General features: G+C 70.8%; 117 protein-coding genes (1 of these 117 only partly in view). 69 read left to right on the plus strand and 48 right to left on the minus strand.

Annotated elements, in window-relative coordinates:
• The 6 genes from ACZ7CF_RS18880 to ACZ7CF_RS18905 all read right to left on the minus strand — a co-directional run.
• Positions 1-3075, minus strand: a 3075-nt coding sequence (locus tag ACZ7CF_RS18880) for an NACHT and WD40 repeat domain-containing protein (protein WP_470370127.1), incomplete at its 3' end; no start/stop codon positions are given.
• Positions 3072-3563 (minus strand): toll/interleukin-1 receptor domain-containing protein, encoded by a 492-nt coding sequence (locus ACZ7CF_RS18885; protein WP_470370128.1) that lies wholly within the window; start codon positions 3561-3563, stop codon positions 3072-3074. The genes ACZ7CF_RS18880 and ACZ7CF_RS18885, both read right to left, overlap by 4 nt.
• 112 nt (positions 3564-3675) lie before the next feature.
• Positions 3676-4029: a hypothetical protein gene (locus tag ACZ7CF_RS18890; protein WP_470370129.1), complete on the minus strand. Its 354-nt coding sequence runs from the start codon at positions 4027-4029 to the stop codon at positions 3676-3678.
• 69 nt (positions 4030-4098) lie between these two features.
• Positions 4099-4401 (minus strand): hypothetical protein, encoded by a 303-nt coding sequence (locus ACZ7CF_RS18895; RefSeq protein ID WP_470370130.1) that lies wholly within the window; start codon positions 4399-4401, stop codon positions 4099-4101.
• A 234-nt stretch (positions 4402-4635) separates the two neighbouring features.
• Positions 4636-5112 carry an SRPBCC family protein gene (locus tag ACZ7CF_RS18900; protein WP_470370131.1) on the minus strand — a complete coding sequence of 159 codons (477 nt, stop codon included), beginning with the start codon at positions 5110-5112 and terminating at the stop codon, positions 4636-4638.
• The gene (locus tag ACZ7CF_RS18905) at positions 5109-5435 is read right to left on the minus strand and encodes an ArsR/SmtB family transcription factor (protein WP_360394942.1); all 327 of its coding nucleotides are present in this window, start codon (positions 5433-5435) and stop codon (positions 5109-5111) included. Before ACZ7CF_RS18905 ends, ACZ7CF_RS18900 begins: the two co-directional genes overlap by 4 nt.
• Before the next feature lie 104 nt (positions 5436-5539).
• Between ACZ7CF_RS18905 and ACZ7CF_RS18910 the strand changes: the two genes are divergently transcribed.
• Complete coding sequence (locus ACZ7CF_RS18910) at positions 5540-6277, plus strand: META domain-containing protein (protein WP_470370132.1); 738 nt, start codon at positions 5540-5542, stop codon at positions 6275-6277.
• Positions 6278-6374: 97 nt separating this feature from the next.
• Entirely contained in the window at positions 6375-6791 is a 417-nt protein-coding gene (locus ACZ7CF_RS18915) for a DoxX family protein (RefSeq protein WP_470370133.1), read from the plus strand.
• On the opposite strand, the gene ACZ7CF_RS18920 is transcribed toward ACZ7CF_RS18915, so the two are convergent.
• From ACZ7CF_RS18920 to ACZ7CF_RS18930, 3 genes are all read right to left on the minus strand, one after another.
• The gene (locus ACZ7CF_RS18920; protein WP_470370134.1) at positions 6772-7467 is read right to left on the minus strand and encodes a TIGR03089 family protein; all 696 of its coding nucleotides are present in this window, start codon (positions 7465-7467) and stop codon (positions 6772-6774) included. The genes ACZ7CF_RS18915 and ACZ7CF_RS18920 overlap by 20 nt on opposite strands.
• Before the next feature lie 10 nt (positions 7468-7477).
• On the minus strand, positions 7478-8695 hold the full coding sequence (locus ACZ7CF_RS18925; protein WP_470370135.1) for an LCP family protein: 1218 nt from the start codon (positions 8693-8695) through the stop codon (positions 7478-7480).
• A 70-nt stretch (positions 8696-8765) separates the two neighbouring features.
• Positions 8766-10313 carry an LCP family protein gene (locus ACZ7CF_RS18930; protein WP_470370136.1) on the minus strand — a complete coding sequence of 516 codons (1548 nt, stop codon included), beginning with the start codon at positions 10311-10313 and terminating at the stop codon, positions 8766-8768.
• Between the two features lie 128 nt (positions 10314-10441).
• Here ACZ7CF_RS18930 and rfbB point away from each other — a divergent pair, with 128 nt between their 5' ends.
• Together rfbB and rfbD are read left to right on the plus strand one after the other, a co-directional pair.
• Positions 10442-11428 (plus strand): dTDP-glucose 4,6-dehydratase, encoded by a 987-nt coding sequence (rfbB, locus tag ACZ7CF_RS18935; RefSeq protein WP_360394958.1) that lies wholly within the window; start codon positions 10442-10444, stop codon positions 11426-11428.
• Positions 11429-11434: 6 nt separating this feature from the next.
• Positions 11435-12265 (plus strand): dTDP-4-dehydrorhamnose reductase, encoded by an 831-nt coding sequence (rfbD, locus tag ACZ7CF_RS18940; protein ID WP_458430309.1) that lies wholly within the window; start codon positions 11435-11437, stop codon positions 12263-12265.
• Positions 12266-12535: 270 nt separating this feature from the next.
• Here the strand turns inward: rfbD and ACZ7CF_RS18945 are convergent, their stop codons facing one another.
• Genes ACZ7CF_RS18945 through ACZ7CF_RS18965 form a run of 5 tightly spaced genes read right to left on the minus strand, consistent with a single transcriptional unit; the run spans position 12536 to position 18193 of the window.
• Positions 12536-13621: a glycosyltransferase family 4 protein gene (locus tag ACZ7CF_RS18945; protein ID WP_470370137.1), complete on the minus strand. Its 1086-nt coding sequence runs from the start codon at positions 13619-13621 to the stop codon at positions 12536-12538.
• Positions 13621-16107 carry a glycosyltransferase gene (locus ACZ7CF_RS18950; protein WP_470370138.1) on the minus strand — a complete coding sequence of 829 codons (2487 nt, stop codon included), beginning with the start codon at positions 16105-16107 and terminating at the stop codon, positions 13621-13623. Before ACZ7CF_RS18950 ends, ACZ7CF_RS18945 begins: the two co-directional genes overlap by 1 nt.
• A gap of 3 nt (positions 16108-16110) precedes the next feature.
• A complete protein-coding gene (locus tag ACZ7CF_RS18955; RefSeq protein ID WP_470370139.1) occupies positions 16111-16662 on the minus strand; it encodes a hypothetical protein in 552 nt (183 codons plus the stop codon).
• Entirely contained in the window at positions 16659-17291 is a 633-nt protein-coding gene (locus ACZ7CF_RS18960) for a hypothetical protein (protein WP_470370140.1), read from the minus strand. The genes ACZ7CF_RS18955 and ACZ7CF_RS18960 overlap by 4 nt, the downstream gene beginning before the upstream one ends.
• A complete protein-coding gene (locus ACZ7CF_RS18965) occupies positions 17291-18193 on the minus strand; it encodes a glycosyltransferase family 2 protein (protein ID WP_470370141.1) in 903 nt (300 codons plus the stop codon). Before ACZ7CF_RS18965 ends, ACZ7CF_RS18960 begins: the two co-directional genes overlap by 1 nt.
• A 20-nt stretch (positions 18194-18213) precedes the next feature.
• Between ACZ7CF_RS18965 and ACZ7CF_RS18970 the strand changes: the two genes are divergently transcribed.
• From ACZ7CF_RS18970 to ACZ7CF_RS18980, 3 genes are all read left to right on the plus strand, one after another.
• Positions 18214-19188, plus strand: a complete 975-nt coding sequence (locus tag ACZ7CF_RS18970; RefSeq protein WP_470370142.1) for a glycosyltransferase family 4 protein — start codon at positions 18214-18216, stop codon at positions 19186-19188.
• Positions 19189-19267: 79 nt separating this feature from the next.
• Positions 19268-20395: a glycosyltransferase family 4 protein gene (locus ACZ7CF_RS18975; RefSeq protein WP_360395659.1), complete on the plus strand. Its 1128-nt coding sequence runs from the start codon at positions 19268-19270 to the stop codon at positions 20393-20395.
• A 46-nt stretch (positions 20396-20441) separates the two neighbouring features.
• Positions 20442-21287 (plus strand): glycosyltransferase family 2 protein, encoded by an 846-nt coding sequence (locus ACZ7CF_RS18980; RefSeq protein ID WP_360394981.1) that lies wholly within the window; start codon positions 20442-20444, stop codon positions 21285-21287.
• Positions 21288-21352: 65 nt separating this feature from the next.
• Here the strand turns inward: ACZ7CF_RS18980 and ACZ7CF_RS18985 are convergent, their stop codons facing one another.
• A complete protein-coding gene (locus ACZ7CF_RS18985) occupies positions 21353-21763 on the minus strand; it encodes a hypothetical protein (protein ID WP_360394983.1) in 411 nt (136 codons plus the stop codon).
• A gap of 118 nt (positions 21764-21881) precedes the next feature.
• Here ACZ7CF_RS18985 and manB point away from each other — a divergent pair, with 118 nt between their 5' ends.
• Positions 21882-22949: a mannose-1-phosphate guanylyltransferase gene (manB, locus tag ACZ7CF_RS18990; protein WP_470370143.1), complete on the plus strand. Its 1068-nt coding sequence runs from the start codon at positions 21882-21884 to the stop codon at positions 22947-22949.
• Positions 22942-23823, plus strand: a complete 882-nt coding sequence (locus tag ACZ7CF_RS18995) for a DNA-3-methyladenine glycosylase family protein (protein WP_470370144.1) — start codon at positions 22942-22944, stop codon at positions 23821-23823. Before manB ends, ACZ7CF_RS18995 begins: the two co-directional genes overlap by 8 nt.
• Here the strand turns inward: ACZ7CF_RS18995 and ACZ7CF_RS19000 are convergent.
• From ACZ7CF_RS19000 to ACZ7CF_RS19015, 4 genes are read right to left on the minus strand one after another with little or no spacing between them, the layout of a single operon-like run.
• A complete protein-coding gene (locus tag ACZ7CF_RS19000) occupies positions 23820-24347 on the minus strand; it encodes an NUDIX hydrolase (protein ID WP_470370145.1) in 528 nt (175 codons plus the stop codon). The genes ACZ7CF_RS18995 and ACZ7CF_RS19000 overlap by 4 nt on opposite strands.
• Positions 24344-25666: a coenzyme F420-0:L-glutamate ligase gene (locus ACZ7CF_RS19005; protein ID WP_470370146.1), complete on the minus strand. Its 1323-nt coding sequence runs from the start codon at positions 25664-25666 to the stop codon at positions 24344-24346. The genes ACZ7CF_RS19000 and ACZ7CF_RS19005 overlap by 4 nt, the downstream gene beginning before the upstream one ends.
• On the minus strand, positions 25659-26612 hold the full coding sequence (gene cofD / locus ACZ7CF_RS19010; RefSeq protein ID WP_470370147.1) for a 2-phospho-L-lactate transferase: 954 nt from the start codon (positions 26610-26612) through the stop codon (positions 25659-25661). Before cofD ends, ACZ7CF_RS19005 begins: the two co-directional genes overlap by 8 nt.
• Before the next feature lie 39 nt (positions 26613-26651).
• Entirely contained in the window at positions 26652-27386 is a 735-nt protein-coding gene (locus tag ACZ7CF_RS19015; protein ID WP_360395661.1) for a site-2 protease family protein, read from the minus strand.
• Between the two features lie 260 nt (positions 27387-27646).
• On the opposite strand from ACZ7CF_RS19015, the gene ACZ7CF_RS19020 reads away from it, so the two are divergent.
• Entirely contained in the window at positions 27647-27943 is a 297-nt protein-coding gene (locus tag ACZ7CF_RS19020; RefSeq protein WP_045315329.1) for a WhiB family transcriptional regulator, read from the plus strand.
• A 40-nt stretch (positions 27944-27983) separates the two neighbouring features.
• Positions 27984-31136 (plus strand): glycosyltransferase, encoded by a 3153-nt coding sequence (locus tag ACZ7CF_RS19025; protein ID WP_470370148.1) that lies wholly within the window; start codon positions 27984-27986, stop codon positions 31134-31136.
• Between the two features lie 312 nt (positions 31137-31448).
• On the opposite strand, the gene ACZ7CF_RS19030 is transcribed toward ACZ7CF_RS19025, so the two are convergent.
• Positions 31449-31892, minus strand: coding sequence for a metallopeptidase family protein (locus ACZ7CF_RS19030; protein WP_470370149.1), 444 nt, complete (start codon positions 31890-31892; stop codon positions 31449-31451).
• 93 nt (positions 31893-31985) lie between these two features.
• Between ACZ7CF_RS19030 and ACZ7CF_RS19035 the strand changes: the two genes are divergently transcribed.
• The 8 genes from ACZ7CF_RS19035 to ACZ7CF_RS19070 all read left to right on the plus strand — a co-directional run bounded on the left by ACZ7CF_RS19035 (position 31986) and on the right by ACZ7CF_RS19070 (position 39969).
• Entirely contained in the window at positions 31986-32345 is a 360-nt protein-coding gene (locus ACZ7CF_RS19035) for a DUF3499 domain-containing protein (protein ID WP_197288925.1), read from the plus strand.
• Positions 32346-32439: 94 nt separating this feature from the next.
• The gene (locus tag ACZ7CF_RS19040; RefSeq protein ID WP_360395007.1) at positions 32440-33792 is read left to right on the plus strand and encodes a phosphomannomutase/phosphoglucomutase; all 1353 of its coding nucleotides are present in this window, start codon (positions 32440-32442) and stop codon (positions 33790-33792) included.
• A gap of 13 nt (positions 33793-33805) precedes the next feature.
• Positions 33806-34006: a Trm112 family protein gene (locus ACZ7CF_RS19045; RefSeq protein ID WP_360395010.1), complete on the plus strand. Its 201-nt coding sequence runs from the start codon at positions 33806-33808 to the stop codon at positions 34004-34006.
• A 5-nt stretch (positions 34007-34011) separates the two neighbouring features.
• Entirely contained in the window at positions 34012-35076 is a 1065-nt protein-coding gene (locus ACZ7CF_RS19050; RefSeq protein WP_458430321.1) for a hypothetical protein, read from the plus strand.
• Between the two features lie 21 nt (positions 35077-35097).
• Positions 35098-36312: a mannose-6-phosphate isomerase, class I gene (manA, locus tag ACZ7CF_RS19055; RefSeq protein ID WP_470370150.1), complete on the plus strand. Its 1215-nt coding sequence runs from the start codon at positions 35098-35100 to the stop codon at positions 36310-36312.
• 58 nt (positions 36313-36370) lie between these two features.
• Positions 36371-37294 (plus strand): cation diffusion facilitator family transporter, encoded by a 924-nt coding sequence (locus ACZ7CF_RS19060; RefSeq protein ID WP_360395017.1) that lies wholly within the window; start codon positions 36371-36373, stop codon positions 37292-37294.
• Positions 37295-38003: 709 nt separating this feature from the next.
• Positions 38004-39503, plus strand: coding sequence for an amino acid permease (locus tag ACZ7CF_RS19065; RefSeq protein WP_360395020.1), 1500 nt, complete (start codon positions 38004-38006; stop codon positions 39501-39503).
• Between the two features lie 10 nt (positions 39504-39513).
• Positions 39514-39969, plus strand: coding sequence for a MarR family winged helix-turn-helix transcriptional regulator (locus ACZ7CF_RS19070; protein WP_458430323.1), 456 nt, complete (start codon positions 39514-39516; stop codon positions 39967-39969).
• A 90-nt stretch (positions 39970-40059) separates the two neighbouring features.
• Here the strand turns inward: ACZ7CF_RS19070 and ACZ7CF_RS19075 are convergent, their stop codons facing one another.
• Positions 40060-40185: a hypothetical protein gene (locus ACZ7CF_RS19075; protein WP_360395025.1), complete on the minus strand. Its 126-nt coding sequence runs from the start codon at positions 40183-40185 to the stop codon at positions 40060-40062.
• Positions 40186-40203: 18 nt separating this feature from the next.
• Here ACZ7CF_RS19075 and ACZ7CF_RS19080 point away from each other — a divergent pair, with 18 nt between their 5' ends.
• Positions 40204-41439, plus strand: a complete 1236-nt coding sequence (locus tag ACZ7CF_RS19080) for a glutamate mutase L (protein ID WP_470370151.1) — start codon at positions 40204-40206, stop codon at positions 41437-41439.
• On the opposite strand, the gene ACZ7CF_RS19085 is transcribed toward ACZ7CF_RS19080, so the two are convergent.
• Both ACZ7CF_RS19085 and ACZ7CF_RS19090 read right to left on the minus strand, forming a co-directional pair.
• Positions 41432-41659, minus strand: coding sequence for a helix-turn-helix domain-containing protein (locus ACZ7CF_RS19085; protein WP_065916239.1), 228 nt, complete (start codon positions 41657-41659; stop codon positions 41432-41434). The two genes, ACZ7CF_RS19080 and ACZ7CF_RS19085, sit on opposite strands and share 8 nt — an antisense overlap.
• Entirely contained in the window at positions 41659-42138 is a 480-nt protein-coding gene (locus ACZ7CF_RS19090; protein WP_360395030.1) for a DUF2975 domain-containing protein, read from the minus strand. The genes ACZ7CF_RS19085 and ACZ7CF_RS19090 overlap by 1 nt, the downstream gene beginning before the upstream one ends.
• Before the next feature lie 98 nt (positions 42139-42236).
• On the opposite strand from ACZ7CF_RS19090, the gene ACZ7CF_RS19095 reads away from it, so the two are divergent.
• The gene (locus ACZ7CF_RS19095) at positions 42237-42815 is read left to right on the plus strand and encodes a TetR/AcrR family transcriptional regulator (protein WP_470370152.1); all 579 of its coding nucleotides are present in this window, start codon (positions 42237-42239) and stop codon (positions 42813-42815) included.
• On the opposite strand, the gene ACZ7CF_RS19100 is transcribed toward ACZ7CF_RS19095, so the two are convergent.
• A complete protein-coding gene (locus ACZ7CF_RS19100) occupies positions 42808-43332 on the minus strand; it encodes a GNAT family N-acetyltransferase (RefSeq protein ID WP_470370153.1) in 525 nt (174 codons plus the stop codon). The genes ACZ7CF_RS19095 and ACZ7CF_RS19100 overlap by 8 nt on opposite strands.
• A 10-nt stretch (positions 43333-43342) precedes the next feature.
• Positions 43343-45748, minus strand: coding sequence for a hypothetical protein (locus ACZ7CF_RS19105; RefSeq protein WP_470370154.1), 2406 nt, complete (start codon positions 45746-45748; stop codon positions 43343-43345).
• A gap of 98 nt (positions 45749-45846) precedes the next feature.
• Here ACZ7CF_RS19105 and ahcY point away from each other — a divergent pair, with 98 nt between their 5' ends.
• From ahcY to ACZ7CF_RS19125, 4 genes are read left to right on the plus strand one after another with little or no spacing between them, the layout of a single operon-like run.
• A complete protein-coding gene (gene ahcY, locus ACZ7CF_RS19110) occupies positions 45847-47310 on the plus strand; it encodes an adenosylhomocysteinase (RefSeq protein WP_470370155.1) in 1464 nt (487 codons plus the stop codon).
• A gap of 51 nt (positions 47311-47361) precedes the next feature.
• The gene (locus ACZ7CF_RS19115) at positions 47362-47808 is read left to right on the plus strand and encodes a hypothetical protein (RefSeq protein ID WP_470370156.1); all 447 of its coding nucleotides are present in this window, start codon (positions 47362-47364) and stop codon (positions 47806-47808) included.
• Between the two features lie 9 nt (positions 47809-47817).
• Complete coding sequence (locus tag ACZ7CF_RS19120; RefSeq protein ID WP_360395043.1) at positions 47818-48504, plus strand: DddA-like double-stranded DNA deaminase toxin; 687 nt, start codon at positions 47818-47820, stop codon at positions 48502-48504.
• On the plus strand, positions 48501-48920 hold the full coding sequence (locus tag ACZ7CF_RS19125) for an Imm1 family immunity protein (RefSeq protein ID WP_470370157.1): 420 nt from the start codon (positions 48501-48503) through the stop codon (positions 48918-48920). Before ACZ7CF_RS19120 ends, ACZ7CF_RS19125 begins: the two co-directional genes overlap by 4 nt.
• A 38-nt stretch (positions 48921-48958) precedes the next feature.
• Here the strand turns inward: ACZ7CF_RS19125 and ACZ7CF_RS19130 are convergent, their stop codons facing one another.
• Genes ACZ7CF_RS19130 through ACZ7CF_RS19140 form a run of 3 tightly spaced genes read right to left on the minus strand, consistent with a single transcriptional unit; the run spans position 48959 to position 50550 of the window.
• Positions 48959-49402, minus strand: coding sequence for an Imm1 family immunity protein (locus ACZ7CF_RS19130; protein WP_470370158.1), 444 nt, complete (start codon positions 49400-49402; stop codon positions 48959-48961).
• Between the two features lie 40 nt (positions 49403-49442).
• On the minus strand, positions 49443-49616 hold the full coding sequence (locus ACZ7CF_RS19135) for a DUF397 domain-containing protein (protein ID WP_470370159.1): 174 nt from the start codon (positions 49614-49616) through the stop codon (positions 49443-49445).
• Positions 49591-50550, minus strand: coding sequence for a helix-turn-helix domain-containing protein (locus ACZ7CF_RS19140; RefSeq protein WP_470370160.1), 960 nt, complete (start codon positions 50548-50550; stop codon positions 49591-49593). Before ACZ7CF_RS19140 ends, ACZ7CF_RS19135 begins: the two co-directional genes overlap by 26 nt.
• Here ACZ7CF_RS19140 and ACZ7CF_RS19145 point away from each other — a divergent pair.
• Positions 50522-52609, plus strand: coding sequence for a TerD family protein (locus ACZ7CF_RS19145; protein WP_470370161.1), 2088 nt, complete (start codon positions 50522-50524; stop codon positions 52607-52609). The genes ACZ7CF_RS19140 and ACZ7CF_RS19145 overlap by 29 nt on opposite strands.
• A 60-nt stretch (positions 52610-52669) precedes the next feature.
• Here the strand turns inward: ACZ7CF_RS19145 and ACZ7CF_RS19150 are convergent, their stop codons facing one another.
• Positions 52670-53638, minus strand: coding sequence for a helix-turn-helix domain-containing protein (locus tag ACZ7CF_RS19150; RefSeq protein ID WP_360395055.1), 969 nt, complete (start codon positions 53636-53638; stop codon positions 52670-52672).
• Between the two features lie 143 nt (positions 53639-53781).
• Here ACZ7CF_RS19150 and ACZ7CF_RS19155 point away from each other — a divergent pair, with 143 nt between their 5' ends.
• The 8 genes from ACZ7CF_RS19155 to secA all read left to right on the plus strand — a co-directional run bounded on the left by ACZ7CF_RS19155 (position 53782) and on the right by secA (position 65363).
• Positions 53782-54426 (plus strand): dTMP kinase, encoded by a 645-nt coding sequence (locus tag ACZ7CF_RS19155; protein WP_458430335.1) that lies wholly within the window; start codon positions 53782-53784, stop codon positions 54424-54426.
• Between the two features lie 75 nt (positions 54427-54501).
• A complete protein-coding gene (locus ACZ7CF_RS19160; protein ID WP_458430336.1) occupies positions 54502-55332 on the plus strand; it encodes an SAM-dependent methyltransferase in 831 nt (276 codons plus the stop codon).
• 185 nt (positions 55333-55517) lie between these two features.
• Positions 55518-56195: an MtrAB system response regulator MtrA gene (mtrA, locus tag ACZ7CF_RS19165; RefSeq protein ID WP_030471262.1), complete on the plus strand. Its 678-nt coding sequence runs from the start codon at positions 55518-55520 to the stop codon at positions 56193-56195.
• Between the two features lie 10 nt (positions 56196-56205).
• Positions 56206-57948: an MtrAB system histidine kinase MtrB gene (gene mtrB / locus ACZ7CF_RS19170; protein ID WP_470370162.1), complete on the plus strand. Its 1743-nt coding sequence runs from the start codon at positions 56206-56208 to the stop codon at positions 57946-57948.
• Positions 57945-59684, plus strand: a complete 1740-nt coding sequence (locus ACZ7CF_RS19175) for an LpqB family beta-propeller domain-containing protein (protein ID WP_360395067.1) — start codon at positions 57945-57947, stop codon at positions 59682-59684. Before mtrB ends, ACZ7CF_RS19175 begins: the two co-directional genes overlap by 4 nt.
• 158 nt (positions 59685-59842) lie before the next feature.
• Positions 59843-60448 (plus strand): ComF family protein, encoded by a 606-nt coding sequence (locus ACZ7CF_RS19180; protein ID WP_470370163.1) that lies wholly within the window; start codon positions 59843-59845, stop codon positions 60446-60448.
• A gap of 975 nt (positions 60449-61423) precedes the next feature.
• Positions 61424-62104 (plus strand): ribosome hibernation-promoting factor, HPF/YfiA family, encoded by a 681-nt coding sequence (gene hpf / locus ACZ7CF_RS19185; protein ID WP_360395073.1) that lies wholly within the window; start codon positions 61424-61426, stop codon positions 62102-62104.
• 391 nt (positions 62105-62495) lie between these two features.
• On the plus strand, positions 62496-65363 hold the full coding sequence (gene secA, locus ACZ7CF_RS19190; protein ID WP_470370164.1) for a preprotein translocase subunit SecA: 2868 nt from the start codon (positions 62496-62498) through the stop codon (positions 65361-65363).
• A gap of 220 nt (positions 65364-65583) precedes the next feature.
• Here the strand turns inward: secA and ACZ7CF_RS19195 are convergent, their stop codons facing one another.
• On the minus strand, positions 65584-65988 hold the full coding sequence (locus ACZ7CF_RS19195; protein WP_470370165.1) for an Rv3235 family protein: 405 nt from the start codon (positions 65986-65988) through the stop codon (positions 65584-65586).
• 72 nt (positions 65989-66060) lie between these two features.
• Between ACZ7CF_RS19195 and ACZ7CF_RS19200 the strand changes: the two genes are divergently transcribed.
• Together ACZ7CF_RS19200 and ACZ7CF_RS19205 are read left to right on the plus strand one after the other, a co-directional pair.
• A complete protein-coding gene (locus ACZ7CF_RS19200; protein WP_360395081.1) occupies positions 66061-66471 on the plus strand; it encodes an HAD-IA family hydrolase in 411 nt (136 codons plus the stop codon).
• An 87-nt stretch (positions 66472-66558) separates the two neighbouring features.
• Entirely contained in the window at positions 66559-66861 is a 303-nt protein-coding gene (locus ACZ7CF_RS19205; RefSeq protein WP_360395084.1) for a hypothetical protein, read from the plus strand.
• 4 nt (positions 66862-66865) lie between these two features.
• On the opposite strand, the gene ACZ7CF_RS19210 is transcribed toward ACZ7CF_RS19205, so the two are convergent.
• Positions 66866-67615 (minus strand): TrmH family RNA methyltransferase, encoded by a 750-nt coding sequence (locus ACZ7CF_RS19210; protein WP_360395087.1) that lies wholly within the window; start codon positions 67613-67615, stop codon positions 66866-66868.
• Positions 67616-67733: 118 nt separating this feature from the next.
• On the opposite strand from ACZ7CF_RS19210, the gene ACZ7CF_RS19215 reads away from it, so the two are divergent.
• The 4 genes from ACZ7CF_RS19215 (at position 67734) to ACZ7CF_RS19230 (ending at position 70869) form a co-directional block, all read left to right on the plus strand.
• A complete protein-coding gene (locus ACZ7CF_RS19215) occupies positions 67734-68399 on the plus strand; it encodes a phosphotransferase (protein ID WP_360395089.1) in 666 nt (221 codons plus the stop codon).
• A gap of 10 nt (positions 68400-68409) precedes the next feature.
• Entirely contained in the window at positions 68410-69801 is a 1392-nt protein-coding gene (locus ACZ7CF_RS19220) for a WS/DGAT/MGAT family O-acyltransferase (protein ID WP_360395091.1), read from the plus strand.
• Positions 69801-70292 carry a DUF6912 family protein gene (locus ACZ7CF_RS19225; protein WP_360395094.1) on the plus strand — a complete coding sequence of 164 codons (492 nt, stop codon included), beginning with the start codon at positions 69801-69803 and terminating at the stop codon, positions 70290-70292. Before ACZ7CF_RS19220 ends, ACZ7CF_RS19225 begins: the two co-directional genes overlap by 1 nt.
• Before the next feature lie 82 nt (positions 70293-70374).
• Positions 70375-70869, plus strand: a complete 495-nt coding sequence (locus tag ACZ7CF_RS19230) for a pyridoxamine 5'-phosphate oxidase family protein (RefSeq protein WP_458430340.1) — start codon at positions 70375-70377, stop codon at positions 70867-70869.
• Between the two features lie 19 nt (positions 70870-70888).
• Here ACZ7CF_RS19230 and ACZ7CF_RS19235 read toward each other — a convergent pair whose 3' ends face one another.
• The gene (locus ACZ7CF_RS19235) at positions 70889-71275 is read right to left on the minus strand and encodes a VOC family protein (RefSeq protein ID WP_360395099.1); all 387 of its coding nucleotides are present in this window, start codon (positions 71273-71275) and stop codon (positions 70889-70891) included.
• A 36-nt stretch (positions 71276-71311) separates the two neighbouring features.
• On the opposite strand from ACZ7CF_RS19235, the gene pruA reads away from it, so the two are divergent.
• Positions 71312-72940 carry an L-glutamate gamma-semialdehyde dehydrogenase gene (pruA, locus tag ACZ7CF_RS19240; RefSeq protein WP_470370166.1) on the plus strand — a complete coding sequence of 543 codons (1629 nt, stop codon included), beginning with the start codon at positions 71312-71314 and terminating at the stop codon, positions 72938-72940.
• Here the strand turns inward: pruA and ACZ7CF_RS19245 are convergent.
• The 4 genes from ACZ7CF_RS19245 to aroA form a co-directional block, all read right to left on the minus strand.
• The gene (locus ACZ7CF_RS19245; protein WP_470370167.1) at positions 72937-73668 is read right to left on the minus strand and encodes an NAD-dependent epimerase/dehydratase family protein; all 732 of its coding nucleotides are present in this window, start codon (positions 73666-73668) and stop codon (positions 72937-72939) included. The two genes, pruA and ACZ7CF_RS19245, sit on opposite strands and share 4 nt — an antisense overlap.
• 67 nt (positions 73669-73735) lie before the next feature.
• Positions 73736-74170 (minus strand): hypothetical protein, encoded by a 435-nt coding sequence (locus ACZ7CF_RS19250; protein WP_470370168.1) that lies wholly within the window; start codon positions 74168-74170, stop codon positions 73736-73738.
• 35 nt (positions 74171-74205) lie between these two features.
• Positions 74206-75204 carry a ribosome small subunit-dependent GTPase A gene (gene rsgA, locus ACZ7CF_RS19255; protein WP_360395111.1) on the minus strand — a complete coding sequence of 333 codons (999 nt, stop codon included), beginning with the start codon at positions 75202-75204 and terminating at the stop codon, positions 74206-74208.
• Between the two features lie 2 nt (positions 75205-75206).
• Positions 75207-76475 (minus strand): 3-phosphoshikimate 1-carboxyvinyltransferase, encoded by a 1269-nt coding sequence (gene aroA / locus ACZ7CF_RS19260; protein ID WP_470370169.1) that lies wholly within the window; start codon positions 76473-76475, stop codon positions 75207-75209.
• A gap of 86 nt (positions 76476-76561) precedes the next feature.
• On the opposite strand from aroA, the gene ACZ7CF_RS19265 reads away from it, so the two are divergent.
• The 4 genes from ACZ7CF_RS19265 (at position 76562) to ACZ7CF_RS19280 (ending at position 79035) form a co-directional block, all read left to right on the plus strand.
• The gene (locus tag ACZ7CF_RS19265) at positions 76562-77290 is read left to right on the plus strand and encodes an SOS response-associated peptidase (RefSeq protein WP_360395117.1); all 729 of its coding nucleotides are present in this window, start codon (positions 76562-76564) and stop codon (positions 77288-77290) included.
• On the plus strand, positions 77287-77898 hold the full coding sequence (locus tag ACZ7CF_RS19270; protein ID WP_360395120.1) for an alpha/beta hydrolase family protein: 612 nt from the start codon (positions 77287-77289) through the stop codon (positions 77896-77898). The genes ACZ7CF_RS19265 and ACZ7CF_RS19270 overlap by 4 nt, the downstream gene beginning before the upstream one ends.
• Before the next feature lie 42 nt (positions 77899-77940).
• On the plus strand, positions 77941-78486 hold the full coding sequence (locus tag ACZ7CF_RS19275; RefSeq protein WP_470370170.1) for a DinB family protein: 546 nt from the start codon (positions 77941-77943) through the stop codon (positions 78484-78486).
• Between the two features lie 66 nt (positions 78487-78552).
• Positions 78553-79035 (plus strand): hypothetical protein, encoded by a 483-nt coding sequence (locus ACZ7CF_RS19280; protein WP_470370171.1) that lies wholly within the window; start codon positions 78553-78555, stop codon positions 79033-79035.
• Positions 79036-79057: 22 nt separating this feature from the next.
• Here the strand turns inward: ACZ7CF_RS19280 and ybaK are convergent, their stop codons facing one another.
• The gene (gene ybaK, locus ACZ7CF_RS19285) at positions 79058-79534 is read right to left on the minus strand and encodes a Cys-tRNA(Pro) deacylase (protein WP_470370172.1); all 477 of its coding nucleotides are present in this window, start codon (positions 79532-79534) and stop codon (positions 79058-79060) included.
• Between the two features lie 109 nt (positions 79535-79643).
• Between ybaK and ACZ7CF_RS19290 the strand changes: the two genes are divergently transcribed.
• Positions 79644-80258, plus strand: coding sequence for a sigma-70 family RNA polymerase sigma factor (locus ACZ7CF_RS19290; RefSeq protein WP_458430349.1), 615 nt, complete (start codon positions 79644-79646; stop codon positions 80256-80258).
• Entirely contained in the window at positions 80255-80515 is a 261-nt protein-coding gene (gene rsrA / locus ACZ7CF_RS19295; protein ID WP_360395132.1) for a mycothiol system anti-sigma-R factor, read from the plus strand. The genes ACZ7CF_RS19290 and rsrA overlap by 4 nt, the downstream gene beginning before the upstream one ends.
• Positions 80516-80588: 73 nt before the next feature.
• On the opposite strand, the gene ACZ7CF_RS19300 is transcribed toward rsrA, so the two are convergent.
• Positions 80589-80663 carry a 50S ribosomal protein bL37 gene (locus ACZ7CF_RS19300; protein WP_369809028.1) on the minus strand — a complete coding sequence of 25 codons (75 nt, stop codon included), beginning with the start codon at positions 80661-80663 and terminating at the stop codon, positions 80589-80591.
• Between the two features lie 54 nt (positions 80664-80717).
• Between ACZ7CF_RS19300 and ACZ7CF_RS19305 the strand changes: the two genes are divergently transcribed.
• Positions 80718-82196: a sensor histidine kinase gene (locus tag ACZ7CF_RS19305; protein ID WP_360395662.1), complete on the plus strand. Its 1479-nt coding sequence runs from the start codon at positions 80718-80720 to the stop codon at positions 82194-82196.
• A gap of 141 nt (positions 82197-82337) precedes the next feature.
• On the opposite strand, the gene ACZ7CF_RS19310 is transcribed toward ACZ7CF_RS19305, so the two are convergent.
• Complete coding sequence (locus ACZ7CF_RS19310; RefSeq protein WP_015104912.1) at positions 82338-82592, minus strand: WhiB family transcriptional regulator; 255 nt, start codon at positions 82590-82592, stop codon at positions 82338-82340.
• 252 nt (positions 82593-82844) lie between these two features.
• On the minus strand, positions 82845-83783 hold the full coding sequence (locus tag ACZ7CF_RS19315) for a diacylglycerol/lipid kinase family protein (RefSeq protein ID WP_360395135.1): 939 nt from the start codon (positions 83781-83783) through the stop codon (positions 82845-82847).
• A 251-nt stretch (positions 83784-84034) separates the two neighbouring features.
• Here ACZ7CF_RS19315 and ACZ7CF_RS19320 point away from each other — a divergent pair, with 251 nt between their 5' ends.
• The 3 genes from ACZ7CF_RS19320 (at position 84035) to ACZ7CF_RS19330 (ending at position 86237) form a co-directional block, all read left to right on the plus strand.
• Positions 84035-84451, plus strand: a complete 417-nt coding sequence (locus ACZ7CF_RS19320) for a hypothetical protein (RefSeq protein WP_360395138.1) — start codon at positions 84035-84037, stop codon at positions 84449-84451.
• 82 nt (positions 84452-84533) lie between these two features.
• Positions 84534-85250, plus strand: a complete 717-nt coding sequence (locus tag ACZ7CF_RS19325) for a S1 family peptidase (protein ID WP_360395140.1) — start codon at positions 84534-84536, stop codon at positions 85248-85250.
• A gap of 168 nt (positions 85251-85418) precedes the next feature.
• On the plus strand, positions 85419-86237 hold the full coding sequence (locus ACZ7CF_RS19330) for an SAM-dependent methyltransferase (protein ID WP_458430351.1): 819 nt from the start codon (positions 85419-85421) through the stop codon (positions 86235-86237).
• A gap of 114 nt (positions 86238-86351) precedes the next feature.
• Here ACZ7CF_RS19330 and ACZ7CF_RS19335 read toward each other — a convergent pair whose 3' ends face one another.
• The 3 genes from ACZ7CF_RS19335 to ACZ7CF_RS19345 form a co-directional block, all read right to left on the minus strand.
• Complete coding sequence (locus tag ACZ7CF_RS19335; protein ID WP_360395144.1) at positions 86352-86732, minus strand: DUF5684 domain-containing protein; 381 nt, start codon at positions 86730-86732, stop codon at positions 86352-86354.
• Positions 86733-86847: 115 nt separating this feature from the next.
• Positions 86848-87321: a GNAT family N-acetyltransferase gene (locus ACZ7CF_RS19340; RefSeq protein WP_360395147.1), complete on the minus strand. Its 474-nt coding sequence runs from the start codon at positions 87319-87321 to the stop codon at positions 86848-86850.
• Positions 87321-87917 carry a histidine phosphatase family protein gene (locus tag ACZ7CF_RS19345; RefSeq protein ID WP_360395150.1) on the minus strand — a complete coding sequence of 199 codons (597 nt, stop codon included), beginning with the start codon at positions 87915-87917 and terminating at the stop codon, positions 87321-87323. Before ACZ7CF_RS19345 ends, ACZ7CF_RS19340 begins: the two co-directional genes overlap by 1 nt.
• A 68-nt stretch (positions 87918-87985) precedes the next feature.
• On the opposite strand from ACZ7CF_RS19345, the gene ACZ7CF_RS19350 reads away from it, so the two are divergent.
• Positions 87986-88147, plus strand: coding sequence for a hypothetical protein (locus tag ACZ7CF_RS19350; RefSeq protein ID WP_360395152.1), 162 nt, complete (start codon positions 87986-87988; stop codon positions 88145-88147).
• 112 nt (positions 88148-88259) lie between these two features.
• On the opposite strand, the gene sodN is transcribed toward ACZ7CF_RS19350, so the two are convergent.
• The gene (gene sodN / locus ACZ7CF_RS19355; RefSeq protein ID WP_065916284.1) at positions 88260-88667 is read right to left on the minus strand and encodes a superoxide dismutase, Ni; all 408 of its coding nucleotides are present in this window, start codon (positions 88665-88667) and stop codon (positions 88260-88262) included.
• Positions 88668-88761: 94 nt separating this feature from the next.
• Here sodN and ACZ7CF_RS19360 point away from each other — a divergent pair, with 94 nt between their 5' ends.
• A complete protein-coding gene (locus ACZ7CF_RS19360) occupies positions 88762-89043 on the plus strand; it encodes a S24 family peptidase (protein ID WP_360395664.1) in 282 nt (93 codons plus the stop codon).
• On the opposite strand, the gene ACZ7CF_RS19365 is transcribed toward ACZ7CF_RS19360, so the two are convergent.
• Complete coding sequence (locus ACZ7CF_RS19365) at positions 89033-89632, minus strand: dTDP-4-dehydrorhamnose 3,5-epimerase family protein (protein ID WP_360395155.1); 600 nt, start codon at positions 89630-89632, stop codon at positions 89033-89035. The genes ACZ7CF_RS19360 and ACZ7CF_RS19365 overlap by 11 nt on opposite strands.
• A 386-nt stretch (positions 89633-90018) precedes the next feature.
• Between ACZ7CF_RS19365 and ACZ7CF_RS19370 the strand changes: the two genes are divergently transcribed.
• From ACZ7CF_RS19370 to ACZ7CF_RS19385, 4 genes are all read left to right on the plus strand, one after another.
• Positions 90019-91167 (plus strand): NAD(P)-dependent malic enzyme, encoded by a 1149-nt coding sequence (locus ACZ7CF_RS19370; protein ID WP_360395666.1) that lies wholly within the window; start codon positions 90019-90021, stop codon positions 91165-91167.
• A 246-nt stretch (positions 91168-91413) separates the two neighbouring features.
• Positions 91414-94590, plus strand: coding sequence for a bifunctional diguanylate cyclase/phosphodiesterase (locus ACZ7CF_RS19375; RefSeq protein WP_360395158.1), 3177 nt, complete (start codon positions 91414-91416; stop codon positions 94588-94590).
• Between the two features lie 73 nt (positions 94591-94663).
• Positions 94664-95365 carry a helix-turn-helix domain-containing protein gene (locus ACZ7CF_RS19380; protein WP_470370173.1) on the plus strand — a complete coding sequence of 234 codons (702 nt, stop codon included), beginning with the start codon at positions 94664-94666 and terminating at the stop codon, positions 95363-95365.
• 9 nt (positions 95366-95374) lie between these two features.
• Positions 95375-96154 (plus strand): hypothetical protein, encoded by a 780-nt coding sequence (locus ACZ7CF_RS19385; protein WP_470370174.1) that lies wholly within the window; start codon positions 95375-95377, stop codon positions 96152-96154.
• On the opposite strand, the gene ACZ7CF_RS19390 is transcribed toward ACZ7CF_RS19385, so the two are convergent.
• A complete protein-coding gene (locus ACZ7CF_RS19390; protein WP_470370175.1) occupies positions 96151-97701 on the minus strand; it encodes a bis-aminopropyl spermidine synthase family protein in 1551 nt (516 codons plus the stop codon). The genes ACZ7CF_RS19385 and ACZ7CF_RS19390 overlap by 4 nt on opposite strands.
• Before the next feature lie 133 nt (positions 97702-97834).
• Between ACZ7CF_RS19390 and ACZ7CF_RS19395 the strand changes: the two genes are divergently transcribed.
• Genes ACZ7CF_RS19395 through ACZ7CF_RS19410 form a run of 4 tightly spaced genes read left to right on the plus strand, consistent with a single transcriptional unit; the run spans position 97835 to position 101119 of the window.
• Positions 97835-98917, plus strand: coding sequence for an ABC transporter ATP-binding protein (locus tag ACZ7CF_RS19395; RefSeq protein WP_360395169.1), 1083 nt, complete (start codon positions 97835-97837; stop codon positions 98915-98917).
• Complete coding sequence (locus ACZ7CF_RS19400) at positions 98914-99552, plus strand: ABC transporter permease (protein ID WP_360395171.1); 639 nt, start codon at positions 98914-98916, stop codon at positions 99550-99552. Before ACZ7CF_RS19395 ends, ACZ7CF_RS19400 begins: the two co-directional genes overlap by 4 nt.
• An 8-nt stretch (positions 99553-99560) precedes the next feature.
• Positions 99561-100223, plus strand: a complete 663-nt coding sequence (locus ACZ7CF_RS19405; protein ID WP_360395174.1) for an ABC transporter permease — start codon at positions 99561-99563, stop codon at positions 100221-100223.
• Positions 100220-101119 carry an ABC transporter substrate-binding protein gene (locus tag ACZ7CF_RS19410; RefSeq protein ID WP_360395177.1) on the plus strand — a complete coding sequence of 300 codons (900 nt, stop codon included), beginning with the start codon at positions 100220-100222 and terminating at the stop codon, positions 101117-101119. Before ACZ7CF_RS19405 ends, ACZ7CF_RS19410 begins: the two co-directional genes overlap by 4 nt.
• Before the next feature lie 67 nt (positions 101120-101186).
• On the opposite strand, the gene ACZ7CF_RS19415 is transcribed toward ACZ7CF_RS19410, so the two are convergent.
• Positions 101187-101972 carry an IclR family transcriptional regulator gene (locus ACZ7CF_RS19415; protein WP_360395180.1) on the minus strand — a complete coding sequence of 262 codons (786 nt, stop codon included), beginning with the start codon at positions 101970-101972 and terminating at the stop codon, positions 101187-101189.
• 113 nt (positions 101973-102085) lie between these two features.
• Here ACZ7CF_RS19415 and ACZ7CF_RS19420 point away from each other — a divergent pair, with 113 nt between their 5' ends.
• The 8 genes from ACZ7CF_RS19420 to ACZ7CF_RS19455 all read left to right on the plus strand — a co-directional run bounded on the left by ACZ7CF_RS19420 (position 102086) and on the right by ACZ7CF_RS19455 (position 111284).
• Positions 102086-102613 carry a SigE family RNA polymerase sigma factor gene (locus tag ACZ7CF_RS19420; protein WP_360395183.1) on the plus strand — a complete coding sequence of 176 codons (528 nt, stop codon included), beginning with the start codon at positions 102086-102088 and terminating at the stop codon, positions 102611-102613.
• The gene (locus ACZ7CF_RS19425; RefSeq protein WP_470370176.1) at positions 102610-103518 is read left to right on the plus strand and encodes a hypothetical protein; all 909 of its coding nucleotides are present in this window, start codon (positions 102610-102612) and stop codon (positions 103516-103518) included. The genes ACZ7CF_RS19420 and ACZ7CF_RS19425 overlap by 4 nt, the downstream gene beginning before the upstream one ends.
• 72 nt (positions 103519-103590) lie before the next feature.
• Positions 103591-105096, plus strand: a complete 1506-nt coding sequence (gene hutH, locus ACZ7CF_RS19430; protein ID WP_470370177.1) for a histidine ammonia-lyase — start codon at positions 103591-103593, stop codon at positions 105094-105096.
• Positions 105093-106754 carry a urocanate hydratase gene (gene hutU / locus ACZ7CF_RS19435; protein WP_360395191.1) on the plus strand — a complete coding sequence of 554 codons (1662 nt, stop codon included), beginning with the start codon at positions 105093-105095 and terminating at the stop codon, positions 106752-106754. The genes hutH and hutU overlap by 4 nt, the downstream gene beginning before the upstream one ends.
• On the plus strand, positions 106754-107923 hold the full coding sequence (locus ACZ7CF_RS19440; protein WP_470370178.1) for an allantoate amidohydrolase: 1170 nt from the start codon (positions 106754-106756) through the stop codon (positions 107921-107923). The genes hutU and ACZ7CF_RS19440 overlap by 1 nt, the downstream gene beginning before the upstream one ends.
• Positions 107920-109194 (plus strand): formimidoylglutamate deiminase, encoded by a 1275-nt coding sequence (locus ACZ7CF_RS19445; RefSeq protein ID WP_470370179.1) that lies wholly within the window; start codon positions 107920-107922, stop codon positions 109192-109194. Before ACZ7CF_RS19440 ends, ACZ7CF_RS19445 begins: the two co-directional genes overlap by 4 nt.
• Positions 109191-110339: an imidazolonepropionase gene (hutI, locus tag ACZ7CF_RS19450; protein ID WP_470370180.1), complete on the plus strand. Its 1149-nt coding sequence runs from the start codon at positions 109191-109193 to the stop codon at positions 110337-110339. The genes ACZ7CF_RS19445 and hutI overlap by 4 nt, the downstream gene beginning before the upstream one ends.
• A 63-nt stretch (positions 110340-110402) precedes the next feature.
• A complete protein-coding gene (locus ACZ7CF_RS19455; protein WP_470370181.1) occupies positions 110403-111284 on the plus strand; it encodes a hypothetical protein in 882 nt (293 codons plus the stop codon).
• 123 nt (positions 111285-111407) lie between these two features.
• Here ACZ7CF_RS19455 and ACZ7CF_RS19460 read toward each other — a convergent pair whose 3' ends face one another.
• Positions 111408-111796, minus strand: the 3' portion of a protein-coding gene (locus ACZ7CF_RS19460) for a S8 family peptidase (RefSeq protein ID WP_360395206.1). It continues 787 nt past the right edge of the window; only the last 389 of its 1176 coding nucleotides appear in the window; its start codon lies beyond the right edge, outside the window; it ends in the stop codon at positions 111408-111410.

Genomic DNA, 111796 nt, shown 5'->3' on the forward strand with positions numbered 1-111796 from the left:
GGTGGCGTTCCAGGTGCGTGCGGTCTTGTCGCTGCTGCCGGTGAGAATGTGGGTGCCGTCGGGTGACCAGGCCACGGAGTTGATCAAGCCGGTGTGTCCGGTGAGTGTGTGGAGTGGTTGTCCGGTGGTGGCGTTCCAGGTGCGTGCGGTGTTGTCGTCGCTGCCGGTGAGGATGTGGGTGCCGTCGGGAGACCACGCCACGGATCGGACCCAGTCGGTGTGTCCGGTGAGTATGTCGAGTATTTCTCCGGTGGCGGCGTTCCAAGTGCGTGCGGTGCCGTCGTAGTTGCCGGTGAGGATGTGGGTGCCGTCGGGGGACCATGCCGCTGCAAGGACCAGACCCATGTAATGAGCGAAACGCCGCAGGTTTCGCCGTTCAGAGCCGTCGGCAACAGGTGCGGTAAGAAGACCGGGTGCTGGCTGGGCCGGCGGAGTGCAGAGCAGCAGTTGTGTTCGGTAGACCTTTGTATCGCTGAGATCGACATCGTGGATGGTGCAGCGGCGAAGCACCGTGCCCACCGCGTTGGTGCCGCTCCACGACGACCCGGTGAGCACCGACTCGTGAAACTCGGCAAGGCTGACGTCGGCTTCGACGAAGTCAGCTCCGGCGAGGTTCACGTTGTGGAACCTGGAACCGCGCAGGTTTGCCCCGGTGAAGGTCGCGCCGTTCATGGCGAGCAGACCTGCCTGGTCCTTCTGCCCGAAAGTCCACTCCGCCAGCGCTGCTCCAGCGAGATCGACTCCGACCAGCGACTGCGAGGGGTAGGCGTGCTGCTGAGCGTGGAGCGCATACGCCAGCGCGAGTTCTGATGCCTGCGGCTGATAGCGGCGTCCAATCGCGTGCAGAGCAGCGACCGCATCGTCCGGCTCAGCGGCGATCGACTGACCGAGGAAGTCCAGCGTCTCCGGGCTCGGCACCGGCATCGCGACCGCGTCGGCGCCGCGACCGCCGTGGATCTCGCCCAGGGTGCGGAACAGGTACCGCGCCAGGAAGTACTCGAAGAGCGACCGGTGGGCGAACCGGAAGGCGTCCTCCTCGCGCTTGAGGAAGGTCGCCGTCCGGAAGTCCGCGGTCCAGAGGTCGGGGAGATACTCGCGGTAGTGGTGCAACAGGGTCGGTCGCTGGTTGAGCGCCCCCAAGAGCCAGTCGTCGACCTCGGCGGGGGTCCACTCGTTCTTGCCCGAACGCCACAGGCCGGCCGCGATCTCCTCCATCAGCAGGCGTTTGTGGTCGGGCCGAAGGGTGTGCTTGCCCTCGTCGCGTGCGATCCAGCGGTCCACGACCTCGGAGTAGATGTCGACGGACCGCAGCGTCCGGCCTTCCAGCTTGGCCTTCTCGATGAACTCGACCTGGTCGGCGATCAGTCGCAGGGTGATGGGCCGCTGGGAAAGTTCGGTCAGGTTGTGGACGGCGCCGATGGTTTCCAGGAACCGGTCCACCCACTCGTCGTCCCGGCCGAGGTTCCCTTTCAGGTACTCCCGCACCTGCTCCTCGCGGAACGGGAGCATCAGCAGCGCCAGGTAGTCGCTGCCGCGCAGGCCTTTCCGGGTCTCGCCGGTGAAGAAGTTGACCTCGTCGCGGATCGTGCGGAAGTACTGTGTGCGGCACGTCAGCATCATCTTGGCCGAAGAGTCGGCTGGCAGCGCCCGCCACAACTGGCGGGTGAACAACTGCCGGTCGTGCGGGCTCAGGTGCACGAGGACTTCGTCCAAGCCGTCGAACACGATCACCGCGTTGCCCTGGTCGAGCTGGTGTCGCACCACGGACGCGTTGAGCCGCTCGGGGGCCACGTCGGGGCGTCGGGTCGCGTCGAGCATGTTGTCCAGGATGCGGTCCAGCGTCAGTGCATCGCTGAGTCCGGTGATGCGCACGTCGCGCAGGTCGAACAGGATCGGCATCGGTGAGGACGGGTTCTTCTGGTGCAGGTCGAGCAGTTCCCGGGTGAACAGCTTCGCGGTCGTGGTCTTGCCCATGCCGACATCGCCCAGCAGCGCACACAGCCTCGGCGAACCTTCGCTGTCGTCCATGGCCCACTGGATCAGCCGGTTGACTGCCCGCAGCGGGGTGCCGCCGTCATGCTGGTTGCGGTCTCCGAGCGACGAGTCCTGGAGTGAGGTCTCTTTCAGGTCCGCGTGCACCAGGTAGACGCTCTCCCCACGCGACTGCTTCTTGACGTGATCGACGAGCGCGGACACGTCCGGCTCCGAGCGTCGCTTGTCGGCGAACGCCGTCTGCTGGACGAGGCGCGTCAGTTCGTTGATGAAGTCGGTGCGTTGGGAGGAGGTCTTGAGCTGGTCCCAGGGCTTGCCCAGCGAAGAGATCTCGTGGTGCTTCAACGGTTCCAGCTTGACCGGGCTGCTGAGCGGCAGAGCGCTCAGGGTGGTCGCCACCAGCTTGTGCCGCAGGCCGAACACCCGCTGGCGTTCCGGGGAGTCGTTCAGGTAGTTCGGACTGATCAGGACAACGCAGACGTCCGCCTCGGTGCAGAGCCGTTCGTGGGCTTCGGCGACGTTCTCGCCCACGCCGACCGAACGGGAGTGCTTGACCTCCCACCCCGGCCCCTCAAGCGTGCGCAGCGCCGCGTCCAGCTTCTCGATCAGTGAGCCCGCGCTGCGGGCCGTGCCGCCGGTCGTCGGGTAGAAGCTGACGTACAGCCGCAGCCGCCGCGACTTCCCGAGTTCGGTGACCTCGGGTGCCACCGGGCTGACGATGCCGATGTCGTCCGCCGCGTCCTTGGAGAACGCGACAAGCCCCTTGTCGATCGGGTTGCCCGCGAACCACCCGTGCCGGTGGTCGGGCGAGGTCTTGTGCGAGTCGAGCTCCAGCACCAGGTCCACGCCGGCCTCGGCGGCCAGCTTGTTGACCTTGTTGCGGAAGTCGCGGAACGCGTCCTGCGCCTGGGTGTCGGTGCCGGTGAAGCCGCCCTCGTCGAGGGCGGCGCGGAACGGGAACCGGTTGTCCTCGCCCACCAGGTCGCGGATCGTCGTCAGGCGTGCCGTCTGCATCGTCGTGAGCGACGGCTTGAGAGCGTTGATCCGGTCGGTGATCTCGGCGGGCTGCAGGGGAGTCGTCACGCTGCGGTGTATCCGTTCTGGCCGAGGGCGCGCCGGCGGATCTCGGTGGCGAGGGTGACGGCGAACTCCGCGCGCCGCGGACCGGTGACAGCGCTGTAGCTCTTGCCGTCGCGCGAGAAGATGTTCAGCTTGTCCAGGCCGCAGAAGTCGGCCCCGTCATCGAACGGCGGCAGGACGCCGAGCATCACCGGCAGCGCGCCCTTGTCGGCCTCCGGGCCCGCGAACCTCGGCAGCTCGTGCTCCAGGATGTATGGACTGACCAGGTAGTGCGTGGACATCAGGAGCAGCCCGAAGTCGCACTCGTCGATCCGGTCGACGATCGCGGGCGTGAACTCCTCGCCGACCATCAGCCGGTCGTCGCCCCACCACTCGACGTCGAGGTCGGTGAAGAGTCGCAGCGCAGGGCGGAGATCGTGCAGCAGGTTCTCCTTGGCTGCTTTGTCACGCCGACACCAGCTCAGGAAGATCCGAACCGTTTGGGGCTTCATGACACAACGATAGCCCCGGATCACTCCGGATCAAACTCCGGATCGATCCGAGGTATCGCTAAGGTAGATAAAGCCTGTTCAGTAGACCCTTTGTCATTCCAGGCCGGGTGGCTCAGCCCGCCACGCACGTCCCCAGCGCGTCACCGATCGCCGCCTTCGCCCCCACCACGCACTCCGCGTCCGCCGTCACCGACTTGTCCGACTCCTGCTGCGCGAGCGCGATGACGATGTTCATCAACCGCACCGCGTCGTTGCTCCCCGCCGCCTCCTGCACCGCCGCGTTGCGGGCGTCCTCCGTTGTGCAGCTGAGGTCAGTGCCGATCGTGTCCACGCGCGGCAGCCAGAGCGCCTTCTGGCCGGCGGGGCACGGCTCGACCTGCCAGCGACCTGCCGGCTCGGCGTCGGCGTGGGGAGTCAACAGTGCGGTGCTCGCCGAGAGGGCGAGCGCTACGAGGAAACGGCCCATGCGGCGAACGTAACGCGCCTGACCTGCCACGACAGGGGGAATCGAGGTCACGGTCGGGTGCCGCGGAAGCTACCCAGCGACATCAACGGCGACCGGGGTGAGGGTGCCGGGGCGGTACAGCGAGCCGCGTACGCCGGCGATCGGATGGTGGCGGACGCGCACGGCCACGACGCCCTTGCGCAGTGACGGGCACAGGCGGTCTCGTCCCGGTCGGCGGGGTTGCCGCACACCTGGCACAGCAGCCGTTCCATCGCCCGCCGTTGCCGTTGCGGGCGGAATCGGGGTCATCTCGCTCGCCTCGACCGGCCGGTTGCCCGAGGTGAAGGCCGCGCGGACGATCAGGAACACCGGAGTGCCTTGGGTGAGTTCCAAGGCGTCCCGTTCGGGTTCCCGTGCTCACCCTCGGCCAGGCGAAGGGCTTCGGCGATCAGCGCGGGTGGTGATGCCTCGATGTCGACCGTGACGTTCTCGGTCCGCTGCCGGGTGCCGACATCGGCCTTCTAGATGGACAGGCCGGAGCTGAAGCCGATCAGGCGACACGCGCCTGATCGGCCTGAACTCGCGCACGAAAGTTCCGGCGCCGCGACGATCGGACCTTCGGTGGCCTCAGAACGTCGGCAGCAGCTCGGACAGGCGCTCGTAGCTGCGCCCGGCCCCGTCCGCCATCCCCGTCGCCAGCACCGCGTCCCGCGCCTCCTGCGACCCCAGCTCCATCGTCGACACCATCGTCGTCCGCCCGTCCTCCTCGGTGAACGTCGTGGTCACGGTCGCCGGCGGGTTGTCCTCGAACTGCTCGGTGTGCACGATCCGGGTGTGCGGCTCCAGCTCCACGTACGAGCCGTGGATCTCGAACGCCTCGGAGCCGTCGGGCTGGGCCCAGCCGTAGCGCCACCTGCCGCCGACGGCCAGGTCGATCTCGCAGATCGGCATCTCCCAGCCGTCGGGGCCGAGGAGCCACCGGCGGACCAGCGCGGGGGTGGTGAACGCCTTCCACACCAGCGCGGCCGGCGCGTCGAACGAGCGGGTCATGGTGATGGTGCTGGCGGTCGGGGTGGTGACGGCGGTGCCGTAGGTGGTGGTCATTCCTCGTTCTCCTTCATCTCGGTCAACAGCGCGTCCAGGCGGGCGTAGCTCGCGTCCCAGAAGCGGCGGTAGTTCTCGGCCCACACGGCGACCTCCTGCAACGGTGTCGCGTCGAGCTGGCAGGGGCGCCACTGGGCCTCCCTGCCGCGGGTGATCAGGCCTGCCTTCTCCAGCACGCGCAGGTGCTTGGAGATCGCCGGGCCGCTGATGTCGAACGGCTCGGAGAGCTCCTTCACCGTCGCGGGGCCCTCGGTGAGCCGCGCGAGGATCGCGCGGCGCGTCGGGTCCGCCAGTGCGGCGAAGGTGGCGCTCAGCTGGTCCATCTCGTACCTAACCGATTGGTTATCTAACCTCTGGGTTAAGTACGCCAGATCGTCGGCGAGATGTCAAGGGCAACCGCGCCTGCACTCCGTTCCGTCCTGGGGGCATGAGACTTGTGCCGGTTGTCGTCGTCCTGCTCGCGGTCGCCGGGTGCGGTGGGGTGGCGGGGAGTGCGGACTCGTTGCGCGGCAAGGTGTTCGTGTCGACGTCGGTCAGCGACCGGCAGCTCGTCGAGGGCACGTCGGTGGAGCTGCGGTTCACCGACGACGGGCGGTTGGTCGCGCGGGCGGGGTGCAACATGATGCAGGGCCCGGTGGACCTCGGCGGGGGTGAGATGGAGGTCGCCGACCTCTCCAGCACGGCGATGGGGTGCCCGAAGCCCGAGCTGCACGAGCAGGACGAGTGGTTGTCGAAGCTGCTCAGCGCCACGCCGGACTGGCGGCTCCAGGACGCGAACCTGGTGGTCACCGGTGCGGGCGGCGAGATCGTGCTCGCACCGGAGGCGCCGGCCCGGCTCGAAGGCGGGGAGTGGCGGGTCGACACGCTCGTCTCCGCCGACGCCGCCTCGTCGGTGCCGGGGGCGGTGCCGGCCACGCTCAAGTTCGAGAACGGCCGGGTCGAGGTGTTCACCGGCTGCAACTCAGGTTCGGCGTCCTACCGGGTGGACGGGAGGGCCATCACGTTCGAGGGGCTCGTGCACACCGACAAGGTGTGCGGCCCGGACGAGGCGCTGGTCGAGAAGGCTGTGGTGGGGGCGTTGCAGGGGGAGGTCAACTACGAGGTCGAGCGCAGCTCGCTCTCCCTGACGAACACGCAGGGTGACGGCATCCAACTTAAGAAGTAGCTGTTGGAATCCTGTCGAAATCGTGAGGTTGTTCAAACCTGCACTAGTTTTGGTTCGAAGTTGAACAGCTGAACGACAGGATCGGGGAGCACCAACCATGGTCAAGGACGTCACCGCGCTGATCGGCCGGATCGGCATCGGCACCGTCTTCATCGCGCACGGCTGGCAGAAGTTCGCCCAGTACGGGCTGGACGGCACCGCCGCGAGCTTCGAGAAGATGGGGGTGCCGGCGCCCACCCTGTCGGCGTGGTTCGCCGCGATCGTCGAGCTCGTCGGTGGCGTCGCGCTCATCGCCGGTGTCGCGCTGCCAGTTGTCGGGGTTCTGCTCGCGCTCAACATGCTCGGCGCGTGGCTGATCGTCCACCTGCCCAACGGCCTCATCGGCGAGGGCGGTGCCGAGCTCGTGGTCGCCCTGGGTGCGGCGGCGCTCGCGCTCGGCTTCAACGGCGGCGCCTACGCGCTGGACCGCGTGCTGTTCAAGAACAACAGGGTGCTCAACCCAGCGGCAGCGTGACGCTGACCCTCTCGACGTCCCGGCGCGCGGCCAACTGGCCCGCGTCGGGGTTCGTCACCTGCACCAGCGAGCCACTGGCCGCGAGCACGGCGAGAAACCCTTCCAGCACATCGGAAGGCGAGTTCCACTCCAGAGTGGACAGCACGCGCGGCTGGTCGCCCAGCGCCTCGCCGAGCTCGCGCGCCCGCGCCACCAGCTCGTCCACAGTGGACTCATCGAGCGCCGGGGCGGAGCCTGCGACCGCGTCCCACGGCGTGAAGTCGTCGCCGTGCACGCGCACGTCGTCGTTGTAGTCGACCGGCGCGCCCGAGCCCAGGCCCATGGGGTGCAACGAGGCCACGGCCACCACGTCGGCCTCGGCGGAACCACCCGGCGGCACCACGGCCACTTTCACGTCCGCGGCGTCCGCGCTCATCACCACGTGCGCCCCGCACCACCAAGCGCCCAGCAGCACGCCCGTGGTCTGCCAGTGCGCGGGCAGCAGCACCGCCACCCGGTCGCCCGGCTCGACGTCGTGCTCGTCGCGCAGCCAGTTCGCCGTCTTCGCCGCCCAGTTCGCCACCGTCGCGCGGGACAGCTCGACCCTGGTGCCCGCCGCGTCGTCGTAGTGCGTGATCAGCGGGCGGCCGGAGTCGGCCTTCAGCAGCGGCGTGAAGAGGATCTCGGTCACGCTCACGGGCGAACTCCTAGTCGACGCAGGGCACAGACGGTTGCTGCGCTGCCACGGCACGGGCGCCGTCCAGCGACAGCAGCCTCTCACCGCCGAACCGCGACGGCGTGCTCGGGGTGGTGGACCCGGTGGGGGCGGCGGAGGTCGTCGACGGCACCGGCGCCGTCGTCTCACCGATCAGCTGGCGCACCCACGCCTTCACGGCCTCGCGGTCCACCGTCACGACGCTCTGGCCGCGTTCGTTGCGGAAGTCGATGTTCGTGACCGGGATCGTGGCGAACTCCACGTTGCCCGTCGCGAGACCCTGCGCCTGCGTCGCCAGCGTCGCGATGTCGAGCTTCTGGTCCACGACCACGGACTTCGACACGGCGTCGAGCAGGCCGTTCAGCTTGGCCGGGTCGGTGAACGTGCCCGCGGACAGCAGCTGCTTCATCGCCTGCGACATGAACACCTGCTGGCGCGCGATGCGGCCCAGGTCACCGCCGGGCATGTTCCGCTGCCGCACGAACGACAGCGCGTCACCGCCGGAGACCGTCTGCTCGCCCGCGCGGAAGTTCGCACCGGAGTTGGGGTCCGACGTGCCGGCCTTCAGGCACACCCGGACGCCGCCGATGACCTCGGTCAGCAGGTAGAAGCCGTAGAGGTTGATCTCGGCGTAGTGGTCGACGCGCATGCCGGTCAGCTCCTGCACGGCCTGCACCAGCGCCTTGCGCCCCGCCTCGTCCGACCGGCGCTCGCGCTCGGCCTGGTCGCTCACGCCCTCGGCCTGCAACCGTTCCGCCGTCAGGTACTTCACCGCGCCGTACGCCGAGTTGATCTTGTCCTCGCGGTAGCCGGCGATCGGCACGTACGTGTCGCGGGGAATCGAGATCGCGCTCGCCTTGCCGCCGTTGCGCGGCACCCGCAGCACGATGACGGTGTCGGTGTTCACGCCGTCGGTGCTCTCGGTGCGCAGCTTGCGCAGCACGTCCGCGGGCAACGGCCGGCCCTGCGCGTCCGTGCGGCTGTCGCTGCCCACGAGCAGGATGTCGACGGCGCCGTCCTCGACCGGCGGCGAGTTCGGGACGTCCTCCAGCACCTCGAGGATCTGCGTGGTGTTGGTGTTCTGCTTGACCAGCCGCAGTGCCGTCCAGAAGTACCCGGAGAACACCAGTGTTGCCACCGCGACCAACGCGACCACCGTGCGTCCGGTGACCAGGAACGCCTTCCTGGCGCGCGATGCAGCGCTCAACACGGGTTCCTTCCAGTACGGGTTTCGAATGCACAGCGTAACCGCCGAGAACCGGTACCGCAGGGATTTCCGGTCAGTTGACGCAGACGAGACCACCCGCGGTGATCGGTGGTGTGCTGCTCGTCGCGGTCGACGGGGTGCCGGGCGCGTTCTGCGCCTCGACGTCCTCGCCGTCACCCTCGTCACCGTTCGAAGTCGTGTAGTCGGTGCCGACGTGCACCTGCACCTGTCCTGTTCGGACCGACTTCTCCTCGGCGACGGTCACGTTCGGCCCGAGCTCGGCGGCGACCTTGCGCGCCGCCCCCTCCTCGCCGGCCGCGTAGAACACGACGGTGGCGTCGCTGATCGGCGCCGTGAACGCCTGCCCGCGGGTGAAGCCCTTGGCGACCAACGTGTTCAGCACCTCGCCCGCGAGACCCTGCCGGTTGGCCGCGTTGTAGACCTGCACGGTGATCGCGGAGTTCGGCGGCGCGGGCAGCGTGGTCGTGGGCGTCGGCGGGGTGCTCGACGGCTTGTCGCCGGCCAGGCCGGTGATGAACTTCTTCACCTGGGCCGGGTTCACCGGCAGCACGTTGCCGTCACCGTAGGTGTCCATCGGGTCGCCGACCGGGATCGTGCGGAACTCGATGTTGCCGCCCACCAGGCCCTGCATCTGCTCGGCGAACGTGGTGATGTCCCAGCCGTCGCTGAGGATCACGGACTTCTGGATGGCGGCGATGAGCGCGGAGAGCTTGCCCGAGTCGGTCAGCGTGCCAGTCGAGAGGACCTTCTTCGCGAGCGCCCCGATGAACACCTGCTGGCGCACGATCCGGTCCAGGTCCCCGCCGGGCAGGTTCTGGCGCTGCCGCACGAACGACAGCGCCGAGCGGCCCTCGATGAGCTGCGGGCCCGCCGCGAAGTCGGCGCCGGAGTCGCGGTCGCTGGTCGGTTCCCTCAGGCACACCTCGACGCCGCCGATGGCCTTCGTGACCTCGTAGAAGCTCGCGAGGTTGACCTCGGCGTACCGGTCGATGCGCACCGAGCCGCCGGTCATGCCCTCGATGGTCTTGATCAACGTCTTGCGGCCGGCGGCCATCGACTCGTCGCGGATCAGCTTCTCGTCGGTGACGCCCTTGTTGCGCAGCTCCTGGTCGACGGTGTTGCGCTGGCGCGCGAACGCCGAGTTGAGCTTGTGCTTGCCGAACCCGTCGGCCATCTCCACGTAGGCGTCGCGCGGGAACGAGATCGCCACCGCACGCGTGCCGTCCACCGGGATGTGCACGAGGATCATGGTGTCGGTGTTCTGCTCGCCGTCCGGGATGCCGCCGTTGAGCAGGGCGAGCGCCTCCTGGGACAGCGGGTTGCCCTGCGCGTCCGTGCGGCTGTCCATGCCGACCAGCAGGATGTCGACGGCGCCGTCGAGCGGCTTGCGCCCGGCGTCCTTCGCGATCTCCTGGTCGATCACGTCCGTCTTGGTGATGCCGTCGTTGGCGCTCTTGTACTGCGCCCAGCCCACCGACGTGACGAGCAGCACACCCGCTGAGACGAGTGCGACGAAGATGCGCCCCGTGACCAGGAACGCGCGGAAAGCGGGCGACGGGCGGGTGACCGTGACCCGTACCGGCAGACCTCTGCCTTCCACTGCTGGTTCCTCCCCCACCACACGGAGTTTAGTCGTTTATAAGACAAACGACGTGACATTGCTGTGGGTTGCACCGATGGACCCCATGACAGACTGCAAGTGGTGGAACACCACGAGAGGAAATGAGCATGCGCGTACTGGTGACAGGTGGGGCCGGGTTCATCGGCTCGCACTACGTGCGGGAGTTGGTGAGCGGCTCGTACCCGGCCTTCGCGGGTGCCGACGTGGTGGTGCTCGACAAGCTCACCTACGCGGGCAGTGAGACCAACCTGGCCCCGGTCGCCGGCCGGTTCGAGTTCGTGCGCGGCGACATCTGCGACCCCGTCGTGGTCGCCGAGCAGATGCGCGGCGTCGACGTGGTCGTCCACTTCGCCGCTGAATCGCACGTGGACCGCTCCATCACCGGTTCGGCGGACTTCGTGCTGACGAACGTCCTCGGCACGCAGACCCTGTTGCAGGCCGCGCTCAACGCGGGCGTGGGCCGGTTCGTGCACGTGTCGACCGACGAGGTCTACGGCTCGATCGAATCGGGTTCGTGGGACGAGGCGCACGCGCTGGAGCCGAACTCGCCGTACTCGGCCTCGAAGGCCTCCTCCGACCTGCTCGCGCGGGCGTTCCACCGCACCCACGGGCTGCCGGTCAGCATCACCCGGTGTTCGAACAACTACGGCCCGTACCAGTTCCCGGAGAAGGTGATCCCGCTCTTCGTCACCAACCTCATCGACGGCAAGAAGGTGCCGCTGTACGGCGACGGCCTCAACGTGCGCGACTGGCTGCACGTCGACGACCACTGCCGCGGCATCCAGCTCGTCGCCGAGGGCGGCCGGCCGGGCGAGGTCTACAACATCGGCGGCGGCACCGAGCTCACCAACCGCGAGCTCACCGAGCGCCTGCTCGCCGCCACGGGCCGTGACTGGTCGTCCGTCGAGCCGGTGGAGGACCGCAAGGGGCACGACCGGCGCTACTCGGTCGACATCTCGAAGATCGCCGCGGAGCTGGGGTACAAGCCGCAGGTCGACTTCACGACCGGTCTCGCGGAGACCGTCGAGTGGTACCGCGCGCACCGCGAGTGGTGGGAGCCGCTCAAGGAGCGCGCGGCGCTGGCGAAGGGCTGAGCCGGCGTGATCCTCGTTCCCGGAGGCCGTGGTCAGCTCGGCCACGACCTCGCCGCGCTCTCCGCCGACGTCCACGCGGCGTCGTCGGCGGAGCTCGACGTGACCGCGGTGACCGCCGACGACGTCCGCGGGTACTCGGCGGTGATCAACTGCGCCGCCTACACCGCGGTCGACGCGGCCGAGACCGACGAGGACCGTGCGTTCGCGGTGAACGCCGTCGGTCCCGGTCTGCTGGCGCGCGCGTGCGCCACGGCCGGCATCCCGTTGATCCACGTGTCGACGGACTACGTCTTCCCCGGCGACGGCACGCGCCCGTACGAGCCCACGGACGACGTCGGCCCGAAGAGCGCCTACGGCCGCACGAAGCTCGAAGGCGAACGCCGGGTGCTCGAAGAGGGCGGCTGGGTCGTGCGCACCTCGTGGGTGTACGGCGCGAACGGCTCCAACTTCGTGAAGACCATGGCGGCACTGGAGTCTTCGCGCCCGTCGGTGTCCGTTGTGGACGATCAACGCGGTGCGCCGACGTGGTCGCACGACCTCGCCGCCGGTCTCCTCGAACTGGCGGCCGTGCTGCCGTCCACGCGCTTGCTGCACGCGGCCGGCGGCGGCGAGACGACGTGGTTCGGCCTCGCCCAGGCCGTTTTCGAGGAACTGGGCGCCGACCCCGCGCGCGTCACGCCGTGCACCACCGCGGACTTCCCGCGGCCGGCGCCCAGGCCCGCCTACTCGGTGCTGTCGGGTGCGGCGTGGGCAGCAGCGGGACTGCGCCCGTTGCCGCACTGGCGCAGCGCCCTAACGGCTGCATTCCGGGCGGGTGTGGTCGCTCCGCGTGCCTGAGCTGGTCCATTGGGGTGACCGGTCTGGTCTGGCCGTGGGCGATGCGGGAGCCTGTTCGGCATGGTCGATTCCGGGCGCAAACCCCAGCGTCCCGCGACAACGGATTCCGACAGGCAGCGCTTCCTGCGCTGCGTTGCCGTGGTGACGGGCTCCCGACAGGCGTCGCAGAGCCAGCTCGACAGGTACGCACCGGGGCCGCATTCCCGGTGACGTGGACGACGTGGTGGGGCGTCAGGACTTCCTGACGCCCTCACGCAACAGCACAGGACGTCAGGCCTTGCTGCGCCGGTACGCGCCCAGCGTCAGCTCCGCGCACCGCCGCCACGTGAACCCCGCCGCGTGCGCCCGCCGTTCCGCCTGGGCCGCCGGGGTCGCCGGTGCCGCAACGGCTTGCGCCAGCCCGGCCGCCAGCGCCTCGACGTCACCGACCGGCACGTGCAACGCGTGTCCGCCGGCCACCTCGCGCAGCGCCGGCACGTCCGAGCACACCACGGGGACGTTGCACGCCAGCGCTTCCAGCACCGGCAGCCCGAAGCCCTCGTCGCGCGACGGCAGCACCAGCGCGGTCGCGCCCGCCACCACCGAACGCAGGTGCACGTCCGACAGGTACCCGGTCCGCAGCACCCGTCCGTCCACACCGGACCGGCCGGGGCCGACGATCACCAGCGGCGGCAGCGACGGGTCGGACGCGTGCGCCTTCGCCAGGTGGTCGAGGCCCTTGCGCGGGCCGTCGGCGCCGACGAACAGCAGGTACTCCGACGGCAGCCCCAGCCGGCCGCGCAGCGTCGTGGTCGGGGGGCGGGAGGCGAACCACGCCGGGTCGACGCCCAGCGGGGTCACGACGACCTTGTCCAGCGGCACCGAGAACCGGTCGGCGACGACGTCGGCGACGGCAGCGGTCGGCGTGCAGATCACGTCCGCGCGCTGGGCCGAGAGCCGCACGAGCTCCGGCAGCCGGGCGTCGGAGGCCGGCAGGTCACCGGGGCTGTCCAGGAACGCGAGGTCGTGGATCGTGACGACCCCGCGGGCCCTGATCGTGGGCGGCAGCACGAAGTTCGTGGCGTGCATGACGTCGGAGAACCCGGCCAGCAGCTCCACCGGCGGGAACGGCGCGCGCAGCCACAGCTGCCGCAGCGCCCGTGCCGCGACGGGCAGGCCGCGGGCCGTGACGTCGTGCGGCAGCACCGTCCGCAACGCGCGCCAGCCGCGCAGGGTGAACGCCACCGCACGGACGTCGGCCTCGTCCGGCATCGACGCCAGCTCCTCGGCCAGCGCCGCCGTGTAGCGGCCGATGCCGGTCCGGTGTCCGAGCAGGGGAGTGCCGTCGAGCAGCACCGAAAGGGGTTTGCGAGCCATCAGCCACCGCCACGCGCGATCTTGCGCAGACGCCCCGTCGCCCGCTTGGCCAACTCCGTCGGGCCACCCGCGTCCAGGTACTCGCGCACCAGCCGCAGGTCCCGCTTCACCTTGTCCGCCTTGCTCAGCTCCGGCGTGCGCACCAGCGGCGCCGAGCCGGGCAGGCGGTCCGCGGCGGGCCTGGGGTTGCGGCAGAACTCGGCCAGCGGCGCGAGTGCCGTCTCCCAGGTGTACCGCTCGCGGACGACGGCGATGCGTTCACGGCACCCGGCCGCGAACTCCTCGTCGTAGAGCACCGTCTCCAACGCGTCGGCCAGCGCCTCCGGGTTCTCCGGCGGCACCACGACGCCCAGTCCCTCCCGCGCCACCAGGTCCGCGAACGAGTCGCCGGACGTGGTGACGATCGGCAGCCCCGACCACAGGTAGTCGAGCACCCGCGTGCGGAACGCGAACGTGGTCTCCACGTGCTCGTAGTGCGTGGTGACGCCGCAGTCCGCGTCCAGCAGCCAGTTCTGCCGCTCGGTGTAGGGCACCCACCCGTCGTTGAAGAACACGTGCTCGCCGGTCAGCCCCAGCGACGCGGCCAGGCCGCGCGTCTGTCCGGCGATGTCCATGTCCGGCACCTCGGGGTTCGGGTGCTTCATGCCGAGGAAGTACAGCTTGGCGTTCGACCGCCGCTTGCGCAGGTGGTCCATGGCCTCGACGAGCGTCAGCGGGTCGAACCAGCTGTAGACGCCGCCCGCCCAGATCACGACCTTGTCCGCGTCGGTCACGCCCGGCACGACGCCCTTGATCGCCGGTGCGGTGCGCTGCGGCGGCTTGCCCGACAGTCCGAACGGGACGATGCCGAGCAGCGACTGGGTCGTGGGGTCGTTGTCGTACAACGTGGGCGTGAGCCGGCCCAGCGACGCCAGGTGACCCAGCCAGAAGTGCCGCTGGCGTTCCGACGCGCACAGGAAGAAGTCGCCGCGTTCGAGCTGGGTGTTCAGCACGCGCGTGACCGTCTTCAGGTCCAGCGCGCGCTTCTCGTCCGTGTCGTCCTTGCCCTGTTCCAGCAGTTCCAGGTGCATCGGGTCGTACATGTCGCAGACCACGATCTTGGTCGACGACTTGCGCTTGAGCTCCTGCACCATCTCCAGCGCGTGGCCCTGCAACACGACCACGTCCGCCCACGCCACGTGCGGCGGCAGCTCCTTCGGCCGTGCCCGCTCGACGGCGAACGGCGCGTCCGGCGGTGCGCACAGCGGGTTCGTGGTGACCAGCCGCACCTGGTGCTCGCCGGACAACACGTCCGCCATGTGCCACGCGCGGATCGCCGGGCCCGCCATCCGGTCCGAGATCGCGTCACCGGTGATCACCAGGACCTTGCGCGGCTTGCCGAACACGTCGTCCAGGCCCAGTACCTCGACGAGCACGTCGTGTGCCGCCAGGTAGCGCGGCAACGGGTACGCGGGCTCCAGCGCCTTGCGCATCAACGGCACCAGGTCGGTGTCGGAGAGCCGGCGCTTGGCCTGCTCCACCTTCCGCGACTCGGCCAGCGACGGCATCAGCTCGACGAACTGGTCGATCGCGAGGAACCCGGCGAGCGCCTGCCGCGACACCCCGACCGGTTCGCGGTCGAGCGCCGGGTCCGCCGGCCTGCGGGTGATCTCCAGCTGGGTGGGGTCGATCTCGCCGCGCGCGGTCGCCCTGCGCACGCACAGCGCGAGCGCCGCGGGCAGCACCTTCGCGAGCGTCTCGTCGGAGAAGTTCTTGTAGAGCGCCGCCAGGGCGTTGCGCTCCAGCAGGTACAGCTCGCGGCTGTGGTCGATCGAGCTCATCGACGCGTGGTGGCGGTGGAACGTGAGCGACGCGGGCTCGTAGCGCACCCGCCAGCCGCGCAAGTTCATCCGCCAGCCGAGGTCGACGTCCTCGTAGAACATGAAGAACCGCTCGTCGAACCCGCCGAGCTCGCGGTAGACCTCGGCCCGCACGAACAGCGCGGACCCGGTGCCGAACAGCACGTCCCGCGGGCCGTCGTGGCTGCCGTCGTCGGGCTGGCCCGCGTGCCGCTTGTAGCCCATGCCGAACCAGGTCAGCCCGCCGTCGACGAAGTCGATGTTCGCGCCGTCCCAGTCGAGCACCTTGCTCGCGACCGCGCCGACCGCCGGTTCGGAGTGGAAGACCCTGATCGCGGCCTTCACCCAGTTCCTGTCGGCACGCGCGTCGTTGTTCAGGAACGCCAGCACGCTGCCCGTGGCGTGCTCGACGCCGAGGTTGCACCCGCCGGCGAACCCGAGGTTCTGCTGCGAGGTGACGATCCGCGCGCCCGGCAGCTCCCGCGTGAGCCGCTCGGTGTCGTGCGCCTCGTTGTCGACGACGACCACCTGCAGCAACTCGGCCGGGTAGTCGAGCTCGGCGAGACCGCGGACGCAGGTGATGGTGTCGTCCGCGCCCTGGTAGTTGACGACGACCACCGAGACGACGGGCAGAGAGGCTCGATCCACGCGCTAAGCCTGCCTCATCACTCTGCGCGCCCGCAGGCTGGTCGCACAGATCAGCAGGAGCAGGACCGCGACCGGCACGCCGGCCACCCAGCCCACCGACCAGTCGTTGCGGTCGGCGAGCAGCGGCCGCATCCACTCGTGCCGCAGCACGGTCGCCGGTCCCGGCGGCAGCCGCTTGTCGGCGTCGCCCTGCACGACGATCGTGAGCCGAGCACCGTCCGGGCACAGGACGCGGTGCGCGTGGACGGGGTTGTCCTGGCCGGCGACCTCGTCGACCCGTTCGACGACGCACGTGTCGCGGTGCGCGAACACGTCCATCAACGCGCGGTGACCGTCACCGGCCAGCACCGCCGTGCCCGGCACCAGCACCATCAACGCGGGCAGCACCAGCCACGGGTCGCTCAGCTCGCCGATCCCCCACGCGAACGCGCACGCGAGCAGGCAGCCGGGGACCATCACCGCGAGCCGGTGTTCGTCGGGCACGACGGCACCCAGGACGGCGGCCGCGGCGATGCCGAGCACGCCGGCCACGATCAGCGGGACGGGCCGGCTCATGGCCGTTTCCTGAGGGCCCTGGCCAGTGGCACTAGTGCGATCATCACCAGGGGGACGCCCGTGACCACCCAGAGGTTCCACCCGCCCGGCTCCGCGAACACCGGCCGCGCCGGCGGACCGATCCTGACCTGGGCCTCGTGCCCGCGGAGGCGGTCGGGCCAGTCGCGGCTCAGCTCGACCTCGCCGCTGGGACAGGTCAGCACGTAGTCGACCGACGGGTACTTGGTCCGTGGGTGCTCGACGGCCTCGGTGACCGCGCATTGCTCCGTGTGGCCGATCTCGTCCATCACCACGCTGTGCCCGCCGAACGTGAGGACGAACGGCGCCGCGAGCCCGACGGCGAACGCGGGCAGCGCGACGGCCTTGCGCTCGCCCAGGGCGCTGACGCCGAGCGCGAAGGCGAGCCCGCCGAGCAGGCCGACGAGCAGGAAGCCGACGTCGACGGTGATGCCGAGAGCGGACCCGGCCAGGACGGCCGCGCCGCCACCCGCGACCAGCCACCGGGCGAGGCGCTGCTGCACCGCGTCGAGCGCGCGCCGGTGCGCCGGTTCCTCGGGGTCGTGGACGGCGCGTGGCTCGCGGCTCGGGCCGTTCCTCGTGCGGACCGGTCTGCGCTTGCGCCGGGACATCACCGGCCGGCCCATTCCCGCCAGACGCGCCGGCGGCCGGCCGTCGTCGTGATCCGCGCCCGCTGCCACAGCGACGCCGGCAGCCGCACCACCACCTCCGCGAGCACCCGGACGCGCAACCCGACCCGGAAGTTGGCCGCGTCCGGCACGTTCTCCCGCAACGGCAGCAGCGCCGTGATCGCGGCGAACCGCCCGAGCTGGGAGAGCGCGACCGGCATGGGTGCGCAGCGCAGCAGCATCAGCAGGCGGTTGCGCTCGTTCCAGCGGTGGAACAGCACCGAGCCTGGCCTGGTCGACGCGCCGTGCCGGTGCCGCACCCGCGCCGGCCCGACCGAGATCACCCGGTGCCCGGCCAGCCGCAGCCGCCAGGCCGTGTCGGTGTCCTCGTAGTAGCAGAAGAAGCTCGCCGGCACCCCGCCCACGGCCCGCAGCACGCCGGTCCGCAACAGCGCCGCCCCGCCGCAGAACCCGAACACCTCGCGCCCGGCCAGCACCACGTCCCGGCCGTACCCGTCGGCGGTCAGCGCGACGCCCACCGACTGCGTCGAGCCGTCGGTCAGCTGGATCGACGAGGTGGCCGCGGCCGCGCCGGGGTCACCCTCCAGCGCCCGCTCCAGCTCGGCCAGCCACGACGGGTCGGGCACGGCGTCGTCGTTCAACCAGGCGACGTACGGCGTCTCGACCATGGCCAGCACCGCGGCGAGGCCACCGGCGTAGCCGCGGTTCGACGACAGGCGCACGACCTCGTGCCCGCTGATCAGCGCTGCCGTGCCGTCGTCGGAGGCGTTGTCGACGACGATCGTCCTGTGTGGACTCTTCTGGGCGGAGAGGGCGTCCAGGCAGGCCGTGACGTGGTCACGGCCGCGCCACGTCACGACCACCACGGTGCTGAGCGGCGACACGGCGTGAGACGGTACGCGACGTGCCCGAGCTGGTAGTGCTGACCGAGCAACTCAACGCGCCCGTCCCCGGCGGGACCGGCCGGTACACCGCGGAGCTGCTCCGCGCCCTCCGCGCGACCGCGCCCGGCGGGTGGGGCGTGAGCACCGCCGCCACGGCCGGCGCCGACCGGAACCTGCGGGTGCCGCGGCGGGTGCTGGTGGCGCTGTGGGAGCGCGGTCTTCCGCCACACCTCGGGCCGCACGTGCACGCGCCGACACCGCTCGCACCGCGCGCGGGGGCCGTCGTGACGGTGCACGACGTCGTGCCGTGGACGCACCCCGAGACGCTCACGCCGCGCGGGGTCGCCTGGCACCGCAAGGTGATCACGCGCGCGGCCAGGGAGGCCAAGGCGCTGGTCGTGCCGACGAGGGCGGTCGCCGACCAGCTCGCCGAGCACGTCCCGGTCGAGGTCCCGGTCCACGTCGTCCCGAACGGCGTCACGAACCTCCAGGCGACCGGCAGGCCGGCGGACCTCCCCGACACCTACGTGCTCGCGATCGGCACGATCGAGCCGCGCAAGGGGTTCGACCTCCTCGTGCGGGCCACCGAACGGCTGCGCGTGCCGCTCGTGGTCGTCGGGCCGCAGGGCTGGGGCGGTGTCGACCTGCGCGCGCCGCACGTCCGGCTGCTCGGCGGCGTCAGCGACGAACGGCTGGCATCGGTGCTGGCCGGGGCCACCGCGCTGGCCGCGCCGAGCCTCGCGGAGGGGTTCGGGCTGCCGGTGCTGGAGGCCATGGCGGCGGGCGTGCCGGTGGTCCACTCCGACGACCCGGCGCTCGTGGAGGTGGCGGGCGGAGCGGGCACCGCGGTGCGGCGCGGCGACCTCGCGTCGCTGACGGAGGGGCTGCGGGCGGTGCTGGCCGACCCGGACCACACCAAAGAGGCCGGGATCACTCGCGCGAGTGAGTTCACCTGGGAAAAGACTGCGCGCGGTGTCTGGGCAACCCACATGTAACCACGTAGTTGATGCATTCGGTGTAAGTGGGTTTCGCGATGACCGTACGCTGCTGACCGTGCCGATCGTCGAACCCAGCGTGCTGATCGACGCCACCGCCGTGCCCGCGGACCGAGGTGGCGTCGGGCGTTACGTGGATTCGCTCGTCGCGGCGCTCGACGCGGACGGCGCCAAGCTCTCCGTCGTCTGCCAGCCGCGTGACGAGGACCTCTTCACCAAGATCGCCCCGAACGCCCGCGTGCTCCGCGCCGCCGACGCCGTCGCGACCAGGACAGCACGCCTGACCTGGGAACAGACGACGCTGCCGCGGCTGGTGCGCACACTGGGCGTCGACGTGCTGCACTCGCCGCACTACACGCTGCCGATCGCGAGCAAGGCCGCGTCGGTCGTGACGCTGCACGACGCGACGTTCTTCACCGACCCCGTGCTGCACTCGTCGGTCAAAGCGCGCTTCTTCCGCGCGTGGACCCGTGCGTCGCTCAAGCGCGCCGACCTGTGCGTGGTGCCGTCGCAGGCCACCGCGGACGAGCTGGTGCGCGTGGCCGGCGCCGACCGCAGGGCGTTGCACATCGCCCAGCACGGCGTCGACACCGAGCGCTTCCACCCGCCGTCGCCCGACGAGGTCCTGAACGTGCGGACCGCGCTGTCGCTGGGGGAGACGCCCTACGTGGCGTTCCTCGGCGCACTCGAACCCCGCAAGAACGTGCCGGCGCTCATCCGCGGCTTCGCCCAGGCCGTCGCCGGCCGCCCGAACCCGCCCGCGCTGGTGCTCGCCGGCCAGCCCGGCTGGGACAGCCAGGTCGAACGCGCGCTCGACTCGGTCCCGCACCGCATCCGCGTGATCCGCGCCGGCTACCTGCCGTTCGAACAGCTCGCCGGCTTCCTCGGCGGCGCGCAGCTCGTCGCCTACCCGTCGCTCGGCGAGGGCTTCGGCCTGCCGGTGCTCGAAGCGATGGCGTGCGGCGCCTGCGTGCTCACCACCCGAAGACTGTCGCTCCCGGAGGTGGGTGGCGAGGCGGTCGCGTACTGCGGTGTCGGAGCGGGTGACATCGCGGCGGCGATCGCCGAGTTGTTGGACGACCCGGCCCGCCGATCGTCGCTGGCCACGTCCGGTCAGCAGCGCGCGAAGGACTTCTCGTGGGCCGTCAGCGCCGAACGCCACCGGCTCGCCTACGAGCGCGCATCGCTCATCCGCCACCGCCGCTGACGGTGCACGCGTTTTCGCGCAACACCGAACCACTATCGTGTCGCGCGTGAACTACGGCGACGGACTAGGTGTCGTGACGGTCACGTACTCGCCGGGCGAGACGCTGGCACCGTTCGTGGACACCCTCGCGAAGGCGACAACGCGCGACATCAGGGTGATCCTCGCCGACAACGGCTCCACCGACGGCGTGCCCCAGCAGGTGGCCGCCGAACGCGAGCACGTCACCTTCGTGCCCACCGGGGGCAACCTCGGCTACGGCGGCGGAGCGAACCGCGGCGTCGCGGCACTGCCCGCCGACGTCGGCTGGATCCTGATCTCCAACCCCGACATCGAGTTCTCCCCCGGCAGCGTCGACACGCTGATCGACGCGGCGGCCCGCTGGCCCCGCGGCGGCATGTTCGGCCCCCTGATCCGCGAACCCAGCGGTGAGGTCTACCCGTCCGCGCGGCTCCTGCCGTCCGTCGGGCGGGGCATCGGCCACGCCCTGTTCGCGGTGGTGTGGCCGGGCAACCCGTGGACGCGCGCCTACCGGCAGGAGCAGGAACCCGTCGAACGCGTCGCCGAATGGCTGTCCGGGTCGTGCTTCCTGATGCGCAGGGAGGCGTTCGACGCGGTCGGCGGGTTCGACGAGAGGTACTTCATGTACTTCGAGGACGTCGACCTCGGTGACCGGGTGGCGCGGGCCGGGTGGGTCAACGTGTACGTGCCCGACGCGGAGGTCGTGCACATCGGCGGCCACTCGACGGCGCGGGCGTCGGACCGGATGCTGGCCGAGCACCACCGGTCTGCCTACCGGTACCTGGCGGACCGGCACCGCGGGGTGCTGTGGGCGCCGTTCCGGTGGGCGGTGCGAGCGGGGCTGGGGGTGCGGGTCCGGATGCTCACCCGGTGACGTTCGCGGACTGACCGCGGGTGATCCCGCTCACCCAGGAACCGGGCGCACGCGCGGGCCGCAGGTCACATGTCGCCGCTCAACCGCTGCGAGAGCGAGGAGCGGGTCGTCTGGTGGTGGGAGACGGTCGGGATCATGCCCGGTTGCACGACCTGCGTGATCTCCGCGTCGTCGGCCGCGGCGGCGGGGGACGGCAGCGGCTGGGCCGGCACCGGGTGCTGCTGCGGGCGGTGCTGCTGCGGGCGGTGGGCCTGACCGGGGCGGGGCACGGCCGCCTGGCCCGCTGCCTGGGCGGCCGAGAGGACCATCGTCGAGTCCGGGTCGAGGCGCGGGTCCACCGCGTTGACCAGGCTGCGCGGGATCTGCAGGGTGGCCGAGGAGTCCATGGGGGACGTCATGTTGTCCGGCGTCACGATGTTCCGCCCACGTGCGCGGGCGCGGGCGAGCAAGGCGTCGGCCCGGTCGCGGGGGTCCATGTCGGATTCAGCTCCTTGCCGGGACCAGATCCCTGGCGGGACCAGACTCCATCTGACGATCTGCTTCGTGTCAGAGTATTCCGTCGAACGGCTTGCTGTAACGCGGAGGAGGAAAAAGGTGCACGGCGTTGAAGCTGTGGTGCTGGTCGGGGGTAAAGGCACCCGTCTTCGCCCGCTTACCCTGTCCGCTCCCAAGCCCATGCTCCCGACTGCGGGGGTGCCGTTCCTGACGCACCTGCTGTCGCGGATCAAGGAGGTCGGGATCACCCACGTGGTGCTCGGCACCTCCTACAAGGCCGAGGTCTTCGAGGAGTACTTCGGGGACGGGTCGAGGCTCGGGCTGGAACTGGAGTACGTGGTCGAGGAGGTGCCGCTGGACACGGCGGGCGCCATCAGGAACGTGGCCGACAAGCTGCGCGAGCCCGACGTGATGGTCTTCAACGGCGACATCCTGTCCGGCGTCGACCTGGCCGGGATCGTGGACACGCACCGGCAGCACGCGGCGGACGTCACGCTGCACCTGGTGAAGGTGGCTGACCCGCGGGCGTTCGGGTGCGTGCCCACCGACGAGGAGGGGCGCGTCCAGGCGTTCCTGGAGAAGACCGAGAACCCGCCGACCGACCAGATCAACGCGGGTTGCTACGTGTTCAAGCGCGAGGTCATCGACGCGATCCCGGCGGGCCGGCCGGTGTCGGTGGAGCGAGAGACGTTCCCGGGGCTGCTGGAGGCCGGCCGGCGGCTGCAGGGGCACGTGGACGCCACCTACTGGCTGGACCTGGGCAAGCCGGAGGCGTTCGTGCAGGGGTCAGCCGACCTCGTGCGCGGTGTCGCGCCGTCGGCCGCGGTCGCCCAGGCCGGTGACTTCCTCGTGCTCGACGGGGCGAACGTGCACGGGGGTGCGACGGTCCGCGGCGGCAGCACGGTCGGTGCGAACTGCACGGTGGCCGAGGGCGCGGTGCTCGACGGCGCGATCCTGTTCGACGGGGCCGTGGTCGGCGAGGGCGCGGTGGTCGAGCGGTCGATCGTCGGCGCCGGTGCGCTGGTGCAGGCCGGTGCGGTGCTGCGGGACGCGGTCGTGGGCGACTCGGCGGTGATCGGGGCGCGGTGCGAGCTGATCGGTGGGGCGCGCGTGTGGCCCGGCGTGGTGTTGCCGGAGGCCGGTGTGCGCTTTTCGACGGATGCCTGAGAGGAACTGGACACCACCGTTCCCACTGGACCTGGGAGCGGTGCTCGGGCCGTTGCGCCGCGGGCCGGGTGACCCGTCCTTCAGCACGGAGGGCGGCATCTGGTTCGCGGCGAACACCCCGTGCGGGCCCGGCACCCTGCACGTCACCAGGGTCGGCGACGAGGTGCGCGCGCGGGCGTGGGGTGACGGCGGGCTGTGGCTGCTCGACGGCCTGCCCGCCCTGCTCGGCGCGGACGACCCGGTGGACGAGTTCGTCGCGCACCACGACGTCGTCGCCGAGGCGCGCCGGCGGCGGCCGGGACTGCGGCTGGGCAGCACGGGCCGGGTGTGGGACCTGCTGTTCGCCTCGATCCTGGAGCAGAAGGTCACGGGCACGGAGGCGTTCCGGACTTGGCGCGAGCTCGGCCGCCGGTTCGGCGAACCCGCGCCGGGACCGTTGCCGCTCAAGGTCCCGCCGACGCCGCAGCGGTTGCTGGGCCTGCGGGACTGGGAGTGGCACCAGTGCGGCCTCGACGGCGCGCGGCGGCGCACGCTGGTCAACGCCGCCCAGGTCGCGCACCAGCTGGAGAAGGCGGCGGAGATGCGCAGCCGTGAGCTGCTGGAGAAGGTGCCCGGCATCGGCGTGTGGACCTCCGCCGAGGTGGCGCAGCGGTCCTGGGGCGACCCGGACGCCGTGAGCGTCGGCGACTTCCACGTCGCCAAGAACGTCACGTGGGCGTTGACCGGCACGCCGGGCGACGACGACGGAATGATGGAACTCCTCGCGCCCTACACGCCACAACGGCACCGCGCGGTCTGCTACCTCCAGGCCGCGGGCCTGCACCGCCCACGGCGAGCCCCGCGGTTCTCACCCCGCGACTACCGCAAGTTCTAGCGCAGGCGGGCCAGCGCCGACTCGATCAACGGGTGCAGGTCGTCCACGTCGGCCGGCAGCGAGTCCAGCGGCCACCACTGCAGGTCCACCGACTCGGCCGAGCGCACCGGTTGCGCACCGACCGGGGCGCGCACCAGGAACCGCACGTCGAAGTGCCGGGTCGGCACGCCCAGCGAGCACGTGATCGGGTGCACGTCGAGGTGGATCGGGGTCGGTTCGATCCGCAGCCCGCGCATGCCGGACTCCTCGGTGGCCTCGCGCAACGCGGCCGCGGTCAGGGAGACGTCCTCCGGCTCGCAGTGACCGCCGAGCTGCAGCCACCGGCCGACGCGCGGGTGCAGCGTCAGCAGCACGTGCTCGGCCGTCGCGTCCAGCACCAGTGCCGAGGCCGTGAGGTGCCCCGGCTCGCACGACCGCTGACAGGCGTCCTCGCGTGCGGCCAGGAAGCCCAGGTAGGCCTCCTTCAACGCGTCCTGCCCCGAGAACGCCCGCAGGGTCGCGACGGCGTCGGCGTGCAGTGTCACAGCTCGATCAGTCCTTCCAGCGGTGCGCGGGGGACCAGCGGCTCCAGCGGGTGGCCCACGGCCACCGCGCCCAGCGGCTCCCAGTCCCGCGGCACGTCCAGCACGGAACGCACGACGTCCGCGCAGAAGATCGTCGACGACACCCAGCACGAACCGAGGCCCTCGGCGGCCAGCGCCACCAGCAGCCCCTGCACGGCGGCGCCGCCGGCGATCGTGAACATCGTCTTCTCGGCGTCGGCCCGCCGCGCGTCGGGGTAGGTGTGCGCGCCTTCGCGGACGAGGAACGGCACCACCACCTCCGGCGCCTCCACCAGCAGGTCGCCCCGGCGCACCCGGCGCGCGACCTGCTCGTCGGTGAACCCGTCGCCGCGCAGGTCGCGTTCCCACTGCTCGCGCATCGCCGCCAGCAGCGCGGCCCGCTTCTCCCGCACCAGCACGAACCGCACCGGCCCCGTGTGGTGCGGAGCGGGTGCGGTCAGCGCCGCCCCGACCGCGCGCCGCAGCACCGCGAGGTCCACCGGCTCGTCCGAGTAGAACCGCACGGACCTGCGCAGCAGCACGGCCTCCGCGCGGCCCTGGGCCAGCGCCTCCTCCGTGCCGAGGCGGAACAGGTCGAACTCGGTCGGCCGGGTCAGCTCCCGCGCGCTCGACCCGTCGTCGACCACCTCGTACCCGCGCAGCACCGCCACCGGCACCGCGCCGAGCTTGCCCTTGACCAGGTCGGCCGCCGCCGCGATCTCGTCGGCCACCGCGACCTGAGTGACGAACAGCTCGTTGCCGTGCCGGTCGACCGAGCCCGCGTAGTCGTGCAGCACGCGCAGACCGGACGCACCGATCGCGGCATCGGTCTGACCGACTCGCCACGCACGGCCCATCGTGTCGGTGACGACCACGGCCACGTCCACGCCGAGCAGGGACTTCACCGAGGCGCGCAACGCCGCCGCCGACCCGTCCGGGTCCAGCGGCAGCAGCGCGATCTCGTCACCGGCGACGTTCGAGGCGTCGACACCGGACGCGGCCTGCACGATGCCCAGCCGGTTCTCGGTGATCAGCGTCCTGCCCTTGCGGGCCAGCACCCGCACCGACTCCGCGGTCACGTGCTCGCGGCGGACGCGGTCGCGCTCCTCGGGGTCGGCGGGCACGGTGACCAGCCTGCCCTCCACTTTGGACAGCACCTTGGAGGTCACGACGAGCACGTCGCCGTCGCGCAGCCAGGGCGCGGCGGTCGTGATCGCACGGGCCAGGTCGTCGCCAGGCCGGAACTCCGGCAGACCGGGCACCGGCAGCAGCTCCAGCGCGGCCGCGGCGTGGTCAGCCAACGTCGACCCCGGCGAGGTCGAGCGCGGCGCGCGCCATCTGCGCCGTCGCGTCCACATCGGACATCAGCAGCGGCACCGCGCGCACCGCGACCCCCGGCACGTCGGCGCGGTCACCGGTGTTGACCAGCCACGCGTCCAGGATGCCGTCCTCAGAGCACTTGCGGGAACCGTAGAGTCGCCCGACCCCCTCGGCGGAGGTCTCGACACCGATCGCGTCCAAACAAGCGTCCGCCATGCCGCGCAACGGTTTGCCGCCGATGATCGGCGACAGGCCGACGACACCGGCGTCCGTCTTGCGCAGCGCGTCCCGCACACCCGGCACGTTCAGGATCGTGCCGATGCTCACGACGGGGTTCGACGGGGCCAGCACCACGGCGTCGGCCTCGGCGATCGCGTCGAGCACCCCGGGACCGGCGGTGGCGGTCTCGGCACCGACGAACGCGAACGACTTCGCGGGCACGGCCGCGCGGTGCTTGACCCACCACTCCTGGAAGTGGATGGCCTTCGTCTCGCCGTCGAGCTCGACGACGACGTGCGTCTCCACCCGGTCGTCCGACATCGGCAGCAGCTTCACGCCCGGCTGCCAGCGGGTGCACAGCGCCTCGGTGACCGCGGACAGCGGGTAGCCGGCGCGCTGCATCCGGGTGCGGACGAGGTGCGTGGCGATGTCCCGGTCGCCGAGCCCGAACCAGTTGGGCTCGGCGCCGTAGGCCATCAGCTCTTCCTTGACGGTCCACGACTCGTCCGCACGGCCCCAGCCGCGCTCGGAGTCGATGCCGCCGCCCAGCGTGTACATGCAGGTGTCGAGGTCGGGGCAGATGCGCAGTCCGTGCATCCACACGTCATCGCCGGTGTTGACCACCGCGGTGACGTCGGCTCCCAGGTGCTTGAGCCCTTGCAGGAACCTCGCGCCGCCGACCCCGCCGACCAGTGCTACGACCTTCACGCCGGGCCATGCTTCCACAGCGCCCCGAGGCGCCCGGAGTCAGCGCCAGAACATGAAGTTGGCGTAGCCGTAGAACGCGCCGACGGAGTTGCCGCCGATGAGCTCGAACACCCACGTCGAGACCTGGAACAGCAGCCGGCTGACCTCGGAGAAGGTGAACAGGACGGCGAACAGCACCAGCGGCGCCCACGGCCGGACCTTGGCGCCGAAGCGCTGGGCCTCGTACGACATGAACGGCTCCCACACGCCCCAGCCGTCCAGGCCGGGGATGGGCAGGATGTTCAGCACGAAGGCGAGCACCTGCAACAGAGCCAGGTACGAAATGGCCGCCGTGAGCGCTCCCGGCGGGTCGAACAGCGCCACGACCGCGACCAACAGGGCACCGACCGCCAGGTTGGTGGCCGGGCCCGCCAGCGAGACCATCGACTCGACCTTCTTGGAGCGCAGCGCGTGGTGGTTGATCCACACGGCACCACCCGGAAGGGGGATTCCGCCGAGCGCGAGCAGGACGAGCGGCAGGACGATGCTGAGCACCGGGTCGGTGTAGCGGCGGATGTCGAGGGTCAGGTATCCCTTGTCGCGCACCGAGAAGTCGCCACCCCGGTAGGCGACGGCCGCGTGCCCGAACTCGTGCAGGCACAACGTCACCGCCCAGCCGGCGAGCACGAACAGGACGGTGCCGGCGATGACGGCCACATCGCCTTCGAACAGGGTGAGGACGGCTCCGGCGGCGGTCGCCGCGAGCAGGCCGAGGAACAGTGGACTGGGGCGCACCGCTGATCGCTTCACCCCACCAGTGTGGCGTGTCGGCTGGCGCGGTGGGCCGTTCGGGGACGGGTTGCGGTACGTGGATCACCGTCTGTGCTGCACGTCAAGGTTTCAACGGCCATCTGCGCGAATATCCCCCGACGTGTGGACTCGGCTTGACCCCCCGCTGTGACGCAGGTGTAATCACATCGGTGTCATTCGTCGTTGTGGGAACGGCGTCTGGCGTCCGCCAACCGGGGAGAGCGGAAGGCGAGGAGGCGGACGAAATGCAGGAATTCGAAGAAGATCACGTCGCGCAGCCGGTCGTACAGGGCGAACTGTCGTACCTGTTCGACCCAGCCGACGAGCAGGACTGGCAGGAACGCGCCCTGTGCGCGCAGACGGATCCCGAGGCGTTCTTCCCCGAAAAGGGTGGTTCGACGCGGGAGGCCAAGCGCATCTGTCTGGGTTGCGAGGTGCGTTCGGAGTGCCTTGAGTACGCGCTCCAGCACGACGAACGCTTCGGCATCTGGGGCGGTCTCTCGGAGAGAGAACGCCGCAAGCTGAAGAAGCGAGCCGTCTGAGACGTCTGGAAGTGTGATCTTTTTGCCTTAACTTGAGGGAGTGACAAGCCCTCACCCGAGGCTCCGGACCGCGCCGGTGCTGTGCGTCCTGGTCTGCCACGACGGCGACCAGTGGCTCAGCACGGCGCTGTCCGCTTTGCGGCGTCAGCGAATTCGTCCCCGCCACGTGATCGCGGTCGACACCGGATCCCACGATCGCACCGCGAAAGTACTGGCGGAGGCCGAAGATCTGCTCGACGGCGTGCTGTCGCTGCCGCGCGGTACCGGTTTCGGCACCGCGCTGCGGCTGGCGGTCGAGCACGCCGTCGACCGCTGGGGAGACCCCGGCAAGTGGCTGTGGCTGCTGCACGACGACAGCGCACCCGAACCGGACTGCCTGGCCGCCCTGCTGACCGCGGCCGAGGTCTCGCCCTCCGCCGCGGTGCTCGGCCCGCTCTGCCTCGACTGGGAGGACCCCCGGCTCGTCGTGGAGGCGGGTCTCTCGACCGACGCCTCCGGCCACCGGCAGACCGGGCTCTCGTCCACCGAGCACAGCGCGCTGTTCCAGCAGAGCGCCGAGGTGCTCGCGGTGTCGTCGGCGGGGTCGCTCATCCGCCGCGAGGTCTGGCACGCGCTCGGCGGGTACGACGAGGCGATGCCGTTGCTGCGCGACGACGTCGACTTCGGCTGGCGGGTCAACCGCGCGGGCCACCTGGTGCTCTGCGTCCCGGTCGCCCGGATGCGGCACGCCCGTGCGGCGACGAAGGGCCTGCGCCTGCTGGACGCGGCCGTCGCACGACCCGGTCCGTCGGTCCGCGGCGTCGACCGCGCGCACGGGATGCGCACGTTCCTGGTCAACACCTCGGGTCCCTCGTTCCTCATCGGACTCCCGCGCCTGCTGTTGTTGTCCCTGCTGCGGGCGCTGGGCTTCCTGCTGCTCCGACGTCTCGCCGACGCGCACGCGGAGGTGGGTGCCGCCCGGTACCTGCTGACCCGCGGCCGGCTGCTGGAGGGACGCAGGGCGCGGCGCGGTTCCGCGGTCGTGCCCGGCCTCTTCACGAGCAGGCTGACCCGGTTCCGCAACGCCCTGCGCGCCGGGGCCGCGTTCCTGATCCGCCGCCGCGTCGAGGCCGACGCCGCACTGGGTCGTTTGCCCGCAACCGATTCCGGGTCCGCGTGGCTGGAGCCGTCCGAAGTGGACTCGCCGCGGCCGGTCGGACCGTCCGCGCTGCCGGCCGGCGCACGCGGCCGGCCGCGGGTCGCGGGCCTGCGCCGCCCGCCCGTCGTGGTCACGGTCGACGCGGCGCTGCCGGGTGCGCTGCGGCCGTCGCCCAAGCCGCGGCCCTCACCGGGACCGCGCCGCGACATGGTGTTCGTCGAGGTCGACCAGGGCCGGGTGCTGCGGTCGCTGGTGCTGGCACCACCGGTGTTGCTGCTGCTGGGGCTGTCGGCGCTGGCGGTGGTGGCGAACTGGTCGCGGCTCGGCCTGGACCTCGCGGGCGGCCGGCTGCTGCCGGTCGGGTCGCTCGGCGAGGTGTGGTCGGCGTACCTGGCGTCGTGGCACCCGGTGGCCGGCGGAACAGCGGCCCCGGCTCCCGCGGCGCTGGCGTTCCTCGGCCTGGTGCCGGGCGGGCCCCGGTTCGCGGTAGCGATGCTGCTCCTGGGTGACATCCCGTTGGCGGCCTTGTCGGCGTACATCGCTTCCCGTGGCATGCGCGTACGGCGTTCCGTGCGCGCGGTGGTCGCCGCGTTCTACGGCTTGCTGCCCGTGTCGACGACCGCCGTTGCCGAAGGGCGCCTGGACGTCGTCGTCGTGCACATCGTCACGCCGTTGGTGTTCGCCGGCGTGTACGCGGTCTTGCGCGCGTCGTCCACGCACGCATGGCTCGCCATGGCCTCGGGAACGGCCGTCGGCGTCGCCGTGCTCGGCGCGTTCTCGCCGCTGAGCCACGTGGTGGCGCTGGTGGGGGCCCTGGTCGGCTTCGTGGCGGTGTCGGGCGGTGCCCGCCGGATCGCCGCGCTGTTCGCGATCGTCCTGCTGCCGATGGCGCTGCTGCTGCCGTGGCCCGCCGTCCTGCTGCAACACCCCGAGATGGTCCTGAACGGCCTCGGCGCCGCCTACTCCTCACCGCCGCCGAACCTGATCGTGTGCTCGGTCTTCGCGGCCGCCGCGTTCGCCGCCGCGGTCCTGCGCCCGAACGCGGCGATGCTGCCCGGCCTGTTCGTGGTCGTGCTGGCGATCGGCGCGCTGGCCGCGGTCACCGCCTTCCACGCCTGGCCGGGAACACCGCTGGTGATCCTCGCCTGGGGCCTCGTCTGGGTGGTGCTGGCCGGGTGCCGGCGCGGTGTCACGCCGGGCGTCGCCGGTCGGCTGCGGGTGCGGCGCGCGGTGTACGCCGTGGGCGTGGTGACGCTGGCCAGCCTGGGTGTCGCGGGGGTGCTCGACCTGCGGACCGGTCCGCTGCGCGCCGACGGTGGCGAGCAGCTGAGCGCGTCGCTGACAGCGGAGCTGGACCGCTCGGGCCGGTCGGTGCTGGTCCTCGGCACCCCGACCCGCCAGGTGGCCGGCCGCATGCCCGCCTTCGGCGACGACGACCTCGTGCCGACCACGTCCTCACCCGCACGCCTGCGCCGGTGGACCACGTCCCTGCTCGACGGGTCGTCCTCCGCCGTGGGGGTGGCGCTGGCCCAAGCGGCGTCGTCCGGCGTGTCGTTCGTGGTGCTGCCCACCGCCGCGGACGCCGATCGCGTGCGTGCCGCGGCGGGGGAGCTGGTGTCGGTGGCGGCACCGACGACCGCGGGCCGTCCCGTGCTGCGCATCCGGCTGGTGTCCGACACCGGCGTGCTGCTGCCGCCGGAACTGGCCCGCCGCGCGCGCACCGGCGGCGACCCGCCCGCGGAACCGGCAGCGGAGGTGGCGCCGGTGAACGTGACGCTGCCGGACGTGGCGGTGCGGGTCTCGCCGGGCTCCGACGGGCGGGTGCTGGTGCTCGCGGCCGAGGACGAACCGGGCTGGGAGGTGTTCGTGGACGGTCAGCAGGTGCCGGTCGTGCGGTCCTGGGGCCACCTCGTCGGCGTGCCGCTGCCGGGGGCGGGGGCCGAGGTGAGGGTGACGATGAGCACAACGCTGCGGGACCTGCTGCTGCTCGCGCAGGCCGCGGTGGCGTTGTTCACGGTGCTGACGGCGATCCCCACGCGGCGGCGCCAGGCGTGAGCGGGCCGCTGTAGGTGCCGTGAGTGAGCGGGCCGCCGTGGGTGTCATGGGTGGCGGGCCGCCGTGGGTGTCGTGCGTGTGCGGTCGCCGTGGGTGTCGTGCGTGGGCGGGTCGCCGTGGGTGCCGTGCGTGGGCGGGCCGCCGTGGGTGTCGTGCGGGTGCGGGCTGCCACAGGTGCCGTGCGTAAGCGGGCCGCTGTAGGTGCCGTGCGTGAGCGGGCCGCCATAGGTGCCGTGCGTGTTTCCACACACACGACGGCGCCGGGATCCCCCGATTTCGATTCTAGTCGCGGGGTCCGACAGTCGGCGGGGGTCAGCTCTCGTCGATCACGTCCGGGTCCAGCCCGAGGTAGTTCGCCACCTGCTCCACCAGCACCTCGTGCACCAGGTCCGCGAGGTCCGCGCCGTCCTTCGCGCGGGCCTCCAGCGGCCGGCGGTACAGCACGATGCGGGCGCGCTGGTCCGAACCCGCGGGCAGCAGGCGCGCGAGCGGCACGTTGCCGTCCTCGACGACCCCGTCCTCGCCCTCCACCTGCACGTCGGGCACGTCGTCGACGGCCACGTCGAGCTGGGTGAGCTCGGTGCGCCAGCGGGCCTCGATGGGCTCCAGCGCCTCGATCACCAGAGCGTCGAAGCGCTCCGCCCGTGAGCGGGCCGCGGGCAGGGTGGCCGGGTAGAGCGGACCGCGCAGGCCCCTGCCGTGCCGGTCGCGACTGCGCCGACGCGGCGAATCCTGCCGCCGTGAACCCCGTGCCATCACCACAACCCAGCAGCCTAGTTGCTGTCCCGCGGGAGCAAACACAGCGTGCCTCACACACAGCCCCGCGTGGACGCGCTATCGTCCCGGATCGTGCGGAGCGTGAGACGGTGCTCGCGAACCGGGTGTGCTAACCCGGCTGTCGCCACGCTCACCTACGCCTATGCGGACTCCACCGCAGTCGTCGGACCGCTCGCCACGTACTCCGAACCGCACAGCTACGACCTGTGCGAGGAGCACGCGATGCGGCTCACGGCGCCGCGCGGCTGGGAGGTCGTGAGGCATCAGGGTGAGTTCGCGGCCCCCGAGCCGAGCGTGGACGACCTGACGGCGCTTGCCGAGGCCGTGCGCGAGGCCGGACGAGCAGATGTGACCCCGAAGCTGCCCGAGGTCCCGGCGGGGACCCAGCGGCGCGGTCACCTGCGCGTTCTTCCGGATCCGCACGAGGACTGAGCCACTCAACCCACGACCACACGCGTCGCTGATCTGCTCGCCGGTAGGCTGCCCTGGCAGTGGCCGTCAAGAGCGAGTTTCGGGAGTGTGCGGCGTGCGTGACCTGTCCGGCATCGTCAAGGCGTACGACATCCGCGGGGTGGTCGGCGAACAGCTGGACGCCGGTGTGGTTCGCGACTTCGGGGCGGCCTTCGCCCGCCTGGTCGGCGGACCCGCGATCGTGATCGGGCACGACATGCGCGACTCCTCGCCCGAGCTGTCCAGGGCGTTCGCCGAGGGCGCGCAGGCGCAGGGCGTCAACGTGATCAGCATCGGTCTCGCCAGCACCGACATGCTGTACTTCGCCTCCGGCAAGCTCGACCTGCCCGGCGCGATGTTCACCGCGAGCCACAACCCGGCGCAGTACAACGGCATCAAGCTCTGCCGCGCGGGCGCGAGCCCGGTCGGCCAGGACACCGGTCTCGCGCAGATCCGCCAGGACGCGGAGAACCAGGTGCCCGACGCCGAGGGCGTCGAACCGGGCACGTTCGAGGAGCGGAACATGCTCGTCGAGTACGCGGCCTACCTGAACCAGCTGGTCGACCTGAAGACCATCCGCCCGCTCAAGATCGTCGTGGACGCGGGCAACGGCATGGGCGGCTACACGGTGCCGCAGGTGTTCGAGGGCCTGCCCGTCGAGGTCGTCCCCATGTACTTCGAGCTCGACGGCAGCTTCCCCAACCACGAGGCGAACCCGCTCGACCCGAAGAACATCGTCGACCTCCAGGAGCGCACCAAGGCCGAGGGCGCGGACGCCGGTGTGGCGTTCGACGGCGACGCCGACCGCTGCTTCGTCGTCGACGAGAACGGCGACCCGGTCAGCCCGTCCGCGATCACCGCGCTCGTGGCCGTGCGCGAGCTGGCCAAGGACCCCGGCGGCACGGTCATCCACAACCTGATCACCTCGCACGCCGTCCCGGAGATCGTCACCGAGCACGGCGGCAAGCCCGTGCGCACGCGCGTCGGCCACTCGTTCATCAAGGAGGAGATGGCCAAGACCGGTGCCATCTTCGGTGGCGAGCACTCCGCGCACTACTACTTCCGCGACTTCTGGCGTGCCGACACCGGCATGCTGGCCGCGCTGCACGTGCTGGCCGCGCTGGGCGAGCAGGACGGCCCCCTCTCCGCGCTGACCAGCGCGTACGAGCGCTACTCCGCTTCCGGTGAGATCAACTCCACGGTCACCGACCAGGCCGGTCGCATCGCCGCCATCAAGGAGGCGTTCGGCTCGCGGGACGGCGTCGCGCTGGACGAGCTCGACGGTCTCACCGTGCAGCTGCCGGACGGCGCGTGGTTCAACCTGCGGGCCTCGAACACCGAGCCGCTGCTGCGCCTGAACGTCGAAGCCGCCAACGCCGAGGCCGTCGCCGCATTGCGCGACGAGGTCCTGGCGATCGTGCGGGGCTGAGGAGAGAACAGAAGTGGCCGTCAAGCTCGAAGAGCAGTTGCTGGACATCCTGGCCTGCCCGTGCCCCGAGCACGCCCCGTTGCGGCTCGGGACGCCGGACGACCCGGAGGCGGACTTCCTCACGTGCACCGCGTGCGGCCGTTCGTTCCCGGTGCGCGACGGCATCCCGGTCCTGCTGCTCGACGAGGCGGTCGAGCCGCCGTCGGCTGGGTGACGTAGGTGCTCGACGACACGCTGCTCGACGACTCGAGCCGCCTCGCCGACGCCGACACGGGCGGCTGGCTGCGTGCCGCCGCACGGGCCGGCGCCCAGGTGCGCGCCACCGCGGAGGCCGCGGCCGAGGCGGGGGTGGACCGGGTCTTCGCCGAACGCCCCCGCGCGGTCGTCCTGGTCACCCGGCCCGGTCACGCCGTCGCGGTGGCGGGCGTCGTCGTGGCGTTGCTCGGTCCGGGGTGCTCGGTGCCGGTCGTGGTGTCCGACGAGGTGCCGCCGTGGGTCGGCGCGCTCGACGTCGTGCTCGCGCACACCGAGGACCCCGGTGACCGGGTGCTCGCCGAGTCGATCGACCGCGCCGCCCGCAGGGGCGCGCGGACCCTGGTGACCGCGCCGGACTCCGGCCCGGTCGCCGCCGCGGCCGCGGGCAGGGCGGTGCTGCTGCCGCCGCGCGTGGACGTGCCGCCGGGCTTCAGCTTCCACCGCGCGCTCGCCGCGTGGCTCACGGTGCTGGGCTCGCTCGGCCTGCTGAAGGTCGACGTCGACCTGATCGCCGACGAGCTCGACCGCGAGGCCGAGCGCAACCACCCGGTGCACGAGTCGTTCGTGAACCCGGCGAAGTCGCTGGCCCTGCGTGTGGCCGACCGCACGCCGCTGCTGTGGGGCCTCGACGACGTCGCCACGTCCGTCGGGGTGCACGGCGCGGGCGTGCTGGCCGCGTTCGCCGGGGTTGCCTCCGACGTCGCCGGGTATCCGCAGGCACTGACCCGCCCGGTGCTGCACCGGCGGGCCGTGCAGGGAACTTCCGGCGCGGACCTGTTCGCCGACCCGGACGACGAGACCGGTGGACTCGTCCGCGTGCTGTTGCTGGCCGTGCGCCAGGGCCCCGTGGCCGAGGCGCTGCGGCGCGCCGCCGAGGACGCGCTGCCCGGTGCCGACGTGCTCGAACCGGCGGTCGAGGTGGTGGCGGGAGGCGACGCGGTCAGCGCCGCGCTGCTCGCGCTCCGCTTCGAGCTCGCCGCGTTGTACCTCGGGCTGGCCGCCGGAACGCTCGGCGGCAACCCGTACTGAGTTTGGGGAGCTGAACGAGAAGTGGACCTGCTGCACAACGCGGTGAGGCCGTACGCGTGGGGATCACGCACGGCCATCGCAGAGCTGCTCGGGAAGGAGGTGCCCGCACCTCATCCCGAAGCCGAGCTGTGGATGGGCGCCCACCCCGGCGACCCGTCCCGCGTGGTCGGCGCCGACGGCACCGAGCACTCGCTGCTCGACCTGCTGACAGCGGACCCCGACGCCCAGCTCGGCCGGCGCCTGATCGACCGGTGGGGCAGCCGGCTGCCGTTCCTGCTCAAGGTGCTCGCCGCCGAGGAGGCGCTGAGCCTGCAGGCGCACCCGTCCGCCGCGCAGGCCGCCGAGGGCTTCGCCGCCGAGGAGGCCGCGGGCGTGCCGCGCGACGCCGCGGTGCGCAACTACAAGGACCCGGCCGCGAAGCCGGAGCTGATCTGCGCGCTGACCGAGTTCCACGCCCTCGCGGGTTTCCGGGCGCCCGACCGCACGGCGGCGCTGCTGCGGTCGCTCGACGCACCCGACCTCGCGCCGTACACCGAGATGCTCGTCGCCCAGCCCGACTCGTCGGGCCTGCGCGCGTTGTTCACGATGCTGATCACGCTGCCGCAGACGTCGCTCTCGTCGCTGCTGCCGCAGGTGCTCGACGCGTGCGTGCTGCACGTGAAGGAGCGCGGCCAGTTCGACCTGGAGTGCCGCACGATCCTGGAGCTGGGCGAGTCCTACCCCGGTGACGCGGGGGTGCTGGCCGCGCTGCTGCTGAACCGCATCGTGCTGCAGCCGGGCGAGGCGATCCACCTGCCCGCCGGCAACCTGCACGCCTACCTGCGCGGCACCGCCATCGAGATCCTGGCCAACTCGGACAACGTGCTGCGCTGCGGTCTCACGCCGAAGCACGTCGACGTGCCGGAGCTGCTGCGCGTGCTCGACTTCGCCTGCGGCGACATGCCCGTGTCGACCGGCGAGGAGGTCGCGCCCGGCGTGCGGGTCTACCGGACGCCCGCGCCGGAGTTCGAGCTGTCCCGCCTGGACCTCACCGGCGAGACCCGGCTCGACCACGACGGCCCGCAGATCATGATCTGCACGGACGGCGCCGCGGTGCTGTCCAACTCCCGCGGCGAGGAGCTGACCCTGACCCGCGGCCAGTCCGTGTGGCTGCCCGCGTCGGACCCGGCGGTGCTCGTTCGACCGGATGGTGTTGAATCCGCTCAACTTTTCCGCGCCACGGCGGGAACGGACTAAGGTTCACGACCGGACAAAGCGGACCGGCTCCGGCCGGGACAGGTGCGAGGAGACAGGCGTGTCAGCAGGGGGCGGAACCAAGGCCATCGTCGCAGCGCTACTGGCGAACGCCGGTATCGCGGTGGCCAAGTTCACCGGATTCTTGATCACCGGCTCGTCGTCGATGCTCGCCGAGTCGGTGCACTCGCTCGCGGACACGTCGAACCAGGGCCTGCTGCTGCTCGGGCAGAAGACGGCCCAGCGCAGGGCCACGAGGCTGCACCCGTTCGGCTACGGCCGCGACCGGTACTTCTGGTCGTTCGTGGTGGCGCTGATGCTCTTCACCCTCGGCTCGGTCTTCGCGCTGTACGAGGGCATCCACAAGCTGCAGCACCCGGAGGGCCTCACCAGCCCGCTCGTGGCGGTCGGCATCCTCGTCGTCGCGATCGGCCTGGAGTCCTACAGCTTCGTCACCGCGATCAACGAGTCGAAGAAGATCAAGGGCGACGCCTCCTGGTGGGGCTTCATCCGCAACTCCCGCACCCCGGAGCTCCCGGTCGTGCTGCTGGAGGACCTCGGCGCACTCATCGGCCTGGTGCTGGCACTGCTCGGCGTCGGCCTCACCATGGTCACCGGCAACCCGGTCTTCGACGCGCTCGGCACCATCGCGATCGGCGTGCTGCTCGGCATCATCGCCGTGATCCTCATCATCGAGATGAAGTCGCTGCTGATCGGCGAGGGCGCCTCCGACTCCGACCTCGACGTGATCTGCGACGAGCTCGCCGCGGGCAAGGTGCAGCGCGTCATCCACATCAAGACCCAGTACATCGGCCCCGAGGAGCTGCTGGTCGCGGCGAAGATCGCGCTGGAGCCGCAGCTGCCGCTCGACGAGGTCGCGCAGGCCATCAACGACGCGGAACAGCGGGTGCGGGGCAAGGTGCCGCACGCGCGGCTCATCTACCTGGAGCCGGACCTGGACCGGACGACGGTCACCAGCGCCTGACGGTTGTGCAGTCGAAGCCCGTCCCGGTCTCGGCCGGGGCGGGCTTCGCCGTTCCTGGGGCTCCGCCCCAGACCCCGACACTCCCAAAGAAGCCGCCGACGCGATGAGTGGGTAGATGGCACGCCTGTTGCTTTGTGCGGCTGCCGGTTGCGTTGTTGGTTGCGTTGCGGTGTGCGTCTTCCCCGTCGAGCGCTTCGGAGCGCGCCAGACCTGGGCAGGGATGTCAACCGGGCGAAGGGCGTGCCCGGTTGACATCCCTCCCCAGGCCCGGCAGGACGATCGGAGCGCTAGACGGGGAAGCCACCCACCGCGGAACCGCCCGAGGAAAGGCCTTCACGCCTCGCCTTCGGCTCGAAGCCCGTCCCGGTCTCGACCGGGGCGGGCTTCGCCGTGAGCGGGCCTTGTGCGGTCGCACTGCGAACCAGGCCGGAGAAGGGGAGCCAACCGGGCAAGAAGGGTGCCTGGGTGACTCCCCTTCTCCGCCCAGGCAGACGATCGCGGCGTTCGGCGGGGAAGCTGCTCACCGCGGAACCGCCCGAGAAAACCTCGAACACCTCCGGAACCCGTCTCGCTTCGCCGCGGCGGGTTTCGCCGCGTTCGGGATCGGGAAGCACGGAAGTCCTGACAACGTCCGAACACAGCTGCGGGCATCTCACCTGGTGATACCTCTAGGGTGGGCCGAACGCGTTCCATTGAGGAGGTATCGATCGTGCCGGGCAACGGGTTGTGGCGCACGAAGTCCATCGAGCAGTCGATCGCGGACACGGACGAGCCGGACACCAAGCTCCGCAAGGAGCTCACCGCCTGGGACCTGACCGTCTTCGGTGTCGCGGTCGTGATCGGTGCCGGCATCTTCACGCTCACCGCGAGCACCGCGGGCAACCTGGCGGGGCCGTCGGTGTCGCTGGCGTTCGTGCTGGCGGCGATCGCGTGTGCGCTGGCGGCGTTGTGCTACGCGGAGTTCGCGTCCACGGTGCCGGTGGCGGGGAGCGCGTACACGTTCTCGTACGCCACGTTCGGCGAGTTCGCGGCGTGGATCATCGGCTGGGACCTGGTGCTGGAGTTCGCGCTCGGGTCCGCCGCGGTGGCCAAGGGCTGGTCGATCTACCTGCAGACGGTGCTGGCGCAGCTCGGTGTCCAGGTCAAGACGACGGTCGCGCTCGGGCCGCTGCAGTTCGACTGGGGCGCGGTGGTGCTGATCGGTGCGCTGTCGGCGTTGCTGGTGGTGGGCACGAAGCTCAGCTCGCGGGTCAGCACCGTCATCACGACGGTCAAGGTGGCCGTGGTGCTGCTGGTGATCATCCTGGGCGTCCAGTACATCAAGGCGGAGAACTACACGCCGTTCATCCCTCCCGCGGAGACCGGTGGCGGTGCGCACAGCGGGGTCGACCAGTCGCTGCTGAGCGCGATCACCGGCTTCGGCGGCAGCTCGTACGGCACGCTGGGACTGCTCGCGGCCGCGAGCCTCGTGTTCTTCGCGTTCATCGGGTTCGACGTCGTGGCGACCACGGCGGAGGAGACCAAGAACCCGCAGAAGGCCGTGCCGCGCGGCATCCTCGGCTCGCTCGCCATCGTCACCGTGCTGTACGTGGCGGTGTCGCTGGTGATCACGGGCATGGTGCCCTACGAGAAGCTCAAGACCCAGGCCGACGGGTCGCGTGCGACGCTCGCCAGTGCGTTCGCCGAGAACGGGGTCACGTGGGCGGCGACCGTCATCTCGGTCGGTGCGCTCGCGGGTCTGACCACCGTCGTCATGGTGCTGATGCTCGGCCAGAGCCGGGTGCTGTTCGCGATGTCGCGCGACGGGCTGCTGCCGCGCGGGCTCGCGAAGACCGGCAAGCACGGCACGCCGACGCGGATCACGGTCATCATCGGGATCGTCGTCGCCATCGCGGCCGGCTTCACCTCGATCGGCACGCTCGAAGAGATGGTCAACGTGGGCACGCTGTTCGCGTTCATCCTCGTGTCCGCCGGTGTGCTGGTGCTCCGCAAGACCCGGCCGGACCTGCCGCGCGGGTTCAAGGTGCCGCTCGTGCCGCTGGTGCCGATCCTCGCGATCCTCGCCTGCCTGTGGCTGATGCTGAACCTGACCGTGTTCACCTGGATCCGGTTCCTCGTGTGGATGGCGCTCGGTGTCGGTGCCTACTTCATCTACAGCCGGCGGAACTCGCTGCTCGCCAAGGGCAACCAGAAGACGCCCACCAACTAATCTGCGAGCCATGGCGAACCCGCGGTGGCTGTCCGAGGAGGAGACGTACGCCTGGCACCACTTCGTCCAGGCGTACCACCTCCTCGAACGGCAGATCGAACAGCAGCTGCAGCGCGACGCGGGGCTCTCGCACGCGCAGTACAACGTGCTGGTCGTGCTGTCCGAGCAGCCCGGCAACCGCATGCGGATGACCGAGCTGGCCCGGCGGGTGGTCGTGTCGAAGAGCTCGCTGACCTACCAGATCGGCAAGCTGGAGAAGAGCGGGCTCGTGCGGCGCGAACCGCACGAGTCCGACGAGCGCGGCATCGTCGCCGTCCTCACCGAGGCCGGGCGGGAGCTGCTCACGACCACCGCGCCCGGTCACGTGGAGACCGTGCGCGAGTACCTCGTCGACCTCTTCACGCCGGACCAGCTCGCGCAGCTCGGCGAGCTCATGGAGGTCGTGCACGAGAAGGCCGACAACTGAGCACGTCGCCAGACGTTGTGCCTCCGACGCCCCAAGCCTGGAAGGCCGTTGTGGACAGGTGGAACCGGTCGACGATCCACGAGCAGTAGCTCAGCGGTGAGTGGTAGCGGTACTTCCGGTGACCGACGAGGCGGGGTGTTCGTTGAGCGCGTCGGCCGGATCCGTCTTGCCCGTCAGACGGGTGCCTTCGAGGATCGCCTTGGGCGCGAGCTTCATGGTGCGTTAGCTTGCCTCGTGATCCTGTGCCTCGACGTCGGTTCCACCTGGACCAAGGCCGCTCTCGTCACCGAGGAGGGCGAGCTGGTCCGCACGGGACAGCACCCGACCACCCCGCCCGAGGTGCTGCGGGGTGTCGACGCACTGCGCGCGAGCGTGGGCGACGGCGAGGTCCTGGCGTGCTCGTCGGCCGGTGGCGGGCTGCGGCTGGCGGTCGTCGGCCAGGAACGCGTGGTCAGCGCCGAGGCCGGATATCGGGTGGCGCTGAGCGCGGGCGCCAAGGTCGTGCACGTCAGCGCGGGGCCGGTGGACGTGAAGGCGTTGCGTGCGAGTGCACCCGACCTGGTGCTGCTGGTCGGCGGCACGGACGGCGGCGACCAGTCGGTGTTGCTGCACAACGCGGGCAAGCTGGCCCGCGTGGCCGTGCCGATCGTGCTGGCCGGCAACGTCGAGGCGCAGCCGGAAGCGCTGCGGCTGCTGCACAACCGGACCGTCGTCGCCTGCCCGAACGTGCTGCCCGACGTCGGCAGGCTCGCCCCCGAACCCGCTCGCCGGGCGATCCGGGAGGCGTTCCTGCAGCACGTCATCGGCGGCAAGGGCCTGTCGAGGGGCCCGCGGTTCCGGCGGCTGGTGCGGGCCGTCACCCCCGACGCGGTGCTGGGAGGCGTGTCCCGGCTGGCCGCGCAGGACCGCGAGGGAGCGGTGCTCGTGGTCGACGTCGGCGGTGCCACGACGGACGTCTACTCCGCGGTGTCCACAGCGGACAGCGAGGGCGTGGAGCGGACCGTCGCCCTGCCACCGGACCGCCGCACCGTCGAGGGCGACCTCGGCATGCGCTGGTCCGCTCCGGGAGTGGTCAAGGAGGCGCACGCGGAACGCCTCACCACCGAGGACCTGACCGCGGAGGCGCAGCGGCGGGCCGAGGACGTCGGCTGGCTGCCGGAGGACCCGGCCGTGGACACGAAGCTGGCGTCGTTCGCCGCGGTCCTGGCCGTCCGCAGGCACCTGCGGCAGGTCGACGGCCAGCTCGGCCCGCACGGCGCGGGCCTGCTCGTGCTGTCCGGCGGTGTGTTCCGGCACATGGCCGACATCACGCCGGTCGAGGAGGCGCTGCGCGGCGACCCGGTGCTGCGGCCCGTGCTGCGGACCGCGGAGATCACCGTGGACCGCGACTACGTGCTGGCACCGGTGGGCCTGCTCGCCGAGTCGGGGCGGCACGAGGCCGCCGACCGACTGGCGAAGCGGCTCAGCTGAGGAGCTCCTCGGCGTCCTCGTCCACGAACTCCAGGAGGTCGCCGGGCTGGCACTCCAGCACCCGGCACATGGCTTCGAGCGTGCTGAACCGCACGGCCTTGGCGCGGCCGTTCTTCAGCACCGCGACGTTGGCCGGTGTCAGCCCGACCTTCTCCGCGAACTCGCCGACGCTCATCTTGCGCTTGGCCAGCTCGACGTCGATGCGCACGACGATGGCCATCAGATCACCGCTTCCATGTCGGTGCGCAACGTCGTCGCCCGCCGCAGCAGTGCCCGCATCACGACCATCACGAGCCCCACCACCGTGACGCCGGTCGTCAGCAGGAACAGCAACATCGGCAGGCCGGGGTCGTCGGCGTTGAAACCGACCCACAGGAACACCGACACCAGCACCACCCAGCCCGCCGTGATCGCCCAGATCATCACGTCGACCCACTTGAGCGCGGCCTCCGTGAAGATCAGATCTTTGCGCACCAGCGTGAGCAGTTTCCACGTGGCGACCACCACGACCTGCACGCACACCACCCAGAACACCGTGATGATCGTCGCGGGCCACCTCAGGTGCGCGTCGTTCGGACTCGTCTCCGCCATGTGCCGGAACTGGCCCGGCAACGACATCGTCTCGAACACGACCAGGATCCCGAACAGGACCACGAGGAAGACCCGCAGGGCGGTCACCGCCCAACGCTCAGCAATCATGCATCGAGTATCGGTAGCCATCTATCGAAAGTCAATCGGTAGTGATCGTGTTGCAACAGGTGTCCCCGATGGCCCGGCAGGTCTCTACAGTGATCGCCGTGGGACTGCGTGAGCGCAAGAAGACCGAGACCCGAGCGGCGCTGGCGGCCGCCGCACTGCGCCTGGCCCTGGACAAGGGCGTCGACAACGTGCGGGTCGACGAGATCGCCGAGGCCGCGAACGTCTCACCGCGCACCTACAACAACTACTTCCCGAGCCGCGACCACGCGATCGTCGCGGGCATCACGGCGACGCGCGCGTTGCAGGTCACCGCGGCCCTGCGGGAACGGCCCGCCGACGAACCGCTGGTCGACTCGATCGTCGCCGCGTTCGCCGCCCAGTACCGGGAGCCGCCGTCGGAGGCGCTCGCGCTGGTCACCTCTACGCCGTCGCTGCGGGAGGCCTACCTCGACTCGGTCACCGCGGTGGAACCGCCGATCGCCGAGGTGATCGAGCAGCGGCTGGGCAAGGACCCGCTCGGTGCGGCCGTGCTGGCGGCCGCGGTGTCGGCGGCGGCCAGGCTGGCGGTGCGGCGGTGGGTGGACGTGCGGCCGTCCGGCCTGGTCGTGGTGCCGGCGGCGACCGTGGAGGAGCACCTGCGCGAGGCGATCGGCCACCTCGCGCTCGCCCTCACGTGAGCTCGTCGCGCAGCACGCACATCAGCAACGAGTCGTGCCACTCGCCGTCGCGGTGGAACGACTGCCGCAACCGCCCGTCGACCTGGAAGCCGACCTTCTTGTAGGACTTGACGGCACGCTCGTTCGCCTCGACCACGCCGAGCTCGATCGAGTGCAGCCGCATGGTGTCGAACCCGTACCGGCAGATCGCGCGCAGCGCGTCCGTGCCGTAGCCGCCGCCCCAGTACTCCTTCTCGCCGATGTAGATGTCGACCTCGGCCCGCGCGTTGACCGGGTCCGCGTCGCGCAGCGCGACCACGCCGATGAGCCGGCCCTCGTCGAGCGTCTCGATGCACAGGGTGACCTTGTCGTGCCGGTTCTCCTGGCGGTCGGCGAAGCGCTTGCGGATGGCCGCCAGCGACTCGTGGAAGTAGCTCTGCAACCAGCGCATGACGTCCTCGTCGTTGTGCCAGCGGTAGAACGCGTCGGCGTCCTCCGGCTCGACGGGACGCAGGCGCACGAGATCCCCGGTCAGCATGACCGCGACACTAGGAGCCGCCGAGGATGTCCCGCGACCCGATATTCGGCTTGCGCGCGAAGGGCAGCGACGGCGCCTCCGGCGTGTCCACCCGCATCAGCCCCGCCGCGATGGCCACGGCCCGGTCCCACTCCGGGTCCGAGGTGTAGTCGGAGTGCGCCGACACGCCCGACCGCCAGCGCCGGCCGGGGAACGGCCCCCGCTGCGGGTCCGGCAGCCAGTGGTCGCCGCCCAGCACCAGCGCTCCCGTCGGCCCGCGCAACGCCGGTGCCAGCGCGCCCTCCGACCCGTCCTCGCGGTAGCCGGCGCCGAGCAGCATGCCGTCGAACACCTGCCGCCGCCACGTCGTCACCGCACCGCCCAGCGGGTCCGTGCCCCGGCACAACGCGCGCCAGCGGCCGTCGAGCCCACCGGCCAGCCGCGCCAGCGACGCGTGCGGCACCACCGCCGGGAACGCCCGCGGGTAGGCCCACTGCAGCTGCGAACCCGCGGTGACGAGCCCGATCCGCTCCCGGTCCTGCGGTGGCAACGACTCCAGCAACCGCGCGGCCGCGACGGCGACGAGCAGCGAGCCCTGCGAGTGTCCACACAGGACCACGCGCGTGCCGGGGTCGCGCAGGTGGTCCTCGACCCGCGACACCAGCTCCGGCACGACCTTCAGCGCGTAGCAGGGCGGCACGATCGGGTGCGCCTCCCGCGGCCAGAACTGCGCGATGTCCGCGATGATCCCGAGCCGCCGCCCGGACTCCGGCTGCCGCGCGGCCAGGTAGACCGCCCGCAGCAGCGACACGGCGAGCAGGCCGAGCACGCCCACGCCGAACGCCGAGAACGGTCGCGTCCACGCCGCCAGCGGCACGTCCCGCACCCGCAGGACGGTCGCGATCACGGCGCCGGTGACCAGCACGAACGCCACGATCATCATCAGGTGGTGGCCGTGGTTGCGCTCCCAGCGCGCCCACCACCACGCCCGCGTCGCGGCCCGCAGGTCGCGCATCCGGCCGGAGTGCAGCAACGACGCCTCACGCGCCCACAGCTTGCCCTTGCGGAACGCCCGCCAGCGCACCGCGCCGGTGAACGACGCCACCGCGAACGTGCTCAGCAACGCCAACGCGCCCGCCACACCCCACAGCAGCGTGATGTAGCCGTACCCGACCGGCAGGTGCAGCTCCTCGCCGAGCGCCTTGCGCACCGGCAGCGCGATCCCGGCACCGAACCCGCCGCCCAGCAGCCCCGCGACCGCGAGCACCGGCGCGGCGAACCAGCCACCGGCCCACGGCCGCAGCTCGCGCGGCAGGTCCTTCCACGTCCCGCGGGCCAGCACCGCCGCGGGCACCAGCACCAGCCCGAACAGCACGAGCACGAACGCCATCAGCAGCGCGATCACCTGCACGGTCACGTCGGCGCCCGGCACCCGGTCCGGCAGCTGTTCCTGCAAACCCAGCGTGACCAGCACCAGCACCGCCGCCAGCGCGAGGAACACCCGGCGCGGCCTGCGCGACAACGCGGCCCGCAGCCACCGCCCACCGCGGTGGGGTGCGCCGCCCGTCGGGTCGTCCAGCAGCAACGCGCTGACCAGGCACAACCCGATGAACACCAGCGACGCGACCCACGCCGCGGTGATCGCCACCCCCATCGGCCCCGAGGCCGTGAGCTGCTGCAACGGCCCACCCAGCGCGATCAGCGCGGCAGTCGCCAGGCCCATCACGACGTGCAGCGAGCGCAGCGCCGGCGTGTCCGGGTCGGTCGCCACGTGCGCGCCGGGCAGGCCCGAGGACGGCTGCCGCTCCTCCTTCTCCGCCTCGGCGATCTCGCGGCGCTCGATCCGCCACTCGACGTGCGAGATCCGGCGCATGACGACCAGCAACGCGATGATTGGGAAAAGTCCTAGGAACGCCCGGAACCAGGGGAAGGTGCGCGCCTCGGCCGGAATGCTGGTCAGGCAGCCGGTGCCGGGACGCAGGCACTGCGCGGCGAGCAGGTCGAGGCTCACCACCGAGACCTGCGCGATCAGCAGTGCCGTGAGCAGCAGCGCGAACACCCGCAGCAACGACCGCAGACCGAGCCCCAGCAGGTGCGCCGGCAGGTTCCGATCGGGAACGGGGGGCAGCATCCAGTGGGCGACGTTGGCGATGCTGAACGGGAAGAGCAGCGCCCACGTGGCCTTGGCCACACCACCCGACGTCATCCCGCCCCACAGGTAGCCCTCGACGACCCGGGGCACGGACCGGCTCTCCGTCTGGAGCACGGGACCGGGCGCGGGCCTGCGGAGTCTGTCGGCGGGGCGCACGATGCGCCCCAGCCCGTCTCCGGCGACGTCCACGGCCGCTACGGCGTCGACCAGCGTCTGCGGCGTCGTCCCCTGCACACCGTGCACCCGCAGTTCGACCACCCGTGTGTCGGGGCCCGCAATGAACACCCCAGACCTCCCTCACCCGACGTGAGGTCATAGTGGTGCATCGTGAGGGCGGTATGGTCGCACGACACCCTCTCCGAAGTGCCTTGGAGGACTTCGCAATGACCGCGGACCGCTTGCAGACCCGCAACGGCATCGACTTCGCTGTGGCCGACCTGTCACTCCACGAGTTCGGCCGCAAGGAAATCCGTCTGGCGGAGCACGAGATGCCCGGCCTCATGGCGCTCCGTCGCGAGTACTCCGGTGCACACCCCCTCAAGGGCGCCCGCATCTCGGGCTCCCTGCACATGACCATCCAGACGGCCGTGCTCATCGAGACGCTGGTCGACCTGGGCGCCGAGGTCCGCTGGGCCTCCTGCAACATCTTCTCGACCCAGGACCACGCGGCCGCGGCCGTCGTCATCGGCCCGCACGGCACCGAGGAGGAGCCCAAGGGCGTCTCCTGCTTCGCCTGGAAGGGCGAGACGCTGCCGGAGTACTGGTGGACCTGCGAGCAGATGCTCACCTGGCCCGACGGCAAGGGCCCGAACATGATCCTGGACGACGGCGGCGACGCGACGCTGCTGGTCCACAAGGGTGTGCAGTACGAGGCGGCCGGTGTCGTCCCGTCGGCCTCGGAGGACGACTCCGAGGAGTGGGGCATCGTCCTGGACACGCTGCGCGCGTCGCTGGAGCGCGACGGCAAGAAGTGGACGAACATCGCCGAGGGCATCCGCGGCGTCACCGAGGAGACCACGACGGGCGTCATGCGCCTGTACCAGCTGGCCGCCGCCGGTGACCTGCTGTTCCCCGCGATCAACGTCAACGACGCGGTCACCAAGTCGAAGTTCGACAACCGCTACGGCATCCGCCACTCGCTGGTCGACGGTCTCAACCGCGGCACCGACGTCCTGATCGGCGGCAAGGTCGCGGTCGTCTGCGGCTACGGCGACGTCGGCAAGGGCTCCGCGGAGTCGCTGCGCGCCCAGGGCGCCCGCGTCATCGTCACCGAGATCGACCCGATCTGCGCCCTGCAGGCCGCCATGGACGGCTACCAGGTCGCGCGCCTGGAGACGGTCCTGCCGATCGCCGACATCGTCATCACGACGACCGGCAACAAGGACGTCGTCACCGTCGAGCACATGGCCCAGATGAAGCACCAGGCGATCCTGGGCAACGTCGGCCACTTCGACAACGAGCTCGACATGGCCGGCCTCCAGCGCTACCCCGGCATCCGCAAGACCAACATCAAGCCCCAGGTCGACGAGTGGACCTTCCCGTCGGGCCGCACGATCATCGTGCTGTCCGAGGGCCGCCTGATGAACCTGGGCAACGCCACCGGCCACCCCTCGTTCGTCATGTCGAACTCCTTCTCCAACCAGGTGATCGCCCAGATCGAGCTGTTCACCAAGTTCAAGGAGTACGACAACGAGGTCTACCGCCTCCCGAAGGTGCTCGACGAGAAGGTCGCGCGCATCCACCTGGAGGCGCTCGGCGGAGAGCTGACCAAGCTCACCAAGGAGCAGGCCGAGTACATCGACGTGGACGTCGAGGGCCCGTTCAAGCCGGAGCACTACCGCTACTGATCTGCCCTGACAGGGGCCTCCCGCGCAGGGTCGCGGGAGGCCCCTGTTTTCATGTCCGTCGTGGGATTCTTCGGCACCTATGCCTACGAGAACGGCTCCTGGACCACGTTGTCCGAGGGCGAACTGCCGCCGCTGACCGAGCCGTGGCTGTGGATCGACATCCACGACAGCGACATCACCTCGGTCGTCTACGCGCCCGCTGGGCCTGGCACCGGCGTCGCCTACCTGGGGCTGACGCCGCGCACGTACTTCGAGAACCCCGGCGCGTCCGACCCCACGGATGTCTCGCGTGAGGCTGCCGGGTTGGCCGCGTGGGCTGGGCAGGTGTCGGCCGAGGAGATCCGCGGGTTCCTGGCCGAGGACGAGGACCCGGACTCCTTTTCGTGGGACGAAGGGGAGGACGTGGACGCGTTCGACGGTGCCGAGGTGTTCGTCGAGGTCAAGACGGCGCGGTTCCTGGCGGCGATGGGGTTGCCGGTGCCGTACGAGCTCAGCTGACGAACGTGCATGGCAACGCTCGGAGACGTCATCGCCGCGTTGCGCGCAAGCCTGGAACGGCTGCCCTTCGCCGAACTCGCCAATGCACTTGACGCCGCCGAGGAAGCGCACGTTCTCATCGAACGGGCGGCAGCCGGAAGCGGCCAAGCCGACATCCACCAGGTGCTCGACACGTTCGCGCAGGTGATCGCGGGCATCGACGCGTTGCAGCGCAGGTTGACCACCATCCACGCTGGTGTGACGGCTGTGGCGAACAGGCTGGAGGGCAGCGGTCGAGCCGACGAACCGTTGCCAGCAGCACCTGTTCCTGCGCCCGGCGCGACGTTGCTCGCCAAGCTCCCCGCTCGGGAGAACGGCAAGACGTCGGGGATCTGGGTCGGTGAGGACGGTGTGGAGCGTCCGCTCGTCAGCGGCGAGCACGACTGGCAGCAGGCACGCGGCGTGCTGGCGGAGCTGGGGATCGGCCCGGCCAGGGGCACCCTGTGGGTCGCTTCGCACGTCGAGGTCAAGCTCGCCGCGGCCCTCCGCGCCCTGTCGTCCATGCGCGTTACGCTCGCCGTCAACAACGCGCCGTGTGACGAGGGCCGGTGGTCCTGCGACCGCCTCCTGCCGAGGATTCTCAAGCCGGGTCAGACCGTGACAATCCACTGGCCAGGTGGTCAGCGGACCTACCGGGGGAAGGAAGCCCAGGGATGAGCTATGTCTTGGAGGCTTCGTACAAGCACGGTGCCGGCGTGCGCTTCCTGCGCGGCGACGGTGACATCGACGGCTTCCTCACCGAACTGCTGAACGCCGGACCGGACTACCGGTCGGCGACGGTCTACGCCGTGGACGAGGCCGCCGACGAGGACCCCGCACACGAGCTGGTGGTCGGCGTGGACGAGGCCACCGGGCTCGGTGCCGTCCGCTACGCCGGCGACGACGGCGAGTGGTTCAGCAAAGGCGGGAAGGTCAATCCCGACGGTGTGCGCTTCCTGTACTACGGCACCGCGCACGAGTACCCCGCCGACTCGGAGGTGCCGCTCGACCTGGTGCGGCAGGTTCTGCGGGAGCTGCTGGCGAACGAGGGCAAGCGGCCCAAGTGCGTGACGTGGCAGGCGGCGGGCGACTAGCGCTCGTCGCCGCTGACGAACGCCCGCCAGGCCTCGTCTCAGACCTCGGCGACTTCGCGTAGATGCGGGAAGTCCGCCGGAACCAGCCCACCGTGGTCGAGGTAAGCGGCCAGCACGGCGCGAACGGTGTCCAGCGGGACCTCGTAGCTCGCGGGGACCAACGTCTCGTGCTCCTGGAAGTCGTACACCCGCACCCCGGTCGCGTTCGGCGTGCCCTCGGTCGCGCGCAGTTCGTCCATCCCGCTGATGCGGACATACCCCTTTTCCGCACCGATGCCGGCGTTCACCGTGGGGAATCCGTAGGGGTCCTCCGCGATGGACACCTCCACCAGTGACGGGTACGGCTGGGCCGCGGATCGTGCGCTCACCCGATCGATGAACGCGGACAACTCCTCGTGCGACTTCACGATGATCGCCGGCTCGCCCGGGCCGTAGTCGCTGTCCGGGCTCTGGTCGTACCAGATCTCGATGATTCCCTCCAAGACCTGCACAACGCCTCTGGACTCGCGGTGCGCCACATGGTCAGACGGTCACGAACGCCCGCCAGGCCTCAGCGCTGAACTCCAGCTCGGGGCCAGCGGTGTTCTTGGAGTCACGCACGCGCACGACCTCGGCGAATGCCACTTCGACGCAGTTGCTGTCGACGGAGTCGCCGCCGCTGTAGCTGCTCTTACGCCAGGTGCAGTCTCCGGCCACTGAGGTCCTCCCGCGATCGGCTGGCGAGGTCCGCCACCATCGTTCGCGATTGTTCCTCACTGAGGGCGAGCGCATCCAGCCGTCCGAAGAGCGACTTGCAGCGCTTCGTCCCGATCTGGTCCTGGACGAAGACCTGGGCGATGTCGCATTCCGAGAAGGCGACATCGCTGCGCTTCTCGTACTGCCACAGGATGTAGTTGGCCGTCAGGACGCCGGCGGGACCACTCGTCGCGGGCACGATCCGGAGAACGTGCGTGTGGAACAACAGCCTCATCAGCTGGTCTTCCATGACCGCATCCGTGCCGACTTTGAGCCGCAGGGCGTTCTCGTGGATGTAGAAAGTGCATGAGGGCCGGTCGTGTCGCTGCAGCAGCGACTGCCGTTCCATCCGGAAGCGGACCGCCGCCGCAATCAGTTCGGGTGTGAGCACTTCACGAGCCTCGAACAGCGCCAGCGCGTACTCCTCGGTCTGCAGCAAGCCCGGAATGTACGTCAGGTCGTAAGTCGTGATCGCCTGCGCGGCGGACTCGGCCATCACCATGGTGCGCAGGTTGGTCGGCGCTTGGACGAAGTACGGGTCGAAGGCGCGGCGGTACCGGTCCAGAAACCCCTCGATGAACTCCAGCGACCGCCCACACCGCCCCAGGTACTGCACGATGTCGATCTCGCTCGCCCGCACCTTCCCGTGCTCGATGTTCGACACCTTCGCGGGGTCCCACCCGAGCATCCGCGCGATCCTGCGCCCGCGGAACGTCGTGCACTGCTCGCGGATCTGGCGCAGCTCGTCACCGAGGTCACGGCTGTACGGGGTGGACGGGTCACCGTTCATGGAACTCGAAGGTAGGCGTTGTGCGAAGAACAACATCGGCCCCGAACGGGTGCACTTACTCGGTTGACGTGCGAGGTTGACTGAGCGGGTGCTCATGACCCTCATCGGCCGGACCTTGCGCGTGCCCACCTCGACCGGGGCCGCCGGTGACGGCCGGGCCGAAGCCAGGCGGTTGGACGCGGCGCTGGTGCAGGTGGGGTTCAAGGCGTCGAAGGAGCTCGTGGAGCACGTGGCGGGTCTGCAGAACCCGGCCGCGTACACCCGGACGGTCGTGGACGCCGTCCGCAGGCTCGTCGGGGACGACGTGCGGCACAACCCCTACTTCAAGGACTTCCCGCACGGCGTGCCGGACACCGTCGAGTTCTGGACGCACTGCCTGCGCGACGCGCTGCTCAAGAACGTGCCTGCCGACGAGCTCGCGGCGAACGGCGTGCTCAACCTGCTCGCGTTGCCGGAGTACGGCACCCACCGGCACACCTACGAGGAGCTCCTCCAGGCGCACGACGCGCTGATCCCGTCCGTCAAGGACCGCGTCACCGTCCTGCACCTCGGCGGGACCGAGGCTGAGGAGACCCGCCGCCTCTACCTGGAGCTGGCCGGCAGCCCGACGCCGCTGGGCGAGGCCGACCTGCACCTGCTCGCCGAGCTGGCCGAGCAGACCGACGAGCTGCCGGAGGCCGTGCCGGTCAGGGAGAACCGCGCGGTGGTCAACGCCGCCCGGCTGGCCCGTGGTGCCGTGCCGTCCGTCGACACCGTCACGGACGTGCTGCGGCTGGCGTGCCAGGCGTCGGGCGGGGACGTGACACTGCGGACGCCCACCCGGTTCCGGTCGTTCCGGCGGCCGGAGCGCCGGGTCCTGCTGGCGGCGCTGGACGAGACCGTGCGGAGCAACCCCGGCAAGCTCGGTGACGTGCCGCGGCACCGTGAAGCGTGGAAGCGGCTCGGGGAACGGCTGCACCCGCACGAGTACGAGCTGCTGCCGTGCGCGCAGGACGTGTTCGCGGTGGCACGCAGGGAGAAGGTCGTCAGGTCGTTCGCAGGACGGGTGGAGCTGGCGTTCCAGGAGGGCGACCTCCGCACGGCCGTCGGTGTCCTCGGCGCGGCACCGGGGATGCTGCTGCGCCAGCTCGACCGGCTGCTGCGGTACGGCGCGGACCAGGACCTGGTCGTGGACGCCGTGCGCGCCGCCGCGCCCGAGGTGTCCGGCCGCGTGCTCTGCTCGGTGCTCGAACACCTCCAGAACCGCGAGAAGCCGGACGCCGCGAGGGTCTTCGCCAACCGGAACGGCCGGGCGTGGGTCACGGACGACGTCCGGCCGCCGCTCGCGAGCCCCGTCGTCGGTGCCCTGGTCGACGTGCTGGAGGACGAGCTCGTCCGCAGGCTGCCCGGTGTCTCGGAGCTGCGCGTGGCGCCCGAGGCGCTCGACGTCGTGCTCCCGTTGTCCGGCAAGGCCTCCGAAGAGGGGTTCAACGTGCTGCCGCGCGGGTCGAAGGCGTGGCTGGAGGGCGACCTCCTGCGGTTCTTCGCGTACTGGCGGCAGAAGGGGCAGCGCACCGACTACGACCTGTCCGCGGTGCTGCTCAACGCCGCCTTCGACTTCAAGGGGCAGGTGTCGTGGACCAGCCACCACGGCGACGGCGCCTACTACTCGGGTGATCTCACCGAGGCGCCGGACGGTGCCACGGAGTTCATCGACGTGCCCCACTCCGCCATCACCGCGAAGTACGTGGTGCCGCAGGTGAACATCTACGACGGCGAGGGCTTCAACGAGGTCGCCGAGTCGATGTTCGGGTTCATGACCCGGGAGCCCGGCCAGCGCGGCAAGCCGTTCGAGCCGAGCACCGTGCGGGCGCGCAGTGCCATGCGCGGCAACGGCCGGGTCGCGCTGCCGGTCGTCTTCGAGCGCTGCGAGGGCGGCTGGCTCGCCACGTGGCTGCACCTGTACCTGCGCGGCGCCTCGTGGGGGAACCGGGTCGAGGGCAACTGCGGCATCGTGCGCGAGACCGTGGCGGCTGTACTGGGGCGCAAGCACTTCACCGTCTGGCACCTGGCCGACGTGGTGCGCCGCAAGTCCACTCCGGACGGAAGTCCGCTCACCGCGACCGTCGAGCAGCTGGACAAAGTCCTGGACAGGACTGCTAGCGTGGACGACGCGAGGCCATGAGAGGGCTTCCTTCTCACACTCCTGTAAAGATAGCCCTCTCGCTTTCCTCGCCCTCGCTTCTCAGCTCCACTCGACCGCGATGCCCGCGATCCCCGGCCCGACGTCGCTGAAGTAGGCGCTCACCACGCCGCCGAGCCCGCACACCAGCTCCTCGACGTCGACCGGGGTGGCCTCGGCCGACGCGCGGAACTGCTTCGTGCACCGCGCCGGCATCGCCCGCCGGTGGAACGACAGCTGCACCAGGTAGGAGCCGCAGACGTCGCGGAACGTGCGGTGGTTGCCGGGCGTCGCGCCGCCGGTGTCGTCGACGACGGTGTAGCTGAAGACGTGCTCCTCACCGGCCGAGAGCCTGCGGTCGAAGAGCATCTCCACGGCCAGGTTCCGGGAAGCGCCCTCCCTGCGCAGCCGCCCCTGCCGGCAGCCCTCACCCGCGCGCACGAGCGCGTTGTCGATCACCGCGCCGTCGTCGCCCTGGTGGACGGCGAGGTAGCGATCCGGGCCCTGGCGCACCGCGCGCACGACCAGCCGTGTGGTGATGGAGCGCTGCTCGCGGTGCATGCCGATCTGCACGGTGTCGTGCACGGAGAGCACTTCGAGGTCGGCGTTGCTGCGCGCGGCCTCGGGCACCGAGTCGAACGAGGCGAGCAACGGCGCCGAGTCCGGGCACGTCGGCACCGGGCGCGGCAGGTAGGTGTTGGCGGTGCGTGGACCGATGAGGTCCAGCAGGGACGATGGCGGCAACCGCAGGACGGACTCCAACGCGCGCACGGTGCTGATCGCACGCGGGACCTCCGGGTGACGCAGGCCGCGTTGCCAGTACGAGAGCGTCGACTGGCCCACCTGGACACCGAGTTGTTCGAGGTGGGCGCGCAGCCGTGCGAGCGAGAGGCCCCGGTGGGCGATCGCCTCGCGCAGAGCGCGGTGGAACGGCCCGTAGCGCAGCGTCTCGGCGAGCGGGGTCGGCAGACCCCCGGTCGGGTTACCGATCGGTTCGTCGACCGACTCGGCGTGCCCGGATTCCGCGGCCACCGCGGCACCTACCCTTCACACACGCGCCGTGTGACTGTTCACCGTAGTCACTCGATCTGGTGATCGAAAGATCGGATTTCGCCCGTGTGGGGGACGGGTTGCGGCCGTGTGAGTGGCCGGTACCGGTCCCGTAGGGTGCTGGCGTGGGAAAGCTCGTAGTGATCGAGGGCCTCGACGGGGCCGGCAAGCGCACCTTGGCCAACGGTCTGATCGCCGCTCTTGAAGCCGAGGGCAGGACCGTGACCAGCCACGCTTTCCCCCGCTACGGGATCAGCGTGCACGCGGACCTGGTCCGCGACGCCCTCTACGGCACCATCGGCGACCTCAGCGACTCCGTCTACGGCATGGCCGTGCTGTACGCGCTGGACCGGCGCGGCGCCGCCGACGAGATCCGCGCGGACCTCGAACGGCACGACGTCGTGCTGCTCGACCGGTACGTCGCCTCCAGCGCCGCCTACAGCGCCGCGCGGCTGCACCAGGACGAGCACGGGGAGTTCGTGCGGTGGGTCCGCGAGCTGGAGGTCGAGCGGTTCGGGCTGCCCGTTCCGGACCTGCACCTGCTGCTGCGCGTGCCCGTCGAGGTCGCCGCGGAACGTGCTGCGAAACGGGAGCGGGAAGACGGGTCTCGTGCGCGAGACATTTATGAATCCGATGGCGGCCTGCAAGCCCGTTGCGGTGCTGTTTACGACGGATTGGCGAACATCGGCTGGCTCGCGCCGTGGCAATTGGTCGACGGCCGGTCAAACGTGAACTTCCGTTCGCTTTTGGGACCGCTCTTCACTCCTTGAGTGGTCGCTCACGTGCGTACCCGTTGACACGATCGAGTGTCGGTACGTCACTGTGAGTTAATAGGAGTGCCCAATTTGAAGCGCGTATTGCAGCGCACCCCGGTCGGGGTCGCCCGGACGGCGGTCCTGATCGCCGCCGCCCGTGCCACCGAGCAACGCCAACTCGACCGCCTCTTCGACGACCCGCTGGCCGAGGGGCTGGTGACGGCCGCAGGCTCCGCGAGCGACCTCAACGGCGTGCGCAACCTCGCCGGTGACCACTTCGTCCTGCGCACCCGCTACTTCGACGACCAGCTCCTCGACGCGGCGCGACCCCAGGTCGTGCTGATGGCGGCCGGGCTCGACACAAGAGCGTTCCGGTTGAACTGGCCGCCGGGCACGACCGTGTTCGAGCTCGACTTACCGGAGCTGCTCGACTTCAAGGAGCAGGCCCTCGGCGACCTGGGGGCACGTCCGTCCTGCGACCGGGTCGTCGTCCCCTGCGACCTGCGCGACGACTGGGCGACCTCGCTGATCCACGCGGGGTACGACCCGAGGAGGCCCACGGCGTGGTTGCTGGAGGGCCTCTTCATGTTCCTGCCCCCCGAGGCCGGCGAGCGGATCATGCACTGGGTCGGCGCGCTGTCGGCCCGCGGCAGCACGCTCGCGCTCGAACACGTCAACCACGCGTTCAGGGAGCTGCCGCAGATGAGGGCGGTGCAGCAGCGGTTCGACTCGATGGACGCCGGCTGGTGCTCCGACGTGGAGGACCCGGTGGCGTGGCTGGCAGGGCACGGCTGGCGCGGCACCGTGACGCACCAGGTCGACCTGGCCGCGCGGCACGAACGCCCGGTGCCCGCCATCACCGACCCGCGGAAGGTGGGTGACGCGCGCATCTGGCTGGCCTCGGCCGTCCGCACGGCCTGACACCACCGGGTAACGAATGGTGACCGTCGCACGACGATGCACGCGACGATCAGGCCGAATCAGGCGAGGTGGGGCACGTGGAACGAGGGTTCCGGCCGGTTACCGAACGAGCGCGCTCCGCCACCAGCGGCGATGGAACGTGGGTGGTGCGCGAACGCGCGACCGGCAGTGCAACGATGTTGGGCATGAAGGCACGCGTGCTCGTCGTCGATGACGACCCCGCCCTGGCGGAGATGCTGACGATCGTGTTGCGCGGGGAGGGCTTCGACACCGCGGTGGTCGCCGACGGTGCCCGTGCCCTGCCCGCGCTGCGCGAGCTCAAGCCCGACCTCGTGCTGCTCGACCTGATGCTGCCCGGCATGAACGGCATCGACGTCTGCAAGGCGATCAGGTCCGAGTCGGGCGTGCCGATCGTGATGCTCACCGCGAAGAGCGACACGGTCGACGTGGTGCTGGGTCTTGAGTCCGGTGCCGACGACTACGTCGTCAAGCCGTTCAAGCCGAAGGAGCTGGTCGCCCGCATCCGGGCGCGCCTGCGGCGCACCGAGGCCGAGCCGTCCGAGGTGCTGCAGATCGGCGACCTGACGATCGACGTGCCCGGTCACGAGGTGCTGCGCGAGGGCCGTCCGATCCAGCTGACGCCGCTGGAGTTCGACCTGCTGGTCGCGCTCGCCCGCAAGCCGCGCCAGGTGTTCACCCGCGAGGTGCTGCTCGAACAGGTGTGGGGCTACCGGCACGCCGCCGACACCCGCCTGGTGAACGTCCACGTGCAGCGGCTGCGGTCCAAGGTGGAACGGGACCCGGAGCACCCCGAGGTGGTGTTGACCGTTCGCGGTGTCGGGTACAAGGCCGGCCCTCCGTGACAGGTGGCGTATGAAGTTCGTTCGGCCGCTCGCCGCGAAGGCGCAGTTCCTCGTCGAGGAGGCGCGCAAGCGGTGGACCGCGTTCGGTGATCTGTGGCGGCGTTCGCTGCAGCTGCGGGTCGTGGTGTCCACGCTCGCGCTGTCGTCCGCCGTGGTCTTCGTGCTGGGCATGGTCCTGCAGATGCAGATCACCAACCAGCTGCTGGCCACCAAGGAGGAGGCGGCGGTCCGCCAGGCGAAGGCCTCGCAGACGCTGATCCAGTCCGACCTCGTGGGCCTCAACCCCGGTCCGGACAGCGTGCAGACGCGGTTCACCAGCGCGATCAACAAGCTCGCGGTGGGCAGCGCCGGCACCGACGCCACGGCGGCCGGCGCCGGCGCGTTCGAACCCGTGCTGGCCGACGGGCTCGCGTCCAACAGCGCCCGCGTGCCGTCCGTCGGACCGCTCGACGACGTGCCGCCCGGCCTGCGCGAGATGGTCGAGAACGGCGGCGAGGGCACCCAGATCCACACCGTGCAGCGCGGCGGGCAACCGACCACGCTGTACGTCGTCGGCCTGCCGATGAGCACCACGGCCCGGTCGATGCAGCTCTACCTGATCTTCCCGCTGGCCTCCGAGCAGCGCACCGCCGAGGTCGTGCAGTCGACGCTCGTGGTCGGCGGCGTCGTGCTGCTGATGCTGCTCGCGCTGATCGCGAACCTGGTGACCCGGCAGGTCGTGCGGCCGGTGCGACAGGCGGCCGAGGTCGCGGAGCGGTTCGCGGACGGCGTGCTGCACGAACGCATGCACGTCGTCGGCGAGGACGACGTGGCGCGGCTGGCCGAGTCGTTCAACGAGATGGCCGAGTCCATCCAGGCCCAGTTCAAGCAGCTGGAGGAGTTCGGCCAGCTGCAGCGCCGGTTCACCTCGGACGTCTCGCACGAGCTGCGCACGCCGCTGACGACCGTGCGCATGGCCGCGGACGTCCTGCACGCCTCGCGCGAGCAGTTCCCCGCCGGGCTCGCCCGCTCCACCGAGCTGCTGGTCGACGAGCTCGACCGGTTCGAGTCGCTGCTGGGCGACCTGCTGGAGATCTCCCGCCTGGACGCCGGTGTCGAGGAGCTGACCGCCGAACAGGTGGACATCCGCGTGCTGGCCCGCCGGGCGCACGACTCGGTGCGCGCGCTGTCGACGACGGCGAACTCCCCGGTGGTGCTGGACCTCCCGGACGAGGAGCTCACCGCCGAGCTGGACTCCCGCCGCGTGGAGCGCATCCTGCGCAACCTGCTGGCGAACGCGATCGACCACGGCGAGGGCCAGCCGGTCGAGCTGACCATGCGCGGCAACGCCGACGCGGTCGCGATCACCGTGCGGGACCACGGCGTCGGGCTGCGGCCGGGCGAGGCGGACCTGGTGTTCAGCCGGTTCTGGCGCGCCGACCCGTCGCGCAACCGGCGCACCGGCGGCACCGGCCTCGGCCTGTCGATCTCGCTGGAGGACGCGCGGCTGCACGGCGGCTGGCTGGAGGCATGGGGAGAACCGGGCCACGGCGCGGTGTTCCGCCTGACGCTGCCGCGCACGCACGGCGAGGAGCTGCGCGAGAGCCCGTTGCCGCTGGCGCCCGCCATCGCGGCCGGCGCGGTCGCCGCCGTCGCGGAGACGCCGGTGGCGGAGGAACCGGAGGAGGTCGAGCTGACCCCCGAGGAGATCACCTGGCAGCCGGCCGAACCGGTCGACGGCGTGCCCGACGAGGTTTCGGAGGAAGTGCGGTGAAGCGGCTGACCCTGGTGCTCCTCGTGCTCGTGACGATCACGGGCTGTGCCGCGATCCCGACGAACACCCAGCCGAAACCCATCGGCACCAAGGACAACAAGGCCTCGAACACGAACCAGGCGCCCGAGCCGAGGCGCGACCTCGACCCGTTCGAGCTGGTTCGCGACTTCATCGGCGCGACGTCCAACCCGGACCACAACTACGCGGCGGCGCGGGCGTACCTGACGCCGGAGGCCGACAAGAAGTGGGACACCAAGAGCCCCACGATCATCGAGACGTCGTTCTCGACCGTGCCGACCTCGCAGGCGCAGGCCGAGAAGACGCAGACCGTGTTGCTGCAGGGCAAGAACGTCGGCCGCCTGGGCGCCAACGACAACGCGTTCGTGCCGCAGCTCGGCGACTTCTCGACGCCGGTGAAGCTGGAGCGCAACAACGAGAACCAGTGGCGCATCTCCGAGCCGCCGCTGGGCGTCTACATGCCGCAGAACGTGTTCAACAACAGCTACCGCCGCGTCGTGCTCTGGTTCTACAACCCGGAGTTCAGCGTGCTGGTGCCGGACCCGCGGTTCGTGGTCGTGCCGCCCGCCACCGACATCCCGACCCGCGTGACCGAGCTGCTGATCAAGGGCCCCAGTGACGCGCTGCGCGACACGCTGGTCTCCGCGCTGGGCCCGGACACCGACAAGTTCTCGAACACCAAGGAAGCCGACGACGGCGCGCTCGAGGTCAACCTCACCAAGGTCGGCAACGACCGCACGCCGGAGAAGAACAAGCAGATCGTCGCGCAGGTCGTGAAGTCGTTCCAGGGCGTCACGTCCTCGCGCATCCGCGTCCTCGTCGACGGCCAGCAGATCCTGGCCGAGCAACGCGACTACCGCCCGTCCGACGTGTCGGCGACCGCGGGTGAGGCGTTGCTGGCCTCGAACGTGAACCTGCCCGGCATGCTGGTCGTGGACGGCCGCCTGCGCTCGCTGAACGACGGCGTCGCCGTCAAGGGCCCGGCCGGCGACGGCACCTACACCGTGGCGAGCGCCGCCCAGTCGCTGGACGGCTCGCGCCTGGCGGTGGTGACCCGCGACGGCGCGGCGATGCGCCTGCGGGTGGGGGAGAACGAGCAGCCGCTGTCCGAGGTGGACCTGCCGGCCACCTCGCTGACCAGACCGACGTGGCTGCTGTCGAGCGGTCCGAAGGAGCCGAGCAAGGAGGTCTGGACCGTCGCCGACGGGAGCTCGGTCACGCGCGTCACCCGTGCGGACAACGGCAACTGGACCGCGAAGAGCGTCAACACCACCGACCTGGCCGCGTTCGGCGGCATCACCGAGCTCCGCCTCTCCCGTGACGGCACGCGTGCTGCCCTGGTCATCGCCGGGAAGCTCTACGTGGCCTCCGTGGTCCGCAACCAGCAGGACGTGGCGCTGCGCTCCCCGCGGGCCGTTCAGCCGTCCCTGCTGGGCTCCTCGGTGCTGTCGGTGGACTGGCTGTCGCAGGACATCGTGGTCGTGTCGTCGTCCGTGGCCGCGCTGCCGGTCAGCAAGGTGTACATCGACGGGGCCAAGCTCGACCGGTACAGCCAGTCGAACCTCACCGGGCTCGTCGGGTCGGTGGCCGCGGGACCGTCGCGGTCGGTGCAGGTGATCGACAGCTCCGGGCTGTGGATCGCCACGGACATCACCGACGTGTGGCGTCCGAGCCCGATCCGCACGTCAACCGGTTCACAGGTCTTCTACCCGGGCTGACCCCCTGCTCCTACCGGCGTCTGCAAGTACTGCCAACTCAAGATCAGCGAGCACTTTTCCGCTGCCAACCGCCCTTCCGGCCGCCTGCGCACCCATCGCTGGTTCGGCGGTGTGCGGGACCGCGGAAAATGTCAGACCCCGTCGTCACCCTGGTCCACATGCCCCTTGAGCTGATCGTGCCCGTCCGCTGCTCCGGCTGCGGGCGGCCCGGCCCCGCCTGCTGCTCGTCCTGCCTCGGTGCGTTCGGGCCGCCGGCTCGCCTGTCCGTGCCCGGGGTCGGGCCGCCGGTGTGGGTGCTGGCGGCGTACGACGGCGTGGTGCGGGAGCTCGTGCTCGCGTTCAAGGAACGGGGTGCGCGGGCGTTGGCTGCGTGGTTCGGCGCCGTGGTGGCCGCGGCGCTCGTGTCGGTCGGGCCCGCGCCGTGGGTGCTGGTGCCGGCGCCGTCACGGGCCGGGGCGGCCAAGGAACGCGGGGGCGACCACATGGTGAGAATCGCGCGGGCCGTGGAGATCGCCGCCGTGGCACCGGTCCTGTCGTTCACGGCGGGCGTGGCCGACTCCGTGGGGCTGGGTCCGGGAGCGCGCAGGAGGAACGTGGACGGGCGCGTGCGCGTTTGCGGCAGACCCCCACCGGGAACAGTTGTGCTGCTGGACGACGTGGTCACGACGGGTGCGACGGCTGGTGAATGTGCCCGCGCGTTGCGATCGTCCGGTGTTCGCGCGCAGGCCGTGCTGGCGCTTTCGTCAGCGCGTTCGTGGGGTTGACGGTTCGACCGGGACTTTCGGCACCGCCCACAAGGGTGAAGTTGGTGTCGGCCAGTGGATCACCGGTTCGTCCCGGTTGGACGGGAATCCCCAGGTCGTCGTCGCGAGCCCCGTCCTGTCCGAAGATCCGGAACTGCGGAGTGGCACGTTTGGACCCGACGTTGGACAGACCCGTGTTTCGTCGCCGTGTCGTGCGCCGCCGCAGAGCGCTGCCCCTGGGCGTGGAGCGCCAGGGCTGGTCGCGCGGCCCTGTGCGGTGACCCCCGCAGGCGGTGCGTTTGGCACCGCCCGATGTCGGCTGTCTGCTCGGTGCTCCGGTTAACGCCTATTCACTTGTAGAGCTGACCAGCTGTTATCAGAGGAATCGCATGGTTCGCCGGACAGTGGTGGAGATCGCCGGGCTCGTACGCGAATGGGCGAAAACCGCTGGCGTGCCGGGCGTGACACGCTCGTGATCGGTCAGCGAAACGGAACGGTTCAGTTGGAGAAAGCGCGGTTCCGTCGCATCTAGACCGGAGTCGGAGGCATCGGAATCGATCTCTTAGAAGTTTCGGGAACATGACGCGGTGGTCACCCGTTGGCTGGGTATGAGGCCGCGCTGGGAACCGTTCGACGCAGTGGTGCTGCGGTCGAGTGGTGGCCGTGTGCTGCGCCTTACGGGTGAGCGAGATGCCGGAGAGCGGTGCTCGTGCCACGCTGGGAACACGTGCTGTGGCAGGGAGTTGTCGCGCTGCGTAGTCGCCGAAAAATCTGCCGGTTCGCCCGGCAAGGGGGCTTACGCGACGGTGAATCCCAAGCTAACGTGCACCGCTATCAGCGTTCCCGGCCCGCGGGGAGGAGGCGAACAGCCCATGACCCAGGCGCCGTGAGACCTGCCGAGGACGACCCTCTGCGACACATCTGCGATCCAAGATCGCCACGGCGCTCGATAAATCAGTCCAGCCAAAGCTCGCAGCAAAGCGAGGGAGGTCGTGTATGGACATCGTCGTCAAGGGCCGCAACGTCGAGGTGCCCGATCACTACAGGGTGCACGTCGCCGAAAAGCTGGCCCGGCTTGAGCGTTACGACCGCAAGGTCATCCGCTTCGACGTGGAACTCTTCCACGAGCCGAACCGCCGCCAGTCGAAGAACTGCCAGCGGGTCGAAATCACCGGCAAGGGACGTGGGCCGGTGGTCCGTTCCGAAGCCTGCGCGGGTGACTTCTACGCCGCGTTGGACGCTGCGGTCGCGAAGCTCGAGAACCGCCTGCGCCGGTCGCACGACCGCAGGCGCGTCCACCACGGGGCCCGCGCCCCGATCTCGGTGGCGGAAGCGACAAGCGGGCTGGGGGACACCTCCCCCGCTGCTGACCAGAACGGTCAGGTCATGACGTCGCGCCGCGCGAAGACCGCGGTGCTCGACGCACCTGAGGCCGACTACGAGGGCATGGCGGAAGTGCCCGCGCAGCGGTGGGACGACGGCCTCGAGGACAAGTTGCCCGGACGCGTGGTGCGCGAGAAGGAGCACGCCGCCAAACCCATGACCGTCGACCAGGCCCTCTACGAGATGGAACTGGTCGGACACGACTTCTACCTGTTCGCCGACTCCGACAGCGGTCGCCCGAGCGTCGTCTACCGCCGGAAGGGATTCGACTACGGCGTGATCAGGCTGGCCTGATCCGGTAAACCACACACCTTCGACCACCGCCGCCCTTCGCGCCCCTCGCGCGTGAGGGCGGCGGTGTGCGTTCACCGGCCACCCGCCGACGGCGCAAACGGGACCAAACGGGCTTGTCAACCGCGGTTCGTTCACCGTCAAGGTGAACTTCGCGCCGCCAGGAACCTTCACACGGGCCTCATGCGTTCTCCACACCAGTAGCCGAGATGGGGGCACCGGCGGCAGGTGGTCTGCGGAAGATCGCAGAACGGCCTGCCTGACCTGCCCATACCAGGTCAGGCGCGGCAATCCGCCTGTGTCTGTGCACACATCTTGGCGACTTGCCTACGATGGGCAGGGGAAAGGCGTCCGACGTGGGCGCGCCGCGATACAGGTGATGAGGTCTATCCAGATGGTGCTGTCCCGACTGCTCCGCGCCGGCGAGGGCAAGATGCTCAAGCGCCTCCGCAACATCGCAGCACACATCAACCACCTCGAAGACGACGTGGTCGACCTTTCCGACGCCGAGCTGCGTGCGAAGACGGAGGAGTTCAAGAAGCGCCACGCCGAGGGCGAGTCGCTCGACGAGCTGCTGCCGGAGGCGTTCGCCGTGGCCCGCGAGGCCGCGAAGCGCACCCTCGGCCAGCGCCCGTACGACGTGCAGCTCATGGGCGGCGCGGCGCTGCACCTCGGGCAGATCTCCGAGATGCGCACCGGTGAGGGCAAGACGCTGACCTCCGTCATGCCGGTCTACCTCAACGCGCTGGCCGGCCGCGGCGTGCACGTCATCACCACGAACGACTACCTCGCCAAGCGCGACGCGGACTGGATGGGCCGTGTCCACCGGTTCCTCGGGCTCACGGTCGGGGCGATCCTGTCCGAGATGACGCCGGAGCAGCGGCGTGCGGCGTACAACGCGGACATCACCTACGGCACGAACAACGAGTTCGGCTTCGACTACCTGCGCGACAACATGGCGTGGAGCCTGGACGAGTGCGTGCAGCGCGGGCACTACTACGCGATCGTCGACGAGGTCGACTCGATCCTGATCGACGAGGCGCGCACGCCGTTGATCATCAGTGGTCCCGCGGAGCAGAGCGCCCGGTGGTACGTCGAGTTCGCGCGGCTGAGCCCGCTGATGAAGCGCGACACGCACTACGAGGTCGACGAGCGCAAGCGCACGGTCGGCGTGTCCGAGCAGGGCGTCTCGTTCATCGAGGACCAGCTGGGCATCGAGAACCTGTACGAGGCGGCGAACACCCCGCTGGTGGGCTACCTGAACAACGCCCTCAAGGCGAAGGAGCTCTACACCAAGGACAAGGACTACATCGTCCGCAACGGCGAGGTCATGATCGTCGACGAGTTCACGGGTCGTGTGCTCGCCGGGCGGCGCTACAACGAGGGCATGCACCAGGCCATCGAGGCCAAGGAAGGTGTGGAGATCAAGGCGGAGAACCAGACGCTCGCCACGATCACCCTCCAGAACTACTTCCGCCTCTACGAAAAGCTCGGCGGCATGACCGGTACCGCGGAGACCGAGGCGGCCGAGTTCCACCAGACCTACAAGCTGGGCGTCGTGCCGATCCCGACGAACCGCCCGCCGCAGCGCAAGGACCAGCCCGACCTCGTCTACAAGAGCGAGGAGGCGAAGTTCGAGGCGGTCGCGGAGGACATCGCGGAGAAGCACGCCAAGGGCCAGCCGGTCCTGATCGGCACGACGAGCGTCGAGCGCTCCGAGTACCTGTCGAAGCTGTTGGTGCGCAAGGGCATCCCGCACGAGGTGCTGAACGCGAAGCACCACGACCGCGAGGCGCTGATCATCGCGAAGGCCGGCCGCAAGGGCGCCGTCACGGTCGCGACGAACATGGCCGGTCGCGGTACGGACATCGTGCTGGGCGGCAACCCGGACATCATCGCCGACCACGAGCTGCGCGACCGCGGCCTCGACCCGGTGACCACGCCGGAGGAGTACGAGGCCGAGTGGGCCAAGGTCGTCGAGGAGCTCACGACCCAGGGCAAGGCCGAGGCCGACGAGGTGCGCGAGGCCGGTGGTCTCTACGTGCTCGGCACCGAGCGCCACGAGTCGCGCCGCATCGACAACCAGCTCCGCGGCCGCACCGGCCGTCAGGGCGACCCCGGTGAGTCGCGGTTCTACCTGTCGCTGCAGGACGAGCTGATGCGCCGGTTCAACGCGTCCATGGTCGAGATGGTCATGACGCGCCTGAACGTGCCGGACGACGTGCCGATCGAGCACAAGATGGTCACCCGCGCCATCCGCAGCGCGCAGACCCAGGTCGAGCAGCAGAACTTCGAGATCCGCAAGAACGTCCTGAAGTACGACGAGGTCATGAACCGCCAGCGCACGGTGATCTACGCCGAGCGCCGCCGCGTCCTCGAGGGTGAAGACCTGAAGGACCAGGTCGAGCACATGATCGAGAGCGTGGTCGAGGAGTACGTCAACGGCGCGACCGCCGACGGCTACGCCGAGGACTGGGACTTCGACAAGCTGTGGACGGCGCTCAAGACGCTGTACCCGGTGAGCGTCGACCCGGACAAGCTGCTGGAGTCCGACGAGGACGTCAGCCGCGAGTACCTGCGCGAGGTGCTCGTCGAGGACGCGCTGAAGGCCTACCGCGAGCGCGAGGCCGAGATCGACGGCCGCGTCGGCGAGGGCGCCATGCGCGAGCTGGAGCGCCGCGTGCTGCTGTCGGTTCTCGACCGCAAGTGGCGCGAGCACCTCTACGAGATGGACTACTTGAAGGAGGGCATCGGTCTGCGCGCCATGGCGCAGCGCGACCCCCTCATCGAGTACCAGCGCGAGGGCTTCGACATGTTCAACGCGATGCTCGACGCGTTGAAGGAGGAGATCGTCGGCTTCCTGTTCAACCTGCAGGTCGAGGCCGCCGAGCCGGAGCCCCAGCCGGAGCCGGAGGTCCCGGTCCTGCTGAGCCAGACCCCGCAGCCGCTGCCCGCGACGGGGGCCCGTGCCCGCGCCCGTGCCGCGGCGGCCGCCCAGCAGCAGGCGCAGCAGCAGCCGGCTGCCCCGGCGGGTCCGGCGATGGCGCAGCTCGCCACCGGCAACGCGATCCCGCCCGCCCTGCGCGGCAAGGGTCTCGGTGGCCCCGGTGAGCAGCACCTGAGCTACAGCGGCCCGGCCGAGGACGGCGGCGTCGAGCAGCACAGCGACGAGAACAACGGCGGTGGCGCCCAGAGCGGCACCCGCAAGGAGCGGCGTGAGGCGGCCCGCCAGGCCGCGAAGGGCAACCGCCGCAAGCGCTAGCAGCAACCGGCCACACAGGGGCCCCGCGCTTCCCCCAGGGGAACGCGGGGCCCCTGCGTGTACCTGGAAGGGCACGCGGGGTCCCCGCGTGCCCCTGGAGGGAACGCGGGGCGCCCGCGTGACTTCCGGCATGCGGAATTGAGGGAGTGCACGCGGGGAGCTTTCGTACTGCAGGAGAGTACGAAAGGTCCCCGCGTGCCCTCCGCGGAAGCGGGGAGGGTTACTCCAGCACTGTGAACGTCGTCAGCAGCCAGCGGCCGTCGTGGTGCTCGGCGCGTGCGGCCACGGCGAGCACGCGCTCGTCGCGGCGCACAGTGGCGGCGATCTCGGCGGCGAACCGGGTTGGGTGGCAGACACGAGGAGGCCGCAGCAGGCGGGTGGACCGCACGCGCACCGACCGGACCAGGCGGGCGGCCAGAGCGGGCAGGGTGAGCTGTTGCAGCAAACGACCGGGGCGACGGCCGTCCACCACCTCCAGGACGGCTGTGAGCAGCCGGGCCGCGTCGAGCGGCGGCGGCGGTGGCTCCGGTGCGGGCAGCCACGACCCGCGTGCGCGGGGGCGTGGCACGAAAGTCGCCCCGGCGGGCGGCTCGTAGGTGGGCAGGCGGCGAACGACTGGGGGCATGCCGAAACCGGCGGCGCAGCGCGCCGATCAGGACACCCACCACCCGAAGGAGTGGGTAGTACGGTCCTGACCATGCTGAAGGCCCTCGTGCTGGACTACGGCGGCGTCCTGACCGACCCCGGTGAGGACAACCCGCCGGAACCGCCGCTGCTCACCGCGGTGCGCAAGGCGCGGCAGCAGGGGTTCAAGACCGCGCTGCTGTCCAACGCGGACGGCTGGTGGCAGCCGCCGGCGCACTGGCACGGGCTGTTCGACGCGGCGGTCATCTCCGGTGAGGTCGGGCTGGCGAAGCCGGACGCCGGCATCTACCTGCTCACGGCCGCGAAGCTCGGTCTCGAACCGGGCGAGTGCGTGTTCGTCGACGACCTCGCGGTGAACGTCCGCGGCGCCGCCGAGGCGGGCATGGTCGGCGTCCACCATCGGTCGACGCGGACCACCCTCGAGGAACTGGAGATCCTGCTAGCGACAGCGCTGCGCGGTTGAGGGTTCACCCCGAGGCGTAATTGCCGGTCATTCCGCTCCCCGGATAACTTCGACGCGGCCTGGTTCCGCTGATCCTCAGGAGAGCGAATGCGAAGAATTGCCGCTTGTGCCGCGATCGTCATCGCCGTCGGTTCGGCGGTCGCGGCTCCTGCGCGGGCGCAGGAGCGCGGCTGCCGCGAGGAGTTCCCGCGGGACGGGCGCAGCGTCGAGGTCTTCTGCGACGACGGCTGGCCGGGCAACTTCCGCGCCGTCGCCCACTGCCGGACCACGCTGTCGAGCTGGGACGAGCACGGCACGATCGGGCACGTGCGCGCGAGGTCGTCGATCGCCGGGTGCGACGGCCTGGTCGGCCCGGTGTGGGTCGAGGGCTACCACGTCGACTGGCTGTAGGCGGTCAGCCCTGGGCGCGCCGCACGAGCTCGAAGCAGAGCACGGCCGCCGCTGAGGCGACGTTGAGCGATTCCACGCCCGCCGCCATCGGGATCGAAAGCCACGAGGTGATGTGCGGGCGCACGTCCTCGGTGATCCCGAACGTCTCACTGCCGAGCACGAATGCCGACCGTTCCGCGAATTCAGCGGAATAGATCGTGTCGGACGCGTGGGAATCGAGCGCGTGGAGCGGATATCCGGACGCGCGCAGGAGAGCGGAGGCCTCCGCCGCGGTGCCGCAGCGCAGGACGGGCGCGCGGAAAGCCACCCCGGCGGAGGCCTTCACCACGAGCGGGTCGATCGAGGCGACGCCGCGGCGCGGCACCACGATGCCGTCGATGCCCGCGGCCGTCGCGGTCCGCAGGATCATGCCGACGTTCGCCGGCGTGGTGATGCCGTCCAGCACCAGCACGGACCGCAGGTCGTCCTCCTCCAGCGCGAGCGCCAGCGGCTTCATCCGCGGCGCCACGACGTCGGCGAGCACGCCCTGGTCCTGCTTGCCGTTGCCCGCCAGCACCTTCACCCGCTGCGCGGTCGCCCGCTGCACCTGCACGCCCCGCGACCGGGCCGCGTCCAGGATCTCGCGCGCCGCCGGGCCGCGTGCGGTGTCGGCGAGCACCACCTTGTCCACCGACAGCGCCGGGTCGTCCAGCGCCTCCAGCACGGGCTTGCGGCCGTAGACGGTGACGAAGCGGTCCTTGGGCGAGATCTCCACGCCGAAGAGGGTGCCAGACGGCCCGGCACGCCCCCGCACGCCCGGCTCGAACGGGTGAAGAGCACGAGTAGAGCCGTTCGGCCCTTGTGCTTTGGATCATATGCATGATGATCGTCACATGACGTCAGGTGTGCGCAGCGTCGCGCAACGTCAACACCTCGCGAGCGGCCAGGACTCGGACGTGTTCATCCGGTCCGACGGGCTGCTCGTCAAACGCACGCGCACAGGCCGTGACCTGCGGCGCGAGGCCGAGATGATGCTGTACCTGAGCGGTCACGGCATCCCCGTGCCGCGGGTGCACGACGCGACGGCGGACGAGCTCGTCATGCAGTACGTGCCCGGCCCGCGGATGTCCGAGGAGATCGGCCGCAAGCCGTGGCTCGCCGGTCAGCTCGGCCGCGAGCTCGCCGACCTGCACCACCGCCTGGACGCGGTGCGGGCCCCCGACTTCCTCACCGGCGACGGCGACCTGCTGCACCTCGACCTGCACCCCGGCAACGTCGTGCTCGGCCCGGAGGGACCGGTCGTGCTCGACTGGGCCTGCGCGATGAGGGGCGACCGGCGGCTCGACGTGGCGCTGTCCTGGGTGTCGCTGGCGGTCGCGCGGCTGACGACGGCTCGCCGGTTGACGCGGTGGAACTTCCTCAGGTCGTTCATGGCCAACGTGGACCCGCGGGCGCGGGAGGCGATTCCGGAGGCCGCGCGCATCCGGCTGGAGCGGCACGACCGCGATCCGCGGGAACGGGCGGCGCTGGAAAAGCTCATGGACGCGAAACGGCACTAGTCTGGCGGGCATGCCGGACCGACTGTCAGCGCTGGACGCCTCGTTCCTGTACCTGGAGGGCTCCACGACGCCGATGCACGTCGGTGGCGTGGCGGTGTTCCGCAGGCCCAAGGCGGGGTTCGACTACGACAAGCTCGTCGACCTCATCGAGCAGCGGCTGAGCCTCGTGCCGCGCTACCGGCAGAAGGTCGTGCACGTACCCGGCCGCATCGCGCGGCCCGTGTGGGTGGACGACCCTGACTTCGACGTCACCTACCACGTGCGGCGCTCCGCCCTGCCCAAGCCGGGCAACGAGAAGCAGCTGCACGACCTGGTGGCGCGGCTGATGTCGCGGCCGCTCGACCACTCGCGGCCGCTGTGGGAGAGCTACCTCGTGGAGGGGCTGGCGAAGAACCAGCTCGCCGTGATCACCAAGACCCACCAGGCCATGGTCGACGGCATCGCGTCGCTGGAGATCGGCCAGGTCATGCTGGACGTGTCGCCGTCGCCGCGCACGAACGTCGAGAACCTCTGGATGCCGCAGCCGGAGCCCAGCTCGTTGCAGCTGGTGAGCGACGCCGTCACGGACATCGTGCACCGGCCGGGCGAGCTCGTGGAGAACGTGCGCAGCGCCGCGATGGACACCGTCGCCACGGTCGGCAAGGTCGTCAACGCCGTGGGTGCGGTCGCCGCCGCCATCCACACCGCCGCGAGCCCGGCGCCCGGCAGCCCGCTGAACGTCCGGATCACCTCGCCGCAGCGCCGGTTCGCCGTGGCGCGCGCCCAGCTCGACGACCTGCGCGCCATCCGCAAGGCCCACGGCGGCACGGTGAACGACGTGGTGCTGGCGGCGCTGGCCGGTGCGATCCGCAACTGGTTGCTCAGCCGCGGTGAGAACGTCACCGGCAGCACCACGATCCGCGCGATGACGCCGATGTCGGTGCGCGACACCGACCCCGACTCGGGCAACAACGTCTCCGCCTACCTGGTGGACCTGCCGGTCGGCGAGCCGAACCCGGTGGTGCGGCTGCACCACGTGAGCCACGCGACCCGCGCCCACCTGGAGTCCGGCCAGTCGGTGGCCGCCGATGCGCTGGTCAAGGTCTCCGGCTTCGCGCCGCCGACCCTGCACGCGCTGGGCGCGCGGGCGGCCAGCTCGTTCAGCCGCCGGCTGTTCAACGTGATCGTCACCAACGTGCCCGGCCCGCAGGTGCCGCTGTACGCGGCGGGCGCGAGAATGACCGAGATCTTCCCGGTCGTGCCGCTCGCCAAGAACCAGGCGCTGGCGATCGGGGTGACGTCGTACGACGGCGGTGTGTACTTCGGGCTGAACGGCGACCGCGACGCCATGTCCGATGTGGACGTTCTCGCGAGCATGGTCGAGGAGTCGGTGGAGGAACTGATGGGGACGGCGAGCGCGTGATGAGGGTCTACATCCCGGCCACGGTGGCCATGCTGCGCAGCTTCGTCGACAGCGGCGAGCTCACACCGGTGGGCGGCACGGCGTTCGCGCTGACGCCGGCGCTGCGCGAGTCCTACGCCGCCGGCGACACCGAGGAGCTGGAGTACGCCGCGATGCTCGACGCGGCCCGCGCGTCGCTGCGGCTGCTGGCCGGTGACGAGAAGTCGGAACCGCGCCGTGCGGTCGTCGCGGTGGACGCGGACGACGTGACGTTGCGCCCGGACCTGGACTTCTCGGTGGTGAAGGTCGTGGGCCCGTTCACGTTGAAGGACGTCGCGTCCGTGCACCTGGACACGGCCGAGGCCGAGGACGACGTGCGCGCCGCCGCCGAGGTCGTGGACGCGGCGGACCTGGGCGACCCGGATGCCGAGTTCGCGCTGGGCAGCGCCGAGGACCACGAGCTGGCCTGGTACGCGGCGCAGGAGCTGGCGTTCGTGCTGGAGCTGATGTGACTCAGGTCACGTCGAACTGAGGTAGAGGTGCCGTGAGCGGCTCCGTCCCCGAGGTGTCCGACACCGGAGAGACGGAGCCGCCATGAACCAGCACGACGTCGACGAGGTCCTGAACCGCCCGCTGAGCCAGGAGCTGCTCGGCCGCGACATCGCCCGGCTGGCGTTCGTCGCGCAGGACGGCACGCCCCGCAACCTCCCGGTCGGGTTCTGCTGGAACGGCAGCGAGATCGTCATCTGCACGTCGAAGAACGCCCGCAAGCTCGCGATGCTGGCCGCGAACCCGGCCGTCGCGCTCACGATCGACACCGAGGCGTTCCCGCCGCGGATCCTGTCCGTGCGCGGCAGGGCCGAGCTCGACCCCGTGGACGACATCCCGGCCGAGTACCTCCAGGTGACCAAGTCCATGACGCCGGAGCAGCGCGCCGAGTGGGAGGCCGACGTCCGTTCGCTCTACACCGACGGCATGGTCCGGATCGTCATCCGGCCGGCCTGGGCGAAGCTGACCGACTTCGAGACCACGTTGCCGGACAACGTCGCCGAGCTCGTGCGGCGCCAAGCCGCGGCGCGGCAGGCCTGAGCACGGCGGAAACCGCCACTCACATGCCCTCGGCGGGCTCCCACAGCTCGATCCGGTTGCCCTCGGGGTCGACGCACCAGCCGAACCGGCCGAACTCCGAGTCCTCGGTTTCCGGCAGCACCTCGACGCCGCGGCCGCGCAGCTTCACCATCAACGACTCCAGGTCGTCGACCCGCAGGTTCAGCATGGTGCGCTGGTGCGGTTCGCCGATGTACTCGGTGTCCTGCGCGAACAACGCCATCGTCGTCGTGCCGGGGCGGTCCGACGTCGCGGTGTCGAGCCAGTGGAAGGTGACGGTGCCGCGTTCGCTCATCGGCACACCGAGGTTCTCGCGGTACCAGGCCGCCAGCCGCACGGGGTCCCGGGAACGCAGGAAGACCCCGCCGATGCCAGTCACCCGCGCCACCCGACGGACCCTACTACCGCGTGCCACGATGGGGGAATGGACGCCGTGACGGCTGCACCCGAACCGGTCAACGAACCCGTGCGCACCTACGCTCCCGGCAGCGCGGAACGCGCCTCCCTGCAGGCCCGCATCGCGGAGCTGGAGGGCACCACCCACGAGCTGACGATGACGATCGGCGGCGAACAGCGGATGGGCGGCGGTGACCGCGTCGACGTGGTCCAGCCGCACGACCACCGGCACGTGCTCGGGGTGACCGCGCAGGCCACCGGCTCCGACGTCGCGGCGGCGATGAGGGCCGCGCAGCACGCCGCGCCGGGGTGGCAGGAGCTGCCGTACGACGAACGGGCCGCGGTGCTGCTGCGAGCGGCGGACCTGCTGTCCGGCCCGTGGCGGGACACGCTGAACGCCGCCACGGTCCTCGGGCAGTCGAAGTCCGTGCAGCAGGCCGAGATCGACGCCGCGTGCGAGCTGATCGACTTCCTGCGGTTCAACGTCCACTTCGGCCGCCGGGTCCTGGAGGAGCAGCCGGCGTCCAGCCCCGGCGTGTGGAACCGGATGGACCACCGGCCGCTCGACGGGTTCGTCGTCGCGATCACGCCGTTCAACTTCACCGCCATCGCCGGCAACCTGCCGCTGGCACCGGCGTTGATGGGCAACACGGTGGTGTGGAAGCCGTCGCCGACGCAGCAGCTCGCCGCGCACTGCACCATGCGGCTGCTGGAGGAGGCCGGCCTGCCGCCGGGCGTGGTCAACCTCGTCACCGGCGACGGCAAGGCGCTGGGTGAGGTGGCGCTGCGGGACCGGTTCTTCGCCGGACTGCACTTCACCGGGTCCACCCGCACGTTCAAGGCGCTGTGGCAGACCATGGCGAGCAACCTCGACCACTACCGCGCCTACCCGCGGGTGGTCGGCGAGACCGGCGGCAAGGACTTCGTGCTGGCCCACGCCTCCGCCGACCCCGCGGCCCTCGTCACGGGCCTGGTGCGCGGTGCTTTCGAGTACCAGGGCCAGAAGTGCTCGGCCGCGTCCCGCGCGTACATCCCGCGGTCGTTGTGGGACAACGGTGTGCGCGACCAGCTCGTCGACGTCACGAAGTCGTTGGCGTACGGCGACGTCAGGGACCTGTCGGTGTTCGGCGGCGCCGTGATCGACCACCGCGCGTTCGCCAAGCACAAAGACGCACTGCTGATGGCGTCCGCGTCCACCTCCGTCGACGTGCTGGCCGGCGGCACCTGCGACGACTCGGTCGGCTACTTCGTGGACCCGACGGTGCTGCTGGGCACCGACCCGCACCACGACATCTTCACCTCGGAGTACTTCGGCCCGATCCTCGCCGTGCACGTCTACGACGACGCGGACTACGAGGACATCATGGGCGTCATCGACACCTCCACGCCGTACGCGCTCACCGGTGCCGTGTTCGCGCGTGACCGCGTTGCGGTGGAACAGGCCCACCGCGCGTTGCGGTTCGCGGCGGGCAACTTCTACGTCAACGACAAGCCGACCGGTGCGGTCGTGGGACAGCAGCCGTTCGGCGGGTCGCGCGGGTCCGGCACGAACGACAAGGCGGGGTCGATCTACAACCTGCAGCGGTGGACGTCACCGCGTGCCATCAAGGAGACGCTGGTGCCGCCCACGCACCACGGCTACCCGCACATGGGTTAGCGGGCCCGCGGTGCCCAGCCCGTCGCCGCGGTGAGCTTGGTGCTCACGACCCGTTGCGAGCGCCCGAACACCGCCAACGACGCCGCGAGCCTCCCGAACGCGCGCGGCAGCCGCGTGATCCCCAGGTCCCGCTTCAGGACCGGCGTGCCGACGTTGTAGACGCCCGCGGGCGCGCCGAGCACGGCGACGGCGGCGGCCGCCGCGTCGCCGGGGTGCACGACCGACGTCCAGCCGTCGCCGACGAGCACGGGCGGCGACTGGGCAGCGCCGCCCATCAGCATCCCGAAGCGCAAGAAGACGCCGCCGGGGTGGCGCAGGACGTTGTGCTGCGCCGTCACCGAGCTGGCGATGTGACCGACGGGCTCGATGGGAGCGTTCTCGTCCAGCTCCCGCTCACCGCCGTCGGCGTACACGAACGAGATGCCCTCCTGCACCACGCGGCCCACGCCCGCCCGCAACGCCGCCTCGGCCACCGCCGCGCTGCCCTCCGTGCGGATGCGGTCGTTCTCGGCCCAGGCACCGGGCAGCACGGCCCTGGCGCTCAACGGGATGCGGGTGGCGAGGTTGAGGACGGCGTCGTAGCCGCTCAGCGCGGCCGTCAGCCGGCCGGCGTCGAACATCGAGGTGGTGTGCCGGTCGAGCACCCCGACCTCGTCGCCCGCCTCCCGCAGCCGCGGCAGAGCTTCCCGCCCGAGCACACCCGTCGCACCGATCACGAAGACCTTCATGACCGGTGGACGGGACAGGCTGCCGATTCGTGACAGCCCGGTTCATGACAGCTCAGCCCGTGACAGCTCAGCCCGTGGCAGGCAGCCGGTCCAACGCCTTCAGCGCCAGTCCCTGCGTGGTCTGCCCGAGCACGTTGTCGTCCTCGCCCTGCTCGGTCACGGTCAGCCCGAGCAGCTCACCCTCGCGGACCTGCACCACGGCCTCGCACGCCGACGACGCGCACCGGCGGGTCATCGGCCGGTCCTCGACCACCGCGCCGTAGCCGCCGTTCGCCTGCAGCCGCGCCGACTCCTGCTCGAACTTCGCCTCCAGCAGCTTCAGCGTCACCGTTGCCGAGCCGAACGAGAACGTGCACTCGCGCTCACCCTTCGCGGTACCGGACAACGAGCCCAGGTCACCGTCCCGCAGCAGCGTGCACGGGTCGGTGTCGGTGAACTTCGGGGGAGCGGGGGCGCCACCGCAGGCGCTCAGCAGCAGCACCAGGGCCAGAACTCGCTTCATCCACTTCCTCTGCAGTCGGTCACGGGGGTCGGAGCTCAGTCCGTGTGGTCGTCCAGCCCGGCCCGGGAGGCGAGCAGGCGGCGCAACGACGTCAACCGGCCCGGCGCGTCCGGCACGAGCTCGTCGAGCATGCAGCCGGGGTCCTCGGGGGCACCCAGGTGGCCGCAGCCGGGCGGGCACTCCTCGGCGGCCTCCGCGAAGTCGGGGAAGGCCTTCACGATGTCGTCCGGCGTGATGTGCGCGAGGCCGAACGAGCGGATGCCGGGGGTGTCGACCACCCAGCCGCCGCCGGGCAGCCGCAGCGCGACGGCCTGGGTCGAGGTGTGCCTGCCCTTGCCGACGCCGGAGACGACGCCGACCGCGCGGTTCGCGTCCGGGACGAGCTTGTTGACCAGGGTGGACTTGCCGACACCTGAGTGGCCGATCAGGCAGGACACCGTGTCCCGCAGGCGTTCGCGCAGCTCGGCCGGTTCCTCGTCGGACCGGGTCACGAGCACCGGCACGTCCAGCTCGGTGTAGAGCGCGAGCAGGTCGTCGGCCGACGCGAGGTCGGACTTCGTCAGGCACAGCACCGGTTCCAGGCCACCGGCGTACGCGGCGACCAGGCACCGGTCGATGAAACCGGTGCGCGGCGGAGGATCGGCCAGCGCGACGACCATGATGAGCTGGGAGGCGTTCGCGACGACGACGCGTTCGAACGGGTCCGTGTCGTCGGCGGTCCTGCGCAGCACCGAGGTCCGCTCCTCGACGCGCACGATGCGGGCCAGCGTGTCCGGCTGGCCGGAGGTGTCACCGACGATGCCGACCTGGTCGCCGACCACCACGGGCGTGCGGCCGAGCTCACGCGCACGCATCGCCGTGACGACGACACCGGACTCCAACGCGCACGTCCAGCGGCCGCGGTCGACGCCGATCACCATCGCGATCTCGGCGTCGGCGTGTTCCGGCCTGATCTTGCTGCGCGGCCGCGTCCCCTTGCCGGGGCGCACCCGCACGTCCGACTCGTCGAGCTTGCGCCAGTCCCGCTTGCCCACTGCTACGCGCCTCCGCCGAGCATCGCGTCCCACATCCCCGGGAAGTCGGGGATCGTCTTGGTCGTCGACCCGATGTCGTCGACCGAGACGCCCGGCACCACCAGCCCGATGATCGCGCCCGCGGTGGCCATCCGGTGGTCGGCGTAGGCCTTCCACACCCCGCCGTGCAGCGGTGCCGGCTCGATCACGAGCCCGTCCTCGGTCTCGGAGGCGTTGCCGCCCAGCGCGTTGATCTCGTTCACCAGCGCGGCGATGCGGTCCGTCTCGTGGCCGCGGATGTGCGCGACACCGCGGATCTGCGTGCGACCGCGCGCCACCGTCGCGAGCGCCGCCACCGTCGGCGTCAGCTCGCTCTCGTCGCGCAGGTCGATGTCCACTCCGGACAGCTCAGCCGGTCCGCGCACGGTGAGCCCCTCCTCCGACACCTCGACCGCACAGCCCATGCGTTCCAGGATGCCGCGCACCGCGTCACCGGGCTGGGTGGTCCGCGCGGGCCAGTGCGGGATCGTGACCTGGCCCCCGGTCACCGCGGCGGCCGCGAGGAACACCGTCGCGTTCGACAGGTCCGGCTCCACGTGCCACGTCCGCGCCGCGATCGGGCCCGGCTCGACGTGCCACGCGCTGCTGCCGTCGGTCTCCACCGCGACCCCGACCGAGCGCAGCGTCTGCACCGTCATGTCGATGTGCGGCAACGAGGGCACCGGCCGGCCCGAGTGCCGCACCGTCACGCCCTTGTCGTAGCGCGCCGCCGACAGCAGCAGCCCGGACACGAACTGCGACGAGCCCGACGCGTCGATCGTGACCTCGCCACCGGCCAGCGAACCGCTGCCGCGCAACGTGAACGGCAGCGCGTCACCCTCGACGTCCGCACCGAGCGCGCGCAACGCGTCCAGCACCGTGCTCATCGGGCGCACCCGCGCGTGCGGGTCGCCGTCGAACCTGATCTCGCCCTCGGCCAGCGCGGCGGCCGGCGGCAGGAACCGCATGACCGTGCCCGCGAGCCCGCAGTCGACGTCGGCCGGTCCGCGCAACGCGCCCGGCGTGACGTCCCAGCCGCCGTCCTCCCGGTCGGTGATCCCGACGCCCAGCGACGTGAGCGCCTTCACCATCAACACGGTGTCGCGGCTGCGCAACGGCGCGTGCACCGCGGACGGCCCGTCGGCCAGTGCCGCGAGCACCAGGACGCGGTTCGTGATCGACTTCGAGCCGGGCACCGGCACCGTGGAGTGGACTGGGCCGGACGCGCTGGGGGCTGACCAGTGCTGAGTCATGCCCGGAATGATCCCGCACGGCGTCGAGGGCGGCTCGCACAGGTGTTCCCGACGTGCGACGATTGCGACTTCGGAGGTGATCGGTTTTGTGTGGTAGGTACGCCTCCACCAAGGACCCGGCGCTGCTCGCGGCCGAGTTCGAAGCGGTGGACGCCACCGGCGACGAGGCGCCGGGGGCGGACTACAACATCGCTCCCACCAAGCACGTCATGGCGGTGGTCGAGCGCAAGCCGGAGGACGAGGACCTGGAGCGCAGCATCCGCGTGATGCGCTGGGGCCTCGTCCCGCACTGGGCCAAGGACCTCTCCGGCGCGGCGAAGATGATCAACGCCCGCGCGGAGACCGTGCTGTCCAAGCCCGCGTACAAGCAGTCGGCGATGAAGCGCCGGTGCATCATCCCGGCCACCGGCTGGTACGAGTGGCAGCCGGGCGAGGGCCGCAAGCAGCCGTACTTCATGACGCTCGGGGACGACTCGTCCCTCGCGCTGGCGGGCATCTGGTCCGTGTGGTGGAAGGACGACGTCCCGACCGTGACGTGCGCGGTGCTGACGACGGACGCCATCGGCGCGCTGACCGAGGTGCACCACCGGATGCCGTTGCTGCTGCCGCCCGACCGCTGGTCGGCGTGGCTCGACCCGTCCTCGCTCGACCCGAGCGGGCTGCTCGCGCCGGACCCGTCGATCGTCGACGCGCTGGAGCTGCGCCCGGTCTCCACCGCGGTGAACAGCGTGAAGAACAACAACCCGTCGTTGCTGGACCGCGTCTCGCTCACCGAGGACGGGACGCCCGCACCCACCGCGGTCGAGCTGTCGTGACGACGCTGTCGGTGGACACGCCGCACGGCCCCGCACGGGCCTCCCTGCACTGCGCCCACGAACCGCGGGCCGCGCTGCTGCTCGGCCACGGCGCCGGCGGCGGCGTCGAGGCACCCGACCTGGTGGCCGCGTGCCACGCCGCGAACTCCGTCGGCGTGCACGTGGCCCTGGTCGAACAGCCCTACCGCGTGGCCGGCCGCCGTGCCCCCGCGCCGGCGGGCCAGCTCGACACGGCGTGGCTCGCGGTGGTCGACGACCTGGGCGAACGCTGGTTCGACGGCCTGCCGCTGGTGTTCGGCGGCCGGTCGTCGGGCGCCCGCGTGGCCTGCCGGACCAGCGTCGAGGGCCAGGCCGTGGCGGTGCTGTGCCTGGCATTCCCGGTGCACCCGCCGGGCAAGCCGGAGAAGTCCCGGATGGCCGAGCTGGACGGCGTCGAGGTCGCCACCCTGGTCGTGCAGGGCGAGAACGACCCGTTCGGCCGCCCGGTGCGCGCCCCGCACCGCGAGGTCGTGCTGCTGAACGGCGACCACTCGCTGAAGGCCTCCATCGCGGACGTGGGCCGGTGCGTGGGCGAGTGGCTTGACCGCGTGCTGCGGCCGCTCGACTGAATCACCTGCTGGGACGGGGTCGCGCCGTTACTGTCCCGCCCCATGACCGTTCTCGACGAGCAGGGCAGACCAGAACCTCCGACCGACGGCGACGAGCTCGCCACCCTGACCGGGTTCCTCGACTTCCAGCGCGCCACCCTCGCGTGGAAGACCGAGGGCCTCACCGCCCAGCAGCTGGCCATGACCACCGCCAAGTCCGAGATGACCCTCGGCGGCCTGGTCAAGCACCTCGCGTACGTCGAGCAGCAGTGGTTCCACGTCGTGCTGCACGACCGCGAGCCGCTGGAGCCGTGGAAGAGCGTGGACTGGAAGGCCGACCACGACTGGGACTGGCACTCGGCCGCCGACCACGCACCGGAGGAGCTCCTCGCGCTGTGGCAGGACGAGGTCGGCCGTTCCCGCGAGGCCGTCGAGGAGGCGCTGACGACCGGCGACCTCGGCCAGGCGGCCAAGCGCAAACCGTGGCGCGGCGATGACCGCACGGTGAGCCTGCGCTGGATCCTCACGCACATGGTCGAGGAGTACAGCCGCCACAACGGCCACGCCGACCTGTTGCGCGAGGCGGTCGACGGCCGAACGGGCGAATGACAACCGATCGGGGCTCTGCGGCGTTCACCTGGAAGTAGACGAACGCCACATGATCGGGGAGAACTCGTGAACAAGATCCGTCCGACCGCCGTCGCACTGGCCGGTGCCGCCCTCCTGGCCGCCGCGGGCACTCCCGCGCAGGCCGAGACGCCGTGGTGCACCGGCGACGACCTGGTGATCACCGCCCACGACATGCGTCCGACGACGAGCCCGAACAAGGGGCACGTCATCAGGTTCGCGGCCGTCGAGGGCGTCACCTGCACGATCGGCGGCAGCCTGAGCAACGTGCGGTTCCTCGACGCCGAGGGCCGCGACCTCGACGTCCCGCTGACCGGCGGCCAGGGCCCGTACACCGAGGCGACGGTCCACGGCATCTTCAGCGCCGTGGCCTACGTCGGCTCGCCGAAGAAGAGCGACACCGTGACCCCGGCGTTCATCCGGTTCGACCTGCCGGGCAAGGGCAGCCTCGGTGCCAGGGTCACCACGGCGTGGCCGTCGTGGGTCGGCACGCCCGTGCAGTTCACGAACATCGGCTGGCCGGTGAGCTGACCGTTGCCGAGACCGGAACGTGCTAGGCGCTGATCGAGGCCACCACGGCACCGGTGAGCCGCACCAGCTCGGCCGGCGCGATCTCCACCTCGAGCCCGCGCCGGCCCGCGCTGCAGAACACCGTCTCGAACTCCAGCGCGGAGGCGTCCACCACGACCGGGAGGCGCTTCTTCTGCCCGAGCGGCGAGATCCCGCCCGCGACGTACCCGGTGGCGCGCTCGGCGTCGGCGACCACGGCCATCTTCGCCTTCTTGCCCTTCAACGCCGCCGCCAGCGCCTTGAGGTCGAGCTGCACAGTCACCGGCACGACGCCGACCGCGAGCTTGCCGTCGACCTCGGCGACCAGGGTCTTGAGCACGCGGCCCGGCACCAGGCCGAGCGCCTCCGCGGCCTCCAGCCCGTACGACTCGTGGCGGGGGTCGTGCTCGTACGAGTGCAAGGTGTGCGCCACCCGCTGCTTGTCCAGCAGCGCTGTGGCGGGGGTCCCACGTCCGGCCATGCGGAATTACTACCAGCACGTCCGTGTTGGTCAGGACGTGGCTACGAACACGCTCGAGCGGCCCCGCGTAGAGTCAGCACCGACCCAGGACCTGTGGGAAGGGAGCGCGGTGCCCGCCACCGGCACGACGGAGACGACGGCGGAGCGCGCCGCGCGTTTCGAGCGCGATGCAATGCCGATGCTCGACCAGCTGTACTCGGCGGCGTTGCGCATGACCCGCAACCCGGCGGATGCCGAGGACCTCGTCCAGGAGACCTACCTCAAGGCCTACTCGGCGTTCGCGTCCTTCTCGGAGGGCACGAACCTCAAGGCCTGGTTGTACCGGATCCTGACGAACACCTACATCAACGGCTACCGCAAGAAGCAGCGCCAGCCGATCCAGCAGCCGACCGAGGAGATCACGGACTGGCAGCTGGCGCAGGCGGAGAGCCACACCTCGGCCGGGCTGCGCAGCGCGGAGGTCGAGGCACTCGACAACCTGCCTGACAGCGACGTGAAGGAAGCATTGCAGCGGTTGCCGGAGGAGTTCCGGATCGCGGTCTACCTCGCCGATGTCGAAGGCTTCGCGTACAAGGAGATCGCAGACATCATGGGCACCCCGATCGGCACGGTGATGTCCCGGTTGCACCGGGGCCGTCGCCAGCTCCGCGACCTGCTCGCGGACACCGCACGCGAGCGCGGCTTCCTCCGCGGTGGCAACGGTGGCAACGGAGACGCGTCATGAACTGCGGCGAACCCCACGAGACCGACTGCTCCGAGGTCCTGTCCGAGGTCTGGCTGTTCCTCGACCAGGAGTGCGACCAGGGTCGTCGCGCGGCACTGCAGACCCACCTCGACGAGTGCCACCCGTGCCTGGAGCAGTTCGGGCTGGAGGAGCACCTCAAGGCGCTGCTCGCGCGCAAGTGTGGCGGCGATTACGCCCCCGCCGACCTGAAGGCGCGCATCCGGGCCACGATCGTGGAGATCCGCACCGAGGACTGAGCGCCTCGAACACCGCCCCAGAACAACGAAAAGGCCTGGTCACCGTCGTGGTGGCCAGGCCTTTTCGCAGCACTCAGGCGTTGGGGCGCTTGCCTCGGTTGGCGCCGCCCTTTTTGCGGTCGCGGCGCTTGCGAGCACGCTTCGACATGGGTGTCTCCTAGGATCAGAACTGCTTCACCGACCAGTTTCTCATGGAGGAGTTCTGTCTACTCTCACGGACCTGCTGGCCGAGCACACCAAGCTCTCCGGCGCCGCCGCCGACCACCTCCAACTGGTGGTGGCGGAGTGGCAGCTCCTCTCCGACCTCTCGTTCGCGGACTTCCTGCTGTGGGTGCCGCTGGACGACGACGTCTTCCTGTGCGTGGCCCAGGCCCGGCCCACGACGGCGCCCACCGCCCACCCCGAGGACGTGGTCGGCAGCGAGGTGCGCTCGGACGAGCACCCGCAGCTGCGCCGGGCGATGGACGAGTCGCGGATCTGCCGCGAGGAGGACCCCCGCTGGCACCTGGGCGTGCCGGTGCGGCGCGAGACCATCCCGGTGCGGCTGGGCACGCAGGTCATCGCGGTGCTGAGCCGCAGCACGAACCTGGCCGTGCCGCGGGTGCCGTCGCCGTTGGAGATCTCCTACCTGGGCAGCGCGGCCGACCTGTGCCAGATGATCGCGGACGGCACGTTCCCCGCGCCCGAACCGTCGCCGGACGTGCACACCAGCCCGCGCGTCGGTGACGGCCTGATCCGGCTCGACCCGTCCGGTGCGGTGGTGTTCGCCTCGCCGAACGCGCTGTCGGCCTACCACCGCATGGGGCACGCGTCCGACCTGGTCGGCGTGCACCTGGCGCCGCTGACCCGCAGCCTGATCGGTGACCCGTTCGACGCGACCGAGGTCGCCCAGCGCATCCGGCAGGCGCTCGACGGGCAGCCGTCGATGCGCATGGAGGCCGAGTCGCGCCGCGGTGCCGCGGTCCTCTTCCGGTCGTTGCCCCTTCGGCCACGGGGTCAGGCGGCGGGCGCGATCGTGCTGTGCCGCGACGTCACCGAGGTCCGCCGCCGCGACCGCGCGCTGATGTCGAAGGACGCGACGATCCGCGAGATCCACCACCGGGTCAAGAACAACCTGCAGACCGTGGCGGCGCTGCTGCGGCTGCAGTCGCGCCGGCTGTCGAACCCGGAGGCCAAGGAGGCGCTCGCCGAGTCGGTGCGCCGGGTCACCTCGATCGCGCTCGTGCACGAGACGCTGTCGATGTCCGTCGACGAACGCGTCGACCTCGACGACGTCATCGACAAGGTCATCCCGATGATGGGCGACGTCGCCGTCACCGAGACCCAGGTGAAGGTGCGCCGCGAGGGCGGGTTCGGCATCGTCTCCTCGGAGATCGCGACCCCGCTCGTCATGGTGCTGACCGAGCTCGTGCAGAACGCCTTCGAGCACGCCTACGCCCCTGGCCAGCGCGGGGAGGTCGTCGTGCACAGCGAGCGCTCGGCGAAGTGGCTCGACGTGACGATCTCCGACGACGGCAAGGGCCTGCCGCCCGGTTTCTCCCTGGAACGCACGGATCGTCTCGGTCTGCAGATCGTGCGGACCCTCGTCGACTCCGAACTGAGGGGCTCGTTGAGCTTGCGACGGAGGCCCCGAGGCGGTACAGAGGCGGTCCTGCGCGTGCCGCTGCGGGGGCGGCGCTAAACTGGCCTCGTGCACACGTGACGACCAGCCTCAGCGGTCTCACGTGGTCATGCGGGAGGGTGTGCAAACAAGAAAAGAACCCGACACCTGGCACGGTGTCGGGTTCTTCTCTATGTGTGCTTGTCGCGGCGAACAGCCTGCTCAGGCGTTGCTGCGGGCGCGCGTGCGAGCGTTGCGGCGCTTGAGAGCGCGACGCTCGTCTTCGCTCATCCCGCCCCAGACGCCGGCGTCCTGGCCGCTCTCCAGTGCCCACGCGAGGCAGTCGGAGACGACGGGGCAACGGCGGCAGACGGTCTTCGCCTCGGCGATCTGAAGCAGCGCGGGACCACTGTTCCCAACGGGGAAGAACAGCTCGGGGTCCTCGTCGCGGCAGATCGCGCGGTGGCGCCAGTCCATTGGAACTACTCCTCAGCCTTGGCGCGCACAAAGGCACGCCGGTTGTCAGCGGTCGTTTTGGGGTGCTTGTGAATGCTTTCACGAACGGCTGGGATGTCAAGGGGTTGGCACCAACCCGGTGAGTGAACTCACCCAAAAGATCGACAGCGTTCACCTGGGGTTTCACGCTCTGCTGTCACTCGATTGCTCTACATCCCGGATGGGTAGCGAGACGGTTACAGAACGATCACGGACCGTCGAGTTCGCCCTGCGTCACACAGCTACGGTCAACGCCTGGGGAACCGCCCGGAACTCCACCTGGGTCGTCGTGCCGAGGAAGTCGCCATCCACCTGCAGGTTGGCGGGTTCCTCGCTCTTCACTTTGACATATTCGACGTCATCGCGCCGCACGAGTTTCGGGCTCTTCGGGTTCCCGGTGGCCAGCACCTGTGTGATGTAGCGCGCAACGGTCGGCGGTCGCAATGTCGTGAGCGCCGACAGGCCCAGCCCGTTGTCGAACGAGGTGCTCGGGTTCAGGTGGATGTCGTTGTCCCCGAAGTACGTCCACGGGTCCGTGTTGGACACGAACACCATGCCGACGTCGAACTGCGGCTCGTCCGGCACCTCGACGGTGAAGCGCTCCGGCGTGCGCACGAGCCTCGCGTACGCCTTGAGCGCCACCGCCAGGTAGAGCGCCGGGCTCGCGTTGCGGCCGCGGGCGCGCTTGGCCTCGACACCGGCCACGACGTCGGCGTCCAGGCCGATGCCCGCGTTGAAGGTGAACCAGCGGCCCTCGTCACGTCCGATGACGTCGGAGAAGACCTGGCCGAGGCCGATGCGGCGGGTCGTGCCGTTCTCGATGGCCTGCAGCAGGACGTGCGTGGCCTCGACGGGGTCGCGCGGGATGCCCAGCGCGCCCGCGAAGACGTTCGCGGAACCGCCGGGGACGACACCCAGCATCGGGGTGTCGGGGCGGGGGCCGTGCAGCAGGATGCCGTTGACGACCTCGTTGACCGTTCCGTCGCCGCCGTGGGCGATGACCAGGTCGAACCCGTCCTTGACCGCCTGGGCGGCCGCGTCGAGCGCGTGGCCGCGGTAGGAGGTCTGGACGATCTCCAGCTTCACGTCGGAGGCGAGTGCGTGCGCCAGCACGTCGCGACCCGCCGGCGTCGTTGTAGTCGCCTGGGGGTTCACCACGAGAAGAGCGCGCACCACTTGAGGGTAGGACAATGCGTGACCGCTCGCGGTTCGCATGTCCTCCCTCGGAGCGACTCCAGCCTCACGAAAGTGGCGTAGATCTCCCTCCGCTCGCACCGCGCCGAGCCCGCAGGCGAGTGCACCCCGGACGACCGCCGGCTCGCTGAAGGCCCCTTGATCTTCCCCCCTCCCGGCGGGCTCGCAGAGCCCTCCAACCGGGTGGCCTACGATCCGTGACCAGTACAGAACGTGAGGAAAGGTCGCCTGTGACTACCGGTACCCCGGCCCCGCCGCGCGCGGTGCGGACCGCCGCCGCACTCACCTTCGTCCAGGGGCTCGGCGGCATCGCGCTGGCCGGCGCGCTCGTCCTGCGGGTGCTGCAGGGCGCTCCCTCCGCAGGTCCGGTGCTCGGAGCCGCCGGTGTGCTCGTGCTGTGGTTCGGCGGGGTGATCTTCGCCTGCGTGATGCTGTTCCGCGGCCGGCACGGCGCCCGCACGCCCGTGATCGTCACGCAGCTGCTGCTCCTGGGCTGCGCCTGGTACGCCTACGGCCCGTCCGAACAGCCGCTCATCGGATCTCTGGGCGGCATCTACTGCGTCGTGGTGCTCGTCCTGCTCTTCACCCGCGACGGCCGGGAGTGGGCGCTCGGTTTGCCGAGCGTCGAAGAAGACAAAGCCGACTAACGGAGGGTGGTCACGGTCACGCAGTCGGGTGAAGCTGTCGGTGGTTGCTTAACCACTCCCTGCACTCACGAGGTGACCAACCATGCGTTTCAAGACCGCGATCGCGAGCGCTTTCCTGGCGGCGCTTTCCCTCGCACCCATGACGGCGACGGCCACGGCCGCGCCGGAAGAGCCGAGCATGTCGCCGATGATCATCGGCGGCAGCTACGCGCAGAACTTCCCGTACGCCGCCCGCCTGTTCTTCAACGGGCGGGAGAACTGCTCCGCCACGAAGATCGCACCTCAGTGGATCCTGACCGCTGAGCACTGCGTCTCGGGCAGCGGCACGTACACGTTCCGCGCGGGCAGCCTGGACCAGACGTCCGGTGGCCAGCTGGTCACCGCGACCCAGATCATCAAGCACCCGTCGGCCGACCTCGCGCTCGCGCGGGTCGGCACGTCGATGTCGGCGCCGTTCGCGCCGCTCGGCACGACGTCGGACGTGGCCAACGGCAACACCGTGCAGCTCTACGGCTGGGGTGCCACCTGCACCAACCAGCCGGAGATCAACTGCCAGTCGCGCTACCTCAAGGTCGCGAACACCCGCGTGACGTCGGTCAACGGTCGTGACTACCGCGGTGGCACCGCGGTGGCCGTGACCCGCGTCGACGGCATCGCCGCCGGCGGTGACTCGGGTGGCCCGATGTTCTCCAACGGCAAGCAGGTCGGTGTCGCCTCGACGTCGGACCGCTCGACGCGGTCCAACTACACCCACGTCGGCGTGTACCGCTCCTGGATCCGCCAGTACGCGGGCGTCTGATCCCGAAGTAACGCAGGGGCCCCGCGTTCCTCTCAGGGGAACGCGGGGCTCCCGCATGTCACGTGGAAGCACGTGCGTATGTCACCGAGCGTGTTCACGAATGGTGGATGGACACGAACGGAGTAGCCAGCTACCGTGCTGCCAGCGTTCGCGCCGCTCGGGAGCAGGGTGAGGTGCGCAGTGCAGGACGGCCCGCAGCGGGTGACGACAGGCAGCAGTTCCGAACGACCCAACGAGGCGCGCCTCTTCGACTACTACCTCGGCGGCGCCCACAACTTCGCGGTTGACCGGGCTCTCGCCGAGGAGACGATCAAGCAGTTCCCCATCGCCGAGATGGCCCGCACGATCAGGTCGTTCTCCCGCCGGGTGGTGCGCTTCTGCGCCGAGGACCTCGGCATCCGCCAGTTCCTCGACCTCGGCAGCGGCATCCCGACCGTCGGCAACGTCCACGAGGTGGCCCAGGCCGTCGACCCCTCGTGCCACGTCGTGTACGTGGACCGCGACCCGGTCGCCGTCGCCCACTCCCGCACGATGCTGCGCGAGAACCTCAACGCCGCCATCGTCCAAGCCGACATCTGCGACGTCGGCGCCGTGCTGCGCGACCAGGAGACCCGCCGCCTGCTCGACTTCGAGAAGCCGGTGGCCGTCCTGATGATCGGCATCCTCCCGTACGTCCACGAGGACCCCACCGGTGTCGTCGCGCGCTACCGGGCCGCGGTGAGCGGGGGGAGCGTGCTGGCGCTGACCCACCTGACCCGCGACGTGGAACCCGAGCTCGTCGACAAGCTCGTGACCCTGGCGGACGGCCTGCAGACGCCCCTCGTGCCGCGCACGAAGCAGGACGTCGAGGAGTTCGTCTGCGGCCTGGAGCTGCTCGAACCGGGCCTCGTGCTCGCCGCGCACTGGCGGGCCGACGGTGAGCTGCCCGGCGGTTCGGCGGCGGCCGACGCGTCGACCTACGGTGCCGTCGCGCTCATCCGGGACTGACGAGCAGGTAGCGCTCGACCCAGAAGCTCGTCACGGCGCGCGGCTCCTCCTCCGGCGGGAACGGCGAAGGCCGGGCCCCAGAGGTGGGCCCGGCCTGGTCGTTTTGCTGCCGCGTCAGCCCCGGTAGGCGCCGCCGGCCGCGGCCGGGCCCTGGTACTGCGCGCTGCCGAAGCCGAGCATCGGGTAGCCGATGAAGCCGAACAGCCACAGCCCGAAGAACCCGAACACGCCGCTCTTGCCGAACGACTTCGCGATGTCGAGCGACACGATGATCGAGATCACGAGGTTGACGAGCGGGATGATCATCAGGATCAGCCACCAGCCCGGACGGCCGGCGACCTTCAGCCAGACGTAGATGTTGTAGATCGGGATGATGGCGGCCCAGCCGGGCTTGCCGGCCTTGCTGAACGTCGCCCACATGCCGGCGATGACGAGCACCGCGAACACGAGGCTGAAGATCAGGGAGCCGGTGCTCGAGCCGGAGTCTTCGTACACGGTAGGTCCTTCCAGGATTTGCCGGGGATCGGCGACGCGGGACGCTGCCAGCACCGAGCACCGGTCCTCAGTGGAATTCCCGTTTCGTGAGCCTTTCGAGACCTTCCGTCAACCTTCAGCGTGCAGCGCCGAGCTCCCGCAGCGCGTGATCGGCCACCCGCATCACCGTCCACTCGTCCATCGGGACGGCACCCAGCGACTTGTAGAACCCGATCGACGGCTCGTTCCAGTTGAGCACCCACCACTGCAGCCGGGTGTACCCGCGCTCGACGCATTCCCGCGCGAGCACCTCCAGCAGCTGCTTGCCGAGGCCCTTGCCGCGCTGCTCCGGCGTGACGTAGAGGTCTTCGAGGTAGATGCCGTGCACGCCGTCCCACGTCGAGAAGTTGAGGAACCACAACGCCATGCCGACGACCTGACCGTCCACTTCGGCCACGTGCCCGAACAGCGCGGGGTGCTCGCCGAACAGCGCCGTCCGCAGCTGCTCGGCCGTGAGGTGGCACTGCTCCGGCGCCCGTTCGTAGAGCGCGAGCTCGTGCACCAGCCGCACGACCGCGTCGACGTCGCGCGCTTCCACCCTGCGGATCATCACACCTCCCAGGCAGGCACGTTGAGCCTGCGCACCTGCGGGTCGCCCCGCTCGTCGCCCAGCTGGCAGGTGCCGGCCGGGTCCAGTCCGAAGTGGACGCCCTGGTCGGGCGCCAGCCCCAGCCACGCGGCGATCAGCACGCGGCTGAAGTGGCCGTGGCCGACCAGCACCACGTCACCACCGGGCAGGACGCGGCGCACCTCGGCGAGCACCTTGCGGGCCCGCTCCTGCACCTCCGCGTGCGTCTCGCCGCCAGGCATCGGGTGCGTCCACACGGTCCAGCCCGGCACGCGCTCGCGGATCTGCGGCGTGGTGATGCCCTCGTAGTCGCCGTAGTCCCACTCGGCCAGGTCCTCGGTCGTCGCCGTGATCTCCAGGCCGGCCAGCTCCGCCGTCCTGGTGGCGCGTTGCCGCGGGCTCGTCAGCACGAGCGCGGGCGCCTGGTCCGTCGCTCTGAGCCGAGCGAGCGTGGCGCCCGCCCTGCGTGCCTGCTGCTCGCCCTCGGGCGTCAGCTCGATGTCGGTGCGTCCCGTGTGCCTGCCGCTCTCGGACCACTCGGTCTGGCCGTGGCGCAGCAGGTAGAGGTGGGTGCTCACCTGTTCGATCCTAAGGAGTGGCCGCGACCACGTTTGGGGGAGTCTCCGTTCGAGGTACCCCGCTCGCCATGACCTCCGAGCCCCACGACCACGGCGAGCCCGACGAGGTGGATGCCCGGGAGATCCGCGAGGCCTTCGGGGTGCGCGTCGCGCGCATCCGGGCCGAGCTCACGTCGACGTGGAACAAGCTGCGGCAGAACGAACGCGACGCCGACAACAGGGGAGAATGACCTCCTGGCGCTCGACTCTGGGGCGCATAGGTCGTCGAACAACCCGCAGACGCAAAACGACGCTGGCCCGCGAACGAATTCGCAGGCCAGCGTCGTTCACAAGGCTCCGGACTCAGCCCTGCTTGGTCTCCCAGAAGATCTTGTCGATCTGCGCGATCAGGTCCAGCAGCTGCTGCCCCGTCGCCGGGTCCATCGAGCCCTTGGTGCCCGACGCACCCGCCGCCTTGGTGGCGCGGTTGAAGAGGTCGTGCAGCTCGGGGTACTTCTCGAAGTGCGGCGGCTTGAAGTAGTCCGTCCACAGCACCCACAGGTGGTGCTTGACGAGCTCGCTGCGCTGCTCCTTGATCAGGACGGCGCGCTCCCGGAACTCCGGGTCCTCGTTGGCCTGGTACTTCTCCTGGACCGCCTTGACGGACTCGGCCTCGATGCGGGCCTGCGCGGGGTCGTAGACGCCGCAGGGCAGGTCGCAGTGCGCGGTGGCTTCGACGCGCGGGCGGAGAATGCGCGACACGAGTCGCATCGTTCCTCCCAGAGTGAAAACAGTGGATGCTCCGACAAGTAGGACCCTACTCCGGCTGACCGAAGGGTGATCGTTGAGACCGCGCCTTTCCACCGTGCTCGTCCGCGGACCGTCGATGGCACCAGCGCTGCGCAGTGAGGACGTCGTGCTGGTCAGCTGGGGTGCGCGCCCCAGGGCCGGTGACGTCGTGCTGGTCAGGTGGGCGCAGCGGCCTGATCAGCTGTCGGTCAAGCGCGCCTCCCACCTGGTGGACGGCGGGTGGCACGTGGTGGGGGACAACCCGTTCGCCAGCACGGACTCCGGGCAGCTCGGGCCGGCCGAGGTGCTCGGGGTCGTCAGGGCGCGGTTGTGGCCGCGGCCGCGGTTCAGGCTTTGAGGGACGCGTACAGGGCCACGCAGTCCTCGTAGCGGGGGAGGACGCCGGCCTCGTAGGCCTCGGCCAGGGTCGGGGCGGCGGTGTCCTTCTCCGAGAGCAGGAACTCGATCTCGCGCGGCCACGGCAGGTCGAGGGCCGGGTCGAGCGGGGTGAGGCCGTGTTCGCCGGAGGGGTTGTACGGGGTGGAGCACAGGTAGTTCATGGTCGTGTCGTCCTCCAGCGCGATCATCGCGTGGCCGAGGCCCTCCGCCAGGTAGACGGCGTTGCACTTCTGCGCCGTCACCAGCACCGCGTCGAACTGGGCGAACGTCGGCGAGCCCACCCGGATGTCGACGACCACGTCGATGAACGAGCCGCGCGGGCAGAACACGTACTTCGCCTGGGAGGGCGGGACGTCCGCGTAGTGGATGCCGCGGATCGTCCCGGCGCGCGAGACGCTGTGGTTGGTCTGGGCGACCCGCAGCGGGTGGCCGACCGCCTCGACGAACGCCGCCTCCTGGTACGGCGAGACGAACACGCCGCGGTCGTCGGGGAAGGTCCGGGGCGTGAACTCGAAAGCGCCGTCGATTTTCAGCGAACTCGCCTGCATGCCGTCACTCTAAGGCGTCATGTTTTCTTGACCGATCGGGTGCTTCCTGCCTGCATAAACCGACCGGTCGGTGCAGAAAACCGGACGGACGTCTTGCTACATGCCCTCTGACCTGCGGAAAAAGTGTGATCCCCGCCGCAGACAGGTCGGTCCGGTCCTGCCACACTTCGCTCCACCCGCAGCACTCGGACTGTTCCCGGACGCAACTCGTCGGAGGACGTCGACCGAGTTTCCAGGCCCCGTGTACCCGGTGTGACAACGCTGGGCCGGTGCGCCGTTTGGTGATGAGCCCACAGCTAGATGGGCCACTACGCCGCCCGCACCGCAGGAGGGACGCCGTGACAGCAGTGAACGAAGCCCGTACCGAGAACTCCGATCCGACGCAGCTGACGGACGAGGAGATCTTCACCGCGCACCTGGGCGGGAAGCTCGAGGTGGGTGCGACCGCCTCGCTCGCTGACCCCAAAGCGCTGTCCATCGCGTACACCCCCGGTGTCGCTCGGGTGAGCAGGGCGATCGCGCAGGACGCGAGCCTCGCCGCCCGGTACACCTGGGCGCACCGGCTGGTCGTCGTCGTGAGCGACGGCACCGCCGTGCTCGGCCTCGGCGACATCGGCCCCAGCGCGTCGCTGCCCGTCATGGAGGGCAAGTCGGCGCTGTTCAAGACCTTCGGCGGCCTCGACTCCATCCCGCTCGTGCTCAACACGACGGACGTGGACGAGATCGTCGAGACGCTCGTGCGGCTGCGCCCGTCGTTCGGCGCGGTCAACCTGGAGGACGTCTCCGCACCGCGCTGCTTCGAGCTGGAGCGGAAGCTGGTCGAGGCGCTCGACTGCCCGGTCATGCACGACGACCAGCACGGCACCGCCGTGGTGTCGCTGGCCGCGCTCAACGGCGCGAACGAGGTCCTCGGCAAGGGCATCGGCGACCAGCGGGTGGTCATCTCCGGTGCGGGTGCCGCCGGCATCGCCATCGCCAAGATCCTCATCGCCGCCGGCGCCGGTGACATCACGCTGCTCGACTCGCGCGGCATCGTCCGCACGGGCAGGGCCGGTCTCAACCCCGTCAAGGAGGAGATCGCGGCGCTCACCAACACCTCCGGCCTCGACGGCGGCATCGACGTGGCCCTGCGCGGCGCGGACGTCTTCATCGGCGTCTCGTCGTCGAAGGTGCCGGAGGACCTGATCGCGAGCATGGCGAGCGGCTCGATCGTGTTCGCGCTCTCCAACCCGGACCCCGAGGTGCACCCGGAGGTCGCCGCACGGCACGCCGCGATCGTCGCGACCGGCCGCAGCGACTTCCCCAACCAGATCAACAACGTGCTCGCGTTCCCCGGCATCTTCCGCGGCGCATTGGACGCGGGCGCGCGCCGGATCACCGAGGGCATGAAACTCGCCGCGGCCGACGCCATTCTGGCGGTCGCGAAAGATGATTTGGGCCCAGACCGAATTGTTCCGTCCGCGCTCGACCCGCGGGTCGGTCCCGAGGTCGCCGCGGCCGTCGCGGTGGCGGCGAAGGCCGACGGCGTGGTCTGATCTCGGCGAACGCCACAGCGGAGCGGCGCGCGTATTTGCCACCTTTGTGCATCACGCGGTTGAGCGGAACCACGAACGTGGCTTTTCGTTAACCCGTGCAGGGGTGGGCGATGACGCTCCGAAGCGCTACCGTCCCTCTCCTCGGGTGTTCACCCGGGGAGAGGGTTCGTGTTTGCCGCCGTTCGGGTGCCGTTGTCGTGCCCACCCGAATTGCCGCGGGCGGCTAATGCGGGAGAGGGTGGGCCGGTGCCCAAGTGGGTGGGACGCGCGACGGTGGTGAACGGCCGTGCCAGATCGGCGGCTGCTCAGGAGGCGGAGAAGCCGCCGGTGACGCTGGACGGGCTGACCCTGCCCGACGCGCCGTCGTTGCTGGTCGACACCAAGGGCGTCGTCATGCGGGCGAACCCGGCCGCCGTCGGGCTGGCCGGCGCGCAGGGGGCCGACGACCTCGTCGGGCACCCGCTGGGCGAGCTGCTGCTGGGCAACTCCTCCGACCTCCGGCTGTCCCGCGCGGACGGCACGCTGCTGCCCGTGCGGGTGGCCCGGCACGCGGTTCCCGGCACCGGGCTGCAGGCCGTCCTCCTGATCGACGTGTCCGACCTCTCCGCGGCGGCGGACGCGCTGCGTGACGAACAGCGGCGGTTGCGCAAGGTCCAGCGGGTCGCCCAGCTCGGCTCGTGGGAGTACGACCCCGAGACCGGTCTGACGGTGTGGTCGGACACCCACTACGAGCTGCTCGGCATCACCCGCGGCAAGGTCGTCCCCGGCGCGCAGGCCGTGCTCGACGTCGTGCACCCCGACGACTACGACATGGTCGAGTCGTACTGGCACGGCCGCGAGATCACCGGCGACCCGATAGACATCGAGTACCGGATCGTCCGCCCGGACGGCCAGCTGAGGTGGATCCGCGGCGTGGCCGAGGCGCGGCTCACCGACGGCAGGCTCGACAAGATCACCGGCTACATCCGCGACATCACCGAGTCGAAGCGCGCGGCCACCGATCTCGCCCAGGAACGCGCACGGCTGCTGGAGGCCCAGCGCATCGCCAGGATCGGCAGCTGGGCCTACGAGACCGGCACCCGCGCCGTGCACCGCAGCGAGGTGCTGCTGGAGATGTACGCCGAGCTGGGCATGACACCGGACGACGACCTGCTCTGCGGCGTGCACCCGGACGACCGCCAGGCCGTCACCGACCTGCGCCACCGGCTGCTGCACGCGCAGGACAACGACCCGGTGGAGGTCGAGGTCCGCAGCGAGTCCGGCGACCGCGTCTACATCTGCCGCGCCCGCGCGGAGATCTCCTCGTTCGGCCGGATCGAGCGCTTCCACGGCACCATCCAGGACGTCACCGAGGCCCGCGCGCTGGAACGCCAGCTGCGCGACGACCGCCGAAGATTGGCCGATGCACAGCAGGCGGCACGGCTGGGCACGTGGGAGTGGAACCCGGCCACCGACGAGACGGTGTGGTCGGACATGCTGCGCGAGCTCTACGGCCTGCCGGAGGACGCCAGCAGCCGCTACGAGACCTACCTCGACCTGATCCACCCGGAGGACCGCGGCTGGGTCGACGACCTGTGGCGCCAGCTCGCCCGCGACGAGGTGCCCGTCCAGTGCGAGCACCGGCTCGTGCGCCACGACGGCCAGACCCGCGTCTTCCGCTGCCACGGCATGATCGTCCGCGACAACCACGGCCAGCAGCTCGCCGTCGGCACCGCCCAGGACGTCACCGAGCAGCGTGCCGCCGAGGCGCGCATGAAGCGTTCCTCGCAGCGCTTCACCGACCTCGTGTCCGTGACGCCGGTGGGCATCGGCCTGTTCGACGAGGGCGAACGGCTCGTGGACGCCAACGACGCGTTGTGCGACCTGCTCGGCATGGAGCTGGAACAGCTGCGCGGCATGACCGCGGAGCAGCTCACGCACCCCGAGGACACCTCGCCCGGCCTGCAGTGGGCCGCCGAGCGCACGCAGAAGATCCCGCAGCGCATCCTCGTCCGCCCCGACGGCGAGAAGGTGTACTGCGAGCTGCACATCGCGTTGTCCGTGCAGGACGACGGCCGCCGCTTCTGGCTGATCGTGTTCCTCGACATCACCGAACGCCGCCGCGCCGCCGAGGCCCTGCGCCACCAGGCCACCCACGACGAGCTGACCGGCCTGCCGAACCGCGCGCTGGTGAAGGAGATCCTCGGCCGGCTCCTGGACGGCCCCGGCCGGTCGAAGGTCGCCGTCTTCTTCTGCGACATCGACAACTTCAAGCGCGTCAACGACTCCCTCGGCCACGACGCCGGCGACGAGCTGCTGGTCGCCTTGGCGCGCAGGCTGGAGGGCGGCCTTCCGGACGGGTGCACGGCCGCGCGGTTGTCCGGCGACGAGTACGTGATCATCTGTGAGGACATCGACGCCGTGGGCGGTGTCGACGCATTGGCGACCCGCGTGGCGTCCCTGTTGCGGACCGCGGTCCCCGTGCACGGCCAGCTCGTCCGCGTGTCCGCCTCCATCGGCGCCGCGGTGCCGAACGGTTCCCGCGCGAACGGCGCGGACCTGCTGCGTTTCGCGGACGCGGCGATGTTCGAGGCCAAGCGCAACGGCGCCGGTCGCGTGTCCCTCGCCTCCGCCGCGCTGATCGCCTCCGCCGACCGCCAGGTGCACCTGGAGGGCCAGCTGCGCGAGGCACTGCAGCACGACGGCCTCGCACTGCACTACCAGCCGGTCGTCGGCGTCGACGGCTCGGTCCTGACCGCCGAGGCCCTCGTCCGCTGGCCGCACCCCGACCGCGGCCTGCTGCCACCCGACGTGTTCCTGCCGGTCGCCGAACAGGGCGACCTGATGCGCGAGCTCGACCGCTGGGTGCTCCGCACCGCGCTGAAGGAGGCCGCGACCTGGCCCGCACCCGACGGCCGCCCGGTGTCGGTGGCCGTGAACCTCGCCGGCCTGGTGCCCGGTGACCCCGAGTTCGTCGACATCGTGTCGACCGCGATCCTCGAGTCCGGCGTGCCGTGGGACCGGGTCGTGCTGGAACTGGTCGAGACCGCACTGGTCGACCTGCCCTCGCGGGTCCGCCAGTCGATGGACGAGCTGGTGCAGCGCGGCGTCCAGTTCGCGGTGGACGACTTCGGCACCGGCTACTCGTCGCTGGCGCGCCTGAAGGACCTGCCGGCCCAGATCATCAAGGTGGACCGCCGCTTCGTCTCCGGCGTGGGCAACGACTCCTCCGACTTCGCCGTCGCACGCGCGGTCGTCGACATGGCGCGGGCGATGGGGCGCAAGTGCGTGGCCGAGGGCGTGGAGACGGCGACGCAGTTCCACGTGCTGCGCGGGGTCGGGGTGGACGCGTACCAGGGGTGGCTGTTCTCCCGGCCGGTGCCGCCGAAGGAGTTCAGGGCGATACTGGCCCTCGGGCCCCTGCACATCCCCCGTGCGGGGTGAGCAGTTCCCTCACCTGCGTTTTTACAGTAACCCCCACCTAATGCGGGGTATACTGTAAATCGGAGGACAGCGGATGAGCTTGGTCGGATGGCTTTCGGTCGCCGAAGCGGCCCAACGGCTCGGGGTGTCCGCTGCGCAGGTCCGGGACCTGGTGGCAGCAGGACGGCTGAAGGCCGTCAAACCCGGGCGCGACCTGCTGGTCGACGCTGACGCGGTCCACCGGCGGCTGCACGTCGAGAAGCCGCAGCGCGGACAACCGTGGTCGCCGCGGATCGCTTGGGCCGTGCTCGCTCACGCGTCAGGTGCGCACGTGGACTGGCTGTCCCCTTCGGAACTGGTTCGCGTGAAGCGCTATGCGCAGCGACCCCTGAGCGACTGGCCCCGATTGCTGGCCAGGCGTGCGGACGTCCGCTGTGCGCGCATGCTGGCGAACGTTCTTCGTCGTGCCGAGGAGTTGCCGGGCGTCGCGATCGGCGGCGTCCGAGCCGCGAACCACCACGGGGCCGCACTGGTCTCGGCGGACGAGCCGCGCGCGGAGCTGCTGACCTCTGTCGAGGCGTTCGACGCGCTCGCGCGCATGAGGAGCAGCAGTTGGGATTCACCGAAGCCGAATGTGACTGTGCGTGTCCTTCCCGGAGGGCTGCCCCGGTCTGTCGAGGAGATGGTGTTCGGCGCGCCGTACGTGCCGAAAGCCGTTGCCGCGGCGGATTTGCTGGACTTGGGCGACGAACGGTCACGTGGAGCTGCTCAGGAGCTGCTCACCCACATTCGGTAACGTTGCGCGATGATCTTCGCGCGTTGGCCTGATCTGCACGTCGCGGGAACGGCCGTGCTGCCCGAACTCGGCGACTCGACGCTGTGGCCGAGCCTGCTCGATCTGAGCGAGGCGCTGCCGGCGGACCACGTGATCATCGGCGGGGTGATGGTCTACCTGCACGGTGCAGTCCTGGGGCGTCAACCTGCCAGGGTCACCCGGGACGTGGACGTGCTCTTCGACGTGCAGTTGGTCCCGTCACGCCTGCGCGATGCCGTCGAGGTGTTGCAAGGCCTGGGATACCGGGTCGATCCGGCGAGCCCGGACGACTCGACGCACAGGTACATCGGTGCGAACGACGAACGCGTCGACGTCCTCGCGCCGGCCGGGGTCCGGCCACCACCCGACCTGACCACGACGCCGCCGGGGCGGACGATCGAGGTGTACGGCGGCCTCGCCGCGCTGCGCAACCGTGTCGCCGTGCGTGCCGAGTACCGAGGGCGGACGGGCGCCGTTGTGCTTCCGGACCTGGCCCGAGCCCTCTGTCTCAAGGTCGCCGCCTACGCGGGCGAGGCGCACCGGTCGCCCGCTGCGGCCTTCGGCTCCCGGCATCTGGAGGACCTGGCGTTCCTCACCTCGCTGGTGGACGACGCCGACGTGCTGCTGGAGCAGTTGGGTCCGCCTCCGGCGAACGGCCGTTTCGCACAGGCCTCCGTGTTGGACGAACCGGAGCACCACGCATGGCGTGCCGTGGGCGACGACGCCGAGGACGCTCGGCTGACCCGGGACCTCCTGCGCCACGGTGACTAGCCCTCCGGCCGCTCCACGTACCGCGCGCTGGCCGACACCTCCGGCAGCAACGCCGCGATCCGGTGCTTCGGCAGGTCGATCAACCGCAGCTCCAGGTCCTCCGAGTCCGCCGCGGCGTTGTCGACGATCTCGGCCGCCTGCCGCTTGGTCAGCAGGCCCTGCGAGGCCGTGATCAGCGCCTCGCGCCAGACGTTGCGCAACTTGCCGTGCGCCTTCATCAGCACCTCGCGCACGACCCGGTCGCCGAGGGACAGCGAGCCGTGCAGGACCTGGTCGGCGACCACGATCGTGGTCTTGCCGTCCGGCTTGTTGCGCAGGAACTTGAGCGTGAAGCGGGTGCGCACGAGCGACTGCAGCTCCTGCTGGCCCGCCGCCGACGACACGGCCGGGTGGTTGTTCGGCACCAGGCAGGCCAGGCGGGCGGGGGAGGACGCCAGCAGGGTCCGCAGCAGCCACGGGCCTGGGTCCGCGGACAGGTCGACGGCCAGGGACGCCGCGCCCTTGCCGACCGGTTCGGCCCACCCGGCGGCGCGCGGCTTCGGGGGTGGGGAGGACTCGGGGCGGGGGGCCAGTTCGGACAGGGCGGCGAGGGCCTCGCGGGACGGGCCGGTGGACTCCACGGACTGCGCGCCGTGGGTGTAGATGCGGGTGCCGCCGGTCACCGCGCGGCGGCCCGTCGGGCGGCAGACGTACAGGTCGGCGGCCGAGCCGATGGCCTGGGCGCCGTCGAAGCGGTGGAACGCGGGCAGGATCGCCTCGAAGACGAGGCCGAGCTTCTGCAGTTCCTGCTGCACCTTCAGGCCCAGTGCCGGGGTGCGGTCGGAGAAGCCGTAGGCGAGCAGCACGCGGCCCGAAGCGATGTCGGACAAGGCCTCCACCGCGCGGCCGGCGAACAGGGCCATGCCCTCCGGCGTGTACGGCGGGTCGGAGAACACGAGGTCCGCCGACTCCAGCACGGACGCGGGCAGGCCGAAACGCATGTCGCAGTGCAAGGTTCTGATGGTGAGGCCGCGGTCGCGGGCGCGCGAGTCGATGAACTCCAGCAGGCGCTCGTCGAGGTCCACGACGGTGATGGACACCGCGGGGTTCACCGCGGCGACCGCCAGCGAGGTCAGGTCGTGGTCGCCCAGGCACAGCAGGTGCTTGCCCGCGAGGTCGTAGACCGAGTTCAGGTGCACGGCGCGGTGGAGTGCGGTCTCCGCGGTGGCCTGCACGTGGTCCAACGAGGACAACGGCGGTGGCACGTCGGCGATGTCGACGAGGATCTGGCGCAGCACGTCGGTGTGGTCGCGCACGCCGGCGACGGCGAACGCCTCGCGGTAGGCGGGGACCAGCTTCGGCGCGATGCGGTAACGATCACCTGAAGATTCGGCGTCGTCGCCGAGGGCTTTCAGCAGGTCCTGGACCGTGCGGCGGGGGACAGCGGGCAGGCGCACCAGCTCCGCCAGCGGGTGCCAGTCCTGGCTGAGCAGGGACAACACCTCGCGGAGCTTGCGCGCGTGCACGCCGCGGTCGGACAGCAGCGTGCGCACCTGGTCGATCGTCACAAGCGGTAAACCATACGGGCTGTCACATTCTGGAACGCTGTGCCGGGGTACGCCGAACGAGTTAAGGTCTCAGGGATCTGCATCCAGGGCGGTCCGAACCGGGGAGACCGTCACGACCGGAGGGATCCGAAGGGTGATCGAGTTCCGGGCCGTCACCAAGCGGTTCGAGGACGGGACCATCGCTGTCGATCAGCTCGACCTCGTGGTCGAGGCGGGCACCATCACGGTGTTCGTCGGTCCTTCCGGATGTGGCAAGACGACGTCGCTGCGCATGGTCAACCGCATGATCGACCCCACCTCGGGCACGATCCTGGTCGACGGCGAGGACGTGCTCGAGGTCGACCCGCCCACGTTGCGGCGCGGCATCGGCTACGTCATCCAGCAGGCCGGGCTGTTCCCGCACCGCACCGTCCTCGACAACGTCGCCACGGTGCCGCTGCTGTCCGGTTGGGACAGACGCAAGGCCCGCACGCGCGCCGCGGAGCTGCTGGAGATCGTCGGGCTGGACCCGAGCTTCGGCAAGCGGTACCCGGCGCAGCTCTCCGGCGGCCAGCAGCAGCGCGTCGGCGTCGCCCGCGCGCTCGCCGCCGACCCGCCGGTGCTGCTGATGGACGAGCCGTTCAGCGCCGTCGACCCGGTCGTGCGCGAGGACCTGCAGAACGAGCTGCTGCGGTTGCAGGCCGAGCTCGACAAGACCATCGTGTTCGTCACCCACGACATCGACGAGGCGCTCAAGCTCGGCGAACGGGTCGCCGTGTTCCAGACCGGCGGCCACCTGGCGCAGTACGCGCGGCCGGCCGAGCTGCTGAGCGCGCCCGCCAACGACTTCGTGGCGTCGTTCGTCGGCAGGGACCGCGGCTACCGCACCCTGACGTTCCTGCACGCGGACGTGCCCGTGCACCCCGTCGCCACCGCCAGGATCGGCGAACGCGTCACCGTCACCGACTGGACGCTCGCCGTCGACGAACAGAACAGGCCGAAGGGCTGGCTGTCCGGAGTGGACGGTGAGGTGCTGGTCAGCGAGGACCACCTCGTCTCCGGCGGGTCCCTCTACGACGGCGGCTCGTTGCGCGGCGCGCTCGACGCGGCGCTCAGCTCGCCGTCCGCGCTCGGCGTCACCGTCGACGGCTCCGGCGCGGTGATCGGCGTCGTGCGGGCCGACGACGTGATCAAGGCCCTCGCGAAGGCCCGCGCGGCGGGTGAGGTCCCCAAGTGAACTGGATTTTCGAGAACTGGGAGAAGTTCTGGGAAGTCACGGAGGTTCACGTCCGGCTCGCCCTCCTGCCGGTGGTGATCGGGTTCGTGCTCTCGATCCCGCTCGGGTGGTGGGCCAGCCGGTCGCAGCCGGCGCGCGCGGTGCTGTTCCCGCTCTCCAACATCCTGTTCACGATCCCGTCCATCGCGCTGATCGTGATCACGCCGGTGCTGCTCGGCGTGCAGATCCTCGACGAGATCAACGTCATCGTGCCGCTGGTGGTCTACACGGTGGCGCTGATGGTGCGCTCGGTCGCCGACGCGCTCGCCGCGGTGCCCGGCAACGTGGTGGCGGCGGCGAACGCGATGGGCTACCGGCCGTTGCGCCGGTTCCTCACCGTCGAGTTCCCGCTGGCGCTGCCGGTCACGGTGGCGGGCCTGCGGGTCGCGACGGTGTCGAACATCAGCATGGTCAGCGTCGGCGCGCTCGTCGGCCTCGGCGGGTACGGCCAGCTCTTCACCGAGGGCTACCAGAACGACCACACCGAGAAGGTCGTCGCGGGCCTCATCGGCACGGTGGTGCTGGCGGTGCTCGCGGACGGGGTGCTGCTGCTGGCCGGACGGCTGCTCACGCCGTGGGCACGGGTGGGGAGGTGAGCTGAGCGATGGGCTGGCTCTTCGACCCCGCGCACTGGAGCGGTGAGACCGGGATTCCGGTGCGGCTGCTGGAACACCTCGGGTTCACGTTCTTCACGCTGCTGATCGCGGCCGTGATCGCCGTGCCGCTCGGTGCGTTCGTCGGCCACACCGGCCGCGGCGGGTTCGTCGTCGTCGGGCTGTCGAACGCGCTGCGGGCGCTGCCGACGACGGCGGTGCTGATCCTCGTCGTGCTGTGGGCGGGGCTGGGCGACTTCCCCGTGTACGTCGCGCTGGTGCTGCTGGCGATCCCGCCGATCATGGCGGGCGCGTACGCGGGCATCCGCGCGGTGGACCCGGCGATCGTCGACGCCGCGCGCGGTGTCGGCATGCGCGAGTCGGGCGTGCTGCTGAAGGTGGAGATCCCGAACGCGCTTCCCCTGATCTACGGCGGTTTCCGGGGCGCCGCGCTCCAGGTCGTCGCCACGGCCACCATCGCCGCCTACACCGGCGCGGGTGGTCTGGGCAGGTTCGTCTTCGACGGCCTCGCCCTCCAGGAATTCGGTCAGATGCTCGCCGGCGCGGTGCTCGTCGCACTGCTCGCCGTCCTCGTCGACCTGGCGTTCGCCGGCCTGCAACGGCTGACGGTCTCGCCAGGGCTGCGTCCAGTGGGAACCGGAGGAAAGAAATGAAGCGCATCGCCACGGCTGTTGCTGCGGTCGTGCTCCTGTCGGCGTGCGGTGGTGACCCGTTGTCCGGCGGAGGTGGCAACAACCCGGCCCCGACGGACACGATCGTCGTGGGCTCCGGCAACTTCCCGGAGTCCCGCCTGCTCGCCGAGATCTACGCGGAAGCCCTGTCCGCCAAGGGCGTCAAGGTCTCCAAGAAGCTCAACATCGGCAACCGGGAGCTGTACTTCAAGGGCGTCCAGGACGGTTCCATCGACCTGATCCCCGAGTACACCGGCGTGTTGCTCAAGCACGTCAACAAGAACGCGACCGAGGTGGCCGCGGAAGAGGTCTACACGGCGCTGAAGAAGTCGCTGCCGCAGGGCCTGACCGTGCTGGACAAGTCCGCGGCCGAGGACAAGGACGCGGTCGTCGTCACCAAGCAGACCGCTGCCCAGTACAGCCTCAAGTCGATCGAGGACCTCGTCCCGTACTGCAAGGAGATGGTCTTCGGCGGCCCGCCGGAGTTCCAGACCCGTCCCGACGGCCTGCCCGGCCTGAAGGAGAAGTACAACTGCGAGTTCAAGTCCTTCAAGGCGCTCGACGTCGGCGGCCCGGTCACCGTCGCGGGCCTGAAGGACGGCACGGTGCAGGCCGCCGACCTCTTCACCACCGACACCGCCATCTCGGCCAACGAGTTCGTGGCGCTGGAGGACCCGAAGAGCGTGTTCGCGGCGCAGAACGTGCTGCCGCTGATCAACGAGAAGAAGGCGTCGGAGCAGGTCCGCGGGATTCTCAACGGCATCTCGAAGAAGCTCGACACGAAGACGCTGCTCGACCTGAACGCCAAGCTGGCGGCACCGGACAAGCCGGAGCCGGACAAGGTCGCGAAGGACTGGCTGGCCTCGGTCGGCCTCTGACGCTCTGCCTCTCGGGCGTCTGCAAGTACTACCAACAGCGTGTTGGTAGTACTTGCAGACGCCCTTGTCACGTGTGCGCCGCGTGACCGCCGATCCGCAGCGTCAGCTCCTCGGCGGCCTTGCGGACCTCCTTCGCCAGGTCCGGCCACGTCTGACCGCACGGCGTGTCGCACAGGTGGCGGAACGTCAGCGTGATCGCCGCGATCGGGCGCTCGCCGTGGTCGAACACCGGGGCCGCCACCGAGGCGAAGCCGGCCGTCACGAACCCGTCCTCGACCGCCCAGCCCTGGCGTCGTTCGACGGTCAGCAGCCGCCGCAGCGCCGGGAGGTTGTGCGGGCCGCGGCCGGTGCGGTCGACGAACGCCGCCACCGAGGGGAACACCGCCCTGACCTGCGCCGGGGGTAGGTGGGCGAGCATCGCGCGGCCGGAGGCGGTCAGGTGGGCGGGCAGGCGGACGCCGACGTCGGAGACGATCGACTGGGGTTGCCGGGGCTGTTCGCGGACCAGGTACAGCGCCTCCGAGCCGTGCAGGACGCCCAGGTGGGCGACCTTCTCCATCCGGTCGGCGAGCTTGCGCAGCAACGGGCGCGCGAGCCGTTCCAGCGGGTCGTGGCGCAGGTAGGCGGAGCCGAGCTCGAACGACGCGACGCCCAGGCCGTACCGCTTCTCCTCGGGGAAGTGCGTCGCGAAACCGGCCTCGGTCAGCTCCGAGAGCAGGTGGTAGGTCGTTGACCTGGGCAGGTTGAGCTCACGCGCCACCGACGCCGCGGAGACCGGGCCCGGACGGCCGGCCAGCAGGCGCAGGACCGCGAGCCCTCGCCGCAACGCGGGAACATCACTGCTGCTGCCCACACCGGTGATTTTCCCACGTGATCCAGCCCACGCCGATCCGCCGTCAGTGCACACTCAACAGAACGGGCCGCGGGTGCGTTGGAGTGGTGTGACGGTTTTGAAGGGGGTCGGGATTGACACCGAGTTTCGATGACTTCGTGGCAGAACAGGTGACCCCGTTGCTGCGCTACGCCACCGTGCTCACGTGCGACCCACACCTGGCCCAGGACGTGGTCCAGGAAGTCCTGCTGCGCGCGCAGCAGAAGTGGGACCGCATCGGTTCAGTCGACCTCCCTCACGCCTACGTCAAGCGCATGGTGACCAACGAGTACCTCTCGTGGCGCAGACGCAGGGCCGCCAAGGACGTCGCCCTCTGCACGACCACCCTGGAGTCCGTCACACCGCCGGTCGGGGACACGACGCACCACTACGACGAGCGGGAAGCCATGTTGCAGCGGATCGCCAGGCTGCCCCGCAAACAGCGGGCGGCCGTGGTGCTCCGCTACTACGAGAACTACGAGGACTCGGAGATCGCACAGATGCTCGGTTGTGCCGAGGGAACCGTGCGCAGCCACATCTCACGTGCGCTGGCCACACTCCGGATGGACCACACGCCGCAGCCCGCTGGTGTCGGGTTGCGGCTCGGGGAGGGCCTGTCGTGAACGACACCGAACAGCTGATCAAGGAGGCGCTCGGCCAGCTCGCCGAACGCACCCCGCACCCCGGACCGACGTTGAACGCGCTGCGCCGCAAGCGCAAAAGGCAGCGCAACGTCTTCCTCATCGCCACCGCCGGAGTCGCCGCCGTCGCCGTCCTGATCTTCACGGGACTCGTCGCGAGCGAGCGGTACACCCCGCCGAACCCGAACGACGCCGCCGCGGCGCTCGCGCAGGACGCCGGCAAGGACGTTCCGTTCAAGTACGCACCGCACTGGCTGCCGGCCGGGTTCGTCGAGAGCCTCCGCGCCACGAACGCGGGGCCCACCAGGGTGTGGGGGCCCGCGGGCGCCGCGCCCTACGGCAACCCGGGCCTCGTGCTCAGGGTGCACGGCGAGATGCCGGACGTCCGCGGGTGGGACCTGACCCGTGTTCGCGGCCTGGAGGCCAGGGTGCAGGTCAGGGGTGACGCCGCCACCGTCGTCTGGCAGGCGCAGGACGTCCTGGACGTGTCCGTGACCGGGGTGGGCGACGCGCGGGAGATCGCCCTGCGCGTGGCCGAGTCGGTGCGGGCCGACGCCAAGATCACGCACGCGCCGCCGTTCAAGCTCGACGGCAGGTACGCCGAGGTCGTGCGCGGCACCGCGCCGGACAGGTGGCACTCGTCGCTGGGCAGGAACTCGGTGTCCGTGCAGGTGGCGACGGACAAGCCGGAGCTGCCCGCGCCGAACGAACCGCTGACCGTGCGCGGCAAGCAGGGCGTGCGCAACGGCAACACCGTGGCGGTCCAGGACGGCGGCCTGTGGATCTCGGCGACGGCCGGCTCCTGGTCCGACGAGCTGGTCGAGCTGGTCAACGAGGTCGAGGTCGTCGAGCAGCCGGACACGGCCTGGATCGGCCGCGGCCTGTAGGCGTCTGGAGTCCCAGACACGATCGAGCGCTCCGGGGTCGCTGAGGCGGTCCCGGAGCGCTGTGATGTCTGCATGACACAACCGGTGGAGCTGGGTCCGAAGCCGCTGACCCTGGAGGACGTCCACGCCGTCGCCCGCGACGGTGCGCCGGTGGCTATCACCGAGGCGGCCCGCGAGGCGGTCAGCACGGCCCGCGGCCACATCGAGCAGCTCGCCACGGCCGAACGCCCCACCTACGGCGTCTCGACCGGGTTCGGCGCGCTCGCCGTCCGGCACATCCCGCCGGACCGCCGCGCCCAGCTGCAGCGTTCGCTGATCCGCTCGCACGCGGCCGGCTCCGGCCCCGAGGTGGAGCGCGAGGTCGTGCGGGCGCTGATGCTGCTGCGGCTGCGCACCCTCGCGACCGGCCACACCGGTGTCCGGCTGTCCACCGTCGACGCGATGGCCGGGATGCTGAACGCCGGCATCACGCCGGTGGTGCACGAGTTCGGCTCGCTGGGCTGTTCCGGCGACCTGGCGCCGCTGTCGGCGAGCGCGCTCGCGCTGATGGGCGAGGGCATGGTCCGCACCGCGGCCGGCGAGCTCGTCCCGGCCGCCGACGCGCTCAGGGCCGCGGGCATCGAGCCGGTGCGGCTGGCCGAGAAGGAAGGCCTCGCGCTCATCAACGGCACCGACGGCATGCTCGGCATGCTGTCGCTCGCGATCGCCGACCTGACCAGGCTGCTCGACGTCGCCGACCTCACCGCCGCGATGAGCGTCGAGGCCCTGCTCGGCACCGACCGCGTCTTCGAGCCGGAGCTGCACGCGCTGCGCCCGCACCCCGGTCAGAACCTCTCGGCGGCCAGGATGCTCGCGTTCCTGCGGGACTCCGAGATCGTCGCCTCGCACCGCGGCCCCGACTGCACCCGCGTGCAGGACGCGTACTCGCTGCGCTGCTCCCCGCAGGTGCACGGCGCCGCCCGCGACACCGTGGCGTACGCGGCGACGGTGGCCGACCGCGAGCTGTCGTCGGTCGTCGACAACCCGGTGGTGCTGGCCGACGGCCGGGTCGAGTCCAACGGCAACTTCCACGGCGCGCCCGTCGCGTACGTGCTGGACTTCCTCGCCATCCCGGTCGCGGACGTTGCCTCGATCGCCGAGCGCCGCACCGACCGCATGCTCGACGTCTCCCGCTCGCACGGCCTGCCGCCGTTCCTCGCAGACGACCCCGGTGTCGACTCGGGCCACATGATCGCCCAGTACACCCAGGCGGCGATCGTGTCCGAGCTCAAGCGCCTGGCCGTGCCCGCCTCCGTCGACTCCATCCCGTCGTCGGCGATGCAGGAGGACCACGTGTCGATGGGCTGGTCCGCCGCGCGCAAGCTGCGCAAGGCCGTGGACGGGCTCACGACCGTGCTGGCCGTCGAACTGCTCACCGCCGCGCGGGCCCTCGACCTGCGCGCGCCCCTCAAGCCCGCCCCCGCGACCGCCGCCGCCGTGGCGAAGCTGCGCGAGACCGTCCAGGGCCCCGGCCCCGACCGCCACCTCGCGCCCGAGATCGCCGCCGCCGAGGCCCTGATTCGAAGTGGAGCTCTGTGATGACCACCGTTCGCGCCGACCGCGGCACCGAACTGACCGCGAAGAGCTGGCCGACCGAGGCCGCACTGCGGATGTTCCACAACAACCTCGACCCCGACGTCGCCGAGCGCCCCGAGGACCTCGTGGTCTACGGCGGCACCGGCAAGGCGGCGCGCGACTGGCCGTCGTTCGAGGCGATCTCGCGTGAGCTGAGGAACCTGGAGGCCGACGAGACGCTGCTCGTGCAGTCCGGCCGCCCGGTCGGCGTCATGCGCACGCACGAGTGGGCGCCGCGGGTGCTCATCGCGAACTCGAACCTCGTGCCGGACTGGGCGAACTGGCCCGAGTTCCGCCGCCTGGAGGCCGAGGGCCTCACGATGTACGGGCAGATGACCGCCGGGTCGTGGATCTACATCGGCACCCAGGGCATCCTGCAGGGCACGTTCGAGACGTTCGCCGCCGTCGCCACCAAGCGCTTCAACGGCACGCTCAAGGGCACGCTGACCGTCACCGCGGGCCTCGGCGGCATGGGTGGCGCGCAGCCGCTCGCCGTGACGATGAACGAGGGCGTCGCGCTGTGCGTCGAGGTCGACCCGCACCGCGCCCAGCGCCGCCTGGAGACCCGCTACCTCGACGAGATCGCGGACGACCTGGACTCGGCGATCGAACGGGTGCTGGCCGCGAAGGCCGCCGGTGAGGCCGTGTCCGTCGGCGTCGTGGGCAACGCGGCGGAGGTCCTGCCCGAGCTGCTGCGCCGCGAGGTCCCCGTCGACATCGTCACGGACCAGACCTCGGCGCACGACCCGCTGGCGTACCTGCCGGTCGGCGTCCCGCTCGACGAGTGGCAGGACTACGCGGCGGCGAAGCCGGACGAGTTCACCGACCGCGCGCGCAAGTCGATGGCCGACCACGTCGAGGCCATGGTCGGGTTCCTCGACCGCGGCGCCGAGGTGTTCGACTACGGCAACTCGATCCGCGGTGAGGCGCAGCTCGGCGGCTACGACCGGGCGTTCGCGTTCCCCGGCTTCGTGCCCGCCTACATCCGGCCGCTGTTCTGCGAGGGCAAGGGCCCGTTCCGCTGGGCCGCGCTGTCCGGCGACCCGGCCGACATCGCGAAGACCGACAGGGCGATCCTGGAGCTGTTCCCGGAGAACGAGCAGCTGCACCGCTGGATCAAGATGGCCGGTGAGCGGGTCGAGTTCCAGGGCCTGCCCGCCCGCATCTGCTGGCTCGGCTACGGCGAACGGCACCTGGCGGGCCTCAAGTTCAACGAGATGGTCGCCTCCGGTGAGCTGTCCGCGCCGATCGTCATCGGCCGCGACCACCTCGACTGCGGCTCGGTCGCCTCGCCGTACCGCGAGACCGAGGCGATGGCCGACGGCTCCGACGCGATCGCCGACTGGCCGCTGCTGAACGCCCTGGTCAACACGGCCTCGGGTGCGACGTGGGTGTCGCTGCACCACGGTGGTGGCGTGGGCATCGGGCGGTCCATCCACGCCGGCCAGGTCACCGTCGCCGACGGCACCGAGCTGGCCGCGCAGAAGATCGAGCGCGTGCTGACCAACGACCCCGGCATGGGCGTCATCCGGCACGTGGACGCCGGGTACGACGAGGCGAAGACCGTGGCCGCGGACAAGGGCGTCCGCATCCCGATGATGCACAGTCCGGTGGAGGGTTGATGCTCGACCAGATCGCGGACGTCGGCAGGGACTCTAAGCGCGGCGGCTACTCGCGGCACGGGTACGACAAGCCCGAGCTGGAGCTGCGGCACTGGTTCGTGGAGCAGGCGGTCCGGCGCGGTCTCGGCGTGGAGACCGACCGGAACGGCAACCTGTGGGCGTGGTGGGGCGAGCCCGGCGACGACGCGCTCGTCACCGGCAGCCACCTCGACTCCGTGCCCGGTGGCGGCGCGTTCGACGGCCCGCTCGGCGTCACGTCGGCGCTGGAGGCCGTTGACCTGTTGCAGGCCAAGGGCTTCCAGCCCGCACGACCGTTCGCGATCGCGGTCTTCGCCGAGGAGGAGGGCGGCCGGTTCGGTGTCGCCTGCCTCGGCAGCAGGCTCCTGACCGGGGCCATCCCGCCCGGGAAGGCGCTGGCGCTCAAGGACCCGGACGGCGTCACGCTGGCCGAGGCCATGAAGGCGGCCGGCCACGACCCGGACCTGGTCGGGCGCGACGAACGGGCGTTGCGGCGCATCGGCCGGTTCGTCGAGCTGCACGTCGAACAGGGTCGCGGCCTCACCGTGCCGGTGGGCGTGGCCAGCCGCATCCTCGCGCACGGCCGGTGGCGCTTCACGTTCTCCGGCGAGGGCAACCACGCCGGGGCGACGTTGATCGAGGACCGCCGCGACCCGATGCTCCCCGCGTCCCGGCTCGTCCTCGCCGCCAGGAAGGCGGCCAGGGGTGGCGGCCGTGCCACCGTGGGAAGGCTCGTCCCCAACCCCGGTGGCACCAACGTCATCGCGTCCACCGTGGACGTCTGGCTCGACGCGCGGGACAGCGACGACGCACGCACCCGCGCGATGGTCGCGGAGATCTCCGAGGCAGCCCGCCAGGCGGCCGAGGAGGAGGGCTGCGAGCTGCGGATCACCGAGGAGTCGTACGGCGACACGGTGCACTTCGACAGCGCGCTGCGGGACGACATCGCGGGTGCGCTCGGCGGCGTTCCGGCGTTGCCGACGGGGGCGGGCCACGACGCCGGCATCCTCGCCGCCCACGTGCCGACGGCGATGCTGTTCGTGCGCAACCCGACCGGCGTGAGCCACGCGCCGGAGGAGTTCGCCGAGCAGGCCGACGTCGACGAGGGCGTGCGCGCCCTCGCCGCCACGATCGAACACCTCGGGTCATGAACTTCTGGTGCGAGCGGGCCTGGTTGCCCGACGGCCTCGCGGACCGGGTGCTGATCAGGGTCGAGGACGGGAAGATCGCGAGTGTGTCCACCGTGGACACGATCCCGCTGGGCGTGCGCCGGTTGTACGGCGTCGTCGTGCCGGGCTTCGCGAACGCCCACTCGCACGCGTTCCACCGCGCGCTCCGCGGCCGTACGCACGACGGCGGCGGCACGTTCTGGACGTGGCGCGAGGGCATGTACGCGCTCGCGTCCAAGCTGACGCCGCAGTCCTACTACCGCCTGGCCCGCGCGGTCTACGCGGAGATGGCGCTCGCCGGGGTCTCGGCCGTCGGCGAGTTCCACTACGTGCACGACCGCTCGAACGAGTTCGGGTACGCGCTGCGGGAGGCCGCGGCGGACGCGGGCATCCGGCTCACCCTGCTCGACACCTGCTACCTCGCCGGCGGCATCGACCAGCCGGTCAACGAGGTGCAGCAGCGGTTCTCCGACGGCACCGCCGAGGCGTGGGCGAACCGCGTCGCGGAGCTGAAGGCCGACGACGTGATGCTGGTCGGTGCCGCGATCCACTCCGTGCGGGCCGTCCCGCGCGCGGAGCTTCCCGTGGTGGCGCAAGCGTTTCCGGACGCGCCGCTGCACGTGCACCTCTCCGAGCAGCCCGCGGAGAACGAGTCCTGCCTCGCGGCCTACGGCCTGACGCCGACCGCGTTGCTGGCCGAGGCGGGGGCGCTGGGCCCGCGCACCACCGCCGTGCACGCCACCCACCTCACGGCAGAGGACATCGCCACCCTGGGCGGCACCGGCACCGGCGCGTGCTTCTGCCCGACCACCGAGGCCGACCTGGCCGACGGCATCGGACCGGCCCGCGAGCTCGCCGACGCGGGCAGCCCGCTGTCACTGGGCAGCGACCAGCACGCCGTCGTCGACCCGCTGCTCGAAACGCGCGCGCTGGAGCACGGCGAACGCCTCCGCACCGGGCAGCGCGGCCGGTTCTCGCCGGTCGAGCTGCGCGCCGCCGCCACCCGGCACTCGGCGCTCGGCCGCGACGGCGGGCGGATCGAACCGGGCGCGCCCTGCGACCTGGTGGCGATCAGCTGCTCGACCCCGCGCACCGCCGGGTCGTTGCCGGAGCAGGTGTTCCTGTCCGCGACGGCGTCCGACGTGGACACCGTGGTGGTCGGCGGCCGGGTGGTGGCCTCCGGTGGCGTGCACGAGACCCTGGGAGACGTCGGCCGGCTGCTGGCGTCCGCGATCGAGGAGCTGTGGGCATGAGCGTGTTGATCACCGGCATCGGTGAGCTCACCACGAACACCGACGACACCGGGGACGCGCTGGTCGTCGACGGCGACCGGATCGCGTGGGTCGGGTCCGCCGCGCACGCCCCCGCCGCCGACGTGAAGGTCGACGTCGAGGGCCGAGCGGTGCTGCCCGGCTGGGTCGACTCGCACACCCACCTGGTCTTCGCGGGCGACCGCACCGCCGAGTTCGGCGCGCGCATGGCCGGCCAGCCCTACACCGCGGGCGGCATCGCGGTCACCGTCGGCGCGACCCGCGGGGCGTCGGACCAGGAGCTGTCCGAGGGGGTGCGCCGGCACGTCGCCGAGGCGTTGCGGCAGGGCACCACGTTCCTGGAGACCAAGACCGGTTACGGCCTGAACGTCCGCGACGAGGTGCGGTCGGCCCGCATCGCCGCCGAGCACGTCGAGGAGGTCACGTTCCTCGGTGCCCACCTCGTCCCGCCCGGCGAGGACGCCGACACCTACGTCGACCTGGTGCGCGGCGAGATGCTCGACGCCGTGGCGCCGCTGGTGCGCTGGGCCGACGTGTTCTGCGAGAAGGGCGCGTTCGACCACGACCAGTCCAGGGCGGTGCTGCTCGCGGCACGGGAGAAGGGCCTCGGCCTGCGCGTGCACGGCAACCAGCTCGGCGAGGGCCCCGGCGTCCGGCTGGCCGTCGAGCTCGGCGCCGCCTCCGTCGACCACTGCACCTACCTGTCGGCCGCCGACGTCGACGCGCTGGCGTCGTCGGACACGGTCGCCACGCTGCTGCCGGCCTGCGACCTGTCCACCCGCCAGCCGCTGCCCCCGGCACGGGCCCTGCTCGACGCGGGCGCGACCGTGGCGCTGGCCAGCAACTGCAACCCCGGCTCGTCCTACACCTCGTCGATGGCGTTCTGCGTGGCGACCGCGGTGCTGCAGATGTTCCTGAGCGTCGAGGAGGCCGTCCGCGCCGCCACGCTCGGCGGTGCGCTGGCCCTGCGCCGCGACGACGTCGGCGTGATCCGCGCCGGTGCCCGCGCCGACCTGCACGTGCTGGACGCGCCGTCGATCACCCACCTCGCCTACCGGCCCGGCGTGCCGCTCACGCACGCCGTCTGGAAGAACGGCGAACAGGTGATCTGGCACCGAACGAGGTAGCGATCTTGTAACCCTCCGGGTGGGCCTACTGGCGCAGGGCCCGGCGGCCGTATGGTTCCACCCGTGGCGGATTTCGCGGACGCGCTGACCAGGGCCGTCGACGACAGCGGGCTCAGCCTCGAACGGATCCAGCACCACCTGGCCGCCCGCGGCATGCAGGTGAGCGTGTCGACGCTCAGCTACTGGCGCCGCGGCCGCAGCCGCCCGGAACGCCCCGAGTCGCTGAAGGTCGTCACGGCGCTGGAGGAGCTCCTCGGGCTTGCGGACGGCCACCTCACCGACCGCCTCGGCGACAAGCGCCCCCGCGGCCGCTGGGTCGGGCAGGCGATGTCGCTGGAGGACATGTGGGACTCGCGGGCCACCGACCTCGGTGAGGTCATGGCGCGGATCGACCGCCTGCAACCCACCGCGTCGACCTACCTGACCGTGCGCGACCGGCAGGTGATCGGGCCGGACCGGCGTGAGGTCGAGATGCACTGCACCGGTGTCGTGCAGGCACTGGAGGACGGGGTCGACCGGTTCCTCGCGATCCAGCTGGCCGACGCCACCGACCTCGGTGTCGCGACGGTCGAGGCGGGTCCGCCGTGCCGGCTCGGGCGCGTGCGCAGCGACGACACCACCGGGTTCCTCGTCGCGGAGATCCTGTTCGACCGGATGCTGCGGGCGGGGGAGACCGCCCTGGTCGACTACACGGCCAAGATGCGGCCCGGCGCGGAGAGCGAGGTCTGCGACCGGCGGTTCCTGCGGCCGGTGGGCGACTACGTGCTGCAGATCGACTTCCACCCCGACGCCGTGCCCGCGCGGTGCTTCGAGTTCACCCGGCCCTCGCTGCACGAACCGGAGACCGCGGTGTCGGACCTGTGGATCGGGACCACCGCGTCCACCCACATCCACGTGCGCAACGCGAAGCCGGGCATCTACGGAGTGCGGTGGGAGTGGGACTAGTACCCACTCCCACCGCGAGGCGCCCCCGGTGGATCGACGCTCACGGCCGAGCCGCATTCGGCCGGAGCATCAAGGGCGCAGGATGGCCGTCGCCGGTGCAGGGAGTGACGACGACGGCATGTCTCACACCTTCAGCAGCAGGTTCGGCGAACCGGTCCTGGTGTCGGTGAGCTTGTTCGGCGTCGCCGCGCCGACCAGTGCGTTGCGCACCTGGGCGGGCGTCGCCGACGGGTTGGCGCTCAGGTACAGCGCCGCGGCACCCGCCACGTGCGGGGAGGCCATCGAGGTGCCGCCCATCGAGCGCGTGCCGGTGTCGCTGCTGTGCGACGCGGACACGATCTCGCTGCCCGGCGCCCAGATGTCCAGGCACCGGCCGTAGTTCGACGAGCCCGCCGACCAGATCGACCGCCGGTCGTTGCGGTCCGACGCACCCACGGTGATCGCCTCGGGGGTGCGGGCGGGGGTGAAGCCGCACGCGTCCTGGCCGCTGTTGCCGCCGGCGAGCACGTAGG

The organism is Lentzea sp. NPDC036955 (assembly GCF_055608005.1).

Bases quoted from the DNA above. Each gene is read 5' to 3' on its own strand.
- ACZ7CF_RS18885 (WP_470370128.1), bottom strand. From the start codon at position 3,563: ATGAAGCCCCAAACGGTTCGGATCTTCCTGAGCTGGTGTCGGCGTGAC.
- ACZ7CF_RS18890 (WP_470370129.1), bottom strand. From the start codon at position 4,029: ATGGGCCGTTTCCTCGTAGCGCTCGCCCTCTCGGCGAGCACCGCACTG.
- ACZ7CF_RS18900 (WP_470370131.1), bottom strand. From the start codon at position 5,112: ATGACCACCACCTACGGCACCGCCGTCACCACCCCGACCGCCAGCACC.
- ACZ7CF_RS18905 (WP_360394942.1), bottom strand. From the start codon at position 5,435: ATGGACCAGCTGAGCGCCACCTTCGCCGCACTGGCGGACCCGACGCGC.
- ACZ7CF_RS18910 (WP_470370132.1), top strand. From the start codon at position 5,540: ATGAGACTTGTGCCGGTTGTCGTCGTCCTGCTCGCGGTCGCCGGGTGC.
- ACZ7CF_RS18915 (WP_470370133.1), top strand. From the start codon at position 6,375: ATGGTCAAGGACGTCACCGCGCTGATCGGCCGGATCGGCATCGGCACC.
- rfbB (WP_360394958.1), top strand. From the start codon at position 10,442: ATGCGCGTACTGGTGACAGGTGGGGCCGGGTTCATCGGCTCGCACTAC.
- ACZ7CF_RS18945 (WP_470370137.1), bottom strand. From the start codon at position 13,621: ATGGCTCGCAAACCCCTTTCGGTGCTGCTCGACGGCACTCCCCTGCTC.
- ACZ7CF_RS18955 (WP_470370139.1), bottom strand. From the start codon at position 16,662: ATGAGCCGGCCCGTCCCGCTGATCGTGGCCGGCGTGCTCGGCATCGCC.
- ACZ7CF_RS18960 (WP_470370140.1), bottom strand. From the start codon at position 17,291: ATGTCCCGGCGCAAGCGCAGACCGGTCCGCACGAGGAACGGCCCGAGC.
- ACZ7CF_RS18985 (WP_360394983.1), bottom strand. From the start codon at position 21,763: ATGGACCCCCGCGACCGGGCCGACGCCTTGCTCGCCCGCGCCCGCGCA.
- ACZ7CF_RS18995 (WP_470370144.1), top strand. From the start codon at position 22,942: ATGCCTGAGAGGAACTGGACACCACCGTTCCCACTGGACCTGGGAGCG.
- ACZ7CF_RS19020 (WP_045315329.1), top strand. From the start codon at position 27,647: ATGCAGGAATTCGAAGAAGATCACGTCGCGCAGCCGGTCGTACAGGGC.
- ACZ7CF_RS19030 (WP_470370149.1), bottom strand. From the start codon at position 31,892: ATGGCACGGGGTTCACGGCGGCAGGATTCGCCGCGTCGGCGCAGTCGC.
- ACZ7CF_RS19070 (WP_458430323.1), top strand. From the start codon at position 39,514: ATGGCGAACCCGCGGTGGCTGTCCGAGGAGGAGACGTACGCCTGGCAC.
- ACZ7CF_RS19075 (WP_360395025.1), bottom strand. From the start codon at position 40,185: ATGAAGCTCGCGCCCAAGGCGATCCTCGAAGGCACCCGTCTGACGGGC.
- ACZ7CF_RS19085 (WP_065916239.1), bottom strand. From the start codon at position 41,659: ATGGCCATCGTCGTGCGCATCGACGTCGAGCTGGCCAAGCGCAAGATG.
- ACZ7CF_RS19090 (WP_360395030.1), bottom strand. From the start codon at position 42,138: ATGATTGCTGAGCGTTGGGCGGTGACCGCCCTGCGGGTCTTCCTCGTG.
- ACZ7CF_RS19100 (WP_470370153.1), bottom strand. From the start codon at position 43,332: ATGCTGACCGGGGATCTCGTGCGCCTGCGTCCCGTCGAGCCGGAGGAC.
- ahcY (WP_470370155.1), top strand. From the start codon at position 45,847: ATGACCGCGGACCGCTTGCAGACCCGCAACGGCATCGACTTCGCTGTG.
- ACZ7CF_RS19115 (WP_470370156.1), top strand. From the start codon at position 47,362: ATGTCCGTCGTGGGATTCTTCGGCACCTATGCCTACGAGAACGGCTCC.
- ACZ7CF_RS19120 (WP_360395043.1), top strand. From the start codon at position 47,818: ATGGCAACGCTCGGAGACGTCATCGCCGCGTTGCGCGCAAGCCTGGAA.
- ACZ7CF_RS19125 (WP_470370157.1), top strand. From the start codon at position 48,501: ATGAGCTATGTCTTGGAGGCTTCGTACAAGCACGGTGCCGGCGTGCGC.
- ACZ7CF_RS19140 (WP_470370160.1), bottom strand. From the start codon at position 50,550: ATGAGGGTCATGAGCACCCGCTCAGTCAACCTCGCACGTCAACCGAGT.
- mtrA (WP_030471262.1), top strand. From the start codon at position 55,518: ATGAAGGCACGCGTGCTCGTCGTCGATGACGACCCCGCCCTGGCGGAG.
- mtrB (WP_470370162.1), top strand. From the start codon at position 56,206: ATGAAGTTCGTTCGGCCGCTCGCCGCGAAGGCGCAGTTCCTCGTCGAG.
- ACZ7CF_RS19180 (WP_470370163.1), top strand. From the start codon at position 59,843: ATGCCCCTTGAGCTGATCGTGCCCGTCCGCTGCTCCGGCTGCGGGCGG.
- hpf (WP_360395073.1), top strand. From the start codon at position 61,424: ATGGACATCGTCGTCAAGGGCCGCAACGTCGAGGTGCCCGATCACTAC.
- secA (WP_470370164.1), top strand. From the start codon at position 62,496: ATGGTGCTGTCCCGACTGCTCCGCGCCGGCGAGGGCAAGATGCTCAAG.
- ACZ7CF_RS19195 (WP_470370165.1), bottom strand. From the start codon at position 65,988: ATGCCCCCAGTCGTTCGCCGCCTGCCCACCTACGAGCCGCCCGCCGGG.
- ACZ7CF_RS19200 (WP_360395081.1), top strand. From the start codon at position 66,061: ATGCTGAAGGCCCTCGTGCTGGACTACGGCGGCGTCCTGACCGACCCC.
- ACZ7CF_RS19205 (WP_360395084.1), top strand. From the start codon at position 66,559: ATGCGAAGAATTGCCGCTTGTGCCGCGATCGTCATCGCCGTCGGTTCG.
- ACZ7CF_RS19215 (WP_360395089.1), top strand. From the start codon at position 67,734: ATGACGTCAGGTGTGCGCAGCGTCGCGCAACGTCAACACCTCGCGAGC.
- ACZ7CF_RS19220 (WP_360395091.1), top strand. From the start codon at position 68,410: ATGCCGGACCGACTGTCAGCGCTGGACGCCTCGTTCCTGTACCTGGAG.
- ACZ7CF_RS19225 (WP_360395094.1), top strand. From the start codon at position 69,801: ATGAGGGTCTACATCCCGGCCACGGTGGCCATGCTGCGCAGCTTCGTC.
- ACZ7CF_RS19230 (WP_458430340.1), top strand. From the start codon at position 70,375: ATGAACCAGCACGACGTCGACGAGGTCCTGAACCGCCCGCTGAGCCAG.
- pruA (WP_470370166.1), top strand. From the start codon at position 71,312: ATGGACGCCGTGACGGCTGCACCCGAACCGGTCAACGAACCCGTGCGC.
- ACZ7CF_RS19245 (WP_470370167.1), bottom strand. From the start codon at position 73,668: ATGAAGGTCTTCGTGATCGGTGCGACGGGTGTGCTCGGGCGGGAAGCT.
- ACZ7CF_RS19250 (WP_470370168.1), bottom strand. From the start codon at position 74,170: ATGAAGCGAGTTCTGGCCCTGGTGCTGCTGCTGAGCGCCTGCGGTGGC.
- aroA (WP_470370169.1), bottom strand. From the start codon at position 76,475: ATGACTCAGCACTGGTCAGCCCCCAGCGCGTCCGGCCCAGTCCACTCC.
- ACZ7CF_RS19275 (WP_470370170.1), top strand. From the start codon at position 77,941: ATGACCGTTCTCGACGAGCAGGGCAGACCAGAACCTCCGACCGACGGC.
- ybaK (WP_470370172.1), bottom strand. From the start codon at position 79,534: ATGGCCGGACGTGGGACCCCCGCCACAGCGCTGCTGGACAAGCAGCGG.
- rsrA (WP_360395132.1), top strand. From the start codon at position 80,255: ATGAACTGCGGCGAACCCCACGAGACCGACTGCTCCGAGGTCCTGTCC.
- ACZ7CF_RS19310 (WP_015104912.1), bottom strand. From the start codon at position 82,592: ATGGACTGGCGCCACCGCGCGATCTGCCGCGACGAGGACCCCGAGCTG.
- ACZ7CF_RS19325 (WP_360395140.1), top strand. From the start codon at position 84,534: ATGCGTTTCAAGACCGCGATCGCGAGCGCTTTCCTGGCGGCGCTTTCC.
- ACZ7CF_RS19340 (WP_360395147.1), bottom strand. From the start codon at position 87,321: ATGATCCGCAGGGTGGAAGCGCGCGACGTCGACGCGGTCGTGCGGCTG.
- ACZ7CF_RS19350 (WP_360395152.1), top strand. From the start codon at position 87,986: ATGACCTCCGAGCCCCACGACCACGGCGAGCCCGACGAGGTGGATGCC.
- sodN (WP_065916284.1), bottom strand. From the start codon at position 88,667: ATGCGACTCGTGTCGCGCATTCTCCGCCCGCGCGTCGAAGCCACCGCG.
- ACZ7CF_RS19365 (WP_360395155.1), bottom strand. From the start codon at position 89,632: ATGCAGGCGAGTTCGCTGAAAATCGACGGCGCTTTCGAGTTCACGCCC.
- ACZ7CF_RS19380 (WP_470370173.1), top strand. From the start codon at position 94,664: ATGAGCTTGGTCGGATGGCTTTCGGTCGCCGAAGCGGCCCAACGGCTC.
- ACZ7CF_RS19385 (WP_470370174.1), top strand. From the start codon at position 95,375: ATGATCTTCGCGCGTTGGCCTGATCTGCACGTCGCGGGAACGGCCGTG.
- ACZ7CF_RS19405 (WP_360395174.1), top strand. From the start codon at position 99,561: ATGGGCTGGCTCTTCGACCCCGCGCACTGGAGCGGTGAGACCGGGATT.
- ACZ7CF_RS19410 (WP_360395177.1), top strand. From the start codon at position 100,220: ATGAAGCGCATCGCCACGGCTGTTGCTGCGGTCGTGCTCCTGTCGGCG.
- hutH (WP_470370177.1), top strand. From the start codon at position 103,591: ATGACACAACCGGTGGAGCTGGGTCCGAAGCCGCTGACCCTGGAGGAC.
- ACZ7CF_RS19440 (WP_470370178.1), top strand. From the start codon at position 106,754: ATGCTCGACCAGATCGCGGACGTCGGCAGGGACTCTAAGCGCGGCGGC.
- ACZ7CF_RS19445 (WP_470370179.1), top strand. From the start codon at position 107,920: ATGAACTTCTGGTGCGAGCGGGCCTGGTTGCCCGACGGCCTCGCGGAC.
- hutI (WP_470370180.1), top strand. From the start codon at position 109,191: ATGAGCGTGTTGATCACCGGCATCGGTGAGCTCACCACGAACACCGAC.